At 59.3% G+C, this 113,804-nt stretch carries 107 protein-coding genes and 2 pseudogenes (1 of these 109 running past the window's edge); 61 read left to right on the top strand and 48 right to left on the bottom strand.

Going from position 1 to position 113,804, the window contains the following annotated elements:
• Together FQ185_RS03390 and ppx are read left to right on the top strand one after the other, a co-directional pair.
• A protein-coding gene (locus tag FQ185_RS03390; RefSeq protein WP_149416248.1) for an amino acid ABC transporter ATP-binding protein crosses the window boundary here: on the top strand, nt 1-720 show its 3' portion. It extends 18 nt beyond the left edge of the window; 720 of the gene's 738 nt are visible here — the last part of the coding sequence; its start codon lies off the left edge, out of view; the stop codon is at nt 718-720.
• 208 nt (nt 721-928) lie between these two features.
• Entirely contained in the window at nt 929-2,431 is a 1,503-nt protein-coding gene (ppx, locus tag FQ185_RS03385; protein ID WP_149416247.1) for an exopolyphosphatase, read from the top strand.
• 108 nt (nt 2,432-2,539) lie between these two features.
• On the opposite strand, the gene ppk1 is transcribed toward ppx, so the two are convergent.
• Both ppk1 and hemB read right to left on the bottom strand, forming a co-directional pair.
• Entirely contained in the window at nt 2,540-4,762 is a 2,223-nt protein-coding gene (gene ppk1, locus FQ185_RS03380) for a polyphosphate kinase 1 (RefSeq protein WP_149416246.1), read from the bottom strand.
• Nucleotides 4,763-4,780: 18 nt separating this feature from the next.
• A complete protein-coding gene (hemB, locus tag FQ185_RS03375) occupies nt 4,781-5,794 on the bottom strand; it encodes a porphobilinogen synthase (RefSeq protein WP_007899362.1) in 1,014 nt (337 codons plus the stop codon).
• Nucleotides 5,795-6,002: 208 nt separating this feature from the next.
• Here hemB and FQ185_RS03370 point away from each other — a divergent pair, with 208 nt between their 5' ends.
• Nucleotides 6,003-6,626, top strand: a complete 624-nt coding sequence (locus FQ185_RS03370) for a DedA family protein (RefSeq protein ID WP_149416245.1) — start codon at nt 6,003-6,005, stop codon at nt 6,624-6,626.
• On the opposite strand, the gene FQ185_RS03365 is transcribed toward FQ185_RS03370, so the two are convergent.
• Nucleotides 6,607-7,842, bottom strand: coding sequence for a sterol desaturase family protein (locus tag FQ185_RS03365; protein WP_149416244.1), 1,236 nt, complete (start codon nt 7,840-7,842; stop codon nt 6,607-6,609). The two genes, FQ185_RS03370 and FQ185_RS03365, sit on opposite strands and share 20 nt — an antisense overlap.
• A gap of 115 nt (nt 7,843-7,957) precedes the next feature.
• Between FQ185_RS03365 and elbB the strand changes: the two genes are divergently transcribed.
• A complete protein-coding gene (elbB, locus tag FQ185_RS03360; RefSeq protein ID WP_149416243.1) occupies nt 7,958-8,626 on the top strand; it encodes an isoprenoid biosynthesis glyoxalase ElbB in 669 nt (222 codons plus the stop codon).
• A gap of 117 nt (nt 8,627-8,743) precedes the next feature.
• Here the strand turns inward: elbB and FQ185_RS03355 are convergent, their stop codons facing one another.
• Both FQ185_RS03355 and FQ185_RS03350 read right to left on the bottom strand, forming a co-directional pair.
• Nucleotides 8,744-9,199: a YaiI/YqxD family protein gene (locus FQ185_RS03355; RefSeq protein WP_084320266.1), complete on the bottom strand. Its 456-nt coding sequence runs from the start codon at nt 9,197-9,199 to the stop codon at nt 8,744-8,746.
• Between the two features lie 106 nt (nt 9,200-9,305).
• The gene (locus FQ185_RS03350) at nt 9,306-11,204 is read right to left on the bottom strand and encodes a cytochrome c/FTR1 family iron permease (RefSeq protein ID WP_149416242.1); all 1,899 of its coding nucleotides are present in this window, start codon (nt 11,202-11,204) and stop codon (nt 9,306-9,308) included.
• 152 nt (nt 11,205-11,356) lie between these two features.
• Between FQ185_RS03350 and FQ185_RS03345 the strand changes: the two genes are divergently transcribed.
• The 5 genes from FQ185_RS03345 (at nt 11,357) to FQ185_RS03325 (ending at nt 16,127) form a co-directional block, all read left to right on the top strand.
• On the top strand, nt 11,357-12,766 hold the full coding sequence (locus tag FQ185_RS03345) for a COG3014 family protein (RefSeq protein ID WP_149416241.1): 1,410 nt from the start codon (nt 11,357-11,359) through the stop codon (nt 12,764-12,766).
• A gap of 203 nt (nt 12,767-12,969) precedes the next feature.
• Entirely contained in the window at nt 12,970-14,367 is a 1,398-nt protein-coding gene (locus FQ185_RS03340; RefSeq protein WP_149416240.1) for a COG3014 family protein, read from the top strand.
• Nucleotides 14,368-14,382: 15 nt separating this feature from the next.
• Nucleotides 14,383-14,754 carry a YcfL family protein gene (locus FQ185_RS03335; RefSeq protein ID WP_149416239.1) on the top strand — a complete coding sequence of 124 codons (372 nt, stop codon included), beginning with the start codon at nt 14,383-14,385 and terminating at the stop codon, nt 14,752-14,754.
• Nucleotides 14,755-14,792: 38 nt separating this feature from the next.
• The gene (gene lpoB, locus FQ185_RS03330) at nt 14,793-15,380 is read left to right on the top strand and encodes a penicillin-binding protein activator LpoB (RefSeq protein WP_149416238.1); all 588 of its coding nucleotides are present in this window, start codon (nt 14,793-14,795) and stop codon (nt 15,378-15,380) included.
• Nucleotides 15,381-15,383: 3 nt separating this feature from the next.
• Complete coding sequence (locus FQ185_RS03325) at nt 15,384-16,127, top strand: penicillin-binding protein activator LpoB (protein WP_149416237.1); 744 nt, start codon at nt 15,384-15,386, stop codon at nt 16,125-16,127.
• 152 nt (nt 16,128-16,279) lie between these two features.
• Here FQ185_RS03325 and FQ185_RS03320 read toward each other — a convergent pair whose 3' ends face one another.
• From FQ185_RS03320 to FQ185_RS03310, 3 genes are all read right to left on the bottom strand, one after another.
• Nucleotides 16,280-16,912, bottom strand: a complete 633-nt coding sequence (locus FQ185_RS03320; RefSeq protein ID WP_149416236.1) for a LysE family transporter — start codon at nt 16,910-16,912, stop codon at nt 16,280-16,282.
• 236 nt (nt 16,913-17,148) lie between these two features.
• Nucleotides 17,149-17,730: a mechanosensitive ion channel family protein gene (locus tag FQ185_RS03315; RefSeq protein ID WP_149416235.1), complete on the bottom strand. Its 582-nt coding sequence runs from the start codon at nt 17,728-17,730 to the stop codon at nt 17,149-17,151.
• Nucleotides 17,730-19,640 carry an ATP-binding cassette domain-containing protein gene (locus FQ185_RS03310; RefSeq protein ID WP_149416234.1) on the bottom strand — a complete coding sequence of 637 codons (1,911 nt, stop codon included), beginning with the start codon at nt 19,638-19,640 and terminating at the stop codon, nt 17,730-17,732. The genes FQ185_RS03315 and FQ185_RS03310 overlap by 1 nt, the downstream gene beginning before the upstream one ends.
• Nucleotides 19,641-19,690: 50 nt before the next feature.
• On the opposite strand from FQ185_RS03310, the gene FQ185_RS03305 reads away from it, so the two are divergent.
• Entirely contained in the window at nt 19,691-20,155 is a 465-nt protein-coding gene (locus FQ185_RS03305) for a TIGR02444 family protein (protein WP_149416233.1), read from the top strand.
• Here FQ185_RS03305 and FQ185_RS03300 read toward each other — a convergent pair.
• Nucleotides 20,152-21,285: an AlgP family protein gene (locus FQ185_RS03300; RefSeq protein ID WP_149416232.1), complete on the bottom strand. Its 1,134-nt coding sequence runs from the start codon at nt 21,283-21,285 to the stop codon at nt 20,152-20,154. The two genes, FQ185_RS03305 and FQ185_RS03300, sit on opposite strands and share 4 nt — an antisense overlap.
• A gap of 192 nt (nt 21,286-21,477) precedes the next feature.
• On the opposite strand from FQ185_RS03300, the gene FQ185_RS03295 reads away from it, so the two are divergent.
• A complete protein-coding gene (locus FQ185_RS03295; RefSeq protein WP_149416231.1) occupies nt 21,478-22,143 on the top strand; it encodes an FKBP-type peptidyl-prolyl cis-trans isomerase in 666 nt (221 codons plus the stop codon).
• 65 nt (nt 22,144-22,208) lie between these two features.
• Here the strand turns inward: FQ185_RS03295 and FQ185_RS03290 are convergent, their stop codons facing one another.
• The 7 genes from FQ185_RS03290 to FQ185_RS03260 form a co-directional block, all read right to left on the bottom strand.
• Complete coding sequence (locus FQ185_RS03290) at nt 22,209-22,667, bottom strand: Rsd/AlgQ family anti-sigma factor (RefSeq protein WP_007899333.1); 459 nt, start codon at nt 22,665-22,667, stop codon at nt 22,209-22,211.
• A 178-nt stretch (nt 22,668-22,845) separates the two neighbouring features.
• Nucleotides 22,846-23,397 (bottom strand): disulfide bond formation protein B, encoded by a 552-nt coding sequence (locus FQ185_RS03285; protein ID WP_149416230.1) that lies wholly within the window; start codon nt 23,395-23,397, stop codon nt 22,846-22,848.
• 361 nt (nt 23,398-23,758) lie between these two features.
• The gene (locus FQ185_RS03280; RefSeq protein ID WP_149416229.1) at nt 23,759-24,997 is read right to left on the bottom strand and encodes a heme biosynthesis protein HemY; all 1,239 of its coding nucleotides are present in this window, start codon (nt 24,995-24,997) and stop codon (nt 23,759-23,761) included.
• A complete protein-coding gene (locus FQ185_RS03275; RefSeq protein WP_149416228.1) occupies nt 24,994-26,136 on the bottom strand; it encodes a uroporphyrinogen-III C-methyltransferase in 1,143 nt (380 codons plus the stop codon). The genes FQ185_RS03280 and FQ185_RS03275 overlap by 4 nt, the downstream gene beginning before the upstream one ends.
• A 16-nt stretch (nt 26,137-26,152) precedes the next feature.
• A complete protein-coding gene (locus FQ185_RS03270) occupies nt 26,153-26,920 on the bottom strand; it encodes a uroporphyrinogen-III synthase (protein WP_149416227.1) in 768 nt (255 codons plus the stop codon).
• A complete protein-coding gene (gene hemC, locus FQ185_RS03265) occupies nt 26,917-27,858 on the bottom strand; it encodes a hydroxymethylbilane synthase (RefSeq protein ID WP_149416226.1) in 942 nt (313 codons plus the stop codon). The genes FQ185_RS03270 and hemC overlap by 4 nt, the downstream gene beginning before the upstream one ends.
• Nucleotides 27,859-27,996: 138 nt before the next feature.
• Nucleotides 27,997-28,743, bottom strand: coding sequence for a LytTR family DNA-binding domain-containing protein (locus FQ185_RS03260; RefSeq protein WP_149416225.1), 747 nt, complete (start codon nt 28,741-28,743; stop codon nt 27,997-27,999).
• Nucleotides 28,744-29,192: 449 nt separating this feature from the next.
• Here FQ185_RS03260 and argH point away from each other — a divergent pair, with 449 nt between their 5' ends.
• A complete protein-coding gene (argH, locus tag FQ185_RS03255; protein ID WP_149416224.1) occupies nt 29,193-30,587 on the top strand; it encodes an argininosuccinate lyase in 1,395 nt (464 codons plus the stop codon).
• 116 nt (nt 30,588-30,703) lie between these two features.
• Here argH and FQ185_RS03250 read toward each other — a convergent pair whose 3' ends face one another.
• Entirely contained in the window at nt 30,704-31,363 is a 660-nt protein-coding gene (locus tag FQ185_RS03250; RefSeq protein WP_149416223.1) for a glutathione S-transferase family protein, read from the bottom strand.
• Between the two features lie 124 nt (nt 31,364-31,487).
• Here FQ185_RS03250 and FQ185_RS03245 point away from each other — a divergent pair, with 124 nt between their 5' ends.
• The 3 genes from FQ185_RS03245 to FQ185_RS03235 all read left to right on the top strand — a co-directional run bounded on the left by FQ185_RS03245 (nt 31,488) and on the right by FQ185_RS03235 (nt 35,351).
• Nucleotides 31,488-31,772, top strand: a complete 285-nt coding sequence (locus FQ185_RS03245) for a hypothetical protein (protein ID WP_045059685.1) — start codon at nt 31,488-31,490, stop codon at nt 31,770-31,772.
• Nucleotides 31,773-32,066: 294 nt separating this feature from the next.
• Nucleotides 32,067-32,312, top strand: coding sequence for a TIGR02647 family protein (locus FQ185_RS03240; RefSeq protein ID WP_094470036.1), 246 nt, complete (start codon nt 32,067-32,069; stop codon nt 32,310-32,312).
• A gap of 195 nt (nt 32,313-32,507) precedes the next feature.
• On the top strand, nt 32,508-35,351 hold the full coding sequence (locus FQ185_RS03235; RefSeq protein WP_149416222.1) for a class I adenylate cyclase: 2,844 nt from the start codon (nt 32,508-32,510) through the stop codon (nt 35,349-35,351).
• A gap of 5 nt (nt 35,352-35,356) precedes the next feature.
• Here the strand turns inward: FQ185_RS03235 and rnk are convergent, their stop codons facing one another.
• From rnk to cyaY, 3 genes are all read right to left on the bottom strand, one after another.
• The gene (gene rnk / locus FQ185_RS03230; protein WP_149416221.1) at nt 35,357-35,767 is read right to left on the bottom strand and encodes a nucleoside diphosphate kinase regulator; all 411 of its coding nucleotides are present in this window, start codon (nt 35,765-35,767) and stop codon (nt 35,357-35,359) included.
• Nucleotides 35,768-35,985: 218 nt separating this feature from the next.
• Entirely contained in the window at nt 35,986-36,204 is a 219-nt protein-coding gene (locus tag FQ185_RS03225; protein ID WP_149416220.1) for a DUF1289 domain-containing protein, read from the bottom strand.
• A gap of 4 nt (nt 36,205-36,208) precedes the next feature.
• Nucleotides 36,209-36,541 (bottom strand): iron donor protein CyaY, encoded by a 333-nt coding sequence (gene cyaY, locus FQ185_RS03220; protein ID WP_149416219.1) that lies wholly within the window; start codon nt 36,539-36,541, stop codon nt 36,209-36,211.
• Between the two features lie 330 nt (nt 36,542-36,871).
• Between cyaY and FQ185_RS03210 the strand changes: the two genes are divergently transcribed.
• The 6 genes from FQ185_RS03210 to FQ185_RS03185 are packed head-to-tail and all read left to right on the top strand — an operon-like array spanning nt 36,872 to nt 41,494.
• Nucleotides 36,872-37,054 (top strand): lipoprotein, encoded by a 183-nt coding sequence (locus FQ185_RS03210; protein ID WP_149416218.1) that lies wholly within the window; start codon nt 36,872-36,874, stop codon nt 37,052-37,054.
• A gap of 9 nt (nt 37,055-37,063) precedes the next feature.
• Nucleotides 37,064-38,311, top strand: coding sequence for a diaminopimelate decarboxylase (gene lysA / locus FQ185_RS03205; RefSeq protein WP_149416217.1), 1,248 nt, complete (start codon nt 37,064-37,066; stop codon nt 38,309-38,311).
• A gap of 4 nt (nt 38,312-38,315) precedes the next feature.
• Entirely contained in the window at nt 38,316-39,146 is an 831-nt protein-coding gene (gene dapF / locus FQ185_RS03200) for a diaminopimelate epimerase (RefSeq protein WP_149416216.1), read from the top strand.
• A 13-nt stretch (nt 39,147-39,159) separates the two neighbouring features.
• The gene (locus FQ185_RS03195; protein ID WP_149416215.1) at nt 39,160-39,885 is read left to right on the top strand and encodes a DUF484 family protein; all 726 of its coding nucleotides are present in this window, start codon (nt 39,160-39,162) and stop codon (nt 39,883-39,885) included.
• 2 nt (nt 39,886-39,887) lie between these two features.
• Nucleotides 39,888-40,787, top strand: a complete 900-nt coding sequence (xerC, locus tag FQ185_RS03190) for a tyrosine recombinase XerC (protein ID WP_149416214.1) — start codon at nt 39,888-39,890, stop codon at nt 40,785-40,787.
• On the top strand, nt 40,784-41,494 hold the full coding sequence (locus FQ185_RS03185; protein WP_149416213.1) for an HAD family hydrolase: 711 nt from the start codon (nt 40,784-40,786) through the stop codon (nt 41,492-41,494). Before xerC ends, FQ185_RS03185 begins: the two co-directional genes overlap by 4 nt.
• Nucleotides 41,495-41,590: 96 nt before the next feature.
• Here FQ185_RS03185 and sutA read toward each other — a convergent pair whose 3' ends face one another.
• The 4 genes from sutA to glnK form a co-directional block, all read right to left on the bottom strand.
• A complete protein-coding gene (gene sutA / locus FQ185_RS03180; protein ID WP_149416212.1) occupies nt 41,591-41,914 on the bottom strand; it encodes a transcriptional regulator SutA in 324 nt (107 codons plus the stop codon).
• A 102-nt stretch (nt 41,915-42,016) separates the two neighbouring features.
• Complete coding sequence (locus FQ185_RS03175) at nt 42,017-42,442, bottom strand: secondary thiamine-phosphate synthase enzyme YjbQ (RefSeq protein WP_007894872.1); 426 nt, start codon at nt 42,440-42,442, stop codon at nt 42,017-42,019.
• Between the two features lie 215 nt (nt 42,443-42,657).
• Nucleotides 42,658-43,995, bottom strand: a complete 1,338-nt coding sequence (locus FQ185_RS03170; protein WP_149416211.1) for an ammonium transporter — start codon at nt 43,993-43,995, stop codon at nt 42,658-42,660.
• Between the two features lie 37 nt (nt 43,996-44,032).
• Nucleotides 44,033-44,371, bottom strand: a complete 339-nt coding sequence (gene glnK, locus FQ185_RS03165; RefSeq protein WP_002555808.1) for a P-II family nitrogen regulator — start codon at nt 44,369-44,371, stop codon at nt 44,033-44,035.
• Nucleotides 44,372-44,790: 419 nt separating this feature from the next.
• Between glnK and FQ185_RS03160 the strand changes: the two genes are divergently transcribed.
• Together FQ185_RS03160 and FQ185_RS03155 are read left to right on the top strand one after the other, a co-directional pair.
• Entirely contained in the window at nt 44,791-45,051 is a 261-nt protein-coding gene (locus tag FQ185_RS03160; RefSeq protein WP_008007559.1) for an accessory factor UbiK family protein, read from the top strand.
• 437 nt (nt 45,052-45,488) lie between these two features.
• Nucleotides 45,489-46,010, top strand: a complete 522-nt coding sequence (locus tag FQ185_RS03155; protein ID WP_149416210.1) for a Bro-N domain-containing protein — start codon at nt 45,489-45,491, stop codon at nt 46,008-46,010.
• Nucleotides 46,011-46,014: 4 nt separating this feature from the next.
• On the opposite strand, the pseudogene FQ185_RS03150 reads toward FQ185_RS03155, so the two are convergent.
• Nucleotides 46,015-46,158 (bottom strand): annotated as a pseudogene (locus FQ185_RS03150) (HigA family addiction module antitoxin); the annotation flags it as partial.
• Nucleotides 46,159-46,494: 336 nt separating this feature from the next.
• Here FQ185_RS03150 and FQ185_RS03145 point away from each other — a divergent pair.
• A complete protein-coding gene (locus FQ185_RS03145) occupies nt 46,495-47,988 on the top strand; it encodes a YifB family Mg chelatase-like AAA ATPase (protein WP_149416208.1) in 1,494 nt (497 codons plus the stop codon).
• A gap of 6 nt (nt 47,989-47,994) precedes the next feature.
• On the opposite strand, the gene FQ185_RS03140 is transcribed toward FQ185_RS03145, so the two are convergent.
• From FQ185_RS03140 to FQ185_RS03125, 3 genes are all read right to left on the bottom strand, one after another.
• On the bottom strand, nt 47,995-49,209 hold the full coding sequence (locus FQ185_RS03140) for an aldose 1-epimerase family protein (protein ID WP_149416207.1): 1,215 nt from the start codon (nt 49,207-49,209) through the stop codon (nt 47,995-47,997).
• A 178-nt stretch (nt 49,210-49,387) separates the two neighbouring features.
• Nucleotides 49,388-51,364, bottom strand: a complete 1,977-nt coding sequence (locus FQ185_RS03135) for a methyl-accepting chemotaxis protein (RefSeq protein ID WP_149416206.1) — start codon at nt 51,362-51,364, stop codon at nt 49,388-49,390.
• A 185-nt stretch (nt 51,365-51,549) separates the two neighbouring features.
• Entirely contained in the window at nt 51,550-52,470 is a 921-nt protein-coding gene (locus FQ185_RS03125) for a LysR substrate-binding domain-containing protein (RefSeq protein WP_149416205.1), read from the bottom strand.
• A gap of 157 nt (nt 52,471-52,627) precedes the next feature.
• Between FQ185_RS03125 and FQ185_RS03120 the strand changes: the two genes are divergently transcribed.
• A complete protein-coding gene (locus tag FQ185_RS03120) occupies nt 52,628-54,025 on the top strand; it encodes a NorM family multidrug efflux MATE transporter (RefSeq protein WP_149416204.1) in 1,398 nt (465 codons plus the stop codon).
• A gap of 32 nt (nt 54,026-54,057) precedes the next feature.
• Here the strand turns inward: FQ185_RS03120 and FQ185_RS03115 are convergent, their stop codons facing one another.
• Nucleotides 54,058-55,731, bottom strand: a complete 1,674-nt coding sequence (locus FQ185_RS03115) for a bifunctional diguanylate cyclase/phosphodiesterase (RefSeq protein WP_149416203.1) — start codon at nt 55,729-55,731, stop codon at nt 54,058-54,060.
• Nucleotides 55,732-55,993: 262 nt separating this feature from the next.
• Here FQ185_RS03115 and rep point away from each other — a divergent pair, with 262 nt between their 5' ends.
• On the top strand, nt 55,994-58,003 hold the full coding sequence (rep, locus tag FQ185_RS03110) for a DNA helicase Rep (RefSeq protein WP_149416202.1): 2,010 nt from the start codon (nt 55,994-55,996) through the stop codon (nt 58,001-58,003).
• Nucleotides 58,004-58,059: 56 nt separating this feature from the next.
• Nucleotides 58,060-58,632: a xanthine phosphoribosyltransferase gene (locus FQ185_RS03105; protein ID WP_149416201.1), complete on the top strand. Its 573-nt coding sequence runs from the start codon at nt 58,060-58,062 to the stop codon at nt 58,630-58,632.
• A gap of 64 nt (nt 58,633-58,696) precedes the next feature.
• Here FQ185_RS03105 and FQ185_RS03100 read toward each other — a convergent pair whose 3' ends face one another.
• The 6 genes from FQ185_RS03100 to dadA form a co-directional block, all read right to left on the bottom strand.
• Nucleotides 58,697-60,619, bottom strand: a complete 1,923-nt coding sequence (locus FQ185_RS03100) for an acetyl-CoA hydrolase/transferase C-terminal domain-containing protein (RefSeq protein ID WP_149416200.1) — start codon at nt 60,617-60,619, stop codon at nt 58,697-58,699.
• Nucleotides 60,620-60,754: 135 nt separating this feature from the next.
• Nucleotides 60,755-61,180 (bottom strand): cytochrome c5 family protein, encoded by a 426-nt coding sequence (locus tag FQ185_RS03095; RefSeq protein WP_149416199.1) that lies wholly within the window; start codon nt 61,178-61,180, stop codon nt 60,755-60,757.
• Nucleotides 61,181-61,349: 169 nt separating this feature from the next.
• Nucleotides 61,350-61,898, bottom strand: a complete 549-nt coding sequence (locus FQ185_RS03090) for a cupin domain-containing protein (RefSeq protein WP_149416198.1) — start codon at nt 61,896-61,898, stop codon at nt 61,350-61,352.
• A 126-nt stretch (nt 61,899-62,024) separates the two neighbouring features.
• Nucleotides 62,025-63,098, bottom strand: a complete 1,074-nt coding sequence (gene alr, locus FQ185_RS03085) for an alanine racemase (protein ID WP_149416197.1) — start codon at nt 63,096-63,098, stop codon at nt 62,025-62,027.
• Nucleotides 63,099-63,195: 97 nt separating this feature from the next.
• Nucleotides 63,196-63,549: a RidA family protein gene (locus tag FQ185_RS03080; RefSeq protein WP_149416196.1), complete on the bottom strand. Its 354-nt coding sequence runs from the start codon at nt 63,547-63,549 to the stop codon at nt 63,196-63,198.
• Nucleotides 63,521-64,825, bottom strand: a complete 1,305-nt coding sequence (gene dadA / locus FQ185_RS03075) for a D-amino acid dehydrogenase (RefSeq protein WP_149416195.1) — start codon at nt 64,823-64,825, stop codon at nt 63,521-63,523. Before dadA ends, FQ185_RS03080 begins: the two co-directional genes overlap by 29 nt.
• 157 nt (nt 64,826-64,982) lie before the next feature.
• Between dadA and FQ185_RS03070 the strand changes: the two genes are divergently transcribed.
• A complete protein-coding gene (locus tag FQ185_RS03070; RefSeq protein WP_003176896.1) occupies nt 64,983-65,471 on the top strand; it encodes an Lrp/AsnC ligand binding domain-containing protein in 489 nt (162 codons plus the stop codon).
• A 140-nt stretch (nt 65,472-65,611) separates the two neighbouring features.
• Here the strand turns inward: FQ185_RS03070 and FQ185_RS03065 are convergent, their stop codons facing one another.
• On the bottom strand, nt 65,612-65,965 hold the full coding sequence (locus FQ185_RS03065) for a YkgJ family cysteine cluster protein (protein WP_149416194.1): 354 nt from the start codon (nt 65,963-65,965) through the stop codon (nt 65,612-65,614).
• A gap of 147 nt (nt 65,966-66,112) precedes the next feature.
• Here FQ185_RS03065 and FQ185_RS03060 point away from each other — a divergent pair, with 147 nt between their 5' ends.
• The gene (locus tag FQ185_RS03060) at nt 66,113-67,426 is read left to right on the top strand and encodes an FAD-binding oxidoreductase (protein ID WP_149416193.1); all 1,314 of its coding nucleotides are present in this window, start codon (nt 66,113-66,115) and stop codon (nt 67,424-67,426) included.
• 143 nt (nt 67,427-67,569) lie between these two features.
• Here the strand turns inward: FQ185_RS03060 and FQ185_RS03055 are convergent, their stop codons facing one another.
• Nucleotides 67,570-67,815, bottom strand: a complete 246-nt coding sequence (locus tag FQ185_RS03055; RefSeq protein ID WP_149416192.1) for a DUF1127 domain-containing protein — start codon at nt 67,813-67,815, stop codon at nt 67,570-67,572.
• A 180-nt stretch (nt 67,816-67,995) separates the two neighbouring features.
• Between FQ185_RS03055 and FQ185_RS03050 the strand changes: the two genes are divergently transcribed.
• Nucleotides 67,996-69,429, top strand: coding sequence for a PLP-dependent aminotransferase family protein (locus FQ185_RS03050; protein WP_149416191.1), 1,434 nt, complete (start codon nt 67,996-67,998; stop codon nt 69,427-69,429).
• 60 nt (nt 69,430-69,489) lie between these two features.
• A complete protein-coding gene (locus FQ185_RS03045) occupies nt 69,490-71,058 on the top strand; it encodes a phospholipase D family protein (protein WP_149416190.1) in 1,569 nt (522 codons plus the stop codon).
• 97 nt (nt 71,059-71,155) lie between these two features.
• Here FQ185_RS03045 and FQ185_RS03035 read toward each other — a convergent pair whose 3' ends face one another.
• Together FQ185_RS03035 and FQ185_RS03025 are read right to left on the bottom strand one after the other, a co-directional pair.
• Nucleotides 71,156-72,301 (bottom strand): MFS transporter, encoded by a 1,146-nt coding sequence (locus FQ185_RS03035; protein ID WP_149416189.1) that lies wholly within the window; start codon nt 72,299-72,301, stop codon nt 71,156-71,158.
• A 161-nt stretch (nt 72,302-72,462) separates the two neighbouring features.
• The gene (locus FQ185_RS03025) at nt 72,463-73,956 is read right to left on the bottom strand and encodes an aldehyde dehydrogenase (RefSeq protein ID WP_149416188.1); all 1,494 of its coding nucleotides are present in this window, start codon (nt 73,954-73,956) and stop codon (nt 72,463-72,465) included.
• Nucleotides 73,957-74,194: 238 nt separating this feature from the next.
• Here FQ185_RS03025 and FQ185_RS03020 point away from each other — a divergent pair, with 238 nt between their 5' ends.
• Nucleotides 74,195-74,557, top strand: coding sequence for a cupin domain-containing protein (locus FQ185_RS03020; RefSeq protein WP_149416187.1), 363 nt, complete (start codon nt 74,195-74,197; stop codon nt 74,555-74,557).
• 188 nt (nt 74,558-74,745) lie between these two features.
• Here FQ185_RS03020 and rpmG read toward each other — a convergent pair whose 3' ends face one another.
• Both rpmG and rpmB read right to left on the bottom strand, forming a co-directional pair.
• Nucleotides 74,746-74,901, bottom strand: coding sequence for a 50S ribosomal protein L33 (rpmG, locus tag FQ185_RS03015; RefSeq protein WP_095057645.1), 156 nt, complete (start codon nt 74,899-74,901; stop codon nt 74,746-74,748).
• Between the two features lie 11 nt (nt 74,902-74,912).
• On the bottom strand, nt 74,913-75,146 hold the full coding sequence (gene rpmB, locus FQ185_RS03010) for a 50S ribosomal protein L28 (RefSeq protein WP_007894701.1): 234 nt from the start codon (nt 75,144-75,146) through the stop codon (nt 74,913-74,915).
• 445 nt (nt 75,147-75,591) lie between these two features.
• Between rpmB and FQ185_RS03005 the strand changes: the two genes are divergently transcribed.
• Nucleotides 75,592-77,178, top strand: a complete 1,587-nt coding sequence (locus tag FQ185_RS03005; RefSeq protein ID WP_149416186.1) for an ABC transporter substrate-binding protein — start codon at nt 75,592-75,594, stop codon at nt 77,176-77,178.
• Nucleotides 77,179-77,244: 66 nt separating this feature from the next.
• Here FQ185_RS03005 and radC read toward each other — a convergent pair whose 3' ends face one another.
• On the bottom strand, nt 77,245-77,919 hold the full coding sequence (radC, locus tag FQ185_RS03000; protein ID WP_149416185.1) for a DNA repair protein RadC: 675 nt from the start codon (nt 77,917-77,919) through the stop codon (nt 77,245-77,247).
• Nucleotides 77,920-78,055: 136 nt separating this feature from the next.
• Here radC and coaBC point away from each other — a divergent pair, with 136 nt between their 5' ends.
• The 8 genes and pseudogenes from coaBC to FQ185_RS02960 all read left to right on the top strand — a co-directional run bounded on the left by coaBC (nt 78,056) and on the right by FQ185_RS02960 (nt 83,775).
• Nucleotides 78,056-79,264: a bifunctional phosphopantothenoylcysteine decarboxylase/phosphopantothenate--cysteine ligase CoaBC gene (gene coaBC / locus FQ185_RS02995; RefSeq protein WP_149416563.1), complete on the top strand. Its 1,209-nt coding sequence runs from the start codon at nt 78,056-78,058 to the stop codon at nt 79,262-79,264.
• A gap of 5 nt (nt 79,265-79,269) precedes the next feature.
• Complete coding sequence (dut, locus tag FQ185_RS02990; protein ID WP_149416184.1) at nt 79,270-79,725, top strand: dUTP diphosphatase; 456 nt, start codon at nt 79,270-79,272, stop codon at nt 79,723-79,725.
• Nucleotides 79,676-80,053, top strand: coding sequence for a hypothetical protein (locus FQ185_RS02985; RefSeq protein ID WP_149416183.1), 378 nt, complete (start codon nt 79,676-79,678; stop codon nt 80,051-80,053). Before dut ends, FQ185_RS02985 begins: the two co-directional genes overlap by 50 nt.
• Nucleotides 80,047-81,450 (top strand): annotated as a pseudogene (locus FQ185_RS02980) (phosphomannomutase/phosphoglucomutase); the annotation flags it as partial. The gene FQ185_RS02985 and the pseudogene FQ185_RS02980, both read left to right, overlap by 7 nt.
• A gap of 39 nt (nt 81,451-81,489) precedes the next feature.
• Nucleotides 81,490-82,395 carry an acetylglutamate kinase gene (gene argB / locus FQ185_RS02975; RefSeq protein ID WP_109626724.1) on the top strand — a complete coding sequence of 302 codons (906 nt, stop codon included), beginning with the start codon at nt 81,490-81,492 and terminating at the stop codon, nt 82,393-82,395.
• Between the two features lie 191 nt (nt 82,396-82,586).
• Entirely contained in the window at nt 82,587-82,814 is a 228-nt protein-coding gene (locus tag FQ185_RS02970; RefSeq protein ID WP_149416181.1) for a hypothetical protein, read from the top strand.
• 18 nt (nt 82,815-82,832) lie between these two features.
• Nucleotides 82,833-83,405, top strand: a complete 573-nt coding sequence (locus FQ185_RS02965; RefSeq protein WP_149416180.1) for a hypothetical protein — start codon at nt 82,833-82,835, stop codon at nt 83,403-83,405.
• Complete coding sequence (locus FQ185_RS02960; protein ID WP_149416179.1) at nt 83,392-83,775, top strand: hypothetical protein; 384 nt, start codon at nt 83,392-83,394, stop codon at nt 83,773-83,775. Before FQ185_RS02965 ends, FQ185_RS02960 begins: the two co-directional genes overlap by 14 nt.
• Nucleotides 83,776-83,818: 43 nt before the next feature.
• Here the strand turns inward: FQ185_RS02960 and pyrE are convergent, their stop codons facing one another.
• Nucleotides 83,819-84,463 (bottom strand): orotate phosphoribosyltransferase, encoded by a 645-nt coding sequence (gene pyrE / locus FQ185_RS02955; protein WP_149416178.1) that lies wholly within the window; start codon nt 84,461-84,463, stop codon nt 83,819-83,821.
• A gap of 82 nt (nt 84,464-84,545) precedes the next feature.
• Between pyrE and FQ185_RS02950 the strand changes: the two genes are divergently transcribed.
• Nucleotides 84,546-85,325: an exodeoxyribonuclease III gene (locus FQ185_RS02950; protein WP_007934608.1), complete on the top strand. Its 780-nt coding sequence runs from the start codon at nt 84,546-84,548 to the stop codon at nt 85,323-85,325.
• Between the two features lie 58 nt (nt 85,326-85,383).
• On the opposite strand, the gene FQ185_RS02945 is transcribed toward FQ185_RS02950, so the two are convergent.
• On the bottom strand, nt 85,384-85,752 hold the full coding sequence (locus tag FQ185_RS02945) for a DUF4870 domain-containing protein (RefSeq protein ID WP_149416177.1): 369 nt from the start codon (nt 85,750-85,752) through the stop codon (nt 85,384-85,386).
• A 29-nt stretch (nt 85,753-85,781) separates the two neighbouring features.
• On the bottom strand, nt 85,782-86,504 hold the full coding sequence (gene rph, locus FQ185_RS02940; RefSeq protein ID WP_046045041.1) for a ribonuclease PH: 723 nt from the start codon (nt 86,502-86,504) through the stop codon (nt 85,782-85,784).
• Between the two features lie 269 nt (nt 86,505-86,773).
• On the opposite strand from rph, the gene FQ185_RS02935 reads away from it, so the two are divergent.
• The 6 genes from FQ185_RS02935 (at nt 86,774) to FQ185_RS02910 (ending at nt 92,067) form a co-directional block, all read left to right on the top strand.
• Entirely contained in the window at nt 86,774-87,637 is an 864-nt protein-coding gene (locus FQ185_RS02935) for a YicC/YloC family endoribonuclease (RefSeq protein WP_149416176.1), read from the top strand.
• Between the two features lie 12 nt (nt 87,638-87,649).
• Complete coding sequence (gmk, locus tag FQ185_RS02930; protein ID WP_149416175.1) at nt 87,650-88,270, top strand: guanylate kinase; 621 nt, start codon at nt 87,650-87,652, stop codon at nt 88,268-88,270.
• A 167-nt stretch (nt 88,271-88,437) separates the two neighbouring features.
• Complete coding sequence (rpoZ, locus tag FQ185_RS02925) at nt 88,438-88,701, top strand: DNA-directed RNA polymerase subunit omega (protein WP_007894670.1); 264 nt, start codon at nt 88,438-88,440, stop codon at nt 88,699-88,701.
• Nucleotides 88,702-88,757: 56 nt separating this feature from the next.
• Nucleotides 88,758-90,863: a bifunctional GTP diphosphokinase/guanosine-3',5'-bis pyrophosphate 3'-pyrophosphohydrolase gene (spoT, locus tag FQ185_RS02920; RefSeq protein WP_149416174.1), complete on the top strand. Its 2,106-nt coding sequence runs from the start codon at nt 88,758-88,760 to the stop codon at nt 90,861-90,863.
• Between the two features lie 24 nt (nt 90,864-90,887).
• Nucleotides 90,888-91,268, top strand: a complete 381-nt coding sequence (locus FQ185_RS02915; RefSeq protein WP_149416173.1) for a RidA family protein — start codon at nt 90,888-90,890, stop codon at nt 91,266-91,268.
• A 58-nt stretch (nt 91,269-91,326) separates the two neighbouring features.
• A complete protein-coding gene (locus FQ185_RS02910; protein ID WP_149416172.1) occupies nt 91,327-92,067 on the top strand; it encodes a hypothetical protein in 741 nt (246 codons plus the stop codon).
• 78 nt (nt 92,068-92,145) lie between these two features.
• Here FQ185_RS02910 and FQ185_RS02905 read toward each other — a convergent pair whose 3' ends face one another.
• Nucleotides 92,146-93,003 carry an SDR family oxidoreductase gene (locus FQ185_RS02905; RefSeq protein ID WP_149416171.1) on the bottom strand — a complete coding sequence of 286 codons (858 nt, stop codon included), beginning with the start codon at nt 93,001-93,003 and terminating at the stop codon, nt 92,146-92,148.
• 189 nt (nt 93,004-93,192) lie between these two features.
• On the opposite strand from FQ185_RS02905, the gene exbB reads away from it, so the two are divergent.
• The 6 genes from exbB to FQ185_RS02870 all read left to right on the top strand — a co-directional run bounded on the left by exbB (nt 93,193) and on the right by FQ185_RS02870 (nt 100,111).
• Complete coding sequence (gene exbB, locus FQ185_RS02900) at nt 93,193-94,173, top strand: tonB-system energizer ExbB (RefSeq protein ID WP_149416170.1); 981 nt, start codon at nt 93,193-93,195, stop codon at nt 94,171-94,173.
• Between the two features lie 6 nt (nt 94,174-94,179).
• A complete protein-coding gene (gene exbD, locus FQ185_RS02895; RefSeq protein ID WP_149416169.1) occupies nt 94,180-94,608 on the top strand; it encodes a TonB system transport protein ExbD in 429 nt (142 codons plus the stop codon).
• Nucleotides 94,605-95,351 carry an energy transducer TonB gene (locus FQ185_RS02890; RefSeq protein WP_149416168.1) on the top strand — a complete coding sequence of 249 codons (747 nt, stop codon included), beginning with the start codon at nt 94,605-94,607 and terminating at the stop codon, nt 95,349-95,351. Before exbD ends, FQ185_RS02890 begins: the two co-directional genes overlap by 4 nt.
• A gap of 266 nt (nt 95,352-95,617) precedes the next feature.
• Entirely contained in the window at nt 95,618-96,547 is a 930-nt protein-coding gene (locus FQ185_RS02880; protein ID WP_149416167.1) for a hydrogen peroxide-inducible genes activator, read from the top strand.
• Between the two features lie 9 nt (nt 96,548-96,556).
• Complete coding sequence (recG, locus tag FQ185_RS02875) at nt 96,557-98,632, top strand: ATP-dependent DNA helicase RecG (protein WP_149416166.1); 2,076 nt, start codon at nt 96,557-96,559, stop codon at nt 98,630-98,632.
• Nucleotides 98,633-98,710: 78 nt separating this feature from the next.
• On the top strand, nt 98,711-100,111 hold the full coding sequence (locus FQ185_RS02870; protein WP_149416165.1) for an aminoacyl-tRNA deacylase and HDOD domain-containing protein: 1,401 nt from the start codon (nt 98,711-98,713) through the stop codon (nt 100,109-100,111).
• Nucleotides 100,112-100,163: 52 nt separating this feature from the next.
• On the opposite strand, the gene FQ185_RS02865 is transcribed toward FQ185_RS02870, so the two are convergent.
• Complete coding sequence (locus tag FQ185_RS02865) at nt 100,164-100,553, bottom strand: helicase (RefSeq protein WP_149416164.1); 390 nt, start codon at nt 100,551-100,553, stop codon at nt 100,164-100,166.
• Nucleotides 100,554-101,039: 486 nt separating this feature from the next.
• On the opposite strand from FQ185_RS02865, the gene FQ185_RS02860 reads away from it, so the two are divergent.
• The 7 genes from FQ185_RS02860 (at nt 101,040) to FQ185_RS02830 (ending at nt 113,471) form a co-directional block, all read left to right on the top strand.
• The gene (locus tag FQ185_RS02860; protein ID WP_149416163.1) at nt 101,040-101,438 is read left to right on the top strand and encodes a DUF6124 family protein; all 399 of its coding nucleotides are present in this window, start codon (nt 101,040-101,042) and stop codon (nt 101,436-101,438) included.
• Nucleotides 101,439-101,748: 310 nt separating this feature from the next.
• On the top strand, nt 101,749-102,144 hold the full coding sequence (locus FQ185_RS02855) for a DUF2388 domain-containing protein (protein WP_256730359.1): 396 nt from the start codon (nt 101,749-101,751) through the stop codon (nt 102,142-102,144).
• A 396-nt stretch (nt 102,145-102,540) separates the two neighbouring features.
• Nucleotides 102,541-104,259 carry a ShlB/FhaC/HecB family hemolysin secretion/activation protein gene (locus FQ185_RS02850; RefSeq protein ID WP_149416161.1) on the top strand — a complete coding sequence of 573 codons (1,719 nt, stop codon included), beginning with the start codon at nt 102,541-102,543 and terminating at the stop codon, nt 104,257-104,259.
• 40 nt (nt 104,260-104,299) lie between these two features.
• Nucleotides 104,300-111,772 carry a DUF637 domain-containing protein gene (locus FQ185_RS02845; protein ID WP_149416160.1) on the top strand — a complete coding sequence of 2,491 codons (7,473 nt, stop codon included), beginning with the start codon at nt 104,300-104,302 and terminating at the stop codon, nt 111,770-111,772.
• A 7-nt stretch (nt 111,773-111,779) separates the two neighbouring features.
• A complete protein-coding gene (locus FQ185_RS02840; RefSeq protein ID WP_149416159.1) occupies nt 111,780-112,184 on the top strand; it encodes a hypothetical protein in 405 nt (134 codons plus the stop codon).
• 268 nt (nt 112,185-112,452) lie between these two features.
• Entirely contained in the window at nt 112,453-112,716 is a 264-nt protein-coding gene (locus FQ185_RS02835; protein WP_149416158.1) for a hypothetical protein, read from the top strand.
• Nucleotides 112,717-112,775: 59 nt separating this feature from the next.
• Nucleotides 112,776-113,471, top strand: a complete 696-nt coding sequence (locus FQ185_RS02830) for a hypothetical protein (RefSeq protein WP_149416157.1) — start codon at nt 112,776-112,778, stop codon at nt 113,469-113,471.
• Nucleotides 113,472-113,684: 213 nt separating this feature from the next.
• Here FQ185_RS02830 and FQ185_RS02825 read toward each other — a convergent pair.
• Nucleotides 113,685-113,804 (bottom strand): transposase (locus FQ185_RS02825; RefSeq protein ID WP_141228961.1); only part of this gene is annotated, 120 nt, incomplete at its 5' end.

Below are 113,804 nucleotides of genomic sequence, written 5' to 3'. Positions count from 1 at the left end.
TCGGCCCTGCATAAATATTACGGCGATCACCATGTACTCAAAGGCATCGACCTGAACGTCGAGGAAGGCCAGGTCGTGGCGATCATCGGTCGCAGCGGCTCGGGCAAATCCACTTTGTTGCGCACCCTCAATGGCCTGGAATCGATCAACGACGGCGTGATCGAAGTCGACGGCGAATACCTCGACGCCGCCCGTGCCGATCTGCGCAGCTTGCGGCAGAAAGTCGGGACGGTGTTTCAGCAGTTCAACCTGTTCCCGCACCTGACCGTCGGCGAGAACGTGATGCTCGCGCCGCAGGTTGTGCAGAAAGTGCCGAAAGCCAAAGCCACCGAACTGGCAAGGGAGATGCTGGAGCGGGTTGGGCTGGGGGAGAAATTCGATGCCTTTCCGGATCGATTGTCTGGCGGGCAGCAACAGCGGGTAGCGATTGCCCGGGCGCTGGCGATGTCGCCGAAGGTCTTGCTGTGCGATGAGATTACCTCGGCGCTGGACCCGGAGCTGGTCAACGAGGTGTTGAGCGTAGTCCGGCAACTGGCCAAGGAAGGGATGACGTTGATTATGGTCACCCATGAGATGCGTTTTGCCCGGGAGGTTGGGGATAAGTTGGTGTTCATGCATCAGGGCAAGGTGCATGAGGTGGGGGATCCGAAGATTCTGTTCGCGAATCCGCAGACGGCGGAGTTGGCGAACTTCATTGGGACTGTTGAAGCGACAGCCTGAAAGAGCCTCAGTGTCTTTAATGCCCTCATCGCTAGCAGGCTAGCTCCCACAGGGGTACGCATTCCAATGTGGGAGCTAGCCTGCTAGCGATTGACCGCGCAGCGGTCACCCACTTTCCTGCGTCGGATCAAGGCTTTGAACACTGTGCGTTGGCGGCAGCGTTTGATCGTGGCACGATGTCGAGGTTATCGACCGAGACCCCCTGACCATGCCGCAATCCCAAGCCAAGAATCTGTCCCTGATCGCCGCAATCGACCTGGGCTCCAACAGCTTTCACATGGTCGTGGCCAAGGCCCAGAACGGCGAAATCCGTATTCTCGAGCGTCTCGGGGAGAAGGTTCAGCTGGCCGCCGGCATCGACGATGAGCGTCAGCTCAGTGAAGAATCCATGCAACGCGGGCTCGATTGCCTGAAGCGTTTTGCCCAACTGATCAACGGTATGCCGCTGGGCGCCGTGCGGATCGTCGGCACCAACGCCCTGCGTGAAGCCCGCAACCGTGCCGAATTCATTCGCCGCGCCGAAGAAATCCTCGGCCACCCGGTGGAAGTCATCTCCGGCCGTGAAGAAGCGCGCCTGATCTACCTCGGCGTTTCCCACACCCTCGCCGACACCCCGGGCAAGCGCCTGGTGGCTGACATTGGCGGCGGCAGTACCGAATTCATCATCGGCCAGCGCTTCGAACCGCTGCTGCGCGAAAGCCTGCAAATGGGCTGCGTCAGCTACACCCAGCGCTATTTCAAGGACGGCAAGATCACCCCGGCCCGCTACGCCCAGGCCTACACGGCGGCGCGGCTGGAGATCATGAGCATCGAACACGCCCTGCACCGCCTGACCTGGGATGAAGCCATCGGCTCCTCGGGCACTATCCGCGCCATCGGCCTGGCGCTGAAGGCCGGCGGTCATGGTACTGGCGAGGTGAATGCCGAAGGCCTGGCCTGGCTCAAGCGCAAATTGTTCAAACTCGGCGACGTCGAGAAGATCGACTTCGAAGGCATCAAACCCGATCGCCGGGCGATTTTCCCCGCGGGCCTGGCCATTCTCGAAGCGATTTTCGATGCCCTCGAACTGCAACGCATGGACCACTGTGAAGGCGCCCTGCGCGAAGGCGTGCTCTATGACCTGTTAGGCCGTCATCACCATGAAGACGTCCGTGAGCGCACGCTCAGCTCGCTGATGGAGCGTTATCACGTCGATCTGGAACAAGCGGCGCGGGTCGAACGCAAAGCGCTGCATGCCTTCGATCAAGTCGCCGAAGACTGGGATCTGGATGACGGCGTCTGGCGCGAACTGCTCGGCTGGGCGGCCAAGGTCCATGAAGTGGGCCTGGACATCGCTCACTATCACTACCACAAGCACGGCGCCTACCTGATCGAGCACTCGGACCTGGCCGGGTTCTCTCGCGAAGACCAGCTGATGCTCGCGCTGCTGGTGCGCGGTCACCGCCGCAATATTCCCCGTGACAGGTTTGCCGATTTCGGCGATGAAGGCATCAAGCTGATTCGCCTGTGCGTGCTGTTGCGCTTCGCGATCCTGTTCCATCACATCCGTGGCACTCAGGAAATGCCTCAAGTTGTGCTTCACGCCAACCGCGACAGCCTCGATGTGTTGTTCCCGGAAAACTGGCTGGATGAAAACCAGCTGACCCAGGCAGACTTCGGCCTGGAAGCGGAATGGCTGACGCGGGTTGGCTTCGCGCTTAACGTTCGCTGAAACTGAAAAAGGCCTTCTTCGGAAGGCCTTTTTTTGTGCCCGCGATTCGGCAGACGACGCAACCCCCCATGTGGGAGCGAGCAAGCTCGCTCCCACAGGTTTTGCGCGTTATCGGACCGCCAGAATCGGGCTACCCAAACGCTCCAGCAGCGTTGCCTGGGCACTGCGCGGGTTCTGATTGCCGGTCGGTGTGTTACGGATGTAACGGCCGTCCGCCTGCAGGCTCCAGCTGTGAGTGTTATCGGTGAGATAAAGCTCCAGCTCTTTCTTGACCCGCATGATCAGCTTTTTGCCCTCGACCGGGAAACAAGTCTCGACGCGCTTGTCGAGGTTGCGCTCCATCCAGTCGGCGCTGGACAGGAACATCTGCTCTTCGCCGCCATTGAGGAAGTAGAAGACCCGGGTGTGCTCCAGGAAACGCCCGATGATCGAGCGCACGTGGATGTTGTGCGAAACCCCGGCGATGCCCGGACGCAGGCAGCACATGCCGCGCACCACCAGATCGATACGCACCCCGGACTGACTGGCCTTGTACAACGCGCGGATGATCTTCGGGTCGGTCAGCGAGTTGAACTTGGCGATGATGTGCGCCGGTTTGCCGTCGAGGGCAAACTGAGTCTCGCGGGCAATCATGTCGAGCATGCCCTTCTTCAACGTGAACGGCGCGTGCAGCAGCTTCTTCATGCGCAGGGTTTTACCCATGCCGATCAACTGGCTGAACAGTTTGCCGACGTCTTCGCACAAGGCGTCATCCGAGGTCAGCAAGCTGTAGTCGGTGTACAGACGGGCGTTGGCCGCGTGGTAGTTGCCGGTGCCCAAGTGGGCGTAACGGACAATCTCGCCAGCCTCGCGACGCAGAATCAGCATCATCTTGGCGTGGGTCTTGAAGCCGACCACGCCGTAAATCACCACCGCACCGGCCGCTTGCAGACGGCTGGCCAGTTGCAGGTTGGACTCTTCGTCGAACCGCGCACGCAACTCGATCACCGCAGTGACCTCCTTGCCGTTACGCGCCGCATCGACCAGTGCGTCGACAATTTCCGAGTTGGCACCGGAGCGGTACAGGGTCTGACGGACCGCCAATACGTGCGGGTCCTTGGCCGCCTGGCGCAGCAGGTCGACCACGGGGGTGAAGGACTCGAACGGGTGCAGCAACAGGATGTCCTGCTTGCTGATCACGCTGAAGATGTTCTCGCTGTTTTGCAGCAGTTTCGGGATCTGCGGGGTGAACGGCGTGTATTGCAGCGCTCGCTGACTGTCCAGCCCGGTGATGCTGAACAGGCGGGTCAGGTTGACCGGACCGTTGACCTGATACAGCTCGGTCTCGTGCAGGTTGAACTGCTTGAGCAAGTAGTCGGACAGGTGTTTCGGGCACGTGTCGGCGACTTCCAGACGCACCGCGTCACCGTAACGACGGGAGAACAACTCGCCGCGCAGGGCGCGGGCCAGGTCTTCTACATCTTCGGTATCGACTGCCAGGTCGGCGTTTCGGGTCAGACGGAACTGGTAGCAGCCCTTGACCTTCATACCCTGGAACAGGTCATCGGCGTGCGCATGGATCATCGACGACAGGAACACGTAGTTGTCGCCAGAGCCGCCCACTTCTTCCGGCAACTTGATGACCCGCGGCAGCAGACGTGGCGCCGGAATGATCGCCAGACCGGAATCGCGGCCGAAAGCGTCGATACCTTCGAGCTCGACGATGAAGTTCAGGCTCTTGTTCACCAGCAACGGGAACGGGTGCGTCGGGTCCAGGCCAATCGGGGTAATGATCGGCGCGATTTCGTCGCGGAAATAACGGCGCACCCAGGTTTTGATCTTGGTGGTCCAGTGACGCCGACGGATGAAGCGGACCTGATGTTTTTCCAGTTCCGGCAACAGAATGTCGTTGAGGATCGCGTACTGACGGTCGACGTGACCGTGTACCAGTTCGCTGATGCGGGCCAGGGCCTGGTGCGGTTGCAGGCCATCGGCGCCCGCCTGTTCACGGGCGAAGGTGATCTGTTTCTTGAGGCCGGCCACACGAATCTCGAAGAACTCGTCCAGGTTGCTGGAGAAAATCAGCAGAAACTTCAGCCGCTCCAGCAACGGGTAGGACTCATCCAGCGCCTGTTCCAGCACGCGGATGTTGAACTGCAGTTGCGAGAGCTCACGATGGATGTACAGGCTGCTGTCATCCAGGCCGGGAATAGCAATCGTCGGGGCCGCATGCGCGGGCTCGGCCACCACCGCGGGTGGAGCAGGCTCCAGTTCCGGCGGGGTTTCGGCGATTTGCTCCACCACGGGTTGAGCGTCTTTTACGGCAACTTCAGTGAGTCCTTCGGTATTCATCGAATGTTCCTGGGAGGGCTATTTTTGCTCTCGTAACAATTGAGCAGCACGGACGGCAAAGTAAGTCAGGATGCCATCAGCGCCTGCACGTTTAAAAGCGGTCAGGGATTCGAGGATAACCCCTTCGCTCAACCAGCCATTCTGGATCGCCGCCATGTGCATGGCATATTCACCGCTGACCTGATAAACAAAGGTCGGCACTTTAAATTCTTCTTTGACCCGGTAGAGGATGTCCAGATACGGCATGCCTGGCTTGACCATGACCATGTCCGCGCCTTCTGACAAGTCCGCCGCCACTTCGTGCAGGGCTTCGTTGCTGTTGGCCGGGTCCATCTGATAGGAGGCCTTGTTGGCCTTGCCCAGGTTCAGCGCCGAACCGACCGCATCGCGAAACGGGCCGTAGTAGGCGCTGGCGTACTTCGCCGAGTAGGCCATGATCCGCACGTTGACGTGATCGGCCAGTTCCAGCGCTTCGCGGATCGCCTGGATGCGACCGTCCATCATGTCCGACGGGGCCACCACCTGAGCACCGGCTTCGGCGTGGGACAGGGCTTGCTTGACCAGCGCGTCGACGGTGATGTCGTTCTGCACGTAGCCTTCTTCGTCGAGAATGCCGTCCTGACCGTGGGTGGTGAACGGGTCCAGGGCAACGTCGGTGATCACACCCAACTCCGGGAACCGATCGCGCAAGGCGCGGGTGGCGCGCTGGGCGATCCCGTTCGGGTTCCAGGCTTCGGCGGCGTCCAGCGACTTGAGCTCCGGTGGCGTCACCGGGAACAGTGCCAAGGCCGGAATCCCCAGCTCGACCCACTTGGCCGCTTCTTCAAGCAACAAATCGATGGTCAGGCGTTCGACACCCGGCATCGAGGCCACCGCTTCGCGACGGTTTTCACCGTCCAGCACGAACACTGGCAGGATCAGATCGTCGACGGTCAAAACGTTTTCACGGACCAGTCGACGCGAAAAATCATCACGGCGATTGCGACGCAGACGGGTTGCTGGAAACAAACGGTTGGCGGGGGTAAAGCTCACGGCAGACTCCTGAGCCCGCGTTGGCGGGCGAGCGTGACAGTTATAAGCGGCCATTATGACGGTCGTATTACAGTTATGTGCACCCCTGCGACAGGTAGCCGCATTCCATTGTCCTTGTAGGAAATGTTCACGTCGAGACACATTTGGACACTTTCATGAATGTGCACGAAGGGTTAGGCTGCGCGTTCATTTCGCCAGCACCCAGACAATGCTCCAACAATTTCTTCAGGAATTCGGCTACTTCGCCCTCTTTCTCGGCACGTTCTTCGAAGGCGAAACCATTCTGGTGCTCGCGGGTTTCCTCGCGTTCCGCGGATACATGGACCTCAAAGTGGTCATGATCGTGGCGTTCCTCGGCAGTTATGCCGGTGATCAGCTGTGGTATTTCCTGGGGCGCAAGCACGGCCGCAAGTTGCTGGCGCGAAAACCGCGCTGGCAATTGATGGGTGACCGGGCGCTGGAACACATCCGCAGGCATCCGGACATCTGGGTGCTGAGCTTCCGCTTTGTCTACGGCCTGCGCACGGTAATGCCGGTGGCGATCGGCCTGTCGGGTTACCCGCCGGGACGTTATCTGCTGCTCAACGGGATTGGTGCCGCGATCTGGGCCACCGCACTGGCTGCTGCCGCGTATCACTTCGGTGCAGTGCTCGAAGGCATGCTCGGCAGTGTCAAGAAGTACGAGCTGTGGGTGCTCGGTGCGTTGCTGATATTGGGCTTTTGCCTGTGGCTGCGCCGGCGCTTCAAGAATGCTCGTCTGGCGAAGAAGATCTACGCCGATGAGCAGGCTGAACTGGCCAAGGCCGCCGAGACTAAGACGCCAGCCGAGTAAAACGGTTTCTGCAACAGTAGAGACCGATACCGCTGAGCAGGCTGTAACTGAGCAAGCCGACCCAGCCCACTGCGCTGGCCGGCCACAGCCCGACCACAGGCGCCAGCCACACCAACGGCAGGTTCGACACCAGTCGCAGCAGTTCCAGCTTCAGCGCCCACGGGCGATTTTCCAGGGCCACGCCCAATACGAACAGACCCAGCGCCACGGCACTCCAGCCCAACACCAACGCGGCCGTCGGCAAACTCTGCTCCAGGTTCATCAAGTAGCTACCCAGCGCGATATAGACGCAGAACTGCAACACCACATACCACTGCTGACGCCCGTCCAGCGGCACCTCGTATTTGCGGAACTGGCTCAGGTCCGGTTTGCTCATCGGGTATTTGGCCGCGACATCCGCCGGCCGCCAACCGGTGCGCATGAACCAGATCCGCAGCTTGTCCCAAGTGCTTTCAGCACGCCGCGCATCCGCCCACAACTGCGCGTAAAACTGCACGTTAGCCCACACTGGATTCCAGCTCGCCAGCGGCGTGGTCACGCCGAAAATGACCGGCTCGTTGTCGTCCTCCTCCTGGAACGAGCCAAATAGACGGTCCCAAATAATGAACACCCCGCCGTAGTTGCGATCCATGTAGAGAGCGTTCTGTGCATGGTGAGCCCGATGATTCGACGGCGTGACGAAAAACCACTCGAACCAGCCGAGCTTGGGAATGTGCTTGGTATGCACCCAGAATTGATACAAAAGGTTCAGTGCCGCGACGCTGACGAACACCAGCAACGGCACGCCAAGTACCGCCATGGGCAGGTAGAAAATCCAGCTCAGCAGGAAACCGGTGCTGGTCTGGCGCAGAGCGGTGGAGAGGTTGTAGTCCTCGCTCTGGTGATGCACCGAGTGCGCGGCCCAGAGGATGTTGCGCTCGTGGCCCAGGCGATGCAGCCAGTAGTAGCAGAAGTCGTAGAGGACGAAGGCGAACACCCAGACCCAGGCACTCTCGGCCGAGAGTTCGAACAGCGCCAGGTGCTTGAGGGCAAACGCATAGGCCACCAACCCTACACCTTTGGTCAGCAGGCCGGTGGTGGTCGACAGAACGCCGGTGCTGATGCTGTTGATCGCATCGGCCACACGATAGTTGGTCACCCCGCGCCAACGGTCGGCCAGCAGTTCGACGGCAATCAGCACAAAGAAAAACGGCACCGCATACAGAATGAAGTCCATGACACGCCCTGATCGGAATCTTGAGGACAGATCCTAGGTGTAGCCGCGAATTAACCCTATGGCAACGAGTGACAAATTAGTGGACATTTAACGCCATGAATCTGGAGAAAAGCCCATGAGCAAAAAAATTGCAGTGATCCTTTCCGGCTGTGGCGTATACGACGGCGCCGAGATCCACGAAAGCGTGATTACCCTGCTGCGTCTGGACCAACGTGGCGCTCAGGTGCAGTGCTTTGCCCCCAACATTTCGCAATTACATGTGATCAATCACCTGACCGGCGACGAAATGCCCGAGTCGCGCAACGTGCTGGTGGAATCGGCGCGAATCGCCCGGGGCAACATCAAGGATATTCGTGAGGCCAATGTCGAAGACTTCGACGCGCTGATCGTGCCCGGCGGTTTCGGCGCAGCCAAGAATTTGTCGAACTTCGCCATCGAAGGTGCCGGCTGCACGGTTCAACCGGATGTCCTGGCCCTGACCGAAGCGTTCGCCGAAGCGGGCAAGCCCGTGGGGCTGATCTGCATCTCGCCTGCCCTGGCCGCGAAAATTTATGGGCCGGGCGTGACCTGCACCATCGGCAATGACGCCGACACCGCTGCCGTCATGAACAAGATGGGCGCCACTCACACAGATTGCGTAGTGAGCGACATCGTCGAAGACAAGGCGCGCAAACTGGTGAGCACCCCGGCGTATATGCTGGCGCAGAGCATCAGCGAAGCGGCATCGGGCATCAACAAACTAGTCGACCGCGTGCTGGAACTGACCCACGAAAACGACGAGTAACACGGTTTAAATGGGGGAGCGAGCCTGCTCGCGATAGCGGTCTAACCGTCGACATCAATGTTGAATGTGCCGACCCCATCGCGAGCAGGCTCGCTCCCACAGGGACCACCGTCATGCTTAAGACTTGCGCGATAGCCGCGTGAGGATCCGATCCAGCGCATTGGCAAACGCCTGCTTCTCACGCTCGCCAAACGGCGCAGGTCCGCCGCTCATCTGCCCCTGTTCACGCAAATCGGTAAACAGGTTACGCACCGCCAACCGGTCGCCCATGTTCTGCGCATCGAACTCCTTGCCTCGTGGATCCAGCGCCGCAACGCCCTTCTTCACCAGACGATCGGCGAGCGGCACATCGCTGCAGATCACCAGTTCACCGGGTACCGCGTATTCCACCAAGTAGTCGTCGGCCGCATCCGGGCCGCTCGGCACCACGATCAGCTTCACCAGGGCAAGCCCCGGCTTGATCTGCGGCTGCCCGGCCACCAGCACCACTTCGAACTGGCGCTTGAGGGCAAACTTCACTACCAGATCCTTCGCCGCCCGCGGGCAGGCGTCGGCATCGATCCAGACACGCATCGTGTTTTCCTCTTTTAAAAAGCATCGCGGGCAAGCCCACTCCCACAGGTTATACGCAATCCTGTGGGAGCGGGCTTGCCCGCGATTGTGAGCACAGCGAATGCTTTTAAGAAACCTGCACCCGCCGCTTCTCAGCCATCCGACTGCGGCCATACAGCACGATGATCGCAATGATCGCCACGGCCTGAGCACTCAGCGAGTACGCATCAGCGTGGATCCCCAGCCAGTCGAAATCAAAGAACGGCACCGGCCGGGTGCCGAAGATCCCGGCTTCCTGCAATGCCTTGACGCCATGCCCGGCAAACACCACCGACAACGCGCACAGCAAAGCAGCGTTGATGCTGAAGAACAACGACAGCGGCAGTTTCGCCGAGCCGCGCAGGATCACCCAGGCCAGACCGACCAGCAGCACCAACGCCGTCGCACCACCGGCCAACACGGCGTTATGGCCCGCCGGACCTGCCTGCAGCCACAGGGTCTCGTAGAACAAAATCACTTCAAACAGCTCGCGATACACCGAGAAAAACGCCAGCGTCGCAAATCCGAAACGCCCACCGCCGCCTACCAAACTGCTCTTGATGTAATCCTGCCAGGCCGCCGCGTGCCGACGGTCATGCATCCACACACCGAGCCAGAGCACCATGACGGCGGCAAACAACGCCGTGGCACCCTCCAGTAATTCCCGTTGCGAACCGCTGACATCGATCACATAGGCCGCCAGCGCCCAGGTCGCCAGACCGGCCAACAGCGCCAGGCCCCAACCGACGTTGACGCTGCGCACTGCCGATTGCTGGCCGGTATTGCGCAGGAACGCGAGGATCGCCGCCAGCACCAGAATCGCTTCCAGGCCTTCGCGCAGCAGAATCAGCAGACCGGAGATGTAGCTCAAAGACCAGCTCAAGCCCTCGCTGCCCAGCAAGCCGGCTGATTCCTTCAACTTGGCCTTGGCCGCGTCCAGACGCTGCTGGGCCTGGGCCACCGGCAAGCCATCCTGCAACGACTGACGGTAAGCCATCAGCGATTTTTCAGTGTCTTTGCGTACGTTGGCGTCGACGTTGTCCAGGGAGCTTTCGACCAGTTCGAAACCTTCCAGGTAGGCCGCTACCGACAGGTCATAGGCTTGGTCGTGATCGCCGGCACGGTAGGCCGCAATACTCTTGTCGAGGGTCGCGGCGGTGTAATCGAGCAACTGTGCCGGGCCACGCTTGACCTGCGGCGGTTGCGCCCGTTGTGCACGGAAGGTTGCCGCAGCTTGAGGGCCGTCGGCGACCTGTACTTCTGCCGGCGTCTGACGGGCGAGGTCGGCGATGTTGTAGGTCTTTTCGGATTTTGCCGCTGTCGGATCGGCGCTGAAGCTGGCGATGTACGTCGCCAGGTCCCAACGCTGACGGTCGTCCATCTGATCGGCGAAGGCTGGCATGTCGGTACCTTCGATGCCCATCCCCAGCGTGTTGTAGATGGCGTAGAGGCTCAGACGGTCCAGTCTTGTGGCATCGCGCAGATTGGACGGCGGCGGCGTCATGCCCACGCCTGCCGGGCCGTCACCAGTGCCCGCCTCGCCGTGACACACCGAGCAGTGCTGCGCGTACAGCGGCGCGCCGCGAGTCGGGTCCGGGGTAATGATCGGCGCCTGACTGACTTCATAGCTCACCGCCAGTTTCGCGCCCAGCTGTCGCGCCTGACGGGCAACGTCCGCACCGTCCTTGCGAGCAGCAATCGCCGTACGCAGGCCAACGACGCCTTGCTCCAGTTCTGCACGCTCAGGCTTGGCCGGCAGTTCGGCGATCAAGCCCTGCAGCACAGTCAGAAATTCCTGTTGCTCCTGGTATTCGGTGTCATTGATGACTTTGCCGGCCTTCACCGAATCCGGGTAGTCGGCGCCGATGTAATCAAGCAAATGCAGCGCCTTGTGCGCACCTTCAGTGGTTTCGGCCAGCGCATTGAAGCTGCAAAACGCGATCACCGGCAGCACTAGCCACGCCAGGAAACGGGAGGAGGCAGTCATGAATGAATCTCAATTGGAAATACGAAGTAACACATTGTTCACTTCCAATGACTTTCACTCAAGCTTTGTTGGTGTTTCCGGCGCAACGACGTGTACATTTGCCGGCAAATTGCCATCGTTCTCCGGATTCATTCAGGGAAGAATCATCGTCCATGCCTTCACGCCTCGTGTTCTCGCTGCTGATAAGCGCCGCTCTGCAACTGGCCGGTTGCGCCGCCTACCGAAATTACGATCTGGAACTTGAACAAACGACTGATCAGTTGAAATCGGGCAATCCCGATGGCGCGCTCTCTCTGCTCGAACGGCACAATCCGGCGAAAGAAAGGGACTTGCTGTACTACTTCGAGAAAGGCGCAGTCCTCAGCGCCGACGGCGCCCTGCCCCAGAGCCAGGACGCCTGGCGCAGTGCCGAGCAGATCGTGATCCAGCGTCAGGACACCGTCGAGTCGACCGGTACCAAGCTTTTGTCCGCGATGGGCGATCACTGGGGCAGCATCATCAACGACAAATTGCGCCGCTACGATGGCTACGACTACGAGAAAGTCATGCTGACCACGCAAATGGCCTTGAACCAGCTAGCGGTCAATGACTTCGATGGCGCACGGGCCGACATCAAAAAAACCCATGAACGTGAAGCGCTGATCGCCCGACAACGGGAAAAGGAATACGAGCAAGTCGAGGAACAAGCCAAGTCCCAGGGCGTGCGCGTGCACTACAAGGATCTTCAGGGCTACCCGGTGGCAATCCTCGATGCGCCTGCCGTGATTGCGCTGAAAAACGGCTATCAGAGTGCGTTCAGTCACTACCTGGCCGGTTTTACCTATGAAGCGCTGGGCGAGCGGGATCTCGCCGCACCGGGCTATCGCCAGGCCATTGAACTGCGCCCCGACCTGGTGTTTTTCCAGCAGGCATTGCGTGAGCTCGACGAACCCGGGGCCAAGGCTGATGAAAGCGACGTGCTGATTATCGTGCAAAGTGGCCTGGCGCCGGCTCGCAGCTCGGTGCGCGTGCCTTATCCGGTGCGCCTGGAGGACAACCAGGTAATCGTCGCCAACGCCTCGTTTCCGGTGATGGTGATGGTGCCCGACACCTCGACTCCGGCGTTCACGCAAATGAGCATCGACGGACGCAAACAGAAGTTGATCCCCGTGAACAGCATCACCGATATGTCGCTGCGTACATTGCGCGACGACATGCCGGGCATCATTCAGCGCACCGCCTATCGTGCCTTCCTGGCGGCCTCTGTCCAGGGCAACGACAACCGCCGCGACCCAGGCAAGGCCTCTTATGTGACCCGGTACGATGGCTTCGAGCACGCGGACACCCGCACCTGGCGCACTTTGCCCAACCTCACTTTGGTGACGCGCCTGCGCCTGAAAAAAGGCGAGCATCTGATCAGCCTGCCGAATGCCCCGGGCGCGGCGCCCCTGAGAATCCGGATCGATCAGAATCATCAAGTCATCGGTCTGCGAGCCTTGGGTGATCGGGTTTACGCCAACGGAATTGCCTTTCAGCCCGCCTCTTCCGCTGAGAGCCGTGTGGTCTCCGGCCTGAAAAAGTAATGGCATGAAGTGTTAAATTGAAACCAAAAAGCCACTACATTGCCAGCATCCCTGTTTATAATGCCGCGCCCTCGCTACCGCGAGACGGCATTTAAGCTCCTCTTGTTTGAGGAACTGGCAGGACGCCAACATTCCTGCCGGTGGGTCCCAACAGCCCGACCAGCATGCGCGGCTGCAAAAAACTCAAGGAAGAAGTACCCGCCATGGCATCCCGCATCCTTACCTCGATCGCGCTCAGCGCCGTCACCTTGCTTTCCGGCTGTTCGGCCTTTCGTAACTACGACTCAGAGCTGGCCCAGACCAACCAGCAACTGGCCGCCGGCAACGTCGACGCCGCGCTGACCCTGCTGGAAAAGAACAACACCAGCAAAGACAAAGACCTGCTCTATTACTTCGAAAAGGGTGAGCTGCTGCGCGCCAAGGGCGATTTGTCCGGCAGCCAGAATGCCTGGACCAGCGCCGATCAGGTGGTGGGCAAGTGGGAAGATTCGGTCAAGCTGGACACTGGCAAGTACCTCGCCCAGTTCGGCAGTTTCGTGGTCAATGACAAAGTCCGCCGCTACGAAGGCTACGACTATGAAAAAGTCATGCTGACCACACAGATGGCCCTCAACCTGCTGGCCGTGAACGACTTCGACGGCGCGCGGACCGCTATCAAGAAGACTCATGAACGTGAAGCGGTGATCGCCGATTTGCGCGACAAGGAATACCTCAAGCGCGAAGAGGAAGCCGAGAAAGAAGGCGTCAAAACCCAGTACAAGGATCTGCAGGGTTACCCGGTTGCCAGCCTCGATGCGCCCGAAGTCGTCGGCCTGAAAAACAGCTACCAAAGTGCGTTCAGCCATTACCTTTCCGGTTTTGTGTATGAAGCCCTGGGCGAAAAAGGCCTGGCCGCGCCGGGTTATCGCAAGGCCGCCGAACTGCGTCCCAACACCCCGCTGCTGGAACAGGCGCTGGTCAACCTCGACAAGCCGAGTGGCAAGGACGACGAAAGCGACATCCTGATCGTCGTGCAAAGCGGCCTGGCTCCATCGCGCGATTCCATCCGCATTCCGCTGCCATTGCCGATCAGCAACAACGTGGTGATCACACCGCTGTCGTTCCCGATCATCAAGGCTGACACCTCCACTGCCTCTTTCGCCCAGATCGGCGTGGACGGTCAGCAACTCAACCTGACGCAACTCAACAGCACCACCGCCATGTCTCGCCGCGCCCTGCGTGACGACATGCCGGGGATCATCGTGCGCACCACCGTGCGGGCGATCACCCGTGGCGTGGCGCAAAAACAGATTAACGAAACCAACCCGCTGGCAGGCCTGGTGGTCGGTATCACTTCAGCCGTGCTTGAAGGTGCCGATACCCGTACGTGGCGCACCCTGCCGGACAACACCCAAGTGGTGCGTCTGCGCTTGAAGAAAGGCGAGCATCAGGTCACCCTGCCCAGCGCTGTGGGCGGTTCGGTGGTCAAGGTCACTGTCGATCAGCGTTACCAGGTGATCAGCCTGCGCGCCGTGGGTAACCAGGTGTTCGCCAGCGGCCTCGCCGCTCATGTGATCCCGAGTGCCAACCCGACCGCCGTGGCCAGCCTCAAACAACCTTAAGAACGGAGTCTTTAGATGCGCTTCAAACTCATCGCTGTCGTCGCCCTGGCCTTGCTGGCCGGGTGCGCCACCCCGCCGCCACCGGAACCTGGCACTGCCGCCAGCAAAGTCGTGGCCATGGGCAAGCTCAAGAATATCGTGGTCGGCGCCATGCGCGTCGCCCGGGAAAACGGCTTCATGACGGCCAATGTGCAGTTGAGCAACACCAGCTACAACAACAAGACCTTTTACTACCGCTTTGCCTGGCTCGGCCCTGAGGGCTTCCCGGTCGCCGAAGAAGAAACCTGGAAAAGCCAGCTGATGTACGGCGAGCAGACCAGCTTCATTCAGGCGATTGCGCCAACCGCCAAAGCCGTGGATTTCCGTCTCGAAATCAAGACGCCTTAAGCCCATACCCTATTCGTTCAGTTCTAGAGAGCATTCCCATGTTTGCACGCTTTTCGTTCATTGCCGTTATCGCCCTGCTGGCCAGCGGCTGCGCCAACACCTCGCCAACCCTGGGGAGCAAGAACATCTCCTATGGCGACACCAAAGCGGTTGAAACCGTGACCAACGAGTTCGGTTCCACCGACCTGCAAATGATCGCCGAATCGATGACCCGCTCCCTGGCCCAGTCCGGCATCCTGCAGGGCCGCACGGTCGTTCAGGTCTACGACGTGAAGAACAAGACCAGCGAGTACATCGATACTCGTGAGATCACCACCAGCATCAAGACTCAGCTGATGAAGACCGGCACCGCCCGCTTCGCCAGCGACAACACCGCCATGCAAAGCCAAGTCGACCAGCTCAAATTGCAGAACCAGAGCGGTCTGTACAAGAAAAGCACCGTGGCCAAGACCGGCAACATGATCGCCGCCCAATACCGTCTTGAAGGTTCGATCAGCTCAATCGTCAAGCGCAGCAGCGATTACAAGGACGTCTTCTACAAATTCAGCCTGCAATTGATCGACGTTGAAAGCGGTCTGGCCGAGTGGATGGACGAAAAAGAGATCCGCAAAACCACGGAGCGTTAATCAATGCGCACATGGATTGGCATGATGGCCCTGGCTTGCGCGTTCAGCGTGCAAGCGGCCCCGAAAGTTGCGGTCACGGACCTGGCGTATCAGGAGCGAGTGGAGCAGTACATCCACATCGTTTCGGCGCAGAGCAACCACAGCCAGAGTTACTACGGCGCCAGCGGTTCTTCGAGTTACAACGAAATCGAAGCGACCAGCAGCTACATCGAACAAGGTGAGTTGCGTAAGTTTACCGGCGACATCAAGGGCGAGATTCTTCGTACCGGCATGTTCCAGCTGGTTCAAGGCACGCCTTACACCTCTGCGTCCAAGGGTGATGTCTACGACGTGATCAAGCGGATCAAGGCCGGCAACTTCAAAGGTGCCGACTACGTGCTGTTCGGTACCGTGTCGGACATCGATTTCACCCGCGACATCAACGAACTCGCCAACACCGACAGCTATTCAGCGGTACTGGCGTTGACCCTGGTGGCCGACTTCAGCCTGATCAACACCAAGACGTTCGAAATCACCTCGGCCTTCACGGCGATGGGCGAAGGTCAGGACACCAAACTGATGAACCACCGGGACATTCGGATATCGCTGAACCGCCCAAGGGTGGTGCGTGACGTGTCCAAGGCGCTGGGCGAAGACGTGGCCGCGCAACTGAGCCAACAGCTCGGCGGCGGTGGTTATGAGCAGCCTGGGCGAGCCCCATTGCGCAATAATCTGCCAGCGGATACCGCGCCGGTGATCTTGCGCTGATCCTGGATACTGATCGTTCCCACGCTCTGCGTGGGAATGCAGCCGGGGACGCTCTGCGTCCCAAAGAGCCGAACGCGGAGCATGGGAACGATCAGCATGGCTCGAATGAAAAAGGCGACCCCAAGAGGTCGCCTTTTTTGTGCCCGACGGTTTTACATCGCCGCTTTGCGCAGCGTCGCCATAAACGCCGCCGCGCCAATGAACAGCCCGGCAAAAGTGCGGTTCATGCGTTTTTGCTGTTTAGGTGTGCGTAACAAACGCAACACTTTGGACGCCAGCCCTGTGTAACCAGCCATGACGATCAGATCGACGCAGATCATGGTCAGACCGATGATCAGGTACTGAGCCAGCAGCGGCGCGTGCGGGTCAATGAACTGCGGCAACACCGCCAACATGAACACCAGAGCCTTGGGGTTACTGATGTTGACCAGGAAACCACGAAACACGAGCACCAGCGGCCTGCCAATCTGCCGCACCGCCGCGTTATCGCTCATGTCGCTGGGCAGCGCGCGCCATTGCTTGACCGCGAGGTAAACCAGATACGCCACACCGAACCATTTGATCGCGTAGAAAGCGGTGGCCGAAGCCGTGAGAATGGCACCAACACCGGCGCCGACAATCGCAATCTGCACCGCCAGGCCCAGTTGCAGGCCCAGGGCGTTCCAGTAACCGCGCCAGAAACCGTATTGCAAACCACTGGACATCGACGCAATGGCGCCGGCACCGGGAGACAAACTGATCACCCAGCAGGCGGCAAAGAACGCCAGCCATGCTTGAAGCTCCATTACACACCTCGACTCAGACTCCTGACAGACGTCTAAGCTAATGCGGCTTTGAGCCGATGACTACCGATTTTTTGTAAGGACATTACGACTGCCGACCAGCGTTTACGGCTTCAGGACCCCTTCGCCAGCAGGCTCGCTCCCACAGTGGTTCTCGATTGTTGCAAAAAACAGGTTCACCGAAGATCAACTGTGGGAGCGAGCCTGCTCGCGAAAGCGGTGTGTCAGACAACAGAAGCCTACTTTTCAAAGCCATTCGAAGGGAATACATCGCTACCCCGCCAGCGTCGAACCGAGCGCTGGAAGAACAGGCTGTTGGGTACTTGCACCATGGCGCTGCCGGTACCGAGCTCTTCGGCTTCGATCAACGTGGTGTAGAGCAGGTTGATCGCCACCACCCGACCTTTGACGCCAGGCTTGTCAGTGGTGTCCACCAATTCGACGACATCACCGATCCGGAACGGGCCGACGGTGAAGATCAGGATCGCGCAAAGCAGATTGGAGAGCACGCTCCACATGGCGAAGAACGCCACCGCCGCTACTGCGACAAACCCGGACAATGCGGTCCAGAGCACCGTGGCTGAAACGCCAAGGCGTTCCAGGACGAAGATCAGCGCGCTGCCCATGATCAGCCAGCGCAGACCACCGCGCAGTGGCATCAGCAATTGCGGCGGCAACGGATAGCGTTCACCCAGGCGGGTCAGGCACTTGGCCACGAAGCGCTGGGCGATGTAGCCCGCCAACAAGATCAGCAGGATTTGCCCAAAGAGCCACAGAGGCTCAATCCACATGGCAGCCAATGGCAGCTTGAACGCTTCCATCAAGACAGCGCCTCCAGCTCCGCCTGCATGCTTTCGAGCAGCTCCAGCGCTTCCATCCAGGCTTCTTCGAGTTCAGCTTCACGCACCTTCAGCTTGGCTTGTTCGGCCAGCAGGTCACGCAGATCGTTCTTGCGTGCCGGTTCGTAAATGTCGCTGTCACCCAGGCCGGTATCGATCTTGGCCAGTTTCTCGTGCAGCTTGCCCAGCTCGGCTTCAAGTTTGTCGGCTTCGCGCTTATGCGGCGCCAGTTGCTGACGCAACGCGGCAGCGGCTTGACGCTGGGCCTTCTTATCGGTCTTGTCCGGGTTCACCGGTGTGTTGCTGACCGGGGCATTGCGCTGGCGATAGTCGACCAGCCAACGGGTGTAGTCTTCCAGGTCGCCGTCGAATTCCTCGACCTTGCCGTCCGCCACCAGATAGAAATTGTCGGTGGTGCTTTTGAGCAAATGACGATCGTGGGAGACCACCAGTACCGCGCCGCTGAACTCCTGAAGAGCCATGGTCAGCGCCAGGCGCATTTCCAGGTCCAGGTGGTTGGTGGGTTCGTCGAGCAGCAACAGGTTCGGCCGACCCCAGGCGATCAACGCCAGCGCCAGACGGGCCTTTTCGCCCCCGGAGAAATTCAGCACGGGCTCATCGATACGCGCACCACGGAAGTCAAAACCACCGAGGAAGTCGCGCAAGGTCTGTTCGCGCTCCGTCGGTGCCAGGCGTTGCATGTGCAGTAACGGGCTGGCTTTGGAATCGAGCGAATCCAGCTGATGCTGGGCGAAGTAGCCAACGACGGTGTTCTCGCCACGGGTCAGTCGCCCGGACAACGGTTCGAGTTCACCGGCAAGGTTTTTGATCAGGGTCGATTTACCGGCGCCGTTCGGGCCGAGCAAACCGATCCGCGCGCCGGGGGTCAGTTGCAGCTTGACCTTCTCCAGCACGGCCCGCTCGCCGTAACCGAGTCGGGCATCGGAGAGGTCGATCAACGGGCTGGAGATCTTCACCGATTCACGGAAGACGAAATCGAACGGCGAATCGACGTGGGCGGCGGACAGTTCTTCCATCCGCTCCAGTGCCTTGATCCGGCTCTGGGCCTGACGAGCCTTGGTGGCCTGGGCCTTGAAGCGGGCGATGTAGCTTTCCATGTGCGCACGTTGCGCCTGCTGCTTCTCGTAGGCCTGCTGTTGCTGGGCCAGACGTTCGGCGCGAGCGCGTTCGAAGGCTGAATAACCACCGCGATACAGAGTGATCTTGCGCTGATCGACGTGGGCCACGTGATCGACCACGGCATCGAGGAAATCCCGGTCGTGGGAAATCAGCATCAAGGTGCCGGGATAGCTTTTGAGCCATTCTTCGAGCCAGATGATGGCGTCGAGGTCCAAGTGGTTGGTCGGTTCGTCGAGCAGCAACAAGTCCGAGGGGCACATCAAAGCCTGCGCCAGGTTCAGACGCATCCTCCAACCACCAGAGAAATCTCCTACCTGGCGATCCATCTGTTCATTGGTGAACCCAAGGCCGGCCAGCAACTTGCGGGCCCGGGCATCGGCGGTGTAACCGTCGGCGCTGTCGAGTTCCGAGTGCAGGCGGGCCTGAGCGGTACCGTCATGGGCCGCTTCGGCTGCGGCGAGGTCGCGTTGCACCTCGCGCAGGCGCAGGTCGCCATCGAGCACATAGTCGACCGCCACCCGATCGAGGGTGTCGATCTCTTGGCGCATGTGGGCGATGCGCCAGTCCGCCGGCAGGAAGCAATCACCCGAGTCCGGGTGCAGGTCACCCAGAAGCAAGGCGAACAGGCTCGATTTGCCGGCGCCGTTGGCACCGATGAGGCCGGCTTTGTGGCCGGCGTGCAGGGTCAGCTCAGCGTCTTCTAGCAGACGTTGAGGGCCACGCTGTAAAGTCAGGTTCTGAAGTCGAATCATAATGGCGGCGGAGTCTACCAGCTTCGCTCGCAACTGGCGCGAGTAGCACTATGTCCTCTGACCTGTGGAGCTTTTCCCTTGGCACTTACGCCCGTTCCGGCGTTGAACACGCGTGCCTGCAATTACAGTCGACGGGGGTGAATGTCTGCCTGCTGCTGTGTGGTTTGTGGCTTGGGCAGCGGGAAGTCGCCTGTAACGAGCAACGATTGCAGCAGCTTCGCAACGTGGCCGAGCCCTGGGACGCGGATGTCGTGCGTCCGCTGCGGGCCTTGCGCATGCAATGGAAAGCCGTCGCAACTGAAGATGCCGAACTGAATTCATTGCGCGAACAAGTGAAGACACTGGAACTCGAAGCCGAGCGACATTTGTTGTTGCGGCTGGAGCGATTGGCGCAGAGTTGGCCGCAAGGTGAGGTGACCGATCTAACGGCCTGGCTGGAAGGTGTGACGGCAGGTGCCGCCCACCTGGACCGCGACGCGCTGCATCAGCTGCGCGTCGCGGCAACCGGCACTTAGGAAGCGCTGGTTGGGGTGGTTGCTGCGATCGATGCGGCGGCCGGCGTTGGCGCTGGCGTGGCTGTCGAGGTGGCTGCTGCTAAAGCAGACGTTGCTGCCGGAGCCGGGTTGGCTGGCTTGGCAACTGGCGCGGCGGCCGGCTTGGCGGCAACCGGTTTTTTCACCGCGGGTTTTGCAGCAGGTTTGGCTGCGGCAGGTTTGGCTGCGCTGGCGGTGGCCGGCTTGGCAGCAGCGGCAGGTTTAGCCGCAGCAGGTTTAGCGGCTGGTTTAGCGGCTGGTTTTGCAGCAGCTTTTACCGCGGGTTTTGCAGCTGGTTTTGCAGCAGCTTTGGCCGCTGGTTTTGCAGCTGGTCTGGCAGCAGTTTTAGCCGCGACAGGTTTGGCAGCCGGCTTGGCAGCAGGTTTCGCCGCAGCGGTTTTGGCAGCTGGTTTGGCTGCAGGTTTAGCGGCCGTTTTTGCAGCAGGTTTTGCTGCTGTTTTTGCTGCTGGTTTGGCAGCGGCTTTTTTCGCCACGGCTGGTTTTGCAGCGGCAGGCTTGGCAGCCGTCGTTTTAGCAGCCGGTTTCGCAGCACTGGCAGCGACGGTTTTTTTCGCTGCTGGTTTTGCAGCAGGCTTGGCTGCGGCTTTCACCGGTGCTCTGGCGGCCGGTTTGGCAGCAGGCTTGGCCGGTGCTTTTGCAGCAGCCGGTTTGGCAGCGGCTTTTTTGGCAGGAGCCGCGGCAGGCTTGGCCGAACGCAAGGACAACGCCTTGCCGACAGCCTCTTGTACACGACCGACGCCCTGGGCCAGTTTCAGGCTTTCTTGAGCATCGCGTTTGAGTTGCAGAATGTAGTTGCGAGTTTCGGATTGACGATCCTTGAGGGCATCGAGCAAGTCCTCAAGCTCCTTCACCGCGCCCTTGGCTTTAGTTTGTGCCTTGGCCTTGCCGGCCGCCGCAGCGTCCTGCAATTTGGTACGGAATTTGTGCAGTTTTTCCTGCGCTTTTCCGCGCTGCTTTTCCAGTTTGGCGAGCAATTTTTCAGCATCAGCCAAGGCTTGGGAACAAGCGGTTTCCAAATGTTCGAGCAGGCTGCCCGAGAGTTGTTGGAGTAAGTGCAACGGAGTATTTACTGGCTTCTTGGTGGCCGACATGGTTTACCTCCTGGCTGACGTGGGTGCGGCTCATACTAGACCTCTGCTGCTACCGCCGCTAGGGCATGTTGACAGTATCCAAAGCGCTGCGTTGCAACGGATTGAAATTCTTCTGCGCCTGCGCAAAACCAGTTCACCGTTGCACGCATTCTCACTGGCATAATCCACCGCATTTGAGGTCGGAGAGTGCCCATGTCGCGTTACCTTTTTTTATCGCTATGCATGGTTTTTTCCGTGGCCCAGGCCGCCGAAAAAACCAAGGACAATGACGCTCACGATCTCGCTTACAGTCTGGGTGCGAGCCTCGGCGAACGCTTGCGCCAGGAGGTTCCTGACCTGCAACTTCAGGCGTTGGTAGAAGGTTTACAGCAAGCCTATCAAGGCAAACCCCTGGCCCTGAAAGATGAGCGGATCGAACACATTCTTGCCGAGCATGAAGCTCAGGCCTCCTTGCAACCGGCCATGCCGCAGAGCGAAGTTGCCCTGGAAAAAGAGCGCAGTTTTCTCGCCGAGGAAAAAGCCAAACCCGGAGTTCGCGAACTGGCAGATGGAATATTGCTGACGGAGTTGGCACCGGGTGCTGGCGTCAAAGCCGGGCCGAACGGCAAGGTCCAGGTGCTGTATGTCGGTCGCCTTCCCGACGGCACCGTGTTCGATCAGAACAGTCAACCGCAGTGGTTCAGTCTCGATAGCGTGATCAGTGGATGGCGCAGCGCATTACAGCAAATGCCGGTCGGCGCGAAATGGCGCCTGGTCATTCCATCGGCCCAGGCCTATGGCGCCGACGGTGCCGGCGACGTGATCGCGCCATTCACACCGTTGGTATTCGAAATCGAATTGCGCGGTGCCACAAGCTGAGTTCCGGGAACGAAAAACGGCGCGCATAGCGCACCGTTTTTTTTGAGATGTTGCAGGGAGAGGGTTCAGGCCTGAACCGAATCCTCTTCTTTGTGAGCGGTGTGCAGCACTTCGATCAGGCAGTCTTCCAGTTCGAAGCGTTCATGCAACAGGCCACCCAGCTCCTTGAATTTCTCTGCTACGCACTTACCTGCATCACACAGGTCGTTGAACGCGAGCAGCTTCTCGGTGATGACGTCGATGCGCGGGTAGATCGTCTCGGCCAGCTCCAGACCACGGGTATCACCAAACGCCTTGGCTTCGCCGGTCAGCTGTTCGTAGATCTCGAAATGCCCGGCAGACACGTAATCCACCAGTACTCCGCAGAATTCCTGTAACGGTTTTCGATTTTCGCCCAGCGCCTCAGGCTTGGCGCCGAGAGCATCATAGGCCCGAACCAGTTCGTGACGCTCCTGCAACCATCGATCGATCAGCAGATGCACTCCACCCCAGCGTTCCTGAGCATTCTGACAACTTTCGAGCATGGCGATCTCTCTTCCCTTGTGGGTCATGCTGCCCTACACCTGTCGCACACTTGAAGATCAAGAATCGGTCAGGCAGAACGTCATTCGAGCAACATATTTCCAATGACACGTGCGGGCCAGATTATGCCCGCGCGACAAGGCCTTCAAGGTACGCAGGAGATAAAGTTCATACAAGTGTTTAATCGCCCGTCAGCGCCCGGTGCGACGACTCGCCGCTGAGCGGTCGCTGACAGGTGATCCAGACAAGTCGCAGCAACTGATAAATGCCCACGATCATCATCGCGACGAAAAACAGCAGGCTCCACTCCGGGATGCTCAAGTCGAACAGCGTCCAGGAAATTTGCGCACAGTCCGCAGAACCTTCGAACATCCGCTGCACGACACACCGCCAGGGTGTGCTGGCGAACAGCTCAGCCAGATTGGGCGAGCAGCCCGACAGCTGTTGCACCGGATCGCTCTGTAACAATACCTGCCGCCACGCCGTGACCGTACCCGCCAGACTGCAGAGCAGACCGAGCAACCAATACACAGATGAGCCGAGTCGGCCCGGGCCATGCACCGAAGCCATCAGGCAGACACCCAAGAGCAGCGCCAGACAAAAACGCTGCAACAGGCACAACCCGCAAGGTTTGAGACCGACCGCATATTCCAGGTAATAGGAAACGCCCAAGACCAGGGCACCCGTAATGAAAACCATGAAAAACAAGGAGCGTGAGCAGGCCAAAGACATGGCTTTTCCGTAACAGTAGAGACAGGCGGTTACGGTAGAGGAAAGCGCGCCAGCCTTTCAAGGCAGGCCAGCAGGGACACTTCAGCAGAAGTGTAGGGAATTCCCGACAGAATCGAGAGGATTTGATGTAGTCCCACGTAGGACGATGCCGTTAAGGGACTACAACGCCAAACATTCGGCGCGATTCGAGCTACTTGATTGCCTTCCAACCGACCCACTAGCAGCTGGCGCAGCCTACGTTCGGCTGCGTAGCGGTCGCTAATCCTGCCGACTCGATCTACCGGCAATAACCAGGGTGTCTAAATTACGCCTGCTGCGCAGCGAACGCAGGCTGCGCCGGCGGCTATGTCCAGCGTCAGTATCAAGCTTGAACTGCAACTGGCAACGGTGCCGCCAGCAAGCGTTCGTCCAGCAAGCCCAAACCTTCCTGGAACAGTTGGTTGCTGCGCTCGGTATCGCCCAATTGCGCCAGCAGCCGCGCCAGTTCCGCACAAGCTTCCGGATTGCGCTGCACACGCAGGCTGCTTTCCAGATAATCCCGGGCCTTGCCCCATAGGCTGCTTTGCAGGCACAAACGTCCGAGGGTCAACAGCAGGCTCGGATCGGCCGGATGGTCCTTGAGCCAGCCTTCGGCCGTTTGCAATTGACGCGCCGGATCACTGCCGCGAACAAGTCCATAGAGGCGTGCCAGATGGCTGTCGTAGTTGCGCTTGAGCGCTGTGCGCAATACCTCTTCAGCTTTGACCTGCGCACCCAGTTGACGCAATTGCTCGGCATAAGCGAGCACCAGCTGCGGCTCCTGACGCTGCGCCGAGGTCAACTGCTGCCAGGCGCGATCAAGCGATTGCAGACCGACCGTTCCGTCCTCCTCCTGATGCGCCGCCAAGGACAAGTTCTCCCCCCAGGCCCGGCGTTCCAGTTCGGCCAATTCCGCCGGAGGCAGGACCTTGTCCTTGCGTAGCTCCGGCAGCAGGCGAATGACGGCCGACCAGTCGCCGCGCTGTTGATGCAAGCGCTGCAACTGACGCAGGGTCTGGACGTTATGAGGATGACGCTCATGCATGGCTTGCAAGGTCTCCAGAGCGCCTTCGGTATCACCGCGGTCTGTCTGCAATTGTGCATGACTCAGGGCAATCGCCAACTCGGCCTGGGGCTGTCGCTCGAGTGCGCGCTCCAACAGGCTGTCGCTTTCCTCGTAATGACCTTGTTCGTTCGCGGCGCGGGCAGCGCCGAGATAATAAAGCAGCGGCTGGCGCTCGGCTTCGGCGGCCCGATGCAGATGGCGCTGAGCGCTGGCCCACCGCCCCTCGGCCAGATCCAGCTGACCGTGCTCGATCGCCACTTGCACCCGGCGGCTGCGATTGCGCCGTGACCAGGGATTGACCACGCCGCTGGAGGTCGTCACCAGTTCGATCAACGCCTTGATACCCCAGAACACCAGCCAGAGCACCGCGATCAATGCCAAAGCCGCCCACAGGCTCGATTCGTAACGGAAGCTCTTGTAGGCGATCAGCACGTAGCCGGAATGCTCGGCGATCGCCAACCCCAGCGCGGCGGCGGCAGCGATAACCAGAAACACGATCACGTAGAGGCGTTTCATGGCGTGACCTCCTGCGCAGTGCTCGCAGCAGGTTTGGCCATGGGCTTGATCGAATCCTCGGCGTTGACATTACGCCGTTCCAGATACCCCTGAACCGCACTCAGCGTGCCAGTCAGATCTGGCGTGGCCACAGTAACCGGCTGCTTGCTCAACTCGCCAACCTGCTCAAGCATGACTTTGCTCTGAGGGTTGTCCGGGTTGAAGTTGCCCGTGAGCACGTCCCGCGCCTCCGCCAGCGCCTGGGTGTAAACGGCTGCCTGGCCATTGAGCGCGGCCCATTGCGCCTGCTCCAGCGCCAGGCTCAGGGCCAGGCGCACCTGGCTCAGGCTCTGCCCGGCCAGCAACGGACGTACATTCTTGTCGGCGTTGAAGTCGATGCGGATGTAGCGCGAGACCTGATCCCACCATTGCGCCCAGCGACTGGCGCCGTCGCCATCAGCGGTGAGACCCAACAGGGATTCGCCACGATCCTTATACTCGGGTGCCAGTTCGGTGAGGTTGATCACCTGATCGCGCAGCGCGCCCAGTCGCAGGAACAGCCCGGTGCGGTCCGGCTGTTCGGTGCTGCGCAATGCGACCAGCGTTTTGGCTACTTGCTCACGAGCGGCAAAGGAACCCGGATCGTTCTGTTCGCGCAGAATTTCATCGGCACCCTGCACCAGGGCCTGGGCGCTGCTGATGTCCTGCAATGCGGAAAGACGCAGGCTGGCCAAACGCAGCAAATGCTCGGCCTCAGCCAGACGCCAATCCTTGCGGCTGGCGCCGAGCACTGTTTCCAGACGTTGATTCAAGCGCTGTTGATCGCCTTGAAGTTGCACGACCAAACGACTGCGCGCGTCGAGCTCGTCGGCGGCAGGCAATTGTTCCAGGCGAGCAGTCAGGCGTTGTTCATTGAGCTTCAGGTCCTGCGCCTGATCGTTCAATGCCTGGACCTGACTCAACTGCTGTTGCGTATTGGCTTGCAGGTGTCGCACCTGCCAGACTCCCCAACCGCCTACGGCGACACCGGCAGCGCCCAGCAGCAGCGCGACGATTGCCAGCCCATTGCCTCGGCGCTGCTCTGCGGCAGGTGAAGGAGTTTCAACCGGCGCATCAGGCACTGGCTGGACGTCATCTTTAGGCAAGGCTGTTTCGCTCACGTATCCATCCTTTGCATTAGAGAACGGGTCCGGGATGCTCCCGTAACGCCGTCAGCAAAGCCGCGGCACTGGCGCCGCGACAATCCACAACTGTTTGGGCCCCGGCGGCACGTGCCAGCTCGGCGACCCTGGGGCTTGGAACAAACAACGGCAACCGCGCCAACTGCGGCCAGGCATCGCCGGCCAACTGATGCAGGTGCTCAAAACCCTGTCCACTGCTGACCACCAGCCCGTTCAAGCGTTCCGCTTCGATCCGGTCAGGCAGTGCTCCCGGCGGGTACTGCGGCAGGCCGCGACTGTACAACTCCAGATACTCGACACTAGCACCTAGTTCGCGCAAACGCTCAGCCAGCAACTCGCGCCCGCCCTCTCCGCGCATGATCAATACGCGTGGATCGAGCCGTGCGATCGCCTTGCGCAATTGAGGAAGTTCAAGCAAGGCTTCGCTGTCATCACCCTCGTCCGGGAAACTCACGTTCAACCCATTATCTTCGAGGATCTGCGCAGTCGATGCGCCCACGCTGAACCAGCGTGGGGACGGTGGTTGCGGCCAATACTGATTGACCAGATCCACGCCCATTCTGGCGGCCGGCTTGCTGACCACGATCACCGCACAATAGCGATCCAGACCCTGAATCACCTCGCGCATTGTGTCAGAGACAGCAATCGGCTCTATTTCCAAAAGCGGCAAGCTGCTGCTGAAAATCCCCTTTTCGGCCAAAAGACTGCTCAGCGCCGCCGACTCATCCGCGGGACGCGTCAGCAGCAGGCGCCAGCCGGTCACTCGTGACCTGCCTCGCCATAGACTGCCTTGAGAATGTCGTTGGCGCCTTGACTCAGCAGGTCTTCAGCCACTTGCACACCCAAGGCTTCGGCATCGCTGCGCGGCGCACGAGCTTCGGCGCTGAGCAGCAGGCCGCCGCTCGGATCACCAACCAGACCACGCAACCAGACCTGCTCGCCTTCAAGCACGGCGTAGCAGGCGATGGGCACCTGGCAGCCGCCATTCAAATGCTTGTTGAGCGCACGTTCGGCAGTCACGCGGGTGGCGGTGTCCTGATGGTGCAGCGGCGCCAGCAACGCGTGAATTTCAGTATCGACGCTGCGGCACTCGATACCCACCGCGCCCTGGCCACCAGCCGGCAGGCTGTCATCGACGCTGATGGCCGAGGTGATGCGATCTTCAAAGCCAAGACGGATCAGGCCCGCGGCGGCAAGGATGATGGCGTCATATTCGCCGGCATCGAGTTTGGCCAGGCGCGTGTTGACATTGCCGCGCAGGAAGCGGATTTCCAGGTCCGGTCGACGGGTCAGCAGTTGGGCCTGGCGACGCAGGCTCGAGGTGCCTACAATGCTGCCTTGCGGCAATTCATCCAGGCTGGCGTAGGTATTGGAGACGAACGCATCGCGCGGGTCTTCGCGCTCGCAGATGCAGAACAGACCCAGCCCTTCGGGGAAGTCCATCGGCACGTCTTTCATGGAGTGCACGGCGATGTCGGCTTCGTTTTCCAGCAGCGCCGTTTCCAGCTCCTTGACGAACAGGCCCTTGCCGCCGATTTTCGACAGCGGCGAGTCGAGCAACTTGTCGCCGCGACTGACCATGGGCACCAACGTCACGAGCAGTCCCGGATGGGACTCCTCCAGACGGGCTTTGACGTATTCGGCCTGCCACAGGGCGAGAGCACTTTTACGGGTGGCGATGCGGATTTCGCGAGAGGACATGGATCAATCCGTACTGAATAGATACGGCGGATAATAACAGCTCAGCCAAATCCACTTTGACTTGTATCAAAAACTGCTTGGCCTCCCTGGCCTCGGATGTCCGGCAATCGGGTGTGAAATTCGCCTGTGAGCGACGAATTAAAGCTGTTGCATCATTTTACGAACGCCGGCCACATGGCGCCGACTGACGATCAGAGCGTCACCGTTCAGGCCTTTGAGGAACAGCTGAAAATGCCCCAGAGGCGTTCGTTGCAGGCGTTCGATTCGCTCGCGGGCAACCAGTGCGTTGCGGTGAATACGCACGAACCGGTCACCAAATTCATCTTCGAGGGCCTTGAGCGGTTCATCCAGCAGTACTTCGCCGCCTTCGTGGCGCAAGGTCACGTATTTGTGATCCGCAATGAAGTAGACCACCTGATCCAACGGGATCAGTTCGATACCTTTTCGGGTACGGGCGCTGATGTGACTGCGTGGGCCGCTGCCACTTTCGGCGGCGGGGCGAGTCAGGGCGGAGAGCTGGACGCGATTGGGACGCTCGGCCTTTTTTAACGCTTCGTGTAGATGTTCTGTACGCACAGGTTTCACCAGATAGCCTACGGCGCTGGCCTGTAAGGCTTCCACGGCAAATTCATCGGGTCCTGTACAAAACACAACGGCAGGCGGGGTTTCGCGTTCGCACAGTCGTGCAGCCACTTGCAGTCCATCCAGGCCCGGCATGCGAATATCGAGCAACACGATATCCGGTTTGTGGCTGTCGATCAGTGCCAACGCCTCTTCGCCGTTCGTGGCGCTGGGCTCCAGGACACTGTATCCCTCGAGTTCGCCGACCATTCGGCTCAGGCGCTCGCGGGCAAGGGGTTCGTCATCAACGATCAGGACATTCATATTGCGCTGGATTCCTGCGTGAGTCTCGCACAAGGATAGCGTAGACAGGTGAAGTGACGTCCGTCACCGCGATCCACGCTAAGACTAGCGCGATGGCCAAAAAGTGCCGCGCGACCGACGGCTAAATTTTCATCTGCCGAACGATTGGCGGCTCTGGCCCGCGTGGGCGAGGCATCGCCGTAGGGTTTGCTGATACACAATATGAACACCCCCTCTTCTTATAGTCGGCCGCAGCGCCAGGAAGTGCGCTGTTCCTACTGTCCAACTGTAGACGGTTGCCGGGACGATATTGCTCAATTGAAAAATATCGTTGCACAAGCCTTATTCGAGTATGGACCGAGGCATGAGAAAAAAACGTGTCGACCAGTGTCAGCGACAGGATTGGCAACCCTGTTATTATCCGCGACAGCTTTCAACGCCATCTTTCTTCAGCCGATACGAGCGAATTCATGAGCACTGACAAGACCAATCAGTCCTGGGGCGGCCGCTTCAGTGAACCCGTCGACGCCTTCGTCGCCCGCTTCACCGCCTCCGTCACTTTCGACCAGCGCCTGTATCGCCACGACATCATGGGCTCGATCGCCCACGCCACCATGCTGGCCAAGGTCGGCGTGCTGACCGATGCCGAGCGCGACAGCATCACCGATGGCCTGAAGACCATCCAGGGTGAAATCGAGGCCGGCCAGTTCGACTGGCGCATCGACCTCGAAGACGTGCACATGAACATCGAAGCACGCCTGACAGACCGCATCGGCGTCACCGGTAAAAAGCTGCACACCGGTCGCAGCCGTAACGACCAGGTCGCCACCGACATCCGCCTGTGGCTGCGGGACGAGATCGACCTGATCCTGAGCGAAATCACCCGCCTGCAAAAAGGCTTGCTGGAACAGGCAGAGCGTGAAGCCGGCAGCATCATGCCGGGCTTCACTCACCTGCAAACCGCGCAGCCGGTGACCTTCGGGCACCACATGCTGGCCTGGTTCGAAATGCTCAGCCGCGACTACGAGCGCCTGGTCGACTGCCGCAAACGTACCAATCGCATGCCGCTGGGCAGCGCCGCACTGGCAGGCACCACCTACCCGATCGACCGCGAATACACCGCTCAACTGCTGGGCTTCGACGCTGTGGGCGGTAACTCGCTGGACAACGTGTCCGATCGTGACTTCGCCATCGAGTTCTGCTCGGCCGCGAGCATCGCGATGATGCACTTGTCGCGCTTCTCCGAAGAGCTGGTGCTGTGGACCAGCGCGCAGTTCCAGTTCATCGATCTACCAGACCGTTTCTGCACTGGCAGCTCGATCATGCCGCAAAAGAAAAACCCGGACGTGCCGGAGCTGGTGCGTGGCAAGACCGGCCGTGTATTCGGCGCGCTGATGGGCCTGCTGACCCTGATGAAAGGCCAGCCATTGGCCTACAACAAGGACAACCAGGAAGACAAGGAACCGCTGTTCGACGCCGCCGACACACTGCGCGACTCGCTGCGGGCCTTTGCCGACATGATCCCGGCGATCAAACCCAAGCACGCGATGATGCGCGAAGCGGCGCTGCGCGGTTTCTCCACCGCCACCGACCTGGCTGACTACCTGGTACGCCGTGGCCTACCGTTCCGTGACTGTCACGAAATCGTTGGCCATGCCGTGAAGTACGGCGTGGAAAGCGGCAAGGATCTGGCGGAAATGAGCCTGGAAGAACTGCGCAAGTTCAGCGACCAGATCGACCAGGACGTGTTCGCCGTGCTGACCCTGGAAGGCTCGGTGAATGCCCGTGACCACATCGGCGGCACTGCGCCGGTGCAGGTGAAGAAGGCTGTGGTTCGCGGCCAGGCATTGCTCGCCAGCCGCTAAATCGCCAAAAGCTTCGTCGGAACGCCGCCCGCAGCAGGCTCGCTCCCACATTTGGAATGCGTTCCCCTGTGGGAGCGAGCCTGCTCGCGAAAGCGGTCTTGAAGACGCTGTAAAACCTACTTCTTGGACGCGACCATCGCTAAAAACGCTGGCATCGCCGCGTCCTTGTCCGCCGCAATCCGCTGCACGTTCGGGTTCTGTTCCAAACGCTCCAGCAGCGCCCTGGCCGCCGGCATCTGCGCCAGCAAATCCAGATCAAACAGCTTCTGCGCCACCGCACAGGCGAGCGGCACACTGTAGAGGAAATACAAATCCGCAATGCTCAAACTGTCGCCTGCCACATATGGGGCGAATTTGCCGTGCCTGTTCAACGACGCAAAACCCAGTAGCAGTTCAGCCTTGGTCTTGTCCTTGATCGCATCCGGCACGGTCATGCCGAAAAACGCTTCGCCGTAGCAGGCACGCCCGGGCAGTTCGATGTACAGCTCGATTTCCTTGGCCAGCGCCAGGACCTGCGACCGCTCAAAGGGATCGCTCGGCAGCAGCGGCGTGCCTTTCTGACTTTGTTCGAGGTATTCGAGGATCACGCTGGTTTCGTTGACAAAACCCTGTTCGACGCCCAGCACCGGCACCTTCCCGCGCGGGCTGATGACGAATGCCTCGGGGCTAGGGCTTGGGTAAAACAGGACTTCTTCGAACGGCAGTCCCTTCTCCAGCAGCGCCAGCTGGACCATGTTGTAGTAGTTGCTGACGGAAAATCCATAAAGCTTGAGCATCACTTAGCCTCCAGGCCGTGCGGGGTTGGCAGTGCCTGTTTATAGAACGCCCGGGCGCATCTTGCCAGCAGCATCACAGCGCTGAATGCAGGTAAACTGGCCGCCTTAACTTGAGGAGCCTGCCATGAGCGAGCCAACAGATATCGAGATCGACGAAGAAGAGTTCGCCGAAAACACCCTGGTCGAAGCCATCGAAAACCAGATCGAAAGTGACAACCCGCCGGCCGCCAAGGCGACCTTCAACAAGTTGACCCTGGTCGGTTACGAGCGTGAAGAAATCCTCAATCTGATGGCCCACGTTCTGGCCGTGGAAATCGACGCCATCCTTGAAGAAGACCGCGCGTTCAATACCGAGTGGTACGAAACAGCGCTGCGCGCATTGCCAGAGTTGCCGCCTGAAAAGAAGTAAACGAATACCCTGTGGGAGCGAGCCTGCTTGCGAAAGCGTAATGTCAGTTAACATTGATGCTGGATGTGACGACCTCTTGAGGAGCGAGCCAGCCCGCTCCCACACAAATTGTCACCCATCACTCCAGCCTTCCCCCAGACCCTGTCTACACTGCTAACCACCCCGCTGCCGCACCACCCACCGGGGAATGCTTCCTGAGGCGAAAAAAACCCTGATGCGAGCACTGGACATGCCGCACAAGTGGGCTCACCTTAGGGGCGCTGTCGTCCAATTCCTAGAAAGTCTGGAGTCCTTATGTCGCTTACCCCTGAGTTGGTTGCCGAACTGGAAATCCTCGCCCTCTTCAACCTGGACAGTTCCCAGGAAGGTTTGAAAATTCATCAGACCGCTGCCCCGAAAGCCATTGCTGCCGCTCAACGCCTGTACGAAAAAGAACTGATCGACCAGCCCGATGGTGGTTATCTGACCAGTCTGGGTCGTGACGCCGCACAAAACGTACAAACCGTTCTGACGATTCTGAGCGTCCAGGAAACAGCCTGAGCATCACCGCATCGCCCACGGAAACCCCTGCTACGGGATTTCCGCGGGCACACTTTGTTAGCTGCCGTCGCCGCGCGGTAGAAATCTGACGTCAAAAACACAAAATCAGCTTAAAAGTCCCGAGGCCGAGGCGCTAAACTGCCCCTCATCCGCAGACTTCCCACCTCCGAGCCCCGCGAGCCGGTTTGAGCTGACATGACCCGCAACCATGAAATCCGTCCTGATCTGGACGAAGGAATCGACCGCAAGGTGCTCAGCCAACTGCGCGCACGGTTTCTGAAGCTCAACGACGGCCGTATGGCGCGCGCCATGGAAGGGTTGTCGACCCGCCAGCAAGCGGTGTTGACCCTGTTGCCGCTGTTTTTCCACGTCAATCACCCACTGTTGCCGGGATACGTCTCGGGCAGCACACCGGCCGGGCTGTCGAATTACGAGCCTGACGCCAACGTCCTCGCTGAAGCCCAACGCCTGACTCGCTCGTTTTCCTATAAGCCACGCCACGGCAGCAATCCGCCGCGACCGATTCACGGCCTGTTTTTGATGGGTAGTCTTGGCACTCTGGCTCAGGCCGATCAGAGCGACATGGACGTGTGGGTCTGCCACGCGCCGGACCTGAGCGAAACCGAACTCACCGAGCTGAACAAAAAATGTCAGCTGCTTGAAACCTGGGCTGCCAGCCAGGGCGCCGAGGCGCATTTCTTCCTGATCGACCCGATCCGTTTCGTACGTGGCGAGCGCGATACGCAACTGAGCTCGGAAGACTGCGGCACCACTCAGCACTATCTGTTGCTGGACGAGTTTTATCGCACCGCGATCTGGCTGGCCGGACGCACGCCGATCTGGTGGCTGGTGCCGGTCTACGAAGAGGCAAGTTACGACCGTTACACCCACACATTGATGTCCAAGCGATTCATCCGTGCCGACGAAACGCTGGACTTGGGGCATATGGCCTTTATTCCGCCCGGCGAGTTCATCGGTGCCGGGCTCTGGCAGTTGTTCAAGGGCATCGAGTCGCCGTACAAATCGGTGCTCAAGCTGCTGTTGATCGAGGTCTACGCCAGCGAACACCCCAAGGTCCATTGCCTGAGCCTGCGTTTCAAGCAAGCGGTGTTCGCCAATCGGCTGGACCTCGATGAGCTGGACCCTTACGTCGTGGTTTACCGGCGCATCGAGGAATACCTCACCGCCCGTGGCGAACCGGAACGGCTGGAGCTGGTTCGCCGCGCGCTATACCTGAAGGTCAATCGCAAGCTCACTGGCAGCAGCCGCACTCAGAGCTGGCAACGTTCGTTGCTCGAACGCCTGGCCCACGAATGGCACTGGGATCATCGCCAATTGGCCTTGCTCGATAGCCGCAGCCAGTGGAAAGTCCGCCAGGTCGGCGCTGAGCGCAGAGCATTGGTCAACGAGCTGAATTACAGCTACCGCTTCCTGACGCAGTTCGCCCGCAACGATCAGACCGTCGGCCTGATCAACAAACGCGACCTCAACGTACTCGGTCGACGCCTTTACGCCGCCTTCGAACGCAAGGCCGACAAGGTCGAGTTCATCAACCCGGGCATCGCCCCGGACCTGGCCGAAGACACCCTGACCCTGGTGCAGGCGCGGAACAAGAAAGAATCGGGGCAAACCCAATGGGGTTTGTACAACGGCAGCCTGACGGTCCACGAGTGGGAGCATTTCGCGCCGATCAAGCGCAGTCGCCAACTGCTCGAGCTGCTGACCTGGTGCCATCGCAACGGCGTGATCGACAGCGGCACCCGTCTGGCCTTGCATCCCGGCACCAGCGACCTGAGCGAGTTCGAACTGTTCAACTTGCTCGGCAGCCTGCAACAGACCATCGCCCTGCCCCTGCCCACCGTTGCCGAAGAACCACTGCTGCGTCCCAGCGTGCCGAGCGAGGTGCTGATTCTGGTGAACGTCGGGGTCGATCCGCTCAAGCACCACCGTGATCTGAACATCCTGATGACCACCGAGCGTACCGATTCGCTGAGCTACGCCGGCGTTCGAGAAAACCTGGTGCTGACCCTGGACCAGGTCACGCTCAACAGCTGGAATGAGGTGCTGGTCAATCGCTTCGACGGTCCTCACGCTCTGCTCGACTGCTTGCGCGATTACCTCAACAACCTGCCGAGCGGGCTGCAACAGCCAAAATTACGCGTACGTTGCTTCTGTCACAACCGTGCGCAGTTCATCGCCCAGCGGGTTGAAGAAATCCTCGATACCGCGCAAAACCTGCTGCTGAGCAAACTCAATCATCGCTACCTGATTCAGGTGCAGCAGCATTACCACGTGCTGGAGCTGGTGCCCGGCCAGGTCAACCACGTCGCACTCGCCACGCTGCCGGCACTGTTCGATTACCTCGGTGAAGAACTGACGAGCTACAGCCCTCTGCATCTGGACCCGATGGCACTGGAAGACCACGACCTGGCGCTGCTTCTACCCATGGGTCAGCCCGACTGCATTCAGGTGTTCTACCGGGTCAACGAAGACCAGGTCGACCTGTATGTGCTCGATGAATTCAATGCCCTGTGCCAGCAGCGTTTGCCCTGGCACGACGAACAAAGCCTGTTGGTGCCGTTGCAGCGTTTCCTGCAATCGATCCAGTATCGGCGTGACGCCTTGCTGCCGATGGACGCCGCCCAGCGCCAGAGCCCGGAAACCTTGTACTACCAATTGTTGCCATCCGGCCCCGGCCGAGTCCGGCGGGTCGAAGCGCGGCTGGCGCCGCAAACTCCGGTCAACAAACCGTTCTACGACGTGCAGGCGATCATCGGCAAAGCCGCGCCGGGCAAGGTGCAGGTCACGTTGTATTGCAATCAGCGGGAGTTTTCAGAGCTGGAACATGGCGACCTGCTGTTTCGCGTGGTCGCCCGGGAAATTGTCGGGCAGCGCCGCGAAACCGAACGCTACCGGTGCTACATCACCGATCTGGACCTGTCGGGCCTGCTCGATGACGGTCAGTGTTCAAGCAATTTGTATTTGCGCTACAAGGCCGACCTGGAGCGCGCATTGAACGAGGCGCTCGAGCAGGTCTGACGGGTTTATTCCGGAAAGTGGCCGCCCTCGGCCGGCTGCGATTCAACTTCCAGCAGGGTCAGTTTCAGCGTTTTGCCGCCCGGTGCTAGCCAGTCGATGTGCTGACCAACCTTAAGGCCGAGCAGTGCACTGCCGACCGGCGCAAGAATGGAAATTTTGCCGTCGTCGGCATTGGCATCCTTCGGGTAAACCAAAGTCAGGTGATAGTCCTTGCCGCTGATTTCTTCGCGGCAATGCACGCGGGAATTCATGGTCACGACATCGGCAGGCACATCTTCGTGACTGACCAGAGTATCGGCGCGATCCAGCTCGGTTTGCAGCGCGATAACGCCCGGCAGCGTGTCATCCAGGCTGTCGATCAGGCGTTCCAGACGTTGCACGTCCAGACGGGTAAGGGTGATGGAAGGTACGGTCATGATCCAGGCAGACTCCTTTCTTCTGCACGAAAAAAGCAAAACCCCGCCAGAAAAAGGCGGGGTTTTCACGAGCCTCGATGGGTTGAGGCGTACCCGGACACTATCACAGCCCAATAAATATACAAGTCAGGGGACAAGGGACCCGATAGGGGGAAATGATGCGTCGGCCAAGTAGAGATCCTGTAGGAGCGGGCTTGCCCGCTCCCACAGGTTGTGCGTCAGACGCAGGATTTGCGTTGAGCAGCCTGGGCGCAGATGACCCGCCGCCGCTCATCATCCGCCGAGCGCCATTCGCGGATGTCTTCGACGTGGCGAAAACACCCGAGACAGACCTTCTGCTCATCCAATCGACACACGCCGCTGCACGGCGACGGCACCGCCGGGCTGACGTTGCTGTAGAGCGGCTTTGGCGGACGAACGGGTGCAGGCTGGGTCACGGTTTTACAGACCTTCGAAATCGAGTTCGGCGTCGGCCTGCTGCTTGACGATGCGCTCAAGCATTTCGCCCAATTGCTCTTCGCTCTTGTCACACATCCAGCGCTCGCTTTCTTCGTCGTAATCGAAGTGGAACCCGCCGGAAACGGCCGCGAGCCACAGCTGGCGCAGCGGTTCCTGACGGCTGAAGATCAACTGGCTGCCGTTCTCGAACTTCACGGTCAGCACGCCAGCCGAGCTCTCCAGATCGATGTCCAGATCACACTCGTCGAAAATATCCTCCAGCGACTGCTGGGTGGCATCGACCAGGTCGTGGAAACGGGCTTCAGTCAAACTCATTGCGGGAACCTCAAAAAGTGTCTACTCACGCTCAAGCGCCGCAAGATACGGGCGAGCCCCGGTGATTGCAAAGGATAACGGCCAAGGGGTCGATACAGCCAGGTTAAACACCGGACCTGTGGGAGCGGGCTTGCCCGCGAAGAGGCCGGCACATTCAAGATAATTGTTGACTGATACTCCGTCTTCGCGGGCAAGCCCGCTCCCACAGGTATTGTGTATGGCCAGCCTGCATCAGTCCAAGCCCCGCCGGACGGGAGCTCCGTTACATAGGCAAGCTGCCGGGTGGCCGGTATACTCCGGCGCAATTAACGCATTTTCAAGGATTTCGCCATGAAGCGCCTGATCTCTTCCTTCGCTGCGCTCGCTTCGCTCGTCGCTTTTGTCAGCCTATTATCGGCCTGTGGTCAAAAAGGCCCGCTGTACCTGCCTGACGAGAACCAGGATCCTGCAGAGCAGGCCAAGTCGTCGCAACAACAGCCTGCGTCCAAATCACACAAGCACGACGTCTACTAAGGGAACGCCATGGACGCTTTTAACTACCGTGGCGGGGAGCTGTTCGCGGAAGGTGTTGCCCTGTCCGCCATCGCTGAACGCTTTGGCACACCGACCTATGTCTACTCCCGCGCCCACATCGAAGCCCAGTACCTGGCTTACGCCGACGCACTGGCCGGCATGCCGCACCTGGTCTGCTTTGCCGTCAAGGCCAACTCCAACCTGGGTGTACTGAATGTCCTGGCCCGTCTCGGCGCCGGTTTTGACATCGTCTCCCGTGGCGAGCTCGAACGCGTACTGGCCGCTGGTGGCAGCGCCGACAAGATCGTGTTCTCCGGTGTCGGCAAGACCCGTGACGACATGCGTCGTGCCCTGGAAGTCGGCGTGCACTGCTTCAACGTCGAATCCACCGATGAGCTGGAACGTCTGCAAGTGGTCGCCGCCGAGCTGGGCGTTCGTGCGCCGATCTCGCTACGCGTGAACCCGGATGTCGACGCCGGCACTCACCCGTACATTTCCACCGGTCTTAAAGAGAACAAGTTCGGCATCGCCATTGCCGACGCCGAAGACGTGTACATCCGCGCCGCCCAACTGCCAAACCTGGAAGTCGTCGGTGTCGATTGCCACATCGGTTCGCAACTGACCACCCTGCCACCGTTCATCGATGCCCTCGACCGCCTGCTGGGCCTGGTCGACCGCCTCGGCGATTGCGGCATCTACCTGCGCCACATCGATCTCGGTGGCGGTCTAGGCGTGCGTTATCGCGATGAAGAGCCGCCATTGGCCGCCGACTACATCAAAGCCGTGCGCGAGCGTCTCGACGGTCGTGACCTGGCGCTGGTGTTCGAACCGGGCCGCTTCATCGTCGCCAACGCCGGCGTGCTGCTGACTCAGGTCGAGTACCTCAAGCACACCGAACACAAAGACTTCGCCATCGTCGACGCGGCCATGAACGACCTGATCCGCCCGGCGCTGTACCAGGCCTGGATGGACGTCACCGCCGTGCGGCCACGCGATACTGCTGCTCGTGCCTACGATATCGTCGGGCCGATCTGCGAGACCGGCGACTTCCTGGCCAAGGATCGTCAGTTGGCCCTGGAAGAAGGCGACCTGCTGGCCGTGCATTCGGCCGGTGCCTATGGGTTTGTCATGAGTTCCAACTACAACACCCGCGGCCGCGCCGCTGAAGTGTTGGTGGACGGTGATCAGGCGGTTGAAGTGCGTCGCCGTGAGACGGTAGCCGAGTTGTTTGCTGGCGAAAGCCTGCTGCCGGAGTAAAACCATGCTGCTGCGTTTTACCAAAATGCACGGCCTGGGCAATGACTTCATGGTCCTGGACCTGGTCAGCCAGCACGCGCACATCCTGCCCAAGCACGCCAAACAATGGGGCGATCGGCACACAGGCATCGGTTTCGACCAGTTGCTGATCGTCGAAGCACCGAGCAACCCGGACGTGGATTTTCGCTATCGGATCTTCAACGCCGACGGTTCCGAAGTGGAACAGTGCGGCAACGGTGCTCGCTGTTTCGCACGCTTCGTGCTCGACAAGCGCCTGACCGCGAAACGGCTGATCCACGTCGAAACCAAAAGCGGCATCATCGAACTGGATATCCGCAGCGACGGCCAGATCGGTGTCAACATGGGCGCACCGCGCCTGGTACCGGCCGATATTCCATTTGAAGCGCCGGAACAGGCCCTGAGTTATCAGGTTGACGTCGACGGTACTGCGATCGAACTGGCCGCCATCTCCATGGGCAACCCCCATGCCGTGCTGCGAGTCAGCGACATCAACAATGCACCGGTGCATGAACTGGGGCCGAAAATCGAAAACCATCCGCGCTTCCCGGCGCGGGTCAATGTCGGTTTTCTCCAGGTCATCGACCGGAACCGCGCGCAATTGCGCGTCTGGGAACGTGGGGCCGGGGAAACCCAGGCCTGCGGAACCGGCGCCTGCGCTGCCGCAGTGGCCGCGATCAGCCAGGGGTGGATGGATTCGCCGCTATTGATCGACCTGCCCGGCGGGCGTCTGTCCATCGAATGGGCAGGCCCTGGCCAACCGGTCATGATGACCGGCCCGGCAGTACGCGTTTATGAAGGACAAGTGCGTCTTTGAGAGAGTCGAATCCATGAAAGATAAGCCCCAGGTTCCCGCCCTACAGCCCGACGAATCCCCTTCCGAAAGCCTTGAGGCGGCGGCGATTGCCGCGTACCTGGAGGCTCATCCGGATTTCTTCGTCGAGCATGAAGACCTGCTCGCAACCTTGCGCATTCCGCACCAGCGCGGCGACACCATTTCGCTGGTCGAACGCCAGATGACCATCCTGCGCGACCGCAACATCGAATTGCGTCATCGCCTCTCGCACTTGATGGACGTCGCCCGCGACAACGACCGACTTTTCGACAAGACCCGCCGCCTGATTCTCGCGCTGATGGACGCCACCACCCTGGAAGATGTGGTGATCAGCGTCGAAGACAGCCTGCGCCAGGACTTCCAGGTGCCCTTTGTCAGTTTGATCCTGCTGGGTGACAACCCGATGCCGGTGGGCCGCTGGGTCACTCATGCCGACGCGCAAACAGCCATCGGTGGCTTGCTCTCGGAAGACAAAAGCGTCAGCGGCAGCCTGCGTGAGCACGAACTGGACTTCCTGTTCGGTGAAGAACAGCGCAAGCAGATCGGTTCCACCGCCGTCGTCGCCATCAGCTATCAAGGCATCCACGGCGTCCTGGCCATCGCCAGCCGCGACCCGCAGCACTACAAGAGCTCGGTGGGCACGCTATTCCTCAGCTACATCGCCGAAGTCATGGGTCGCGTGCTGCCACGGGTCAACACCTCCCTGCGCTCGGTGCGCTGATCGTGGAACGGCAACTGGACGCTTACTGCGAACACCTGCGCAGTGAGCGGCAGGTGTCGCCTCACACGCTGTACGCCTACCGCCATGACCTCGACAAAGTGCTGGGCTGGTGCGTCAAACAGAACATCAGCAGCTGGGCCGCGCTGGACATCCAGCGCCTGCGCAGCCTGATCGCTCGCCTGCATTCACAAGGTCAATCGTCCCGCAGCCTGGCGCGGTTGCTGTCGGCGGTGCGCGGGCTCTATCACTATCTGAACCGCGAAGGACTTTGCGAGCATGACCCGGCCAACGGTCTGGCACCGCCCAAAGGCGAGCGACGCCTGCCGAAAACCCTCGACACCGACCGTGCGCTGCAACTGCTTGAGGGCGCGGTGGAGGATGATTTTCTGGCGCGACGGGATCAGGCGATTCTTGAATTGTTCTATTCCTCCGGACTACGACTTTCGGAACTGACGGGGCTGAATGTTGACCAACTGGATCTGGCCGACGGCATGGTCCAGGTGCTCGGGAAAGGCAGCAAGACCCGTCTGCTGCCAGTGGGTAAAAAGGCCCGCGAAGCCCTGGAACTGTGGCTTCCGCTGCGGGCCATGACCAATCCTGCGGACGATGCGGTGTTTGTCAGCCAGCAAGGTCGGCGTCTGGGGCCTCGGGCGATTCAGGTGCGGGTTAAAGCCGCTGGCGAGCGTGAGCTGGGACAGAACCTGCACCCGCACATGCTGCGGCACTCCTTCGCCAGCCACTTGCTGGAGTCCTCACAGGACTTGCGAGCCGTGCAGGAATTGCTCGGCCACTCGGACATCAAGACCACCCAGATCTACACCCACCTGGATTTCCAGCATCTGGCGACGGTATACGACAGCGCCCATCCAAGGGCCAAACGCATTAAGGGCGATGATTCATGACCATCCAATTGATCACCTTCGACCTCGACGACACCCTGTGGGACACCGCCCCGGTAATCGTCAGCGCCGAAGCCGTATTGCGTGAATGGCTGACCGAGCATGCGCCGAACCTTGGAGCCGTGCCGGTTGAGCATTTGTGGGCCATTCGTGAGCGAATCCTGAGCAGCGAACCGAGCCTCAAGCACCGCATCAGCGCCCTGCGGCGCCGGGTATTGTTCCAGGCGTTGGAAGACGCGGGCTACGACCACGGGCAGGCTTCAGACCTGGCCGACAAGAGTTTTGAAGTGTTTCTGCATGCGCGGCATCAGATCGAGGTATTCCCTGAAGTCGAGCCGACGCTAGAGACCCTGGCCAAGCATTACGCCTTGGGCGTGGTCACCAACGGCAATGCCGATGTTCGTCGGTTAGGGCTGGCGGATTACTTCAAGTTTGCGCTGTGCGCCGAAGACATCGGCATCGCCAAGCCGGATGCGCGACTGTTTCATGAGGCATTGCAACGGGGCGGCGCGATTGCCGAGACGGCGGTGCATGTCGGCGATCATCCGGGTGATGACATTGCCGGGGCGCAGCAGGCAGGGTTGCGGGCGATCTGGTTTAACCCGGCCGGCAAAGTGTGGGAAGCAGATCACTTGCCGGACGCCGAGATTCGTAGCTTGAGCGACTTGCCAGCGCTGCTGGCCCGGTGGAACGCCCAACACGGATCCTGAATTCACACAGGGATCACTGCAGATTTCCAGATTTTTACTCCGCCCATAAAAAAGCCCGCAGCGACGGCGGGCTTTTTCAGCAAGCAAGCAGCAACCTTAGATAGGCCGGCTACCGTACTTGTTGTCAGGCTTCTTGGGAGGATCGGCGACCACATTGGCCTCCACTTCCTGCACCTTGCCGCCTTTGGAGAGAAACTCCTCCATAGCGCGCGCCAGAGCGTCTCGCTCTTTGTTCTTGGCTTCGACGCTCGGCAATTCATCAACCGATACCGCCGCCTTGGCCTTGCCTTTGGCCGTCGGAGCGGGTGCATCACCGCCGTCGTCGTCCGCGACGTCTTCTGCCGCCGCTTCCAAGCCTTCTTCAGCCTCGTCTTCGTCGCCTACTTCGAGGTCGTCGTTTTCCAGATCATCGTCGCTCATGTTCTACCTCATGACTTGCGAAAAGCAGATTAGTTATAGCCCAGCTTCGCCGTCTGTCGACGGCCGCCGGAAAAAATTCAACCGCCGTTGGTGACCAACGGCTTATTCCCCTTCACCGTGCACGGTGGCGAGGACTTTACGGGCACCGCCATGATCACGGTGCTCGCCCAGATAAACGCCTTGCCAGGTCCCCAGCGCCAATCGGCCTGCCGAAATCGGCAAACTGAGCTGACAGCCAAGCACGCTGGCCTTGAAGTGCGCCGGGAGGTCGTCCAGGCCTTCGTCGTTATGCTCATAGCCGTCTGTTCCTTGTGGGATCAGACGATTGAAAAATCGTTCGAAGTCGCGACGTACCGCCGGATCGGCGTTCTCGTTGATGGTCAACGACGCCGAGGTATGCTGCAGCCACAAATGCAACAGACCGACCCGACATGCCTTGAGTTCAGGCAGGCCGGCGAGTAACTCGTCCGTTACCAGATGAAAGCCCCGGGGCCTCGCCCGCAGGGTAATCAGAGTCTGTTGCCACATACAGTTCTCCGCACGTTCGGGGCGCATTCTAGCGCGCTCTGGGAAAAAACAAAGGCCCTAATATTCCTTCAATCATGTAAGCCATTGGCCGCAGAAAAACGTCCGTCGTAAACGCCACTAAACGTGTACGAAAAAACCTTTCAGCAGTTCCTTCAATGACAAACTCCAGACAAAAAAATGCCCGGCAAGCCGGGCAAGTTTTTTTATTCGCGTGCTTACAAGTTGTAGCCGCGTTCGTTGTGGAGTGCCAGATCGATGCCGACCGCCTCTTCTTCTTCGGTGATACGCAGCCCCATGACAGCGTCCAGCACCTTGAGAATGATGTAAGTGACGATCGCGGTGTAGATCACCGTGAAGCCCACGCCTTTGCACTGAATCCAGACTTGGGCGGCGATATCGGTCACGGTGCCGAAGCCGCCCAGGGATGGTGCAGCGAACACACCGGTCAGGATCGCGCCGAGGATACCGCCGATGCCGTGCACGCCGAAGGCGTCCAGGGAGTCGTCATAGCCGAGTTTGCGTTTAAGGGTAGTGGCGCAGAAGAAGCACACCACGCCGGCCGCCAGACCGATGACCAGAGCGCCCATCGGGCCCACCGTGCCAGCGGCTGGTGTGATTGCAACCAGACCAGCCACAACACCCGAAGCAATACCCAGTGCACTTGGTTTGCCGTGGGTGATCCATTCGGCGAACATCCAGCCCAATGCGGCGGCGGCGGTTGCGATCTGGGTCACCAGCATCGCCATGCCGGCAGTGCCGTTGGCCGCTGCGGCGGAACCGGCGTTGAAGCCGAACCAGCCGACCCACAGCATGGCAGCGCCCATCAAGGTGTAACCGAGGTTGTGCGGCGCCATCGGGGTAGTCGGGAAGCCTTTGCGTTTGCCCAGTACCAGGCAGGCAATCAGACCGGCCACACCGGCGTTGATGTGCACCACGGTGCCGCCGGCGAAGTCCAGCACACCCCAGTCCCACATAAGGCCGCCGTTACCGGACCAGACCATGTGCGCGATCGGTGCATACACCAGGGTGAACCAGACGCCCATGAAGATCAGCATGGCGGAGAACTTCATCCGCTCGGCGAAGGCACCGACGATCAACGCAGGGGTGATGATGGCGAAGGTCATCTGGAAGGTGATGAACACCGCCTCAGGGAACAACGCTGCGGGACCGGTCAGGCTCGATGGCGTGACACCGGCGAGGAAAGCCTTGCCCATGCCGCCGAAGAACGAGTTGAAGTTGACGACGCCCTGCTCCATGCCAGTGGTGTCGAACGCAATGCTGTAGCCATAAATGACCCACAGGATGCTGATCAGACCGGTAATGGCGAAGCACTGCATCATCACGGAAAGAATGTTTTTGGAACGAACCATGCCGCCGTAGAACAGCGCGAGACCGGGAATGGTCATGAACAGCACGAGGGCTGTCGAGGTCAACATCCAGGCGGTGTCGCCGGAGTTGAGGACTGGGGCCGCCACTTCGTCTGCCGCCATAGCCAGGCTGGGCATTACGAGGGACAACAGGGCTCCTAGCCCTGCGAATTTACGCAGAGTCATATTGTTTTCTCCTGGGGCGTTGGGTTTGTGGCGGCTTTTAAATCGCGTCGGTATCGGTTTCGCCGGTACGGATGCGAATCGCCTGTTCCAGATTGACCACGAAGATCTTGCCGTCACCAATCTTGCCGGTATTGGCAGCCTTGGTTATCGCCTCGATAACCCGATCAAGATCCTTGTCGTCAATGGCGACATCGATCTTCACCTTTGGCAGGAAATCGACCACGTACTCCGCGCCGCGATACAGCTCGGTGTGACCCTTCTGCCGACCGAAGCCTTTGACTTCAGTAACGGTAATGCCCTGCACGCCGATCTCGGACAGCGACTCGCGCACGTCGTCCAGTTTGAACGGCTTGATGATGGCAGTGACTAGCTTCATGAAAACTCTCTCCCGAATTGGTGGACTTGCCCCAGGAAAACAAACCCGACTCAAGTCTAAGCGCAGTGCCTGGCTTTGTAACGCATCGTCGGCCTTACCTGCCCGTCCGATGTCTGCTAACCACTCCGCACGAAACTCTTCCCCCGTTCCGCTTGGCGCACTGCATTCGTCACAGCGACTGCATCAGTGCATGGGTCACTAGGCACTAAGCAGAAAGCTTGCCATCTCCACAAAGCTCCCTGTTTTCAGGCTTTTAGCCGCTGATCCCTGCCTCTTCACCGCAACTCCCGCGGCGCTACGCACAACAACAGTGCGCTGCCGTCCATCCGCATGCGCGAAAAGCGTGCACGGCCTCCTGTCGGGATTGACTATAGACACTGCGTGATACACTGCCCGCCATTGTTGACAGGACATTTCCCATGCTCGCACCCAAAGACTTCCTCGATGCCCTGAGCGGCACCGCCTCGCGCCTCTTCAGCGGCGACACCCCACTGCCGAAAAGCGAAATCGAAAGCCAGTTCAAGGCTCTGTTGCAGAGCGGCTTCAGCAAGCTGGATCTTGTGAGCCGGGAAGAGTTTGATAGCCAGATGGTTGTGCTGGCACGCACCCGTGCACGGCTCGAGAGTCTTGAGGCGAAAGTGGCTGAGCTGGAAGCGAAGCTCAATCCACCAACCGAATAACACCACAATCCCTGTGGGAGCGGGCTTGCCCGCGAATGGAGTCGCCTCGGTCTACCAGCCCTCCCACACTGGACAGACCACCCCTGTAGGAGCTGCCGAAGGCTGCGATCTTTTGATCTTTAAGCCCTCAAAACCCCCGGCAACGTCCTACAAGAAAACCACCGCCGTCCGATTGCGCAGCAAAGCCCCGGTTCCTAAGCTCACCCAATGCTGAATGTTCAGCACTGGGTTTGGCGACCTGGAACCAAGCTATGCACGCAACCTCATTCGATTACGGATATCTCTCCCGATTCGAATTATGGCGGCTGCGTGTGGGAGACCTTCGGGTCTGCCGGTATTCGCTTGGCCGGTTCGCCAACCCGCACGCCGCTGCCACCCTTATTGTTTGGCGACGATAAGTGGCAGTTATCTATCAAGCGAATTTTGGGTACTGCGCTATGGACGAAAACTATCTAATCCCCCAAGTCTTCACCCGCCACAAACTCCACCTTCACGCGCTTTTGATCGAAAACCAGCCTTGGTTCAGCGCCCGAGACTTAGGCCGTCTGCTTCGTCTTTTCCTCGACGAACGCGCCGTCCGAAAACTCGATCCCGATCAACATCAATCCGCACGAGTCGTCATCCACGGCACCATCGAAAACACCCTGCTCATCAGCGAATCCGGCGTCTACGCGCTGCTGGTCTACCACTACTGCCCCGAATACCGGGCCCTGCGCGAATGGCTGACCCACGATGTGGTCCCCGCCCTCAGAGATGCCCAGCAAGCCACTTCAACCGAACGCCCGATCCTGAGCCTGCTGAGCTGGCCTGAGATGTCGCTGAGCCTGTTGCATTGGAATAATCAACCGTGGATTCGGTTGCAGGATGTTCCACATATGCTGCCGAGCGGCGAGCAAACGCAGCGTCCGGTCAACCTTCCATGGTGGAAAAAAGCTTCTCGAGCGTTGCATTCGCTTTAAGCGCTCATCCACGCTCGATTTCGGCGCTACGAAGATCGTAGCTCGATTGCAGATTCAGCCAGAATTCGGGCGTGGTATTCAAAAGCATGGATAGCTTCTTTGCCAGACCAACACTGACACCGCTCTGCTGCCTCACCACCTCGCTCACTTCAACCGAAGCTGTTACAACTTACTGAACTTCACGCCGAAGCACGTCGCTTGGCTGGGAATTTATCGACTAAACAACGACGCTTTATTGAAGTCGCCATCGCGCGCGGCAAAGAACTTGAACCCAGTGGTTGGTTGGCTGGTGGAAGAAACTAAATACTGCTTCTTGAAAAAACCGTCTGAATGGCGGTTTTTTTGTGCCTCGCAACTACCCCGCTCCGTGTCCGCAACATCCAGTGAAAGTTTGCCTGCATAACCACGCCCCAAATCTATCGCACCCGTCTACCCTTCAAAAACCCGCAGGAAGCGCCCCCCGTAAAATGCTCAAGGAACGACCATGTCCCTCTCCATCGTCCACAGCCGTGCCCAGATTGGCGTGGATGCGCCCGCCGTTACCGTAGAAGTCCATCTGGCCAACGGTTTGCCGTCATTGACGATGGTGGGTTTGCCGGAGGCTGCAGTGAAGGAAAGCAAGGATCGAGTGCGTAGCGCGATCATCAATTCAGGGCTGCAATTCCCGGCACGGCGTATCACCTTGAATCTCGCTCCCGCTGACCTACCGAAGGACGGCGGACGATTCGATTTGGCGATTGCTTTGGGGATTCTGTCCGCCAGCGTCCAGGTGCCGACGTTGACGCTGGATGACATTGAATGCCTCGGCGAATTGGCGTTGTCAGGCGCGGTACGTGCTGTGAGAGGTGTGTTGCCGGCTGCGCTAGCAGCACGCAAGGCCGGGCGTTCGTTGATGGTGCCGCGGGCGAATGCCGAGGAGGCGTGCCTGGCGTCCGGGTTGAAGGTGTTTGCCGTGGATCACCTGCTGGAAGCCGTTGCACATTTCAATGGACATACGCCGGTCGAGCCCTACGTTTCCAATGGCTTGCTCTACGCCAGCAAACCCTATCCGGACTTGAATGAGGTGCAGGGCCAACTCTCGGCCAAGCGTGCGTTGCTGATAGCTGCGGCGGGCGCTCATAACCTGTTATTTAGCGGACCGCCGGGGACCGGGAAAACACTGTTGGCGAGTCGGTTACCGGGGCTGCTTCCCCCGTTAGCCGAAAACGAGGCGCTGGAAGTCGCTGCCATTCAATCCGTCACCAGTTGCGTGCCCTTAAGCCACTGGCCGCAAAGACCATTCCGCCAACCCCACCACTCCGCCTCGGGCCCGGCGTTGGTGGGCGGTGGTTCGAAACCGCAACCCGGCGAAATAACTCTCGCCCACCATGGCGTGCTGTTTCTCGATGAACTCCCGGAATTTGATCGCAAGGTATTGGAGGTTCTGAGAGAGCCATTGGAGTCGGGCTGCATCGTAATTTCCCGCGCCAAGGATCGCGTGAGATTTCCGGCTCGCTTTCAATTAGTGGCCGCGATGAACCCGTGCCCCTGTGGATATCTTGGCGAACCCAGCGGCAAATGCAGTTGTACGCCGGACATGGTCCAGCGCTACCGCAACAAACTGTCGGGGCCACTGCTGGATCGTATCGACCTGCACCTGACCGTCGCCCGTGAAGCTACGGCGTTGAACCCCGCGTTGAAGGCCGGCGACGACACGGCCACTGCCGCTGTTCTGGTCGCCGAAGCACGAGAACGGCAACACAAACGCCAGGGCTGCGCCAACGCCTTTCTCGATCTGCCAGGCCTGCGCCGCCATTGCAACTTATCCACAGCCGACGAAACCTGGCTGGAGACTGCGTGCGAACGACTGACCTTGTCGCTAAGGTCAGCCCATCGACTGCTCAAAGTGGCGCGCACCCTGGCGGACCTTGAGCAAGTCGATGGCATCACCCGCGAGCACTTGGCCGAGGCGCTGCAATACCGGCCGAGCACAAATTAGCAGGGATTATTCCTTGGTGAGATCCACGAGCGGTGTTTGTCGTACCTCAGTCTGCCGCCCGCCCTGAATCTCGTTCACTCGCTTCAACGCGTTATCCACAGCTCCTTTATCCGCCAGCAAACTGTAATGAATCTGGAACTGTTTCTGCTCCTTCACCCCAATTGTCGGCACTAAACCGAGTGGCCGCTGATACCGACGGTTGTAGGAAAAGCTCGTTCCCGGCTCAAGACCCGTGACATAACCCTGCCCTTGGGTATCGGTGTTTTTCCACAGAGAAAACACTGGCAGTGTTTGAGTGTTGAAGCCGGCCGATACACCCAGGCTGCCGGCCTTGTTATGCAGCACCGTCAACGTATCGCCCTTGGAATCGGCATAGGGCACGACGTTGTAAACCGTCTCGTCGTAATCCTTGGTCGGTGCGCGGTAAGTCTGCCAGTCCGGCAGATCCCCTTTTGCCTTGTCATTGAACGGCGACACCTGTTTGACCGGTGCAACAAAACGCGCGCCCTGCTCCAGAAACGGAGCGCTGAAGTTGCTGTGATAAAGCGCCTGATACTCCTTCGGATAGTCGCCGTTATTGGTCAGGGTGTCGTTGAGGGAGAACGCTACGCTGCCTGGTTCGGTGACCAGTTCGGTCGCAACGGAGAAGTCGACTTTCTTGAACGCCTGCTCTTTCAGCTCGCCGCGCAGGCTGATGGTGTATGGCGGTTTTTCGTCGATGTGCAAGGTGACTTTGCTGGCCGGGATGTTGGCGGCGCGGCCATGGAGCGTCAGCAGTTCACCGTTGTCCATGCCGGGGTGACCGACCCATTCGTAGCCGCAGCGAGCGACCAGTTCGTTGAAGCCTTCGAGCCAACCCAGACCACCACGGCCGTTGAGTTCGATGAAGGACGGATTGACCACGTCCTTGACCGGCGAATCCCAGCCCATGCGCACATTACCGACCGACGCCTGCAGGACGTTCATCCCACGAGAGGGGACCACCGAGAGTTTCATTGTGCCGTTATCGATGTCGACGATGCTGACGCCCTCCTGCCGACCGCCGTGCAAGGTGCGCAGGCTCACGCTGAAGGGTTTGTCGGTTTTTACGCCGAGTTGCTGGCTGGTGATTTGCCAGTTCTGGGCGGCTTTGTCGGTGTCTAGCAGAACGTAATCCCAAGCCATGGCGTGGGAGGCAACGGTCATCGCGCCTAGGGTTATGGCGAGTTTGAGCGGGGTCATGATGGGAGCCTTTCTTGGAGTTGTGTGGTTTTTATAGTCTTGCTGAAACGATTCATCAAGCTTAAAAAACACAACAGCGAAGGCAAATTGATAGTGATGCGGGGGGTTGGGGTTAAAACCGGGGGAACTGAGTTGATCCCATCGCGGGCTTGCCCGCGATGGCGATTTCAGCAGTGACTCAGCGGAACCGATCAACCTCATGCCGCAAGTCCGCCGCGAGCTTCTCCAGCTCTTTGGCGGTGACGGCCAGATTGGAAACAACTTCTCGTTGCTCGCTGTTAGCCAGGGCAATGCTTTGCAGGTTGCTGCTGAGCAACGTCGCCGTGCTGCTTTGCTCTTGGGTCGCCGTAGTGATCGCAGCGAATTGCTGCCCGGCAGAACGGCTTTGCTCATCGATACGCGCCAGGGCTGAAGCGACATTCGCGTTGCGCGACAGCCCTTCCTGCATTAACACGTTGCCCTGTTCCATGGTGCTGATGGCGTTGCCGGTTTCCTGCTGAATGCTTTGGATCATCCCGGAAATTTCGTCAGTGGCCTGGCGGGTACGCGAAGCCAGGCTGCGAACTTCATCCGCCACGACCGCAAAACCACGCCCCTGCTCACCGGCACGGGCCGCTTCGATGGCGGCATTGAGCGCCAGCAAGTTGGTCTGCTCGGCAATCGAGGTAATCACACCGACAATGCCGCCGATTTCCTGGGAACGCTGACCCAAGGTATTGATCACCGTCGCCGTGCTGTTCAGCGCGCCGGCGATTTGTTCCAGGGACGAGGACGCTTCGTCCATCGACGTACGACCGATCTGGGTTTGCTGTGCGTTTTCTTGAGCCAGACGCTGAGTGCTGCCCATGTTGTCGGCAATGTTCAGGGAGGTGGCGCTGAACTCTTCCACGGCACCGGCCATGCTGGCGATCTCGCCCGACTGCTGTTCCATTCCTTCATAGGCGCCACCGGACAGACCGGACAAGGCCTGAGCACGGCTGTTGACCTCTTGCGAGGCCTTGCGGATGTGCTCGACCATGGTCGACAAAGCCTGGCTCATCTGGTTGAAGGCGCGGGCCAACTGACCGATCTCGTCGTTGCTCGATACGTTCAGCCGCACGCTCAAATCACCGGCGCCCAAGGCTTCGGCCTGACGCACCAGATCACCCAGCGGAGCCAGTTTGCTGCGCAGCAACCAGACTGCCGAACCCACGGCGATCAACATCGCCAGCAGGCTGCCAATCGCCAATTGAATACCGACACTCCAGGTCACGGCGCGAATTTCGCTTTTCGGCATGCTCGCTACGACCGACCATGGGCCGCCTTCGAACGGTACGGCGATGCTGTAGAAATCTTCCGACGTGTCGCTCCAGAACTCGCCCTTGCCCGGGGTCTTCACCAGGCTGTTGATTGCTGGGACTGCCCGATCCAGTGCTTGCACGCCCGCGATCGGCACCAGCCATTTGTTCTGCTCATCAAGCAGCGCCAGAGAACCGGTCTGACCGATGCGGAAGCGTTTGAGGTTGGCGAACTGCGCGTTCTGAGCGTCGGTGTAATCGAATCCTACGTACAGCACGGCAATGACCTTACCGCTGCTGTCGCGTACGGGGGTGTATTGCGACATGTAGAAGCGTTCGAAAAGCAACGATCGACCGACGAAGCTCTGCCCCGCCATCAAACGGGCGTAAGCCGGGTTCGCGTGATCGAGCACGGTGCCGATAGCCCGGTTGCCGTCCTGTTTGCTGACATTGGTGCTGACCCGGATGAAGTCGTCGCCACTGCGCACGAACACCGTGGCGACACCCGCCGTCATTTGCTTGAACTCGTCGACTTCCTTGAAGTTGTTGTTCAACACTTCAGCGCCCAGATGCAAACCCGGCGTCTGGATGCCCGCCACGGTTACCGGTTCGTCCGGATGCACGCTCAGCCCCGCGCTGAAGCGTTTCTCGAACAGGCCGGCCAGACGCTGGGTGCTTTCACGCAACGTGCCGTGAAATGTGCTCAGCTGGTCGGCCAGCAGCCGGGCTTCACTGGCCAGGTGCTCTTCGCGGGTGGCTAGGTTGGCCGAGTCCAGCGAACGCAAGGCGAACACGGTACTGCCACTGATGACAATCGCCAGTATCACGGCAAGCGCGAGACCCAGCTGTGAGGCTATCCGAGCACGAGGTTGAGACATGAAAGCTCCTGGTCGAGTGACCGGATCTTCCTGATCCCGACGCACACTCGACAAAATTTCTAATAATGGGAATTACGCCGAACCTGCACGAAGGTTCTACCTGCAGATTTTCGGCGGCAAACCTGAATACTTGAGTGATTAACCGGGATATGGCTCAAAGCCGCCATTGCGACGGCTCTATCGATTCAGCTCAAGCGCTCGACATCCGGTAATTCCATGGCCCGGACTTCGCCCTGCAAGAAGTCGCTCAGCCTGCGCATACGCTCACCTCCGGGGCGGGTTTTCGGCCAGACCAGATAATATTTCTCACCGCTGGCGACAGCCGTCGGCCACGGCAAACTCAGCCGCCCCTGGGCGACATCTTCCGCCACCATCAGCAGATCCCCCATAGATACGCCGTACCCTCGCGCGGCGGCGATCATGCCCAGCTCCAACGTGTCGAACACCTGCCCGCCCTTGAGCGATACCCGATCGGTCAGGCCCATGCGCTCCAGCCAATTGCGCCAGTCGCGGCGGTCCGGTGTTGGATGCAGCAGTTCGGCACTGACCAGACGCGCGACGTCCCAAGGTTGATCCTTCAGAAGATTCGGCGCACCCACGGGAATCAGCTCTTCCGGGAACAGGAAACTCGCCTCCCAGTCCGGAGGAAAATTCCCGTTGCTGAGGATGACGGCGCAGTCGAAGGGTTCATGGTTGAAGTCCACCGAGTCGATGTCCATCCAGGCGCTGGTCAACTGCACCTCGTTACCCGGCTGCAGGTGTCGAAAGCGACTGAGCCGCGCGAGCAACCAACGCATGGTCAGGGTAGACGGGGCCTTCATGCGCAGGATGTCATCTTCGGCGCGCAGGGTATTGCAGGCCCGCTCCAATGCGGTGAAGCCTTCGCGAATGCCGGGCAAGATCAGCCGCGCCGATTCGGTCAATTGCAGATTGCGTCCGCTACGGTGAAACAGCCGGCAGGCGAAATGCTCTTCGAGCGTACGAATGTGCCGGCTGACTGCACTTTGCGTGATCGACAATTCTTCGGCGGCACGGGTAAACGAGCTATGCCGCGCCGCCGCTTCGAATGCGCGAAGGGCATACAAGGGAGGAAGACGACGAGACATCAGGAAAGCTCCTATAGCGCAATTCCGCCAACTTATCAGAAACTCCGCTGCATGAGTTTTAATCATGCCACCCATCCTTTTTATCCCTTTGTGCAAACCCCCGAGAGCGCCGAGAATCGACGCTTCCAGTTCTCTTTGAAAATCGAGCGTGATGACCATGCAGCATCCAGCGCGTATTGAACTCTGGGCCATCTTGCGGCTGGCGGGGCCGTTGATTGCCTCGCAGTTGGCGCACATGCTGATGGTCCTCACGGACACCCTGATGATGGCGCGCCTCAGTCCCGAAGCGCTGGCCGGCGGCGGTCTGGGCGCGGCGACTTACTCGTTCGTGTCGATCTTCTGCATCGGTGTGATTGCGGCGGTCGGCACCTTGGTGGCGATCCGTCAGGGTGCTGGCGACATCGTCGGTGCGGCGCGGCTGACCCAGGCGGGATTGTGGCTGGCGTGGTTGATGGCGCTGGTGGCCGGCTTGCTGCTGTGGAACCTCAAACCGGTGCTGCTGCTGTTCGGCCAGACCGAAACCAACGTCCAGGCCGCCGGGCAGTTTTTGCTGATCCTGCCGTTCGCCCTGCCCGGCTACCTGAGCTTCATGGCCCTGCGCGGTTTTACCAGCGCCATCGGCCGGGCAACCCCGGTGATGGTCATCAGCCTCGCCGGCACCGTGGCCAATTTCGTCCTCAACTACGCGTTCATCACCGGGATGTTCGGCTTGCCGAAAATGGGCTTGGTGGGGATCGGGCTGGTGACCGCGATTGTTGCCAACCTGATGGCCGTGGCGCTGGCGCTGCACATCCGTCGGCACCCGGCTTACGACGCCTATCCCTTGCGCCAGGGTCTGTCGCGGCCCAACCGTCAGTATTTGAAAGAACTGTGGCGCCTCGGCCTGCCGATTGGCGGCACCTACGCCGTGGAAGTCGGACTATTCGCGTTCGCCGCGCTGTGCATGGGCACCATGGGCAGTACGCAACTGGCGGCGCACCAGATCGCCCTGCAGATCGTCTCGGTGGCGTTCATGATTCCGGCGGGGCTTTCCTATGCGATCACCATGCGCATCGGCCAGCACTACGGCGCCGGGCAATTGCTGGACGCACGGCTGGCCGGGCGGGTGGGGATCGTCTTCGGCGCGGCGGCTATGCTCGGGTTTGCGATGGTCTTCTGGCTGCTGCCGAATCAATTGATCGGCTTGTTCCTGGACCACAACGACCCGGCATTTCGCGAGGTCATCAATCTGGCTGTGAGCCTGCTGGCGGTAGCGGCGTGGTTCGAGCTGTTCGACGGTACGCAAACCATCGCCATGGGTTGCATTCGCGGGCTCAAGGATGCCAAGACCACCTTCCTGGTGGGTTTGGGTTGCTATTGGCTGATTGGTGCGCCGGCCGCCTGGTGGATGGCCTTCCATTTGAACTGGGGGCCGACGGGTGTCTGGTGGGGCTTGGCGTTGGGGCTGGCGTGTGCAGCGGTGAGTCTGACGTTGGCGTTTGAGTGGAAGATGAAGCGGATGATCAGACGCGAACCGTCGTCCCAAGGCGACTTCCAGATGGCTCAACCTGACTGACATCCCTGTGGGAGCGGTGTTCGCAGGACCGTTTACACCACGACTTCCAGTGACGGCTGCTGGCTGGAACCGAACGTCAAATACTCAACAAGCCCTGCCAGCGGCAACGGCTTGCTAATCAGATACCCCTGCACCTGATCACACCCAAACCCGCGCAACAAATCCAGCTGCTCTGGCGTTTCCACACCTTCGGCGACCACTTCAAGATTGAGGTTGTGTGCCAGATTGATCATCGCGTGGACCAGTTTTCGATTCTCTTCGCGCTGTTCCATACCGCCGACAAAGCTCTTGTCGATCTTCAGCAAAGTAATCGGCAGGCTGTTGAGGTGCACGAACGAGGAGAAACCGGTGCCGAAGTCATCCAGGGAGAAACGCACACCCAGGCGCCCAAGGGCATCCATGGTCTGCTTCACCAGATCGCTGCGGCGCATCACCGCGGTTTCGGTCAGTTCGAACTCCAGCCATTGCGCCTCGACGCCGCGCTCGGCAATCAGCCGGCTCAGGGTCGACAGCAACTGGCTGTCCTGAAACTGCCGGAACGACAGGTTGATCGCCATGTGCAGCGCCGGTAAACCCCGTTCGCGCAACGCCTGCATGTCCCGCAGGGCCCGGGAAATAACCCAGTACCCCAACGGCACGATCAAACCGCTTTGCTCGGCCAGCGGGACGAACTCGCTCGGCGGCAGCAAGCCGCGCTCGGCATGACGCCAGCGCACCAAGGCTTCGAGGCCGACAATCTGGCCGTCCTCAAGGTTCAGGCGTGGCTGGTAATGCAGCTCCAGCTCATCGCGACGCAAAGCCCGGCGCAGCTCGCTTTCGAGGTCGGCGATGCTGCGGGCGTTGCGATTGATGCGTTCGTTGAAGATGTGGAAAGTGCAGCCCTGCGTGCTCTTGGCCTGCTGCATGGCGATGTGCGCGTGCCACATCAGCGGATCGGCACCGGCCTGGGCTCGAGCGTGGGCGATGCCCAGACTGGAACCGATCAACAGACTTTCGCCGTCGACCCAGTAAGGCTCGGCCAAGGCTTCGGTGATGCGTTCGGCCATCCACTCGGCCCGCTGAGGCGCGCGGCGGGTGTCGATCAGCAGGGCAAACTCATCACTGCCCAGCCGCGCCAGTTGATCGCCGGCCTCAAGCTGGCTTTTCAGGCGTGCGACCACTTGCAGAATCAGTCGGTCGCCGGCCTGGTGGCCGAGGGCGTCGTTGGCGTGACGAAAGTTGTCGAGATCGAGGTGACCGAGTGCCAGGCCACGGCCGTCGTTTTCCGCCAGACGCGCCGCCAGCAAAGTCTGGAACCCCTGACGATTGGCGATGCCGGTGAGCGGATCTTGCTCGGCCAGGCGTTGCAGAGTGTTTTCCAGCAAGCCGCGTTCACGCACATGGCGCAGGCAACGGCGCAACATGCCGGGATCGAGCAGATCGCGCACCAGCCAGTCACTCACACCGTCGGGTGGAGACGGCGGCTCATGCTCCAGCAGCAACACTGTCGGCAGGCTGCAACGGCCAGGCAAAGGCTGGAGAGCCGGGATCGTCAACAACACCGCGCTGCGGTTGTCATCGAACAGACTGTTGACCGACTCCCAGCTCGGCGCGCTGATCAGCACGGCCGAGTTCCCCATCGGAGCCAGACACTCGCGCAACAACGCTGCCCACGCTGGCTCTTCGGCCAGTAGCAGCAAACGCAAGGGTTCGACAGGCGTAGACAAGCTAGCTCCCTAGACTCTGCAAAGATGTAGGCGGCAGGCATTATGCAGCGCCGGTAACCAATGACCAAATGGCATCCGTTATCAAACGTGTCTTGGGGCCTGGATTACGAACATTAGACGCAAATTCATTGCGCATCCTGCGTGAAAGTATCAAAACCGGCAAATATAGATAGCGTGCTGCGTCACAAGTCGGACAGAGCAGCACAATTCGCTGAGCCTGTTAAAATGCCGGCCCATTTCGCAAACGACTCCCTGATTTCGTATGTCCCGACTCAATCCCCGGCAGCAAGAAGCCGTGAGCTACGTCGGCGGCCCTCTTTTGGTGCTCGCCGGTGCAGGCTCCGGCAAGACCAGTGTGATCACCCGCAAAATTGCGCATCTGATCCAGAACTGTGGCATCCGCGCCCAGTACATCGTCGCCATGACCTTTACCAACAAGGCCGCGCGCGAGATGAAGGAACGGGTCGGCACCTTGCTCAAGGGCGGCGAAGGCCGCGGCCTGACCGTCTGCACCTTCCACAATCTGGGCCTGAATATCATCCGCAAGGAACACGCGCGGCTGGGCTACAAGCCAGGTTTCTCGATCTTCGACGAGACCGATGTCAAAGCCCTGATGACCGACATCATGCAGAAGGAATACTCGGGCGACGACGGCGTCGACGAGATCAAGAACATGATCGGCTCGTGGAAAAACGACCTGATCCTGCCGCCCGAAGCCCTGGAAAACGCGCGCAACCCAAAGGAACAGACCGCCGCCATCGTCTACACCCACTATCAGCGCACGCTCAAGGCGTTCAACGCGGTGGACTTCGACGACTTGATCCTGCTGCCGGTGAAGCTGTTCCAGGAACACGCCGACATCCTCGAAAAATGGCAGAACAAAGTCCGCTACCTGCTGGTGGACGAATACCAGGACACCAACGCCAGCCAGTATTTGCTGGTGAAATTGCTGATCGGCACGCGCAATCAGTTCACCGTGGTGGGCGACGATGACCAGTCGATCTACGCCTGGCGCGGCGCCCGCCCGGAAAACCTGATGTTGCTCAAGGACGATTACCCGTCCCTGAAAGTGGTCATGCTCGAGCAAAACTACCGCTCCACCAGCCGCATCCTGCGCTGTGCCAACGTGCTGATCTCGAACAACCCGCACGAATTCGAAAAGCAGCTGTGGAGCGAGATGGGTCACGGCGACGAGATTCGCGTGATCCGTTGCCGCAACGAAGACGCCGAAGCCGAACGCGTGGCCGTGGAACTGCTGACCCTGCACTTGCGCACGGATCGGCCGTACAGCGATTTCGCGATCCTGTATCGCGGTAACTACCAGGCCAAGCTGATCGAGCTGAAGCTGCAACACCACCAGATTCCTTACCGATTGTCCGGCGGCAACAGCTTTTTCGGACGTCAGGAAGTGAAAGACCTGATGGCCTACTTCCGCCTGCTCGTGAACCCGGACGACGACAACGCCTTCCTGCGAGTGATCAACGTCCCACGCCGGGAGATCGGTTCGACCACGCTGGAAAAACTCGGTAACTACGCCACCGAACGCAAAATCTCCATGTACGCGGCCACCGACGAAATCGGCCTGGGCGAGCATCTGGATACGCGCTTCACCGATCGCCTGTCGCGCTTCAAGCGCTTCATGGACAAGGTCCGCGAGCAATGCGCCGGCGAAGACCCGATCTCGGCGTTGCGCAGCATGGTCATGGACATCGACTACGAGAACTGGCTGCGCACCAACAGCTCCAGCGACAAGGCCGCCGATTACCGCATGGGCAACGTGTGGTTCCTGATCGAGGCGTTGAAGAACACGCTCGAAAAAGACGAAGAAGGCGAGATGACCGTCGAAGACGCCATCGGCAAACTCGTTTTGCGCGACATGCTGGAACGTCAGCAGGAAGAAGAAGACGGCGCCGAAGGTGTGCAGATGATGACCCTGCACGCCTCCAAAGGTCTGGAATTTCCCTACGTGTTCATCATGGGCATGGAAGAGGAAATCCTCCCGCACCGCTCCAGCATCGAAGCCGACACCATCGAAGAAGAACGCCGGCTGGCCTACGTCGGAATTACCCGAGCGCGTCAGACGCTGGCCTTCACCTTCGCCGCCAAGCGTAAGCAATACGGCGAGATCATCGACTGCGCACCGAGCCGCTTCCTTGATGAGCTGCCGCCGGACGACCTCGCCTGGGAAGGCAACGACGACACACCCGTGGAAGTCAAAGCCGTTCGCGGCAATACCGCATTGGCGGATATACGCGCGATGTTAAAGCGCTAGAATCGACTACTTTTTAACCAGCCTTAGACGCACAGACGTCATTAGAGGAAAGCTTCATGGAAGCACTGCACAAGAAAATTCGCGAAGAAGGCATCGTGCTTTCCGACCAGGTCCTGAAAGTCGACGCCTTTCTGAACCATCAGATCGACCCGGCCCTGATGAAGCTGATCGGCGACGAATTCGCCACGCTGTTCAAGGATTCGGGCATCACCAAGATCGTCACCATCGAAGCCTCGGGCATTGCTCCGGCGATCATGACCGGTCTGAACCTTGGTGTTCCGGTGATTTTTGCGCGCAAGCATCAGTCCCTCACCCTGACTGAAAACCTGTTGTCGGCGACGGTTTACTCGTTCACCAAGCAGACCGAAAGCACCGTGGCGATTTCCCCGCGCCACCTGACCAGCAGTGACCGCGTGCTGATCATCGACGACTTTTTGGCCAACGGAAAGGCGTCGCAAGCGCTGATCTCGATCATCAAACAGGCCGGCGCTACCGTCGCGGGTTTGGGGATTGTGATCGAGAAGTCGTTCCAGGGCGGCCGTGCGGAACTGGATGCTCAGGGTTATCGCGTTGAATCGTTGGCTCGCGTTCAGTCGCTGGCTGGCGGTCTCGTAACCTTCATCGAATAAATCAGCTGCACCGTTGTACCTGTGGGAGCGGGCAAGCCCGCTCCCACAGGTTTTTTGTTGTCTGTTACATCGAGGTGGCTTTGAGGCCGGTGAGTAATAGCCGCTGAAACAAGTCCTCTTTCAAACCCTCCGGTTTCGTCAGCTGCATCCGCTCCAGATGCTCGGGAAATGCCGAAGGCTCCGGCGCATCCAGCGCAGCCTTCCCCAACTCCAGAATTTCGGTGAGCTTGAATTTGCTCTTGAGCCAGTTCAGCGCCCGCAGCAGATCGCGCTCCACCTCGGTGAAATCACACCCCAGCGGATATTCCGGAAACAGGTTCGAATGCAGAGCCTGGATCGCCTGCAAACGCTGCGGACTGTTGTCGGCGAAGCGCGGATCGAGACGAAAACCCTTCGGCAATTTGCCAACGTTCTGCGCCTGCTCGATCAGCCCCTGCTGAAAACGTGAATCACTGATGTTCAGCAACGCCTCAATCACCGCCGCATCGGTCTTGCCGCGCAGATCGGCGATGCCGTATTCGGTGACCACGATATCCCTCAGGTGCCGCGGGATCGTGCAATGGCCGTACTCCCAGACGATGTTCGAACTCACCTCACCGCCCGACTCGCGCCAGCTGCGCAGCAGCAGCACCGAACGCGCGCCTTCCAGTGCATGGCCCTGAACCACGAAGTTGTACTGCCCGCCGACACCACTGAGCACTCGCCCGTCTTCCAGCTGATCCGCCACACCGGCCCCCATCAAGGTCATGGTGAACACGGTGTTGATGAATCGCGCATCAAGGCGCTGCAAACGCTTGAGTTCTTCCTGACCGTAAAGCTCGTTGATGTAGCTGATGCGGGTCATGTTGAATTCAAGCCGCTTGCCTTGCGGCAACTCGCGCAAACGCTCGTAGAAACTGCGCGGCCCGAGGAAGAACCCGCCATGCACCGAGAGGCCGTCAGTCTGCGCGGCTTCATCCAGAGTCCCGGCATTCGCTTGTTGCTGGGTCGACACATCCGGGTAGACCTTGCGCCGCACGATCCCGGCATCGGCCAAAACCAGCAGGCCGTTGACGAACATTTCGCTGCAACCGTACAAACCCTTGGCGAACGGTTCGATGCCACCTTCACGGTCGATCAGTTGCGCCCACTGGCTGAGATTCACATCCGCCAGCAACGCCTTGTAACCGTTATTGTCCGCCTGCCGCGCCAGTAACGCCGCAGTCAGGGCATCGCCCATGGCGCCGATGCCAATCTGCAACGTGCCGCCATCGCGCACCAGCGTGCTGGCGTGCAGGCCGATGAAGTGATCCTGAAACCCCACCGGCATGTTCGGCGTGGAGAACAGCGTGGTGCTGTCCTTCTCGTCGATCAGCAGATCGAACGTGTCCATGCCGACTTCCGCATCCCCCGGCATGTAGGGCAAATCGTTGTGTACCTGGCCCACCAGCAGGATCGTCTCCCCCGCCGCTCGGCGTTTGGCGATCATCGGGAACAGGTCAAGGGTGATGTCCGGGTTGCAACTCAGGCTCAAGCGATCTGGATGTTCGCTGTGGCTGGCCACCAGTTGCGCCACCAGGTTCAACCCGGCGGCATTGATGTCCCGCGCGGCGTGGCTGTAATTGCTGCTGACGTAATCCTGCTGGGCTTGTGCGCTGTGGAGCAGGCTGCCGGGCTGCATGAAGAACTGCTGAATACGGATGTTGGACGGCAGGCTGTCGCGATGCAGGTCGGCCAGGAAATCCAGTTCTGGATAATCGCCAAACACCCGCTCGATGAAGGGTTCGAGAAAACGCTTTTGCAAACCGTCACCCAACGAAGGGCGGCCGAGGCACAACGCGGTATAAATCGTCAGTTGCCGGTCGGGCAGTTGCGCGAGGCGTTGATAGAGCGCGTTGACGAAGTGGTTGGGTTTGCCCAGACCGAGGGGCAGGCCCATGTGGATATGCGCTGGCAACCGTGCCAATACATCATCGACCGCCTGCTCGATAGAACACAGCTGCACCATCTGATCCTCCCTTATATTCCGTGAATTGGGGTTGGACCGAGCTTGCCGGGCCTTTGCTCCAAAGAATAGTCGCAAGGGCAAATCGCGGGCACAAAAAAGCCGCTCGAAAGCGGCTTTTTCGCTGAAGATGAAAGCTTATTTCAAGCCGGACATCTTCTCGATAGCACCCTTGAGATCGGCATCTGTACAATCGGCGCAAGTGCCTTTTGGAGGCATTGCGTTGACGCCGGAGATGGCTTTCGCCAGCAAGCCGTCAAGGCCGCCTTCTTTCTTGGCACGTTCGCCCCACGCCGCGGCATCACCGATTTTCGGCGCGTCCAACAGGCCGGTGCCGTGGCAAGCGTTGCAATGTTTTGCAATCACCGAATCAGGAGTCTTGGCATCGCCACCACCCGCAGATGCCGCGACTTCCATCCCCTTGCACTCTTTACCCTGAACGCAAACCTGGCCGACCGGCTCAAGACGTTTAGCAATATCGTCGCTGGTCGCTGCTTGTGCGCTGACTGCCCATAGGGCCAATACGGTTGCTGGTACGGCCAGCATTTTCTTAATTAGATTCACGCGTTCACCCTCAATGGTGGCTAGTCACGCCCACGGCCACGGTTCGCAGGCGGGCGCAAGTATAACGGTAAGCCCGCCACACTTAAACAACCCTAAAGTCGAAGGGGTCTTATGCGTGGCGGAAAAACAACTCGGGCACCTGCGCAATGCTGGCGGGACGCCTCTTTTCCTAGAAATTCGCTGGAGTAGCTGCGCTGATTAGTCGCGCCGGTTCATCGAACGGATTACGGAAACGGTGCGGTTTGGTACTTTCAAAGTAGTAGCTGTCGCCGGCTTCGAGCACAAACGTTTCCAGGCCTACAACCAGTTCCAGTCGACCCTCAAGCAAAATCCCGGTTTCCTCACCCTCATGGGTGAGCATCTCGTCACCGGTATCTGCGCCAGGCGGGTAGATTTCGTTGAGGAACGCGATAGCCCGGCTCGGGTGAGCCCGGCCGACCAGTTTCATGGTCACTGCGCCATCGGAAATATCGATCAGCTCGTTGGCTTTGTAGACGATCTGAGTCGGTTTTTCCTGCAGGATCTCTTCGGAAAAGAACTCGACCATGGACATGGGAATCCCGCCCAGTACCTTGCGCAGCGAACTGATCGAGGGGCTGACGCTGTTCTTCTCGATCATCGAAATGGTGCTATTGGTGACGCCCGCGCGTTTGGCGAGTTCACGCTGCGAAAGACCTTTGAGCTTACGGATGGATTGCAGTCGTTCACCGACGTCCAAGCTTGCGCCTCCAGGATTCAGGTTGTAGGAATATTGCGCGTTATCATGGCGACAGCGTTCAGTATTTACAACACTTTGGCCTGAATCCTGTTCGGTGAGACGACTTCCGGTCCGCAGCGTTTGGGGTTAAGCCCCGGAATAGAGCAGCGGCACTCGGCGCAGGTTGCAGAAGATCTGGTAAGGAATCGTGTCAGCGGCCGCCGCCACGTCGCTTGCGAGGATGTTTTTACCCCACAACTCGACGGTTGAACCGAGGCCGGCTTGCGGCACATCGGTCAAGTCGATGCAGAGCATGTCCATCGACACCCGGCCAATCAACTGGCTGCGCTGCCCAGCCACCATCACCGGCGTACCGGTTGGCGCCTGACGCGGGTAGCCGTCGGCGTAACCCATGGCGACCACGCCCACGCGCATCGGTTTCTGGGTGATGAATCTGGCGCCATAACCGATCGGCTCGCCGGCCGGCAGTTCACGCACGCAAATCACTTTAGATTCGAGGGTCATCACCGGTTGCAGGCGGGACGCAACGGCATTGGCTTCTTCAAAGGGTGTCGCGCCGTAGAGCATGATGCCCGGGCGAACCCAGTCGCTCGAAATCTGCGGCCAACCGAGCACCGCCGGCGAGTTGCGCAGGCTGATCTCGGCCGACAAACCCTGACGCGCCGCTTCGAAAACCGCCACCTGTTCGGCGCTGGTTTGACAGTGCAGTTCATCTGCGCGAGCGAAGTGGCTCATCAGAACAATCTTCGCGACCTTGCCGCTGGCCAGCAGCCGTTGATAGGCCGCCTGATAATCCTTTGGATGCAAGCCAACCCGGTGCATGCCCGAATCGAGCTTGAGCCAGACCGTGATCGGTTTGCTCAGTGCGGCGTTCTCGATGGCTTCGAGTTGCCACAGCGAATGCACCACACACCAGAAATCATGCTCAACGATCAGCGACAGCTCATCGGCTTCGAAAAAACCTTCCAGCAGCAACACCGGCGCACGAATGCCGGCGGCGCGCAGTTCCAGCGCTTCTTCGATGCAAGCGACCGCAAACCCGTCCGCCTCGGCTTCCAGCGCCTGGGCGCATCGCACCGCGCCATGACCGTAGGCATCGGCCTTGATCACCGCGAGGGCCTTGGCCCCCGTGACTTCACGGGCGATTTGATAGTTGTGACGCAGGGCTTGGAGGTCGATCAGGGCACGGGCTGGACGCATGGCGGCAGACTTCTAGTCGGTCATGGGGAAGAAAAACCGGCGCTGGCTGCCGGCGTGAACCGCCAGTAGCACCGGGAGAGGGGTCTTTCTGACAGGCTTATGGCAGAGCGGCTACAACCGACAGCTCCACCAGGATTTTTGGTTCGCACAACTTCGATTCAACGGTGGCACGGGCCGGTGCGACGCCTTTTGGCAGCCACTTGTCCCAGACCGCGTTCATGCCTTCGAAGTGCGCATCAATGTCTTTGAGGTAAATCGTCACCGACAGCAAACGACTCTTGTCGGTTCCGGCCAGATCGAGCAAACGCTCGATGTTGGCGAGGGTTTCACGGGTCTGCTGTTCAATCCCGGCGTCCATATCGTCGCCGACCTGCCCTGCCAGATACACGGTGCCGTTGTTAACGACGATCTGGCTCATGCGCTCATTGGTGAGCTGGCGCTGGATTGCCATGTTTTGCGGACTCCTGGGTTTTGGTGCCATAACGAGAAATATCGAGGCCTTCGGCGCTGATCTGCGGCGTTTTCTTCGCCATCAGGTCCGCCAGCAAACGACCGGAGCCGCACGCCATCGTCCAGCCCAGCGTGCCGTGACCGGTGTTCAGGAACAGGTTCTTGAACGGCGTAGCACCAACGATTGGCGTGCCGTCCGGCGTGGTCGGACGCAGACCGGTCCAGAAACTCGCCTGGGTCAGATCGCCGCCCTGAGGATAAAGGTCGTTGACGATCATCTCCAGGGTTTCACGCCGACGCGGGTTCAGCGACAGGTCAAAACCGGCTATTTCAGCCATGCCACCGACGCGGATTCGGTTGTCGAAACGGGTGATCGCGACCTTGTAGGTCTCGTCGAGAATAGTCGAAGTCGGGGCCATCGCCGGGTTGGTGATCGGCACAGTCAAGGAATAACCCTTAAGCGGATACACCGGAGCGCGGATGCCCAACGGCTTGAGCAACTGCGGCGAGTAGCTGCCCAGCGCCAGCACGTAGCGGTCGGCGGTTTCCAGTTTGCCGTCGATCCATACACCGTTGATGCGATCACCGGCGTAGTCGAGTTGCTGAATGTCCTGACCGAAGCGGAATTCCACACCCAGTTTCACAGCCATTTCGGCCAGGCGGGTGGTGAAGATCTGGCAGTCGCCAGTCTGGTCGTTCGGCAGGCGTAGGGCACCGGCGAGGATGTCGGTGACGCCGGCCAGCGCCGGTTCAACCCGAGCAATGCCAGCGCGGTCGAGCAGTTCGAACGGCACGCCGGACTCTTTCAAAACGGCGATGTCTTTCGCGGCGTTGTCGAGCTGAGCCTGGGTGCGGAACAATTGTGTAGTACCGAGGCTGCGTCCTTCGTAGGCAATGCCGGTTTCGGCGCGCAGCTCATCGAGGCAGTCACGGCTGTACTCGGACAGACGGACCATGCGCTCCTTGTTCACCGCATAGCGGCTGGCGGTGCAGTTGCGCAGCATCTGCGCCATCCACAGGTATTGGTCGATGTCGGCGGTGGCCTTGATCGCCAGCGGTGCGTGACGCTGCAACAGCCACTTGATGGCCTTGAGCGGTACGCCCGGCGCGGCCCACGGAGAGGCATAACCCGGCGAAACCTGCCCGGCGTTGGCGAAACTGGTCTCCATGGCAGCGGCTGGCTGACGGTCCACCACCACCACCTCAAACCCGGCTCGGGCCAGATAATAAGCACTGGCGGTGCCGATGACGCCGCAACCCAAGACCATAACGCGCATTTTCATATCCCTCATCGCGGCTTGCCGCTGACGTTCGTAGTTGTCGAGCATTGATGTGCGCAGTGTAAAAAAGATTAGGCAGTGCTTTTCACTATATAAGTGCCTATATTTGGCGACAATTCTCGGCAAAAACCCTTTTCACGGAGGCGCATCCCCTATGCGTACCAACACTCAGACCAAACGTGAGCTGGACAAGATCGACCGCAACATCCTGCGGATCCTGCAAACGGACGGGCGCATCTCCTTTACCGAGCTGGGGGAAAAGGTCGGGCTGTCGACCACGCCGTGTACCGAGCGGGTTCGGCGGCTGGAGCGCGAAGGGATCATCATGGGCTACAACGCCCGACTCAATCCGCAGCACCTCAAGGGCAGTCTTCTGGTATTCGTCGAGATCAGCCTCGACTACAAATCCGGCGATACTTTCGAGGAGTTCCGACGCGCGGTGCTGAAACTGCCCCATGTGCTGGAATGTCATTTGGTGTCAGGGGATTTCGACTATCTGGTGAAGGCGCGGATTTCCGAGATGGCCTCGTACCGCAAATTGCTGGGCGACATCCTGCTCAAGCTGCCGCATGTGCGCGAATCCAAGAGCTATATCGTGATGGAAGAAGTGAAAGAGAGCTTGAACCTGCCGATTCCGGATTGAGATTTTGGGGTGCCCGGTCAGGCCCCATCGCTAGCAGGCTAGCTCCCACACTGGATCTGTGTCATGCACAGAATGTGTGTCTGCTGAAGATCAACTGTGGGAGCTAGCCTGCTAGCGATTACAGGCGACTCGGTCTTCCCTCAGACGAGGACCTGGCGAGTCGAAGCCATGTACTCGTGAATCTGCTTCTCGACCCGCGGATGAATCAGCTCCACCGGTCCCCGCCCATTGGGGCATGGCAAGGTCTTGGTGGTGCCAAACAGCCGACAGATCAGCGGTCGCTCGCCATACACGGTGCAACCGTTGGGCCCCAGGTGGACGCAATTGAGCTCATCCATCGCCGCATCCTGCTCGGCCCGGGTTTTGCGCGGCAGGCGGGACATTTCTTCCGGTGAGGTGGTCACTGGCCCACAGCAGTCATGACAGCCAGGGACGCACTCGAACGAGGGAATCTGCTGCCGTAGCGTGCGAATTTTCTGACTGTTGCAGCTCATCGAAGCGGTGACCAAAAGCGGAATAGACCGGGATTCTGACGCAAAAGCCCCGATCCAGACAGCACCAACCGACCAGTGTTGCCCGCCTGCGAAGGTCCGGCTTATGCTCCGTCAAATTTCCTAAACACAAGCATCAGGAACACGCACATGAATGCCCGTGCTCAGCAATCTGTCCCGAGCCACCAGCACGCTGCTTCTTATTACGCCGCCAGCAGCCTGCCGCAGCCCGATCATCCGGTGCTCACAGGCGAGCTGGTGTCTGACGTGTGCGTGGTCGGTGGCGGGTTCTCGGGGTTGAACACGGCCCTGGAGCTGGCTGAACGCGGTCTCAGCGTGGTGCTGCTCGAAGCCCACAAAATCGGCTGGGGCGCCAGCGGGCGTAATGGCGGCCAGTTGATTCGTGGTGTCGGTCATGGCCTCGATCAGTTCGCTAATGTGATCGGCGCCGACGGCGTGCGTCAGATGAAACTCATGGGGCTGGAAGCGGTGGAAATCGTCCGACAGCGGGTCGAGCGTTTTCAGATCCCTTGCGACCTGACCTGGGGCTACTGCGACCTCGCCAACAAGCCGCGAGACCTTGAAGGTTTCGCCGAAGACGCGGAAGAACTGCGCAGCCTCGGTTACCGCCACGAAACCCGTCTTCTGCAAGCCAATGAAATGCACTCGGTGGTGGGTTCCGACCGCTACGTCGGCGGCCTGATCGACATGGGCTCGGGGCATCTGCACCCGCTGAACCTGGCCCTTGGCGAAGCGGCCGCCGCACAGCAACTGGGCGTGAAGCTGTTCGAACAGTCGGCGGTGACCCGTATCGATTACGGCCCCGAGGTCAAGGTCCATACCGCCCAAGGCTCGGTTCGTGCCAAGACGCTGGTGCTGGGCTGCAACGCCTACCTCAATGAACTCAATCCCGAACTCAGCGGCAAGGTGCTGCCCGCCGGAAGCTACATCATTGCCACCGAACCTTTGAGTGAGGAGCAGGCGCACGTTTTGCTGCCCCAGAACATGGCGGTCTGTGATCAACGGGTGGCGCTGGACTATTACCGACTCTCGGCTGACCGACGCTTGCTGTTCGGCGGTGCCTGTCATTATTCAGGCCGGGACCCGAAGGACATCGGCGCGTACATGCGACCGAAGATGCTGGAAGTTTTCCCGCAACTGGCCGGGGTGAAGATCGACTATCAATGGGGCGGGATGATTGGCATCGGCGCCAACCGTCTGCCGCAGATCGGTCGGCTCAAGGACCAGCCGAATGTGTATTACGCCCAGGCTTATTCCGGTCACGGCGTGAATGCCACGCACCTGGCGGGCAAGTTGCTGGCTGAGGCGATCAGTGGTCAGCAGAGCGGCGGGTTCGATCTGTTTGCCAAGGTGCCGCATATCACGTTCCCTGGCGGTAAGCATTTGCGCTCGCCATTGTTGGCGCTGGGGATGTTGTGGCATCGGCTTAAAGAGTTGGTCTGATCGATTAGCTGCGGTCTTACTGGCCTCATCGCGGGCAAGCCCGCTCCCACAGGGATTGGCGGTGAACACAATTGTTGTGAACACCAGCGACCACTGTGGGAGCGGGCTTGCCCGCGATAAGGGCCGCAACGACACCGCAGCACTCAGATCCGCCAGAACGGTTTAAGCCCCTCCTCCCGCGCCTGCTCACGACTCAACCCTACATCCTTGAGCTGCTCCGGCGTGAGCGTCAGCAACGCCTTGCGCGTGTGCAGACGATGCCAGAACAGGCCCCAGCGACTCAGGCCGGACGGCGCGTCGCGCATGACCGCCTCGCGTGCACCGTTGTTTTGCCCTGCTGCCAGTTCCTGACTGCGTAACGTCAGCCGCACATCGCTCAAGCCGTTCATTTTGATTGCTCCTGTTTACTTGGGTAGCCAGAGCTTTCATGATGCGTGGACGACGAAAAGCATTACAGATTCAATACGCTTGTATTAAATCCATACAGATTGATCGATCCAACCACTGAATCCTGTATTTTTACTTCATCTGTACTGGTTAACCGATTCCTCCATACCGAGACTGCACCCATGACCCTTTACGTCAATCTCGCAGAATTGCTCGGCACGCGTATCGAACAGGGCTTCTATCGCCCCGGTGACCGGCTGCCGTCCGTGCGGGCGTTGAGCGTCGAACACGGGGTCAGCCTGAGCACGGTTCAGCAGGCCTATCGCGTACTGGAAGACAGCGGGCTGGCGATGCCAAAACCCAAGTCAGGGTATTTCGTACCGGTGAGTCGAGAGCTGCCGGAGCTGCCAGCCGTTGGCCGCCCGGCCCAGCGACCGGTGGACATTTCCCAATGGGATCAAGTGCTGGAGTTGATCCGCGCGGTGCCACGCAAGGACGTGGTGCAACTGGGTCGCGGCATGCCCGACATCACCTCGCCGACCATGAAGCCACTGCTGCGCAACCTGGCGCGAATCAGCCGTCGGCAGGACATGCCCGGTCTGTACTACGACAACATCTACGGCACCCTCGAACTGCGCGAACAGATCGCCCGCCTGTTGCTCGATTCCGGCTGTCAGCTAAGCGCCAACGATCTGGTGGTCACCACCGGTTGCCACGAAGCGCTGTCCACCAGCATCCGCTCCATCTGCGAGCCGGGCGACATTGTGGCCGTGGATTCACCGAGTTTTCACGGCGCCATGCAAACCCTCAAGGGCCTGGGCATGAAAGCCCTGGAAATCCCCACCGACCCGCTCACCGGGATCAGCCTCGACGCGCTGGAACTGGCCCTGGAACAATGGCCGATCAAGGCCATACAGTTGACGCCCAACTGTAACAACCCGCTGGGCTACATCATGCCGGAGTCGCGCAAACGTGCGTTGTTGACGCTCGCACAGCGTTTCGACGTGGCGATCATCGAGGACGATGTGTATGGCGAACTGGCCTACACCTACCCGCGTCCGCGCACGATCAAATCCTTCGACGAGGATGGCCGCGTCCTGTTGTGCAGTTCATTTTCCAAGACACTGGCACCGGGCTTGCGGATTGGCTGGGTCGCGCCCGGCCGTTATCTGGAACGGGTGCTGCACATGAAATACATCAGCACCGGCTCCACCGCGCCACAACCGCAGATCGCGATTGCCGAATTCCTCAAAGCCGGGCATTTCGAACCGCATTTGCGGCGGATGCGCACCCAATACCAACGCAATCGCGACGTGATGATCGATTGGGTGAGCCGGTACTTCCCGGCCGGCACCCGGGCCAGTCGCCCGCAAGGCAGTTTCATGCTGTGGGTGGAACTGCCGGAAGGGTTCGACACGCTGAAGCTCAATCGCGCCTTGCACGATCAGGGCGTACAGATTGCCGTCGGCAGCATCTTTTCCGCCTCGGGCAAGTATCGCAATTGCCTGCGGATGAACTACGCTGCCAAGCCAACACCGCAGATCGAAGAAGCGGTGCGCAGGGTCGGCGCTGCGGCCATCCAGCTGCTCGCTGAAACTGACAGCGTCACCGACTGACCTTTCTCGGGAAACCAGCGTCCATATGCCGACCCCTGCCGCCAATCGGAACGATCCCACGTGAGAGTCAGACAACCCCTGCTCGCTCTTCTGTTGCTCGCCTCGTTCCTGGGCGGCTGCGCCAGCTTCGACGTTCAGCGCGAACCGAGTCAGGCGCTGCCCGCCAGCGATTCGGCATTCGGCCGTTCGATCCAGGCTCAGGCCGCCCCCCATGAAGGGCAATCCGGGTTTCGCTTGCTATCCAACAGCACCGAAGCCTTCACGGCCCGCGCCGAGCTGATTCGTAACGCACAAAGCAGCCTCGATCTGCAGTACTACATCGTCCATGACGGCATCAGCACGCGAATGCTAGTGGACGAACTGCTCAAGGCTGCCGACCGTGGCGTGCGGGTGCGCATCCTGCTTGACGACACCACCAGCGATGGCCTGGACCGGATCATCGCCACCCTGGCGGCGCATCCGCAGATCCAGATCCGTGTGTTCAACCCGCTGCACCTGGGGCGCGCCACCGGCGTAACACGCACCCTGGGCCGGCTGTTCAACCTGTCGCAGCAACATCGGCGCATGCACAACAAGCTGTGGCTGGCGGACAACAGCGCGGCCATTGTCGGCGGACGCAATCTGGGGGACGAGTATTTCGATGCCGAACCCAACCTGAATTTCACCGACATCGACATGCTCGGTGTCGGCCCGGTCGCCGAACAACTGGGACACAGTTTCGATCAATACTGGAACAGCGCCCTGAGCAAACCGATCGACCAATTTCTCTCGAGCAAACCGACGGCCAAGGATCTGGAAAACACTCGCACCCGGTTGGAAGAATCCCTGGAAGAAACGCGAAAACAGAATCACGCGCTGTATCAGCGCCTGATGACTTACAGGACAGAACCACGCATGGACATCTGGCGCCGGGAGCTGATCTGGGCCTGGAACCAGGCGCTGTGGGACGCGCCGAGCAAGGTGCTGGCCGACGGCGAGCCCGACCCGCAATTGCTGCTGACCACGCAGTTGGCACCCGAGCTCAATAAAGTCAGCAAAGAGTTGATCATGATCTCGGCCTACTTCGTTCCCGGCCAGCCAGGGCTGGTGTACCTGACCGGGCGCGCCGATGCCGGGGTGTCGGTGAGCATGCTGACCAACTCACTGGAAGCCACAGACGTTCCGGCGGTGCACGGCGGCTACGCGCCCTATCGCAAGGCACTGTTGGAACACGGCGTGCAACTGTTCGAATTGCGTCGCCAGCCCGGCGATGACAGCGGCAGCGGGCCACGTCTGTTTTCCAGCAAGTCCTATGGCGATTCCGATTCCAGCCTGCACAGCAAGGCAATCATCTTCGACCAGCAGAAAGCCTTCATCGGCTCGTTCAACTTCGACCCACGCTCGGTGTTATGGAACACCGAAGTCGGGGTGCTGGTGGATAGCCCTGAATTCGCCGCCTACGTCCGCGAACTGGCGATGCAGGGCATGGCGCCTCCCCTGAGTTATCAGGCGAAACTGGAGCAGGAGCGGGTCGTCTGGGTTACCGAAGATGACGGCAAACTGCACACGTTGACCAAGGAACCGGGGAGCTGGTGGCGGCGCTTCAATGCGTGGTTCAGCACCACGGTCGGGTTGGAACGGATGTTGTAACTCAGTGGGAGCGAGCCTGCTCGCGAAGGCGGTGTAACAGTCAACATTGATGTTGAACGTGCTGGCCTCTTCGCGAGCAAGCTCGCTTCCACAGGTTTTAGGCCGGTTCAGCTACCGCACCGAACGCCCCCTGCCGCGATAGCAAAATCACCAGGCCAAACGCACCGGCCGCCATCAGCAACGGCAACGCGTGACCACTGATCCACTGGCTGCCAGCCCCTGCCGCCAGTGGCCCGACGAGGCAACCAATCCCCCACAACTGCGCGATATGGGCATTGGCCCGTACCAGCGCATCGTCGCGGTATCGCTCGCCGATCAGGATCAGTGACAAGGTGAACAAGCCACCGGCACTGGCACCGAACAACACCCACAGTGGCCAGATCAGCAACGTGTCGATCAACAGCGGAATCGCCAGGCTCGACAGCAGCAAAACCACCGCGCATCCAGTGAACAACGTGCGCCGCGACAGACGATCCGCCAGCGCGCCTATCGGCAATTGCAGCAATGCGTCACCGACCACCACCGTGCTCACCATCGCCAGCGCAATTTCCGTCGTGAAGCCCTGACGCAGACAATAGACCGGTAACAACGTCAGGATCATCGCCTCGAACGCCGCGAACAGCGACACCGCCCAGGCAATCGCCGGCAGGCCGCGACAGAAGTTCAGCAAGTCACCGAAGGTCACGCTGCTGGCTTCGCTGGAAGGCGCGCCGCTGCGGCCCAGCAACAGGAGCGGTGCCGTCATCAGCAAACCGACACCGACCCAGAATCCGTAATCGTGCTCGGTGCCCAATGCCCCCAGCAGCAACGGCCCGGCCAGCTGACTCAGTGCATAGCTGCTGCCATACAGCGCCACCAGTCGCCCACGCCACTCTTCCAGCACAAGCTGGTTGATCCAGCTTTCACCGAGGATGAACACGAGGGTCAGGATCACCCCGATCATCAGCCGCAATACCAACCAAATCGGATAGCTCGGCAACAGCGCCAGCAAACCGATGGACAACGCCCCGGCCCACAGGCACAAGCGCATCAGATTGGCCGTGCCCAGGCGCGCCGCCAGATGGCTGGAAATCTTCGCGCCCAGCAATACGCCAATCGCCGGCATCGACGCCATCACGCCGATGGCGAACGAGCCGTAACCCCAGCCTTCCAGGCGCAACGACACCAGCGGCATGGTGACGCCCAGGGCCAGGCCGACACTCAAGACAGACGCCAACACGGCGAAATAAGTCGCCCAACGCATGTTCCACACTCCTGTGGATATTTTTATGTGCTGCACAAAACAATGTGGGAGCAAGCTTGCTCGCGAAGAGGCCAGCACATTCAACATCAATGTTGACTGTTACACCGTCTTCGCGAGCAGGCTCGCTCCCACAAGGGATCTGCGTTGTTAAGAAAACCGACTTACAACTTGATCCAGGTCGCCTTCAGCTCGGTGTATTTGTCGAACGCGTGCAACGACTTGTCGCGACCGTTGCCGGACTGCTTGAAGCCACCGAACGGTGCGGTCATGTCGCCGCCATCGTACTGGTTGACCCAAACGCTACCGGCGCGCAGTGCCTTGGCAGTCAGGTGGGCCTTGGAAATATCCTTGGTCCAGACCGCTGCGGCCAAGCCGTAAGGGGTGTCGTTGGCAATCGCAATGGCTTCTTCGGCGGTATCGAAAGTGATCACCGACAGCACTGGGCCAAAGATTTCTTCCTGAGCGATTTTCATCGCGTTGCTGACGCCGTCGAAAATCGTCGGCTCAACGTAAGTGCCACCGGTTTCCTGAAGAATGCGCTTGCCGCCCGCCACCAGTTTGGCGCCGTCGGTGTGGCCGGACTCGATATAGGACAGCACGGTGTTCATCTGCTGGGTATCTACCAGTGCGCCGACGTTGGTCGCCGGGTCCAGCGGGTTGCCCGGTTTCCAGGTTTTGAGGGCCTCGATCACCAGCGGCAGGAAAGTGTCCTTGATCGAACGCTCCACCAGCAGACGCGAGCCGGCGGTGCAGACTTCGCCTTGGTTGAAGGCGATGGCGCCGGCAGCCGATTCAGCGGCAGCTTGCAGGTCCGGCGCATCGGCGAACACGATGTTCGGGCTCTTGCCGCCGGCTTCGAGCCAGACGCGTTTCATGTTCGATTCGCCGGAGTAGATCAGCAGTTGCTTGGCGATCTTGGTCGAACCGGTGAACACCAGGGTGTCCACGTCGTTGTGCAGGGCCAGGGCCTTGCCGACGGTGTGACCGTAGCCCGGCAGGACGTTCAGCACGCCTTTCGGGATACCGGCTTCAACGGCTAGCGCAGCAATGCGAATAGCCGTCAGCGGGGATTTTTCCGACGGCTTGAGGATCACCGAGTTACCGGTGGACAGCGCCGGGCCAAGTTTCCAGCAAGCCATCATCAACGGGAAGTTCCACGGCACGATGGCGCCGACGACGCCGACTGGTTCGCGGGTCACCAGACCCAACTGGTCATGGGGAGTCGCGGCCACTTCGTCATAGATTTTGTCGATGGCTTCACCGCTCCAGCTCAGGGCTTGCGCCGCGCCTGGAACGTCGATGTACAGGGAATCACTGATCGGCTTGCCCATGTCCAGGGTTTCAAGCAGGGCCAGCTCTTCGGCGTGCTGTTTCAGCAGGCCGGCGAAACGAATCATGGTGGCTTTGCGTTTGGTCGGCGCCAGGCGCGACCAGACGCCGGAATTGAAAGTGCCGCGAGCGTTTTCAACAGCGCGCTGGGCGTCGGCGGCGTCACAGCTGGCAATCTTGCCCAGCAGACGGCCATCGACCGGGCTGATGCACTCGAAGGTCTCGGCGGAGACAGCATCGGTGTATTCGCCATTGATGTAGGCACGACCTTCGATCTTCAGATCGCGAGCCCGTTGTTCCCAATCGGCACGAGTCAGGGTGGTCATTCGAGTGTCCTCCTCTTGTTGAATACGAACGCTGCGCGGTCTTCGCGGGCGCTGTCAGGAATTCTGCCCGGCCAGCCTGCATTTTCGGCCCAAGGCAACCGCCACCCTAAACCAGCGGCAGGTGAAGTTTCAATATATTTGACATAAGGCCGGCAAACGGCCTTGCGATGTTCATTTTAATAAACATAGACTTTGGGCCTTCCAGTCATTTGCGCCGCAATCACGGGGGATTACAACAATGAGCATCCAGGACATCGTCGACTTCAGCCAAGCCACTACTCAGCCCGATCGCTATCGGCCAGACCCGGCGAAGGTTCTCAAGGGCGACCCCGAACAAGCAGTTTACAACCACTACAACAGCCCGTGCGGTCAGTTGAATGCCGGCGTGTGGGAAGGTGCAGTCGGCCAATGGCTGGTGAACTTCACCGAGCATGAGTACTGCGAAATCGTTCAAGGGGTTTCAGTGCTGCGCGACAACGACGGCAACAGCAAAACCGTGCGCGCGGGCGATCGCTTTGTTATTCCGGCGGGCTTTCGCGGCACCTGGGAGGTGCTGGAACCTTGCCGCAAGATCTACGTGGCGTTTGAACAGAAGGCCTGAAGACTTATGCTGCTTGAGCCGGCCTCATCGCGGGCAAGCCCACTCCCACAGGTTTTGTGATTGACACAGCCCCCTGTGGGAGCGGGCTTGCCCGCGATGAGGCCCTGACAGGTAACGCATAATCCACAGGCAACAAAAAAGGCCCGTATCTCGCGATACGGGCCTTTTTCGTAAGAGGGAAAAATCAATTACTTGATTTTGCCTTCCTTGTAGATCACGTGCTTGCGAACAACCGGATCAAATTTCTTGATCTCGAGTTTGTCCGGAGTAGTACGCTTGTTCTTGTCGGTAGTGTAGAAGTGACCAGTACCGGCGCTCGAAATCAAACGAATCAATTCACGCATGATTAGCTCCCTTAGATCTTGCCAGCTTTGCGGATTTCGGCCAGCACGACAGTGATGCCACGCTTGTCGATGATACGCATGCCTTTGGCAGATACGCGCAGACGCACGAAACGTTTCTCTTCTTCAACCCAGAAGCGGTGATGCTGCAGGTTCGGCAGGAAACGACGACGGGTTTTGTTGTTTGCGTGGGAAATGTTATTCCCAGTCACCGGACCCTTACCGGTAACTTGACATACTCTCGACATGCCTCAGCCCTCTAAAACCACATGCCCAACCCGGCATGGGTTGGCCGCTTAATCTCTCAGTCATTTGGCGCCAGGCGCCGCGTTTCTTTAGAGGTCTTACCGGCTACACCTACAGTGAAGGAACCGGGCCCCTAGAAAAGAGCGCTGCTTTATACCAGAAAGACTGAAGAGCAACAACAATCGGTGTGCGTTGAGTTGATAAAAACCCCATTTTTTGAGCGCCGAGCGCCTTGGATAAAGGCTATGGTCGATAACGACCACTCGTCGCACAGAAACGGCCAACCCATCAATCCGGAGCTTCCCCCGACCTCACACACCAAAATCAGTCGCCCATAGTCCCCCGAAAATGAAAAAGGGGATAGTCATTTACAAAAGAGCCCACTAGGGTAAGCCTTTTCCAGACTGCACTTGCAGATGGGCCTTCGATCTGTAAAGGAATCCGACCATGCGCCTCGCTGCCCTACCGCTGTTGCTCGCGCCTCTTCTGCTGAGCCCACAGGCCTTTGCCGCCGCGCTGAGCGTCTGCACCGAGGCCAGCCCGGAAGGGTTCGACGTGGTGCAATACAACTCGCTGACCACCACCAACGCCTCGGCCGACGTGCTGATGAACCGTCTGGTGGACTTCGATACCGCCAGCGGCAAAGTCGTCGCCAGCCTCGCAGACAGCTGGGACGTCACGCCGGACGGCCTGACGTACGTTTTTAAACTGCATCCGCAGGTGAAATTCCACCGCACCGATTACTTCAGCCCAACGCGTGACCTGACCGCCGAAGACGTGAAGTTCAGCTTCGACCGAATGCTCGACCCGGCAAACCCATGGCATAAAGTCGCCCAGAGCGGTTTCCCGCATGCCCAGTCGATGCAGTTGCCAGCGCTAATCAAGAAGATCGATGCACTGGACCCGCTGACCGTGCGTTTCACGCTCGATCACCCGGACTCGACCTTCCTGCCGACCCTAAGCATGGGCTTCGCCTCGATCTATTCCGCTGAATACGCCGACAAACTGCTGAAGGCCGGCACGCCCGAGAAGCTCAACAACCAGCCGATCGGCAGCGGCCCGTTCATTTTCACGCGCTTTCAGAAAGACGCCGCGATTCGTTACAAGGCCAACCCGGCTTACTTCCGCGGCAAGCCTTCGGTGGACCCGTTGATCTTCGCCATCACGCCGGATGCCAACGTTCGTTTGCAGAAACTGCGTCGCAACGAGTGCCAGATCGCCCTGTCGCCCAAGCCTCTGGACGTACAGGCAGCAATGAAAGAGCCGACCTTGAAAGTGGAAAAGACTGACGCGTTCATGACCGCGTTCGTCGGCATTAACAGCCAGCACCCACCGCTGGACAAGCCTGAAGTGCGTCAGGCAATCAACCTCGCGTTCGACAAGGCCAACTACGTCAAAGCCGTATTCGAAGACACCGCCGAGCCCGCCAACGGCCCGTACCCGCCAAACACCTGGAGCTATGCCAAAGGCTTGCCGGGTTATCCGCATGACATCGAGAAGGCCAAGGCATTGATGGCCAAAGCCGGGCTCAAAGACGGCTTCAGAACCACCATCTGGACCCGCCCTTCCGGCAGCCTGCTGAACCCCAACCCAAGTCTCAGCGCTCAAATGCTTCAGTCCGACCTCGCGGAAATCGGCATTCAAGCCGAGATTCGGGTGATCGAATGGGGCGAGTTGATACGCCGTGCCAAAGCCGGTGAACACGACCTGCTGTTCATGGGCTGGGCCGGTGACAACGGCGACCCGGACAATTTCCTGACGCCGCAGTTTTCCTGCGCCGCGGTCAAATCCGGCACCAACTTCGCACGCTACTGCAACCAGGAGCTGGACAAGCTGATCAGCGCCGGCAAGACCACCGGCGAGCAAGGTGTGCGTACCAAGCTCTACGAACAGGCCCAGGCACAGATCCAGCAGCAGGCGCTGTGGCTGCCGCTGGCCCACCCGACTGCTTTTGCGCTGACGCGCAAGGATGTTGAGGGGTACTCGGTCAGCCCGTTCGGCCGTCAGGACTACTCGAAGGTCAACCTCAAATAATGGCGACACCACAAAACCTGTCGCACCGCCGCTCCCACAGGGTTTTCGTTTAACCGACCGACTCTCCTACATCCACCCATACTCCGCCATGGACAGCGGATCGCCGTCACCGATGATGAAATGGTCGAGCACCCGCACATCGATCAGGTCCAGCGCCTCTTGCAGGCGCTTGGTCAATTTTCGGTCAGCCTGACTGGGGTCGGGATTGCCCGACGGATGGTTGTGGCAGAGGATCAACGCTGCGGCGTTGTGGGCCAACGCACGCTTGACTACTTGGCGTGGATAAACGCTGGTGCAATCGATGGAGCCGCGAAACAGCGATTCAAACGCCAGCACCCGATGCTTAGAATCCAGAAACAGGCAGCCGAATACCTCATGCGGCTCATGACGCAGCATCGATTTGAGGTAATCACGCACCGCCAAAGGATTCTCCAGCACTGAGTTGTGACGCAGGCGCTCAGCCAGATGACGTCGGGCCATCTCCAGCACCGCCTGCAACTGCGCAAACTTGGCTGGCCCGAGACCAAGCTCACCACTAAAGGTCCGCAGATCCGCCTCCAGCAATTTGCGCAGGCTGCCAAACTGACTCAAGAGATGTCGCGCCAGATCCACCGCGCTTTTACCGGACACCCCGGTTCGAAGGAAGATCGCCAACAGCTCGGCATCCGAAAGACTCGCCGAGCCCTGCTCCAGTAACTTTTCCCGCGGCCGCTCGGCCACCGGCCAATCGCGAATACTCATAGCACCTCCCTGGAATGTGGGCGCCGCTGTTCCATAGCGGTCGCTGTGATATCTTAGCCCATCTTTTTTGCGGGCGATTTCATCCCTGGGGAGGGGGTATCGCCATGCAGTCATCAACGAAATGAAAGGCAGACCTATGCAGCGGCTGTATCGGAAACGCATCGTTCTGGGCGTCGGCGGCGGCATTGCTGCCTATAAGAGCGCCGACCTGGTTCGCCGCCTGATCGACCAAGGCGCCGAAGTGCGCGTGGTCATGACCCGTGGCGGCAGCGAGTTCATTACTCCGTTGACCATGCAGGCCCTCTCCGGGCACCCGGTTCACCTCGACCTGCTGGACCCGGCGGCCGAAGCTGCCATGGGCCACATCGAGCTGGCCAAATGGGCCGATCTGGTGCTGATCGCCCCGGCAACGGCGGACCTGATCGCCCGTCTGGCCCAAGGCATCGCCAACGACCTGCTGACGACACTGGTGCTGGCCACCGACGCCGTGGTCGCCGTTGCCCCGGCGATGAACCAGGCCATGTGGCGCGACCCGGCGACCCAAGCCAATCTGCAATTGCTCGAAAGCCGCGGCATCAAATCCTTCGGCCCGGCCTCCGGCAGCCAGGCCTGTGGCGACGTCGGCATGGGCCGTATGCTCGAAGCCACCGACCTCGCCCAATGCGCGGCTGACTGCTTCCAGCGTCAGGCACTCACCGGCAAGCACGTGCTGATTACCGCTGGCCCGACCCAGGAAAACATCGACCCGGTGCGTTACATCACCAACCACAGCTCCGGCAAAATGGGCTTCGCCCTGGCCGAAGCCGCGGTGGAAGCCGGTGCCCGCGTGACCCTGATCACCGGCCCGGTGCACCTGCCAACCCCGGATCGCGTCACGCGCATCGACGTGGTCAGCGCCCGCGACATGCTCGCTGCTTGTGAAGCCTCAATGCCCTGCGACCTGTTTATCGCCTCCGCAGCGGTCGCGGACTACCGTCCGGAAGTCGTGGCCCCACAGAAACTCAAGAAAGACCCTACGAACGGCGACGGCTTGTTGCTACAGATGGTGCGAAACCCGGACATCCTGGCCTCCATCGCTACTCGCCCCGACCGTCCGTTCAGTGTCGGTTTCGCTGCCGAAACCGAACACCTGCTCGATTACGCTGCGCGCAAGTTGAAAGACAAGAACCTCGATTTGATCGTCGCCAATGACGTCGCCAACCCGAGCATCGGCTTCAACAGTGAAGAAAACGCCTGCAGCGTGATCGACCGTGAATTGCACGCCACACTCTTCGCCCAGACCAGCAAGAGCAAGATTGCTCGCCAACTGATCACTTTTATCGCCGAACGGCTGAACCAGGTTTAATTTACATGCACGCTTTGCAAGCCAAGATCCTCGACCCTCGCATCGGTACCGACTTCCCGCTGCCGCAATACGCCACCCCAGGCTCCGCCGGCCTCGACCTGCGCGCCATGCTGGAAAAAGACACCGTGATCAAGCCGGGTGAAACCCTGCTGATCCCCACCGGCCTGTCCGTCTACATCGGCGACCCGGGCCTGGCGGCGCTGATTCTGCCGCGCTCCGGCCTAGGCCATAAGCACGGCATCGTGCTGGGCAATCTGGTTGGCCTGATCGACTCCGATTACCAGGGTCCGCTGATGGTGTCGTGCTGGAACCGTGGTCAGACCGAGTTCAACATGGTGGTCGGCGAGCGCCTGGCCCAGTTGGTTCTGGTGCCGGTGGTTCAAGCACACTTCGAGATGGTCGAAGAGTTCGTTGAAACCGAGCGCGGTGCGGGTGGCTTCGGGCATTCCGGCAGCCATTGATCCGAAAATCACGACCCGACGCTTCATTGTGGGAGCGAGCCTGCTCGATGACGGCGGCACATTCAACACCAGTGCTGACTACCAGTACGCCGTCGCGAGCAAGCACGCTCCCTCAGGTTCGTGGCTGAAAATGCACAGCCGTCATCTGGAAGGTTTACGACTGGAAATCAAGGTATGGACCGGCCAAAGGCTCACTGAATCTGAGGGCATGGCCATTGCACACCACGAACTCTCAGTGGAAAAAGCCGTCATACCCTTCAGTTTGCGCCTGCCGACGAGTTCTTCGCCGGCAGGTCCAGCCACCTTCGAGATGGAGCATTTCCAGTAATGAGCACCCCAGCCCAAGTCGCACCCAAGTTTCCCGACAGCATCTTCCGCGCCTATGACATTCGCGGCACCGTCCCGGAATTCTTGAACGCTGAAACCGCTTATTGGCTCGGTCGCGCCATCGGCTCCCAGAGCCTGGCCCAGGACGAACCGAACGTTTCCGTTGGTCGCGACGGTCGCCTGTCCGGCCCGGAACTGGTGGAGCAATTGATCAAGGGCCTGGCCGACAGCGGCTGCCACGTCAGCGACGTCGGCCTGGTACCAACGCCTGCGCTGTATTACGCCGCCAACGTATTGGCCGGCAAATCCGGTGTAATGCTCACCGGCAGCCACAACCCGTCAAACTACAACGGCTTCAAGATCGTCATCGCTGGCGATACCCTGGCCAACGAACAGATCCAGGCCCTGCACGAACGCCTCAAGACCAACAACCTGAGCAGCGGCAAGGGCAGCATCACCCAGGTTGAGATCCTCGATCGCTACAACACCGAAATCGTCCAGGACATCAAACTGGCCCGCCGCCTGAAAGTGGTAGTCGACTGCGGTAACGGCGCCGCCGGCGTGATCGCCCCGCAACTGATCGAGGCCCTGAACTGCGAAGTCATTCCGCTGTTCTGCGACGTCGACGGCAACTTCCCGAACCACCACCCGGACCCGGGCAAGCCTGAAAACCTCGTTGACCTGATCGCCAAGGTCAAGGAAACCAACGCCGACATCGGCCTGGCCTTCGACGGCGACGGCGACCGCGTCGGCGTGGTGACCAACACCGGCAGCATCGTTTACCCAGACCGCCTGCTGATGCTGTTCGCCCGTGACGTGCTGGCGCGCAACGCCGACGCGGAGATCATCTTCGACGTCAAATGCACCCGTCGCCTGACGCCGCTGATCAAGGAATACGGTGGTCGTCCGCTAATGTGGAAGACCGGTCACTCGTTGATCAAAAAGAAAATGAAACAAACCGGCGCCCTGCTGGCCGGCGAAATGAGCGGGCACATCTTCTTCAAGGAGCGCTGGTTCGGTTTCGACGACGGCATTTACAGCGCCGCGCGCCTGCTGGAGATCCTCAGCAAAGAAAAATCCACCGCGGAAGAGCTGTTTGCGACCTTCCCGAACGATATTTCTACGCCGGAAATCAATATCCATGTGACCGAAGAGAGCAAATTCAGCATCATTGATGCTCTGCACGACGCGAAGTGGGGCGAAGGTGCCGACCTGACCACCATTGACGGCGTGCGAGTCGACTACGCCAAAGGCTGGGGCCTGGTGCGCGCGTCCAACACCACACCGGTGCTGGTGCTGCGCTTCGAGGCCGATGACGAGGCTGAATTGCAGCGCATCAAAGACGTTTTCAAAGTCCAGTTGAAGCGTGTTGCACCTGATCTCCTTTTACCGTTTTGATTTATCGAAGCGCCTTTTATTGAAGTGCCGGAGCCCTGAATGACCCTCGAACGCGAAGCCGCCGCCAACACCGCCAAGGTCCTGTCCGAAGCGCTGCCTTACATCCGCCGCTATGTCGGCAAGACGCTGGTGATCAAATACGGCGGCAACGCGATGGAAAGCGAGGAGCTGAAAACCGGCTTCGCCCGCGACATCGTGCTGATGAAAGCCGTGGGCATCAACCCGGTGGTGGTTCACGGCGGCGGCCCGCAAATCGGCGACCTGCTCAAGCGTCTGTCGATAGAGAGCCACTTCATCGACGGCATGCGCGTGACTGACGCGCAGACCATGGACGTAGTGGAAATGGTCCTCGGCGGCCAGGTCAACAAGGACATCGTCAACCTGATCAACCGTCATGGCGGCAGCGCCATCGGCCTGACCGGTAAAGACGCCGAGCTGATTCGTGCGAAAAAGCTCACCGTAACGCGCCAGACGCCGGAGATGACTCAACCGGAAATCATCGACATCGGCCAGGTCGGTGAAGTAGTCGGCATCAACACCGACTTGCTGAACCTGCTGGTCAAAGGTGACTTCATCCCGGTGATCGCGCCAATCGGTGTCGGCGCCAACGGCGAGTCGTACAACATCAACGCTGACCTGGTGGCCGGTAAAGTCGCCGAAGCGCTGAAAGCTGAAAAGCTGATGCTGCTGACCAACATCGCCGGCCTGATGGACAAGTCGGGCACGGTCCTGACCGGCCTGACCACCCAACAGGTCGATGACCTGATCGCCGACGGCACGATCTACGGCGGCATGCTGCCGAAGATCCGTTGCGCGCTGGAAGCGGTTCAGGGTGGCGTGGGTAGCTCGCTGATCATCGATGGTCGGGTACCGAATGCGATTTTGCTGGAAATCTTCACCGATACCGGTGTGGGTACCTTGATCAGCAATCGCAAGCGTCCCTGATTTATAAAGCCTTAAAAGATCGCAGCCTTCAGCGGCGCCTATGGATGTACGAATATTCCGTAGGAGCTGACGAAGTCTGCGATCTTTTTTATGCGCGCAGGAAATGCCTGACCTGACAAAGCGAAATGTCCGACATCCAGCCAGCATTAGTCCGCATAGGATCTTCCGTGAATCCACAGGAGATCTACCTCATGAAAAAAGATTACGTTCCTTACGGTAGTGATGTTTCTGCAGGCACCTTTGAATGTGTGGACTGCGGCCATCAGTATTCCGGTCCGTCCAGCGTTTCAATGCCCCCCTGCCATCATTTCGATGACTCCACTCACGCCCTTAAGGGCTGGAAGGTTCTGACCGGCCAAGGCGACGCTATGGTAGATCCGTACCCGAACAAAACCTCCAGCCCTGTCAGAAAAAAATAGCCTGGGAGGCGATGATTCATGCAGATCTCGTTCACGATTGACGCCCAGGCTTTCGAGCAGGAGCAGAAGGAACCGGTCAAAAAGACCCTGAAGATTTCCGATGGCGAAATCGCTCATGCCTTGCAACGAATTGCCAAGGCCAGCCTGACCGAGTACCTGAAGATGCTGGTCGAAGGCGGCATGCCAAGCCGGGCCGATGAAGCGAAACAGGACCGCTTGCTGTATCTGATTCAAAGCTACTTCGGGCAGACCTTGCCGACCGAATCGCAGATATCGACGATTTTCCAGCTCACTCAGAGCCAGAGCAAAACCCTGCTGAAAAATACGGTTTCACGGTTTCGCAATCAGCTGGACGAGATCCTTCAACACAGCATGAGGGCCGTGATCGAAACGGCAGAGCATGCGCAGACGGTTTACCTGGTGGTGATCAGCTCTGACGTCATCCGTGATGAGCTGAACATGCTGATCACCCAGAACGAGCCGACTTTCAAACCCATCACCAAACGCAAAGGCAGTGCCGGGCAGTTCGAAATCAGTGAAGATTCCCACGCGCTGTTGTGCCAGACACTGGGCCTGAATGCCATTCAGTGACATCGTCGCGGTCAGCGGCTTGCTGCTGACCCTGACCACCTTCATGTTCAACCTGGCGTGGCCGAGGCTGCATGAAGCGTTGGAGTTGGATGAAAACCAATCTGGCCCGCTCGCCAGAAAACGTAGCCGGGAAAAGGTAACGAACGTTTTGTTCGCCTGCGCCCTCCCTCTGACCAGCGCCTTTCTGGCGCTGTTTTACGTCAACTTGCCTGCCGCTGTGAAAATCATGGGCAGCAGCACGCTGGATCTTTGGGACTTTGACGTGGATCGCACACTTTACGTAATGGTTGTGTTTGCACTGATGGTGTTTGCGCTGTTCAACGCGCGGTTGACCCTGCGCCTGTGTGCGAAATGGTGCAGCCTGCGTTAATCGCCAGATGAAAAAAAAGCCCTGTAAAAACAGGGCCTTTTCGTTAAACGCCGAACTGTGCGCGATAGGCTTCAACCGCTGGCAAATGCTGCTTTAGCTGCGGATCGTCAGCCAGGAACTCGAGCACCTGGTTCAGCGAAACAATACTGATCACCGGAATGCCGAAGTCACGTTCCACTTCCTGGATCGCCGACAACTCGCCGTTGCCACGCTCCTGACGGTTCAGGGCGATGAGCACACCCGCCGCCTTGGCGCCGTCCTGGGAGCCGATGATCTGCATCACCTCGCGGATGGCAGTGCCAGCGGTGATCACGTCGTCGATGATCAGCACGTCGCCGGTCAACGGTGCGCCGACCAGGCTGCCGCCTTCGCCGTGAGCCTTGGCTTCCTTGCGGTTGAAGCACCATGGCAAATCACGGTCATGATGCTCGGCCAAGGCCACTGCGGTAGTCGCCGCCAAAGGGATGCCTTTGTACGCTGGACCAAACAATACATCGAACGAAATACCGCTCTCAATGATGGCTGCCGCGTAGAAACGACCCAGCTGCGCAAGCGCCTTCCCTGAGTTGAACAGGCCGGCATTGAAGAAGTAAGGACTGGTGCGCCCGGACTTCAGGGTGAACTCGCCGAAGCGCAAAACGCCGCGATCGATGGCAAAACGAATGAAATCGCGCTGATACGCTTGCATGAAAAAAACCCCAAATACCACGGATTTAGCTAATTAGGTTGACGCCGTGTATCATACACGCACGCGATTTTTGGGGCCATTTATGCGGATCATCAGTGTGAACGTCAATGGTATTCAGGCTGCAGTGGAGCGAGGTTTGCTCAGTTGGCTGCAAGCACAGAATGCCGACGTCATCTGCCTGCAGGACACCCGCGCCTCCGCCTTTGAACTGGACGATCCAGCCTTCCAACTGGATGGCTACTTCCTTTATGCCTGCGAAGCCGAAGTTCCCGCCCAAGGTGGCGTGGCTTTGTATTCGCGGCTGCAACCGAAGGCAGTCATCAGTGGTCTCGGCTTCGAGACAGCCGACCGCTACGGGCGCTACCTGCAAGCCGATTTCGATAAGGTCAGCATCGCGACCTTGCTGCTCCCTTCGGGGCAGAATGGCGATGAAGACTTGAACCAGAAGTTCAAGCTAATGGACGATTTCGCCCGTTATCTGGATAAACAGCGACGCAAACGTCGCGAGTACATTTACTGTGGCTCGCTGTACGTAGCGCAACAAAAGCTGGATATCAAGAACTGGCGCGACAGCCAGCAATCCCCGGGCTTCCTGGCACCTGAACGTGCCTGGATGGACGAGATTGTCGGCAATATGGGTTATGTCGATGCACTGCGCGAAGTCAGCCGTGAAGGCGACCAGTACAGCTGGTGGCCGGATAACGAACAGGCTGAAATGCTCAACCTCGGTTGGCGTTTCGACTACCAGTTGCTGACCCCGGGCCTGCGCCGCTTTGTTCGTAGCGCACGCCTGCCACGTCAGCCACGGTTCTCGCAACATGCACCGCTGATCGTGGACTACGACTGGACGCTGACCATTTAAGCGTCGTTTCGCAGACACAAAAAACCGACAGCAATGTCGGTTTTTTTGTGCCTGCGATTTATTTGATCAGCCGCCAGGTGAACGGATACCGGTAAGGCACCCCTTCATTGGCTTTCACGCCAGCAATGATCGTCAGCACCAGCGCACCGATCGCGAGCAAACCAAACAGGAAGAACCCGATGATCACCACCATCAACAAGAAGCAGATAGCAGAAGCAATGGCGACGGTGATCTGAAAGTTCAGCGCCTCCTTGCCCTGCGCATCGACGAAAGGGTCCATCTCGCGCTTCATCTGCCAGAGAATCAGCGGCCCGATCAGCGTGCCGAACGGTATCCAGATCCCCAGCAAGGCGGACAAGTGACAAAACATCGCCCACTGCCGAACCTCTTTGCTAGGGATGGGAAGCAGCTCTTGCTCGTCACTCATAACGTCCTCCTTGCCTGGAGCGGTTCCGATCAGTCGGCCAGTGCAGCCTTTTGCAGCTCGAAGATTTCGCTCATGCCTTTCTTCGCCAGCTCAAGCATAGCGTTCAGCTCTTCAGGCTGGAACGGTGCGCCTTCGGCAGTGCCCTGAACTTCGATGAAACCGCCCGTGCTGGTCATCACCACGTTCAAGTCAGTCTCGGCAGCCGAGTCTTCCAGGTAGTCGAGGTCAAGCACCGGCTCGCCCTGATACATGCCCACCGAAACGGCAGCGATCATTTGCTTCAGCGGGTCGCCGCCTTTCAGGCCGCCACGCTTCTTGATCACTTTCAAGGCATCGACCAATGCAACCATGGCGCCGGTGATGGACGCGGTGCGGGTGCCGCCGTCAGCCTGGATCACGTCGCAGTCGACGTACAGGGTGACGTCGCCTAGCTTGGACATGTCCAGAGAAGCGCGCAGGGAACGACCGATCAGACGCTGGATTTCCAGGGTGCGGCCGCCTTGTTTGCCGCGGCTCGCTTCACGCTGGTTACGCTCGCCAGTGGCGCGCGGCAGCATGCCGTATTCAGCGGTCAACCAGCCTTGGCCTTGACCTTTGAGGAAACGCGGCACGCCGTTCTCGACGCTGACGGTGCAGATGACTTTGGTATCACCGAACTCGACCAGTACAGATCCCTCGGCGTGTTTGGTGTAGTTGCGGGTAATGCGGATCGAGCGGAGCTGATCGGCAGCGCGACCACTTGGACGTTTCATAGGGAATACCTGTACGGGGGACGGAAAACTGCGGAGCATTATAGAGCCGCAGGGCCGCGAGTGGGCACTTCTAAAAAATCCCCCGACGACTGAAGGCCCGCAATAGCGCTTTACCGACGGCCTGCAGCCCTTTGTCACGCCGTGTGTTTGGGCGCATTCGTCCCACTGCGCTACAATCCTGCGCCTTTGCTGCCTCTGGGCTTAAATTCATATAGATCAGGCCTGCGAAACCTTTGGTAACGCATGAACCTGCATTGCGAGGTACCTCCATGGTGCACAGCATGACCGCCTTCGCCCGCGTCGAGAAAGCCGGCGCCCAAGGCACCCTTAGCTGGGAACTGCGCTCGGTCAACAGCCGCTACCTGGAGCCGCACCTGCGTCTGCCGGAGTCGTTTCGCGACCTCGAAGGCGCGGTCCGCGAGGCCCTGCGCCAGGGAATCTCCCGGGGCAAGCTCGAATGCACCCTGCGCTTCACCGAAGAAAACACCGACAAACCGCTGCAAGTTGATCGCGAACGCGCCGCGCAACTGGTCGCTGCCGCCGAGACGATTGCCAGCCTGATCAAAAATCCGGCAGCGCTGAATCCACTGGAAGTTCTCGCCTGGCCCGGCGTGCTGGTGGGCGACGCCACTGACCCGCAAGCCTTGAATGCCGAAGCACTCGCACTGTTCAACGAATGCCTGAAAGAACTCAAGGCCGGCCGCGAGCGCGAAGGCGCGGAGCTGGCGCGGTTGATCAACGAACGACTGACCTCTATTGAAGAAGACGTGGTGACCCTGCGTGAACTGGTCCCGCAGATGCTCGCCACCCAGCGCCAGAAAGTCCTCGACCGTTTCGCCGACATGAAGGCCGAGATGGATCCGCAACGGCTGGAGCAGGAAATGGTCATGCTCGCGCAAAAAAGCGACGTCGCCGAAGAACTGGATCGCCTGAGCACTCACATCATCGAAGTTCGCCGGGTGCTCAAATCCGGCGGCGCTGCCGGTCGGCGCCTGGACTTCCTGATGCAGGAACTCAACCGCGAAGCCAACACACTGGGCTCCAAAGCCTTCGACCCGCGCAGCACCCAGGCGGCGGTCAACCTCAAGGTGTTGATCGAGCAGATGCGCGAACAAGTGCAGAATATTGAGTAAGGCAAACCCGACATGACCCACAGCACTGGCACCCTGTACATCATTTCTGCACCTTCGGGCGCGGGCAAGAGCAGCCTGGTCAAGGCCCTGACCGACGCCGATCAGGAGATCCGCGTCTCCGTCTCCCACACCACCCGCGCCATGCGCCCCGGTGAAGTGAACGGCGTGAACTACCATTTCGTCTCGCGCGAAGCGTTCGTGAAGATGATTGAACATGGCGATTTCCTTGAGCGCGCCGAAGTCTTCGGCAACCTCTATGGCACTTCTCAAAGCCACCTGCAGCAGATTCTGGACGAGGGCCACGACCTGATTCTGGAAATCGACTGGCAAGGCGCCGAACAAGTGCGCAAGTTGATGCCACAAGCCCGCTCTATCTTCATTCTGCCGCCGTCCCTGCAGGCCTTGCACCAGCGCCTGACCAATCGCGGCCAGGACAGCGACGAGATCATTGACGGCCGGATGCGCGAAGCCGTCAGCGAGATGAGCCATTACGTCGACTACGACTACCTGATCATCAACGACGATTTCGCCCACGCGCTGAAGGATTTGCAGGCGATTTTCCGTGCCAATCAGCTGCATCAGAAGCGTCAACAGCAGCGTCACGGAAAACTTTTGGCTGAATTGCTCGGCTAAACCGCTCTTCCCAAAACCGCTGCAAGGGCTTTACATTGCTACTTGCAGCGCGTTGAAGGGCTTGGTCAAAAAATCAGCGCTTCCCTAAACGCTGGTGATTTTTTAAACTGTTGAGTCCGCTCGCCCAACCGGGCAGCGCGCATATTGCATTCGCTCCGAGGAATACCATGGCCCGCGTAACCGTTGAAGATTGCCTAAACCACGTGGAAAACCGCTTTGAGCTGGTCATGCTGTCTACCAAGCGTGCCCGTCAACTGGCCACCGGCGGCAAAGAGCCACTGGTTCAGTGGGAAAACGACAAGCCTACCGTTGTAGCCTTGCGTGAAATCGCTGAAGGCCTGATGAGCTACGAGTTCATCGCCAACGCTGAAATCGTCGAAGACGAACCGCTGTTCGCAGCGTTCGAGGACGAGTCCAACGAGGCAGTCTAAGCCATGCCTGGTCGACGTAGCACGGCGCGGGGTCACAGCGAACGGCAGGATTCATCATGCCGAGCATAGACGCCCTCGCCGATCGCTTATCGACCTACCTCGGCAAGGACCAGGTCAACCTGGTCCGCCGAGCGTACTTCTACGCCGAACAAGCCCACGACGGCCAACGCCGCCGTAGCGGTGAGGCGTACGTCACGCATCCTCTTGCAGTGGCGAATATTCTTGCCGACATGCACATGGACCATCAGAGCTTGATGGCAGCCATGCTGCATGACGTGATCGAAGACACCGGTATTGCCAAGGAAGCGCTGCAAGCGCAATTCGGCGAAACCGTGGCCGAACTGGTCGACGGGGTCAGCAAACTGACCCAGATGAACTTCGAGACCAAAGCCGAAGCCCAAGCCGAAAACTTCCAGAAAATGGCCATGGCCATGGCGCGCGACATTCGCGTGATCCTGGTCAAACTGGCCGACCGCCTGCACAACATGCGCACGCTGGAAGTCCTGTCCGGCGAAAAACGCCGACGGATCGCCAAGGAAACCCTGGAAATCTATGCGCCCATTGCCAACCGGCTGGGCATGCACGCCATCCGCATAGAGTTCGAAGACCTCGGCTTCAAGGCGATGCACCCGATGCGTTCGGCGCGGATCAACCAGGCGGTCAAACGCGCCCGGGGCAACCGCAAGGAAATCGTCAACAAGATCGAAGAGTCCCTCAGCCACTGCCTGGCGATTGATGAAATCCAGGGCGAGGTCAGCGGACGTCAGAAACACCTCTACGGCATCTACAAGAAAATGCGCGGCAAGCGTCGGGCTTTCAACGAGATCATGGACGTCTACGCGTTTCGGATCATCGTCGACAAGGTCGATACCTGCTACCGCGTGCTGGGTGCTGTGCATAATTTGTACAAACCGTTGCCGGGGCGCTTCAAGGATTACATCGCGATTCCCAAGGCCAACGGCTATCAGTCGCTGCACACCACATTGTTCGGCATGCACGGTGTTCCGATCGAGATCCAGATCCGCACCCGCGAAATGGAAGAGATGGCCAACAACGGCATCGCCGCCCATTGGCTGTACAAATCCAGCGGCGACGAGCAGCCAAAAGGCACACATGCCCGCGCCCGCCAGTGGGTCAAAGGCGTGCTGGAGATGCAGCAACGGGCCGGCAACTCGCTGGAATTCATCGAGAGCGTGAAGATCGACCTGTTCCCGGACGAGGTCTACGTGTTCACGCCCAAAGGCCGGATCATGGAGCTGCCCAAAGGCTCCACGGCGGTCGACTTCGCGTACGCGGTGCACACCGATGTGGGCAACAGCTGCATTGCCTGTCGGATCAATCGACGTCTCGCACCGCTGTCCGAACCCCTGCAAAGCGGCTCCACGGTCGAGATCGTCAGCGCACCCGGCGCTCGTCCGAATCCGGCGTGGCTCAATTTCGTGGTCACCGGCAAGGCACGGACTCACATCCGCCACGCACTGAAACTGCAACGCCGCTCCGAGTCCATCAGCCTTGGCGAACGTCTGCTGAACAAGGTCCTCAACGGTTTCGACAGCTCGCTGGAAAAAGTCCCGGCCGAGCGCGTCAAGGCGATGCTTACCGAGTACCGCCTCGAACTGATCGAAGACCTGCTCGAAGACATTGGCCTGGGCAATCGCATGGCCTACGTGGTCGCCCGCCGACTGCTGGGTGAAGGCGAACAGCTGCCGAGTGCCGAAGGCCCGCTGGCGATTCGCGGCACCGAAGGCCTGGTGCTCAGTTACGCCAAGTGCTGCACACCGATCCCGGGCGATCCGATTGTCGGCCACCTGTCTGCGGGCAAAGGCATGGTCGTGCACCTGGACAACTGCCGCAACATCAGCGAAATCCGCCACAACCCGGAAAAATGCATCCAGCTCTCGTGGGCCAAGGATGTCACCGGCGAATTCAACGTCGAGCTGCGCGTCGAGCTGGAACACCAGCGTGGCCTGATCGCCCTGCTGGCCAGCAGCGTCAACGCGGCTGACGGCAATATCGAAAAAATCAGCATGGACGAACGCGATGGTCGCATCAGCGTGGTCCAACTGGTGGTCAGCGTGCACGACCGCGTACACCTGGCCCGCGTGATCAAGAAACTGCGTGCACTGACCGGGGTGATTCGCATCACCCGTATGCGTGCCTAAGCCAACTATTACAAGGAGTCATTCATGACCAAGACTGTTATCACCAGCGACAAGGCCCCGGCCGCCATCGGTACTTACTCCCAGGCGATCAAGGCTGGCAACACCGTTTACATGTCGGGTCAAATTCCTCTGGACCCAAAAACCATGGAACTGGTTGAAGGCTTCGAAGCCCAGACCGTCCAGGTGTTCGAGAACCTCAAGGCCGTGGCCGAAACTGCCGGTGGTTCGTTCAAAGATATCGTCAAACTGAACATCTTCCTCACCGACCTGAGCCACTTCGCCAAGGTAAACGAGATCATGGGCAAGTACTTTGACCAGCCTTATCCTGCACGCGCCGCCATCGGTGTAGCGGCCCTGCCAAAGGGTTCGCAGGTTGAAATGGATGCCATTCTGGTCATCGAGTAATGCGTACGGCGCAGTCCTCAGCAGGACTGCGCTGACTTCGTTCTGAAAGGATTCCACCATGCGCCAAGCGCTAGCTCTCTCGCTGCTCGCCCTACTCCTGGGCGGTTGTGCCAGCAACCCTGCCGACCGTGACATCAGCGGCACCTGGATCAACCAGGTGGCGATCAATGCTGCATCCAAAGGCGCCCCCCTGCGTGAAGCGCTCCAGGCTTATGGCCCGAATCTGGAATGGGACGTCAACACCAAGGCCGGCCAGGCTCGCTACACCAATGGTTTTGAAAACGTCGAAGGCAAGCTGCTGGGCGAAGAGTCCGGCGCCTGGAAAGTCGACTTTTATGGCAGCTCCGCCAGCGAGCTGAAGCGTGATGGCAAGCAACTGAGCCAAACCGCCAGCGACAACGAACCGGAGCAGGTCTTTGACCGCGCACTGATTCCTGTGCCGGACGGCGCGCCGATGGGCGCCAGTTTCGAACGTGCGCTGTATTCGTCCTACATGGGCGGCAGCTGGAAAGTCGTCAGCGGCCCCGGTGAAGGCAACACGGTGCAATTCCAGGCTGACGGTCAGGTTGCCGGTCTGCCGGGTGCGGATCGCTATGCCCTGTGTCTGGCGGGCGATTGCGCGTCGATGAGCGGCGGTAACGACAACATGTGGTTGCAACTGAACGGCCAGGGCAATACCTGGATCTTTGCGCGCAAGGGCAAGGAGCTGGAGATTCTCCAGGCGGTAAACACGGCGCAGGCAGACGAAATGCCTCAGTTCACGCCGGGTGAGCGCAAGTGGTTGCTGGAAAAGCAGTAACCCGGCTCTGAAGCCAACAGATAACCCTGTGGGAGCGGCGGTGCGGCGATCCCACAGTTGTTTTAGGGTGTATGGGGGTCAGCAGCGTCCTTCGAGAATGGCGGCGTAGCCTTCTCGATAGCTTGGGTACTTTGGCGTCCAGCCTAGGGCCTTCGCCCGTGCATTGCTGCATTGCTTGCTGCCTGTGCGCCGCACGCTCGCGTCGTCAGCCCACTCCGTCACGCCCAGATACTCGCGCAACCACCCCACCACTTCGGCCAGCGGCGCCGGCGCGTCGTCCACGCCAATGTAGATGTCATCTAACGCAACCCCGCGTCGATCCGCTTCAAGCAGAAACGCCATCAATCCCGCCGCATCGTCAGCGTGAATACGGTTGCCATACAGCGGCGGGTCAACGGCCACGCGATAGCCGCGACGCACCTGCGTCAGCAGCCACTCGCGGCCGGGGCCGTAAATGCCGGTCAAGCGCACGATGCTGGCCGGGATGCCGCTCTGGAGTGCAACTTGCTCGGCCTCCAGCATCAATCGACCCGAGTAGCCTGATGCAATGGTCGGCGAAGTCTCGTCGACCCACTCGCCCTCCTGCTGCCCATACACACTGCTGCTGGAAACGAACAGCAGACGATTGGGCACTTGCCCGTAGTCGTTCAGCCATTCCAACACGTGCTGCAAACCCTGGACATAAGCGGCGCGGTAACCGGCCTCATCGTGATCGGTGGCGGCGGCGCAATACACCAGATAATCCACCGCACCGATGGGCCAGGTCACCGGGCAGTCTTTATTGAACAAGTCGCCAGCAACGCCAATCACACCCTTTGGCACACGCGAGACATCACGCCGCAAGCCGTGAACCTCCCACCCGCCAGCCAATAATTGCGTGGCCAGACGACTACCAACATCACCGCAGCCGGCGATCAAAACAGAGGGCGCGGACATCAGAAAACTCCCATTGGAAAGGCACAGACTAGCGCTGGCAATGGACGAGCGGCTAGTAATGCGGGAAAAAAAGATACTCTATTACTTCTGTTAACAAGAATTATTTGCAATAATGCCCGCCACTTTTGTTCTCGGCCTCACGAGGCCTGGAAGAGCATCTACCGTTTTCTTTTCTCAGGTCCGGCCAGCATGACACGCAATCAATTCCCCGCTTCGCCAACCAAACGACCTCGCGCCTGGAGCGCGGTGGCCGCCCTGCTGCTCAGCCTGATGCTGGCGCCAACCGCCGCTTTCGCTGACGCACAAGCACCAGCCGCCCCGGCTGCCACTGCGGCTCCAGCTCCAGCTCCAGCTCCAGCCGATCACGCGGCACCGGCCGTTACCCCGACCACAACCGACCCGGCCCAAGCCGTGGACACCCTCGCCGAAGACGCTCCTGAAGTCCTCGAAGCCGACAACACCCTGGGCATGGCCCACGACCTGTCGCCGTGGGGCATGTACCAGAACGCCGACATCATCGTGAAAATCGTGATGATCGGCCTGGCCATCGCGTCGATCATCACCTGGACCATCTGGATCGCCAAGGGTTTCGAGCTGATGGGCGCCAAGCGTCGTCTGCGCACTGAAATCGCCCACCTGAAAAAGGCCACCACCCTCAAAGAAGCCAGCGCTACCGCCACCAAGCCCGGCACCCTCGCCAATTTGCTGGTACACGACGCGCTGGAAGAAATGCACCTGTCGACCAACAGCCGCGAGAAAGAAGGCATCAAGGAACGCGTCGCCTTCCGCCTCGAGCGCCTGGTTGCAGCCTGCGGTCGCAACATGAGCAGCGGCACCGGCGTACTCGCCACCATCGGTTCTACCGCGCCGTTCGTCGGCCTGTTCGGCACCGTGTGGGGGATCATGAACAGCTTTATCGGCATCGCCAAAACCCAGACCACCAACCTTGCTGTCGTGGCCCCCGGCATTGCCGAAGCCCTGCTGGCGACTGCGTTGGGTCTGGTTGCAGCGATTCCGGCCGTTGTGATCTACAACGTTTTCGCCCGCTCCATTGCCGGTTACAAGGCGCAAGTATCGGACGCATCGGCAGAAGTCCTGCTGCTGGTCAGCCGCGACCTCGACCACCAGCCTGAGCGCAGCTCGCAACCGCACATGGTGAAAGTGGGGTAATCGGCCATGGGCCTGCATTTGAAAGAAGGCGCAGACGACGATCTGGCCGAGAACCACGAAATCAACGTCACGCCGTTCATCGACGTGATGCTGGTGCTGTTGATCATCTTCATGGTGGCCGCCCCGTTGGCCACCGTGGACATCAAGGTTGACCTGCCCGCCTCCAGTGCAAAACCGGCGCCACGACCAGAGAAACCGGTGTTCCTCAGCGTCAAGGCTGACCAACGCCTGTACCTCGGCGAAGAAGAAGTGAAGGCCGAAGCACTCGGCGCCACGCTCGACGCCAAGACCAAGGGCAAAAAAGACACGACAATCTTCTTCCAGGCCGATAAAGGCGTGGATTACGGCGACCTGATGAGCGTGATGGATAACCTGCGCTCCGCCGGTTACCTGAAGGTGGGTCTGGTCGGGCTCGAGACGGCAGTCAAGAAATGATCACGACGCGCCATAAGCTGACGCGTTACGGCACGAGCCTGGCCGTGGTGCTGGGCATCCATGCGCTGGCCATTGCGCTGGCGCTGAACTGGTCGGTGCATCCGCCCATCGAACTGCCACCGCAAGCGATGATGGTCGAGTTGGCACCGGTTCCGGCCCCGCCACCGCCGGCACCGCCGAAGGTGATAACGCCGCCACAGCCACCCGCCCCGGTGGAAGAACTGCCAATACCGAAACTGGCTGAAGTGCCCAAAGCCGAGATTGCGGTGCCGAAACCGGTCAAACCCAAGCCGAAGCCTCAACCGCCCAAGCCTGTGGAGAAAAAACCGGAGCCGCCGAAGGAAAAACCATCCGAAGAAAAACCGAGCGATGCGCAACCGACTCAGGCACCGACGGAGAAATCCGCTCAGCCGGCACCGGGTCCATCACCGGCGCAGCAAGCGGCCAAGGCCAGTTGGCAAGGCACTCTGCTCGCTCACTTGGCCAAGTACAAAAAGTACCCGGCCAGTGCACAGGCGCGGGGCAAGGAAGGCATGAACCGTCTGCGCTTCGTGGTGGATGCTGAAGGCAATGTGTTGTCATTCGAACTGGTGGGTCGCTCCGGCAACGCCGATCTGGACCGGGCCACCCTGGAAATGATCCGACGCGCCCAACCGCTGCCCAAGCCACCGGCCGACATGCTGAACAACGGCTCCATCGAAATCGTTGCACCATTTGTTTACTCGCTGGAACGTCGACGCTAAGACATCGCCGAACCAATGTGGGAGCGAGCCTGCTCGCGATGAGGCCATAACATTCAACATCTTCATTGACTGTTAAACCGCCATCGCGAGCAGGCTCGCTCCCACAGGGTTATGTAACAACCATAAAAGGCACCGAAAGGTGCCTTTTGCATATCCGGAAACGCCAAACCCGCATTGCCCTGTGTCACTCGACACACACAGTCTGATAACGTGCGTCTATCGATTGCAGCCGGTATGCTTGGCCCGCAACTTCATGGACGCTCGCTATGACTCTTACAGAATTACGCTACATCGTTACCCTCGCCCAAGAGCAGCACTTCGGCCACGCGGCCGAGCGTTGCCACGTCAGCCAACCGACCCTGTCGGTGGGCGTGAAAAAGCTTGAAGACGAACTCGGTGTGCTGATTTTCGAGCGCAGCAAGAGTGCCGTGCGCCTGACCCCAGTCGGGGAAGGCATTGTCGCCCAGGCGCAGAAAGTGCTGGAACAGGCCCAAGGCATCCGCGAACTGGCCCAGGCCGGTAAGAACCAGCTGACCGCCCCGCTGAAAGTCGGCGCGATCTACACCGTCGGCCCGTACCTGTTTCCGCACCTGATTCCACAACTGCACCGGGTCGCCCCGCAGATGCCGTTGTACATCGAAGAAAACTTCACCCACGTGCTGCGCGACAAACTGCGCAACGGCGAGCTCGACGCGATCATCATCGCCCTGCCGTTCAACGAAGCCGACGTGCTGACCCTGCAGCTCTACGACGAACCGTTCTACGTCCTGATGCCGGCCCAGCACCCGTGGACGCAAAAAGAATCCATCGACGCCAGCCTGCTCAACGACAAGAGCCTGCTGCTGCTCGGCGAAGGCCACTGTTTCCGCGATCAAGTGCTGGAAGCCTGCCCGACCCTGGCCAAAGGCAACGACGGCGCCAAGCACACCACGGTGGAATCCAGCTCGCTGGAGACCATCCGCCACATGGTCGCCTCAGGCCTCGGCATTTCGATCCTGCCGCTGTCGGCGGTCGACAGTCATCACTACGCCCCCGGCGTGATCGAAGTGCGCCCACTGACGCCGCCGGTGCCATTCCGCACCGTGGCCATTGCCTGGCGCGCAAGCTTTCCGCGGCCAAAGGCGATCGAAATCCTCGCTGACTCCATTCGCCTGTGCTCGGTGGCCAAGCCGTCGGTGCCGGTGGTTGCGGCTTAAGTCGCTGTCATGACCGAGTTATCGCAAGTGTCGGTGACGACACTCAAGGGTGTCGGCGAAGCCATGGCCGAGAAACTGGCCAAGGTCGGCCTGGAGAATCTCCAGGACGTGCTGTTCCATCTGCCGCTGCGTTATCAGGACCGCACTCGCGTGGTCCCGATCGGCCATTTACGACCCGGACAAGACGCCGTGATCGAAGGCACCGTCAGCGGCGCCGACGTGGTCATGGGCCGTCGCCGCAGCCTCGTTGTACGTCTACAAGACGGCACCGGCGGGCTCAGCCTGCGCTTCTACCATTTCAGCAACGCCCAGAAAGAAGGCCTCAAGCGTGGCACGCGCATTCGTTGCTACGGCGAAGCGCGGCCCGGTGCGTCGGGGTTGGAGATCTACCACCCGGAATATCGCGCCATCACCGGCGACGAGCCGCCACCCGTGGATGAAACCCTGACCCCGGTCTACCCGCTCACCGAAGGCCTGACCCAGCAGCGTTTGCGCCAACTGTGCATGCAAACCCTCACGATGCTCGGCCCAACCAGCCTGCCCGACTGGCTGCCAACCGAACTGGCCCGGGACTATCAACTGGCGCCGCTGGCCGATGCGATCCGCTACCTGCATCACCCCCCTGCCGATGCCGACGTCGACGAACTCGCCCTCGGTCATCACTGGGCGCAGCATCGTTTGGCCTTCGAAGAACTGCTGACCCATCAACTGTCCCAGCAACGTCTGCGCGAGAGCATGCGTTCCCTGCGCGCCCCGGCGATGCCGAAAGCCACCAGGCTGCCGGCCAAGTATCTGGCCAATCTGGGCTTCGCGCCGACGGGCGCACAACAACGCGTCGGCAACGAAATCGCCTACGACATGAGCCAGCACGAACCGATGCTGCGGCTGATTCAGGGTGACGTCGGCGCGGGCAAAACCGTGGTCGCCGCCCTCGCCGCGCTTCAGGCATTGGAGGCTGGTTACCAGGTTGCACTGATGGCGCCCACCGAAATTCTCGCCGAGCAGCACTTCATCACCTTCAAGCGCTGGCTCGAACCGCTGGGCATTGAAGTCGCGTGGCTGGCCGGCAAACTCAAGGGTAAAAACCGTGCCGCCGCGCTGGAACAGATCGCCAGCGGCACGCCAATGGTGGTCGGCACCCACGCGTTGTTCCAGGACGAAGTGCAGTTCAAGAACCTTGCACTGGCGATCATCGACGAACAGCACCGCTTCGGCGTGCAGCAGCGACTGGCGTTGCGACAGAAGGGTGTTGGCGGGCGGATGTGCCCGCACCAGCTGATCATGACCGCCACGCCGATTCCACGGACGCTGGCCATGAGCGCCTACGCCGACCTCGACACCTCGATCCTCGACGAACTGCCGCCCGGTCGCACCCCCGTGAACACCGTGCTGATCACCGATACCCGGCGCGTCGAAGTCATCGAGCGGGTGCGCGGCGCCTGTGCCGAAGGGCGTCAGGCCTATTGGGTGTGCACGCTGATTGAAGAGTCGGAAGAGCTGACCTGCCAAGCCGCCGAAACCACTTACGAAGACCTGACTGCCGCCCTCGGCGAACTGAAGGTCGGGCTGATCCACGGGCGCATGAAGCCCGTCGAAAAAGCTGCGGTGATGGCCGAGTTCAAGGCCGGCAACCTGCAACTGCTGGTCGCGACCACGGTGATCGAAGTCGGCGTCGACGTGCCCAACGCCAGCCTGATGATCATCGAAAACCCCGAACGCCTCGGGCTCGCGCAATTGCACCAGTTGCGCGGTCGTGTCGGTCGAGGCAGCGCCGCCAGCCATTGCGTGCTGCTCTACCATCCGCCGCTGTCACAGATCGGCCGTCAGCGTTTAGGCATCATGCGCGAAACCAACGACGGGTTTGTCATCGCTGAGAAAGACCTCGAGCTGCGCGGCCCCGGCGAAATGCTCGGCACACGCCAGACCGGCCTGCTTCAATTCAAGGTCGCCGACCTGATGCGCGACGCCGATCTGCTGCCCGCCGTGCGCGATGCCGCCCAGGCTTTACTTGAACGCTGGCCCGATCACGTCAGCCCGCTGCTGGACCGCTGGTTGCGCCACGGGCAGCAATACGGCCAAGTGTGAGCACCGTCGCAGTTTCTGGACCCTGGCGCTAAACAAGCTGGTTATACTTCCGCAATTGTTTCAGAACGGATACAAACCATGACCGAAGTTGCCCTCGCACCCGCCACCCCGCACGCTCCGTCGGTTATTCGGCTGCTGCTGGGCAAATTGGGTATTGCCTACGAAGAAGTTCTCGAGCACCACGGCTTGAACGCCTCGCGCAAGGTCCAGGCGGTTCTGGTCGATGACGCCGTCGGCTCTCTGATGGTGCTGTTCGCGCAGAGCCAATTGCTGGACCTCAACCGGCTCACCGAACTCACCGGCCGCCGCCTCACCGCCGTGCCCACCGAACGCCTGGAAAAAATGCTCGGCAAACACAGCCTGAGCCTGCTCCCCGGTCTGCCGGCGCTCACCAGTTCGCCGTGCCTGTATGAAGCAAGCCTGCTGCGCGAACCGAAGTTGTTGATCAATTCGGGGGAGTCGGGTGTGTTGCTGGAAATCACCAGCGAAGCGTTCAAAACCATGCTGACCAAGGCCAGCGCTGCCAACTTCAGCGAGAACCTGACCAGCATCCGCCCGAACCTCGACCGCCCCGATGATGACCGCAAGGAAATCACCCAGGCCGTCCAGGCGTTCACCGCACGACGCATCCAGCAACGTCTGGAAGAAACCATCGAGATTCCACCGCTGGCCGAGACTGCGCAGAAGATCATCAAACTGCGGGTCGACCCCAACGCCACCATCGACGACATCACCGGCGTGGTGGAAACCGACCCGGCCCTGGCCGCACAAGTCGTCAGCTGGGCAGCGTCGCCGTACTACGCGTCGCCGGGCAAGATTCGTTCAGTGGAAGACGCCATCGTCCGGGTGCTGGGTTTCGACCTGGTGATCAACCTGGCGCTAGGCCTGGCCTTGGGCAAAACCCTGAGCCTGCCCAAAGACCATCCGCAACACACCACACCGTACTGGCAGCAATCGATCTACACTGCCGCCGTCATCGAAGGCCTGACTCGCGCCATGCCCCGCGCCCAGCGCCCGGAAGCCGGCCTGACCTACCTCGCCGGCCTGCTGCACAACTTCGGCTACTTGCTGCTGGCCCACGTCTTCCCGCCGCACTTCTCGCTGATCTGCCGCCACCTGGAGGTCAACCCGCACCTGTGCCACAGCTACGTCGAGCAGCACTTGCTGGGCATCAGCCGTGAACAGATCGGCTCGTGGCTGATGCGCTACTGGGACATGCCCGACGAACTGGCCACCGCGCTGCGCTTCCAGCACGACCCGGGTTACGACGGCGATTACGCCGAGTACCCGAACCTCGTCTGCCTGGCTGTGCGCCTGCTGCGTAGTCGCGGGATTGGGTCCGGCCCGGATGAAGACATCCCCGACGCCTTGCTGGAGCGCGTCGGCCTGACCCGCGACAAAGCCAACGACGTGGTCAGCAAAGTCCTCGACGCAGAAGTCCTGCTGCGCGAATTGGCTTCGCAATTCACACAGGCCTAAAAGCATCGCGGGCTTGCCCGCGATGAATCCACCTCGGTCTAACTGACAGACCTCAAGCCTTGGCTTTGGCCTTCGCCTTGCGCGGCTTCAAATACTTGCTCAACCCCTGAAACCAGATCACCAGCGCCGGGTTGCCCTTGATCTGAATCGACTTGTCCTGAATCCCCGTCATGAACGCCAACTGCTTGTTCTTCGCCCGCATCGTGGCAAAACCATACGCCGCATCTTTAAAGGCAATCGCAAACGCAGGCTCGGCATACACGCCGGACTTGCTGGTAATGCGCTGATCCTTCACAAAGAAATGCCGCGCCACTTTCCCGTCCAGTGTCTGTAACTGAAACACCAATTCCTTGTCACCCAACTGCTGCTGAAACGCAGGATTAGTCCGACTGGCCTTACCCATCAACAAACCCAGCATCCACAGCAGAAAACGAAATTTCATGCGCACAGCCTCAAAAGGAAAATGAACGGCCGGGGCAGTGTAGCGGCTTCAAGCAAGAACGCCACCATTGCGCAGTATTAGAAGAAGATGCCGTATTTTTTGGCGCTGATGACTACCAAGTCATTGACGGAACCAGCTGTTTAAAAGCGAAGATATTTTGATCTTTCTACGCTCGACTCCATCGGATGTTTCCTTCAACACGCGGTGCTGTTCGTGAACTAGGCAGCCCTGGGCTTCATCGATAGGCTTTGTTCGTCGCCGCAAAATCGGTGACACGGACGTGCAAGTCCGAACCCAGGTGCGTAATTGCTTATGGCTATTCGTCGAGCGTTTTCCTATGCTCGCCGGTCGTTATGGCGGCTGTGCGTCGGAGACCTTCGGGTCTGCCGGTTCCTGGATCGGTCTTGCACACCAACGCACAGCTGCCACCTCTTTCGAAGTGCAAAGCGAAACGGTGTCGGTCTCTTAATTCCAGGAGCTACATCAATGATCAAGCCAACACCGAATCCCCCAGAACACGAAGCCATATCCCCCTACGAATCTTTCGATTCCAAAAAACTCCACGAAGCAGCTGAACGCGCACTCGACCATCATCTCGGCACACCGCCTGATAAAAAATCTAAACGTCGCAATGGCGGCCTCTTCAGCGTCTGCCCCGACATCAACACTGAAGCCCTCCTCGCCAACGCCTCGGAAGACCTACTGTCCATCAGCGCCATCGCCGCCGGCCTTGCCGACGATGTAGACGGTTCACGCCGTTCTGTAGCCCTGGCGCTCAGCCGCATGGCCGATGGCGTGCATTTGTTAGTGGAACGAGCACTGGATCATCTGGATGAACCGGAAATGGCGGCGATACTCACCAAACAACAAAGCCGAGCCTGCTAACTGCAACAAGCAGTAAACAACCCCGATGTGTGTGTGTGTGTGTGTGTGTGTGTGTGTGTGTGTGTGTGTGTGTGTGTGTTCCTCACCATCGGGGTTTTCGCGTTACGGTGTCCAGCACACAGCTGGGAGTGCAAAAACCAGCACAGTTATCTTCCCTATTTCCGAGACGCACGTAGGAGGTGTCCGATTTTGCCTCGTAGGTCTTGAAGTGCCTCTGCACCTCGGTACTTTGCACCAGCACAACTCAATGCTGAGTCGGTGCGGCACATCGCTCATGGCAGCGCGACCACGCAGGGAGTTCAAACAGATCGTGGCTATTCGACACAATAAAAAATGGACCGTGGCCTTTGGGTGCTATTGGGCTGCCATGTTCGCACTCATAGCTAGCGCCTGTGTTCGTGCTGAAATCTGCAGCGGTCATAACTGCAAATTAGCTAGTGGCCCCTTTGAGTACTCAGCAATAACTAGATTTGGGTTGATCTTCACAACGATCGGGCCGTTTATTTCGACGTCAGACAAAATCGACGATGGCCGCTCCAAACACTACGTCCAGGCGGTGAAAGACGATGCCGCCTATCTTGCTACCGACGGCGATCTCGATGGGTCCATGCTTGAATCTGCATGGCGCGCGTACTTGCATAAGCATGCTGATTTTCAGCCAAACAAGAAAGAGTTTGCCCACTTGGTACTAGCTACCTATGGATGAACAACCTAACTCCTGACAATTGAAAGGAATCACTGAAGCGCAACAGCCACTCTTCAATGTCTGTCCTGACATCAAACCGAAGCGCTTCTGGTCAGCGCCTCAGAACATCAGCTGTCCATCAGCACCATCGCCGCCGACGATGTGGGCGGTTCGCGTCGCGCCGAAGCCTTGCGGCGCTGAGTGACTCGGCAAGTTCAAGAGTCACGGATAAAGATCTCGAAATTTAGAGCGTCGCCGAACCAGCACCGACCGGAAGTTTCCGCGCTGTTTCCCAGACGCGTCCTACATCTTTTGCATTTTACAAAGCCCAATACTTCCCCCCCACCAAGGTCTGTCGATTCACTAACAGTCGCTAGCCCTTCAAAGGCAAGTTAACAAGCGGCGAATGGATTCAACATGTCGATATTGCACCTCCGGATGAGGTTATTTTCTTTTGCAGTGCTCGGGTGCTTGAGTGGCCTGAGTTCGGCGGTGGCAGCGCCTAGTCCGACGCCGGGCGAACAGGATCTGATTCGTGAGCGTCAGAATCGATTGCTGGAACAGCAGCAGCGCCGGCTCGATGAGCTCAAGGAACTACCGGGTAAAACCGTGGCTCCCACAGCGCCAAGTGCTCCGGTCGATAGTCGCTGTTTCCCCATCCGCCAGATAGTGATCAACGGCGCCGATCATCTTTCCGAGTCTGATCGCAAGCAGGCAACCCAGCCCTATGAAGGCCAGTGCCTGGGCACCTCCCAACTCAATGAACTGCTCAAGGTCATCACCCACCGTTACATCGATAAAGGTCTGGTGACCAGCCGTGCCTACCTGCCACAACAGGATCTTTCTGACGGACAACTGAGGGTGTTGATCGTCGAAGGTCATCTGGAAAAGCTGCAAGTAGCAACGCCAGGCGATTTGTCGGCGCGTGAACTGGCCATGAGCTTCCCCGGACGTGAAGGTGAGCTGCTGAACCTGCGTGAAATCGAGCAGATGGTCGATCAGCTCAACCGTCTGCCATCCAATCAGACGCAGATGGAGCTCACTCCCGGCCAAGCTCCGGGGGGAAGTGATGTGGTGGTGAAAAACACGCCACAAAAGCCATGGCGAGCCTCGTTGTCACGCAGCAACGGCGGTCAGGTCAGTACCGGCGAACAACAATGGGACACTTCGCTGGATTGGGACAGCCCGTTGGGGTTGGCCGATCAGTTGATGCTGCGCGGCAGTCACGACGCCGTCAGTGACCATCAACGCAGCTCCAGCAGTGAGTTTATGAATTACAACCTGCCGTGGGGCTGGTGGAACTTCAACTACAGCTACAGCCAGAGCGACTACCGCTCGCAGGCCCAAGCCTATGGATTTGGCTTCAAGCAGACTGGCGACAGCCAGAACCATCAACTGCGTGCCGAGCGGGTGGTACATCGCGATGCCGTCAGTAAGACCTTGCTCAATATTGGTCTTAACCATCTGCGTACCAACAATTTCATCGAAGACACCAAGCTTAAGCAAAGCAGCAACCGCATCAGCGAAGCGCAGTTCGGTTTCAACCACGGCCGACGCATTGGCAGCGCTTTCGTCAACTTGGACCTCGGCATGCAGAACGGTATCGGTGCCTTCGATGCTCAAAGTGATCACGATCCGCGCCCCGGCGAACCCACTGCTCGCTACCGCAAATACACCGCGACACTGAGCTATTTGCAGCCCTTCACCCTGTGGGGCGAATCCTTGATTTTCAGCAGTCTTGCCACCGGCCAACGAAGCGAGGACGTGCTGTTCAGCTCACAGCGCATGAGCCTTGGCGGGCAAGGCTCCATACGCGGTTACAAGCAGCAATCGCTGTCTGGCGACAGCGGGGGTTACTGGCGCAACGACCTGCGCTGGAGTCGTCAGGTCACTTGGCCCTGGCTACGACCGGTGCTGGCTGAATACGGCACCAGCCTGGGATACGACCACGGCGTGATTCAGAACGATCGTTACAACGGTGACCAGCACGGACGGGTGTCCGGCAACTCCCTCGAACTGTTTGCCAGAGGCGAGCACCTGGCCACCAGCGTGACCTTTGCCCATTCGCTCGAACGCCCCAATGCGCTGACCGAACACGAAGCGCCGATCTATTTCAGCCTGAGTTTCTTCCTGTAGCCCCAGGCGATTAATTGCTGCACTTTCCGAGAGTTCCAACATGGATGTCCGTCAGTTTGTTTTCCTGGTTTGCCAGCCGTCTTCCGCCCTTTTGAGCGCTGAGCGTTTCTGGGGAATGCCCAAGCGTGGTCTGGCCTTTTTGCTGGCCAATGCCATGTTCTGGCAACCGTTGTGGGTTCAAGCCAACGGCATCGTCATCAATGCTCCTGGGGCGGGATTGGAACACGCTGGCAATGGCGTACCTATCGTGAACATTGCCGCGCCCAATGCCAGCGGGCTGTCACACAACCAGTTCCGCGACTACAACGTCGGCAGCGAGGGGGTGATCCTCAATAACGCCACGGGCCGCACGCAGGCAACCCAGTTGGGTGGGATCATTCTGGGCAATCCGAACCTCGGCGGCAGGGCGGCCAGCACAATCCTCAATGAAGTCAACGGCGGCAACCCGAGCCAACTGCGCGGCTACACCGAAGTGGCAGGGCAATCGGCGCGGGTCATTGTCGCCAACCCCTATGGCATCAGCTGCAATGGCTGCGGGTTTATCAACACTCCACGGGTGACCCTGACCACCGGAAAACCGGTATTCAACAATGGTCAGCTCGACCATTACAAAGTCGACGGAGGCAGCGTCTTTATCGACGGCGCCGGGTTGAACGCTACCAATGTCGACAGCTTCGAAATCATCACTCGCTCAGCGAAGATCAACGCCGAGATTCACGCGAATAAGCTGAGCATCGTCGCGGGTCGCAATGATGTCGACGCACAAAGCCTGAATGCCGTCGCTCGCGCTAATGACGGCAGCGCCAAACCGGAGCTTGCCATCGACAGTTCCGCGCTCGGCGGTATGTACGCCGGGGCGATCAAACTGGTGGCGACCGAAGCCGGTGTCGGTGTTCGATTGGCCGGTAATCTGGCGGCCAGCGGCGGCGATATTCAGATCGATGCTAACGGTAACTTGAGCCTTGCGCAGGCCACATCCACTCATGCCATCAACATCAAGGCGGCCAGTCTCGATGCACAAGGACCGGTCTATGCGGGCTCGACCCTGGACGTGCAAACCAGCGGAGCTCTGAGCAATCAGCGAAGCCTGGCCGCTGGTGATCGCATCAGCCTGAGTAGCGGCGGCCAACTGAGTAACAACGGCATCATCGAGGCGGGCGCAAACGCCGACAACAGCCGCAATGCTCGCGGCGACATCAGTCTGTCAGCACAGAACCTACGCAACACCGGCACAGTGGTAGCCAGCCGAAACCTTGACGCGCGCGTGAGCCAGACATTCGACAACAGTGGCGGATTAATGGGCAGTGAAGGCCTGCTCACCGCCAGTGCCGCCAATCTGGTTAACCGCCTAGGCAGCCTGTCCAGTGGCGGACGACTGAGCTTCACCAGCAGTGGCGGGATCGACAACCAGGGCGGCAAACTCATCAGCAGCCAGCAACTGAGTCTCGATGCCAGCAGCATTCTCAACCAGAACGGCTTGATCTCGGGTTGGGAGGGATTGAGTGTCACTACCGACAATCTCGACAACCGCAATCACGGCACGCTATCCAGTCGCAACGGCGACGTGGCCGTCAATGTCAGCGGTGACTTGCTCAATAGCGGTGCCGGTGCGCTGGTCAGCCAGCAGCGTCTGACGGTCAACGCTGGCAGCCTCGACAACAGCGCTGGCGGCATTCTTTCCAGTGCCGGCGATCAAGCTCTGACGGTGCAGGGTTTGCTGAATAACACCCAAGGTGGACTGATCGACAGCGGCGGCGCCTTGACCTTGCAGGCGATGGCCCTAGACAACACCTTCGGCGCCATCAGCGCCCAGCGGGCAGCCAGCTTCACCGGTGCCGCGCTGGATAACAGCCACGGCAACCTGATCGGCAACGCTGCCGTCACACTCAATCTGCTCGGTGTACTGACCAACAGCAACGGCAAACTGGCCAGTACCGGTCCCCTGCTGTTGCAACACGCCAGTCAGGTCAATAACCAGGGCGGCCAGTTAGCCAGCCAAGGCTTGATGACCCTGCTGATCGGTGGCCTGGATAACCGCAATGGGGGCACCGTTGCGGCGAACGACCATTTCATATTGACCGCCAGCGGCACCGTGCAGAACAGCGAAGACGGTCTGATCTACAGCCAACATGGCGACCTTCGCCTTTATGCTGCCAGCCTCGCCAACAGCCAAGGAACGCTGCAAAGCCAGGGCAAAATGAACCTCGAGGTTCTCGGTGACATCGACAACCAGAATGGTCGGATCATTGCCCAAAACGGTGACCTGAACCTGACGGCCGCGAATGTTGATAACCGTGGCGGCGTGCTGTCCAGTCTGCAAGCAACCCTCACCGGTTTCCTCAGCGGCTGGTTGAAAAACGGTTATGACTTGCTCAAGCACAAGGGCGGCAACACTCAAGCTGAGCACCTGAACCTGACCGCAATGGGTGGCATCGACAACCAGGGAGGACGCCTCGCGGCGCAATCGGGTGATGCCGTTATCAACACCGCTTACCTCGACAACCGGGAAGGTGGCCTGTATGCCGCCCATGCTGTCGGTGTTACCGGTGGTGCGCTGGATAACAGCGCCGGCCAGATCGCAGCCGAACAAATCGACTTGAGCCTGGCCGGTGCACTGAGCAACCGTCAGGGCATCATCGAAAGCAACAATATCCTGACGCTCAACAGCGCCAGCATCGACAACCAGTTCGGTCAACTCCGTGCCCTGGGTACCAGCGGCGCTTCACGATTTCTAATTGGCGGGCTGTTCGACAACCGCAACGGCACCCTGGAAAGCGCCAACACCGACCTGCACCTGGCGGCTGGTAACTTCATGAACACCGGTGGCACCGTTTTGCATGTTGGAAGCGGCAGTTTCGACATCGCCACGGCCAACGTCCTGAACGCGGGTGGTTCATTGGTCACCCGAGCCGGTTTGACGCTCAACGCTGACAGCTGGACCAACACCGGCATCATCCAGGCCGGACGCCTGACCCTGAACGTCAATAACTTTGCCCAGTCCGCCGCCGGCCAGTTACTGGCTTCCGACAGCCTGTACGCTACTGGTGTGAACTGGAGTAACGACGGCCTGATCGCCAGCGACGGTGATCTGTACTTGGGATTGTCTGGCGCTTACAGCGGCACCGGACGACTGACCAGCCGAGGTGACCTGAACCTGCTAGCCGGGCAACTGACCCTGGCCGAATCTGCAAGCATCGCCAGTGGTGGCGACGGTCTGATCAACGTGGCCGGCCTGCTGAGCAACCGTGGTCGATTGACCTCTGCTGGCGACCTGACGGTGTATGCGGGCAACCTGAACAACCACGGCACTCTCGGCAGCGGTCAAGACCTGACGCTCACGACCAACGCACTGCTCAACGATCACGGGTTGATCTTCAGTGGCTGGGACATGGGTTTACGAGTGGCGTCGTTGATCAACAGTTACGCCAGCATTTACAGCCTGGGCGATCTCGACATTGATCGTGACGGCAAGGGTGGTTGGGCCACGAGCATCGTCAACAGCTCCGGCTTGATCCAAGGCGACGGCAGCATGAGCCTGGCGGCCAGCACGATACAGAACATCCGTGCGCTTTTGACCATCAGCGACAACGGTATCTACACCGCCAAGATTGAGCAAATCCCGTGCGTTAAAGGCGTCAACGCCGGTGACTGCAGCGGCAAGCAAAACCGTGTTTGGGAGATCACCCAACGGGACAAGCTGGAAATATCCGCAGCCAGTGCCGCGTCCAGTATTACCGCCGGTGGCAACCTGAACATCAACGGCGGCGACCTGCTCAACCACAGCAGCACCATCGCCACCAGCGGCAACTTCATCGCCACGCTGAATAACTTGACCAACACCGGCGTGGAAACCTCCGACACCGAAACCGTGCGAGTGTTTCGTACCGAACGCGCCCGCAACGGCAGCGGCTGGAGCAACGCCGCCGACGACTTCACTGAGCGCTACTGGTTTCAGAGCAGTGGCTATGACGTCAACAATCTGAGTGGTTTGGTCGAGGCTATGAGCCGATTTGTCGGCACCACCGAATTTGAGTTGTCCGAGTTTGGCCGTACGACCCAACTCGCCACGGGTGACCAAACCTATGCCGCCATCATCCAGGCCGCAGGCAACGTCAGCATCAGTACCCAGAACAACTTCGACAACAGCGTGGTCCGTGGCGGCTTCGATTACGTCGGCAGTGGTCCACGCACCAATACCGATGCCCCTGACAGTAATTTCTCCACGCGTATCACCCTGAATCAGCAACTTCCACCAGACCTGGCACAACAGCAAGTCAACCCGCTGACAATGCCTGGGTTTGAACTGCCTGTTGGGCAGAACGGCCTGTTCCGCCTCAGCGGTCAGGGCGGCAGCACCACCGACAACGGCCCGGAAGGCTGGAGCGTGGGGGGCGCCGGCGTGGGCTCAATCGTTAAAGTTCAGGGTCTGCCGAGCAGTCACGGAATATCCAATCCGCACAAATACCTGATCGAAACCAACCCGGCACTCACAGACCTCAAGCAGTTCATGGGTTCGGATTACTTGCTGGGCAAACTCGGCTACAACCCTGACGACAGTGCCAAGCGTCTGGGTGACGGGTTCTATGAGCAGAAGCTGATCCAGCAAGCGGTGGTGGCCCGTACAGGTCAGCGTTTCATCGACGGCCTGACCTCGGACGAGGCCATGTTCCGTTATCTGATAGATAACGCCATCGCCAGCAAGGACGAACTCAACCTGTCGCTGGGCGTGACCCTCACCGCAGAACAGGTTGCCGCGCTAACCCACGACATCGTCTGGATGGAAACCGCGACGGTCAATGGCGAAAACGTGTTGGTGCCTGTGTTGTACTTGGCCAACTCGAACAATCGCCTGGCAGCCAACGGCGCACTGATTCAAGGCCAGGACGTGAGTCTGATCGCTGGCAAAGAATTGAAAAACGCAGGCACCCTCAAAGCCAGCGCAAACCTGGCGGCCTTGGCCGGCAACAACCTGGCCAACAGCGGTCTGGTGAACGCTGGCAACCGCCTAGATCTGCTCGCCAGCAACGACCTGAGCAACAAGGCCGGAGGCATCATCGCCGGGCGTGACGTGAGCCTGACCAGTATCAGCGGCGACGTGATCAACGAGCGCACCGTAACGGGGTATGCCAGCGGCAACGGCCACAACAACCAACACCGCGACTTCATCGACAACGCCGCCCGCATTGAAGCGGCCAACGACCTGACCATTTCGGCCGGGCGCGATGTGAACAACATCGGCGGCGTACTACAAAGTGGCCGCGATTCCCACATCAGTGCCGGGCGCGACGTCACCATCGGTTCAGCCGAACAGGTCAACAGCAACGAACACGGCAGCAATAACCGCGACTTGGCCATCAGCCAAAACGCCTCCACCCTCGACACCGGGCGCGACCTGTCGATCAGCGCCGGACGCGACCTCAGTGCCATTGCCAGCCAGATTGACGCCGGCCGCGACATTGCTCTGGACGCCGGGAAAAACCTCACGTTGGCCTCGGCGGCGGATGAGGAACACAGCTACAGCAAAACCAAAAAGGTCGAGGCTCAGGAAGATCACGTCAGCCAGATCGGCACCCGTCTCAATGCCGGCGGCAGCGTCGTGCTCACCGCTGGGCAGGACCTGACCTTGATCTCCAGCAAAGTCAGCGCGGGTGATGAAGCCTACCTGGTGGCCGGCGGTGACCTGAGCCTACTGGCCGCACAAGACAGCCACTACTCGCTGTACGACAAAGAAAAAAAAGGCGGCTGGGGTAGCAAGGAAACCCAGCGCGACGAAGTCACCGACATCAAAAACGTCGGCAGCGACATCAAGACTGGCGGCGGCCTGACGCTGGTCAGCGGTGGCGACCAACTCTATCAAGGCGCCAAACTCGAAAGCGGCAAGGACATCATCCTCGACAGTGGCGGCAGCATCACCTTCGAAGCCGTCAAGGATCTGCATCAGGAGAGTCACGAGAAGAGCAAGGGCGACCTGGCTTGGCAGTCCTCGTCGGGTAAAGGCAACACCGATGAAACCCTGCGCCAGAGTGAGTTGGTAGCCCAAGGTCATTTAGTGATCAAGGCTGTCGATGGCTTGCGCATTGACCTTAAGCATATCGACCAGAAGTCGGTGAGCCAGACCATCGATGCAATGGTGCAAGCAGATCCCAATCTGGCGTGGCTTAAAGCGGCTGAACAGCGTGGAGATGTGGATTGGCAGTTAGTCAAAGAAATCCATGACGCCTATGACTACAGCAGTTCCGGTTTGGGTGCTGGCGCGCAACTGGTCATCGCCATTGTTATGGCAGCGTTTGTTGGCCCTGCGGCGCTGACGGCATTGGGAGGCGCGGGTGCCGTCGCCGCCGGTGGTGCAGCCATTGCCACGGGCGCAGCGACCACTGCCACGGTCAGCGTCATTAATAACGGTGGCAACCTGGGAGCGGTGTTCAAGGATGTCACCTCCAGCGATGCCCTGAAGGGATATGCCATTTCCGGTATTACGGCGGGCATGACCGCTGGTTACTTCAATGACTGGACCGGCACCACAACAGACCCCGTCACCGACAAGATCAGCACCAATCTTGGCACCTGGAAAGGTGTCGGCCAATTCGCTGCCAGTCAGGGCCTGCAAAACGGCACCTCCGCCGCGCTGGGCAAGATCATGGGTCAAGGCGGCGATCTGGGCGATGCCCTGCAAAGTACGCTGTTTAATACGTTGGCGGCAGCCAGTTTTAACGCGGTGGGTGACTACACCAAAGATGTATTCGCCGATGGGAGCGTTCCGAAAATCTTTATCCACGCCATGGTCGGCGGCTTGCTGGCTGAAGTGAGCGGCGGCGACTTCAAGACCGGTGCGCTCGCGGCAGGTGCCAACGAAGCGCTGGTGGACCAGCTCAATACCTCGGTCGATGGCGACAAAAACCTTCTGAACATGACCTCACAACTGGTGGGCATGTTAGCGGCTGCGACACAGAGCGGCGCAGACGCTGAAAGCCTGCAAACCGGGGCTTGGGTGGCGCAAAACGCGACTCAGTACAATTTCTTCGACCACTTGCCGCCAGGCATGTCCGAATACGGACAAGCGGCAACATCCCTCGCCGAATACATGCAAGGACAAGGAGCCACCGCTGAAGACATCACCCAAGCACAACTCGCGCTCGCTCAAGGACAAGGCTTTGAGGGTGTTCAGCCTGCGAATGAGTTCGTAAAGGCTTGGGGGATTTTTATGGCCGGAGAGCTTTTCGGCATAGGGGTTGGGGCTGCGATAGGTGCAAAAGGTAGTCTTTCAGAAATTAAGTTGGTTGATGGCTTCTACCAAGCGGAAGGAGCTCCGTTCAAATTCTCTGAGTATTACTACAATCGTTTATGGTCAACTGGGCGTGGCGCCCCCTTTATTCAGGCGGATGAGGTATTAAAAACAGCAACAACGGTCACCCCTGATAGGATGTCCGGATTTTATCGCTATACGAATAGCTCGATGGAGATGGTTTATAATCCTGCCACTAAAGAAATTTGGCATCTTCAGCCTTTAAGGTAATTAGCACATGTGTCAACTCGCCATGCAGGTTATTTATTTCATATTTGTGCATCAAAATGGCCGGCGGCTTTTGGCTTTTGAGTCCTGTATAAATTATATTGATGGGGATTTGGTTTTTTTAGAAGATTTTTTACGTAACGAGCCTGCAATGTACGAAGAGCTTTTCTCTCCCGGGTGCAATGGATATGTGCTCGTTCTACTGAAAAAACTGATGACTGAGATGAAAGAGCTAAAGCTTGAAGATTCGGGAGAGGTTTTAGATGGGATAGAGTTTATCCAAAATGTTGGCGCTACAGCGTTATGGAAATTTAAATGTGATTTGACTGCTGAGTTGGACAGCTTTGTTAGGGAGTATGATCGATTGGATGTCGCTGAAGAGAGAAAAAGATTGTATTTGTTCGCACAGAATTAATGGTCCAAAAAGGGGTGGTTCAATCTAAATGGCATTCAGAATTCTTCCTGTTTCCGGAGAGATCGATTGTTTCCATTAAAATCGCATAAAGCGAATTACTTCTGCTTGGCATGATAAAAGCCAGGGCGAAAACAGTTAGATTGAATAGCAACGATGCAAGTAAAGCTACGCAATATTCGCTGCTTAACCCTGCAGTGTAGGATAAGGGATCGGTATATATCGTTCGCCCCAACAACGTCGGAATACTGGTTCGCCTATTGTTTTTTGGATGACAAAGAAGCTGATGCCGAAATGGGGCTACAACCGAGGTAACCAATGCATTTACTTCGATACAGCACGTGATCAGTTCCAAAGCGAAAATTTGGCGGAAGTGACCATTAATGCCAAGGCTGCGCGAAGTAGCCTTCGTACAGAAGAAGTAGAAATTGGCGCGATGATGGTCTGCAACAGCATGACACTGTTAAACGATCTTGAGGGACGTTATTTGGTGAAGAATACAGCACTCGAAACTGCCTCGAAAGAGAGCAAGTGATGTTAACGAAGCTCACTGCGCATTGGTGAATTAACTGTTGCCAAACATAAAGAACTGACATGAAAAAATTTCTATTTGTTGTGCTAATGGCGCTACTGATGAGCGGTTGCGCCAGCCAAAAGCTCACCCCGGAGCATCGGGCGCAGATCAAGACGGTGAAGGTTTTGCCGGTGAAGTGGGAATCCAAACAGATGAGTTACATGGGGCGCGAGCAGGCTTGGGGAGCTGCGTTGGGTGCGGGTCTGGGTGCTGGCATTGGAATGGCGAGCGGTGCATCCCGTTTGGGTACCAGCGCATTATCCGGTGCTGGACTTGCGGTCGGACTGAAGACCGGCGACTTGGCATCCATGTCGACGGTAGAGGCGATTCTTTATGTCATGGAGACGGAAAAGATTGACCTGGGTGAGTTGTTGAAACAGAACTTCGTCGCTGAGCTGAACAAGAACTCATCTCTCAAGGTAGTAGGTGATGACGAAGTGGCTGATGCGCAAATTCAACTCACGGTGGATCGCTGGGGATTTAGCCTGACACAAGGTTTCAGCAGTGTGGTCTATCCGGTGATCAACGTGGTCGCCGTGATGAACCGCGGCGACGAACAACTGTGGCAACAGGGTGATGGGGTTACGCCGTTCACTTCCGGTAACGACTACGGCTACACACCGTTGCAGTACCGTACAGAGCCACAGACCTTGCGCTTGGCCTTGAAAGGCGTCACGGAAATAGTCAGTCAGCCACTCGCGGAAGGCTTGAAGTAAAAAGAGAGACAGGTTTATGTTTATTGAGACGGTATTCATCGGTTACATAATTAAGCAGGCGAACATCTATTGATTGAACGCCGCCCGAGAATTCTTTTTAACCGACTCACTGTTACTTCATGAAAGCAATTGCACTGGCGCTCTCACCGAGAGCCTTCGCCGGCAGGCCGTGCTCCTACAAGATGTGGTTTTCAGGCACAAAAAAATGGTTCATCACGGATTACCGGGAAAGACGCTCTTGATCTTCATGAAAAAGAATTCGCTATCCCGGTAACCGTACGCCATCCGCTTGATGACCTTTATTCGATTGTTTATTCCTTCCAACTGACCAGT

Origin of the sequence: Pseudomonas sp. ANT_H12B (genome assembly GCF_008369325.1) — a bacterium.
Taxonomy (GTDB): Bacteria; Pseudomonadota; Gammaproteobacteria; order Pseudomonadales; family Pseudomonadaceae; genus Aquipseudomonas.
The sequence above is the reverse complement of the archived record's forward strand: the minus strand, read 5'-3'. Positions and strand labels throughout refer to the sequence as shown.

Excerpts from the sequence above, each read along its gene's own strand:
- ppx (WP_149416247.1), top strand. The coding sequence starts at position 929 with ATGCCGCAATCCCAAGCCAAGAATCTGTCCCTGATCGCCGCAATCGAC.
- ppk1 (WP_149416246.1), bottom strand. The coding sequence starts at position 4,762 with ATGAATACCGAAGGACTCACTGAAGTTGCCGTAAAAGACGCTCAACCC.
- FQ185_RS03370 (WP_149416245.1), top strand. The coding sequence starts at position 6,003 with ATGCTCCAACAATTTCTTCAGGAATTCGGCTACTTCGCCCTCTTTCTC.
- FQ185_RS03365 (WP_149416244.1), bottom strand. The coding sequence starts at position 7,842 with ATGGACTTCATTCTGTATGCGGTGCCGTTTTTCTTTGTGCTGATTGCC.
- elbB (WP_149416243.1), top strand. The coding sequence starts at position 7,958 with ATGAGCAAAAAAATTGCAGTGATCCTTTCCGGCTGTGGCGTATACGAC.
- FQ185_RS03355 (WP_084320266.1), bottom strand. The coding sequence starts at position 9,199 with ATGCGTGTCTGGATCGATGCCGACGCCTGCCCGCGGGCGGCGAAGGAT.
- FQ185_RS03350 (WP_149416242.1), bottom strand. The coding sequence starts at position 11,204 with ATGACTGCCTCCTCCCGTTTCCTGGCGTGGCTAGTGCTGCCGGTGATC.
- FQ185_RS03345 (WP_149416241.1), top strand. The coding sequence starts at position 11,357 with ATGCCTTCACGCCTCGTGTTCTCGCTGCTGATAAGCGCCGCTCTGCAA.
- FQ185_RS03340 (WP_149416240.1), top strand. The coding sequence starts at position 12,970 with ATGGCATCCCGCATCCTTACCTCGATCGCGCTCAGCGCCGTCACCTTG.
- FQ185_RS03335 (WP_149416239.1), top strand. The coding sequence starts at position 14,383 with ATGCGCTTCAAACTCATCGCTGTCGTCGCCCTGGCCTTGCTGGCCGGG.
- lpoB (WP_149416238.1), top strand. The coding sequence starts at position 14,793 with ATGTTTGCACGCTTTTCGTTCATTGCCGTTATCGCCCTGCTGGCCAGC.
- FQ185_RS03325 (WP_149416237.1), top strand. The coding sequence starts at position 15,384 with ATGCGCACATGGATTGGCATGATGGCCCTGGCTTGCGCGTTCAGCGTG.
- FQ185_RS03320 (WP_149416236.1), bottom strand. The coding sequence starts at position 16,912 with ATGGAGCTTCAAGCATGGCTGGCGTTCTTTGCCGCCTGCTGGGTGATC.
- FQ185_RS03315 (WP_149416235.1), bottom strand. The coding sequence starts at position 17,730 with ATGGAAGCGTTCAAGCTGCCATTGGCTGCCATGTGGATTGAGCCTCTG.
- FQ185_RS03310 (WP_149416234.1), bottom strand. The coding sequence starts at position 19,640 with ATGATTCGACTTCAGAACCTGACTTTACAGCGTGGCCCTCAACGTCTG.
- FQ185_RS03305 (WP_149416233.1), top strand. The coding sequence starts at position 19,691 with ATGTCCTCTGACCTGTGGAGCTTTTCCCTTGGCACTTACGCCCGTTCC.
- FQ185_RS03300 (WP_149416232.1), bottom strand. The coding sequence starts at position 21,285 with ATGTCGGCCACCAAGAAGCCAGTAAATACTCCGTTGCACTTACTCCAA.
- FQ185_RS03295 (WP_149416231.1), top strand. The coding sequence starts at position 21,478 with ATGTCGCGTTACCTTTTTTTATCGCTATGCATGGTTTTTTCCGTGGCC.
- FQ185_RS03290 (WP_007899333.1), bottom strand. The coding sequence starts at position 22,667 with ATGCTCGAAAGTTGTCAGAATGCTCAGGAACGCTGGGGTGGAGTGCAT.
- FQ185_RS03285 (WP_149416230.1), bottom strand. The coding sequence starts at position 23,397 with ATGTCTTTGGCCTGCTCACGCTCCTTGTTTTTCATGGTTTTCATTACG.
- FQ185_RS03280 (WP_149416229.1), bottom strand. The coding sequence starts at position 24,997 with ATGAAACGCCTCTACGTGATCGTGTTTCTGGTTATCGCTGCCGCCGCC.
- hemC (WP_149416226.1), bottom strand. The coding sequence starts at position 27,858 with ATGTCCTCTCGCGAAATCCGCATCGCCACCCGTAAAAGTGCTCTCGCC.
- FQ185_RS03260 (WP_149416225.1), bottom strand. The coding sequence starts at position 28,743 with ATGAATGTCCTGATCGTTGATGACGAACCCCTTGCCCGCGAGCGCCTG.
- argH (WP_149416224.1), top strand. The coding sequence starts at position 29,193 with ATGAGCACTGACAAGACCAATCAGTCCTGGGGCGGCCGCTTCAGTGAA.
- FQ185_RS03250 (WP_149416223.1), bottom strand. The coding sequence starts at position 31,363 with ATGCTCAAGCTTTATGGATTTTCCGTCAGCAACTACTACAACATGGTC.
- FQ185_RS03245 (WP_045059685.1), top strand. The coding sequence starts at position 31,488 with ATGAGCGAGCCAACAGATATCGAGATCGACGAAGAAGAGTTCGCCGAA.
- FQ185_RS03240 (WP_094470036.1), top strand. The coding sequence starts at position 32,067 with ATGTCGCTTACCCCTGAGTTGGTTGCCGAACTGGAAATCCTCGCCCTC.
- FQ185_RS03235 (WP_149416222.1), top strand. The coding sequence starts at position 32,508 with ATGACCCGCAACCATGAAATCCGTCCTGATCTGGACGAAGGAATCGAC.
- rnk (WP_149416221.1), bottom strand. The coding sequence starts at position 35,767 with ATGACCGTACCTTCCATCACCCTTACCCGTCTGGACGTGCAACGTCTG.
- cyaY (WP_149416219.1), bottom strand. The coding sequence starts at position 36,541 with ATGAGTTTGACTGAAGCCCGTTTCCACGACCTGGTCGATGCCACCCAG.
- FQ185_RS03210 (WP_149416218.1), top strand. The coding sequence starts at position 36,872 with ATGAAGCGCCTGATCTCTTCCTTCGCTGCGCTCGCTTCGCTCGTCGCT.
- lysA (WP_149416217.1), top strand. The coding sequence starts at position 37,064 with ATGGACGCTTTTAACTACCGTGGCGGGGAGCTGTTCGCGGAAGGTGTT.
- dapF (WP_149416216.1), top strand. The coding sequence starts at position 38,316 with ATGCTGCTGCGTTTTACCAAAATGCACGGCCTGGGCAATGACTTCATG.
- FQ185_RS03195 (WP_149416215.1), top strand. The coding sequence starts at position 39,160 with ATGAAAGATAAGCCCCAGGTTCCCGCCCTACAGCCCGACGAATCCCCT.
- FQ185_RS03185 (WP_149416213.1), top strand. The coding sequence starts at position 40,784 with ATGACCATCCAATTGATCACCTTCGACCTCGACGACACCCTGTGGGAC.
- sutA (WP_149416212.1), bottom strand. The coding sequence starts at position 41,914 with ATGAGCGACGATGATCTGGAAAACGACGACCTCGAAGTAGGCGACGAA.
- FQ185_RS03175 (WP_007894872.1), bottom strand. The coding sequence starts at position 42,442 with ATGTGGCAACAGACTCTGATTACCCTGCGGGCGAGGCCCCGGGGCTTT.
- FQ185_RS03170 (WP_149416211.1), bottom strand. The coding sequence starts at position 43,995 with ATGACTCTGCGTAAATTCGCAGGGCTAGGAGCCCTGTTGTCCCTCGTA.
- glnK (WP_002555808.1), bottom strand. The coding sequence starts at position 44,371 with ATGAAGCTAGTCACTGCCATCATCAAGCCGTTCAAACTGGACGACGTG.
- FQ185_RS03160 (WP_008007559.1), top strand. The coding sequence starts at position 44,791 with ATGCTCGCACCCAAAGACTTCCTCGATGCCCTGAGCGGCACCGCCTCG.
- FQ185_RS03155 (WP_149416210.1), top strand. The coding sequence starts at position 45,489 with ATGGACGAAAACTATCTAATCCCCCAAGTCTTCACCCGCCACAAACTC.
- FQ185_RS03145 (WP_149416208.1), top strand. The coding sequence starts at position 46,495 with ATGTCCCTCTCCATCGTCCACAGCCGTGCCCAGATTGGCGTGGATGCG.
- FQ185_RS03140 (WP_149416207.1), bottom strand. The coding sequence starts at position 49,209 with ATGACCCCGCTCAAACTCGCCATAACCCTAGGCGCGATGACCGTTGCC.
- FQ185_RS03135 (WP_149416206.1), bottom strand. The coding sequence starts at position 51,364 with ATGTCTCAACCTCGTGCTCGGATAGCCTCACAGCTGGGTCTCGCGCTT.
- FQ185_RS03125 (WP_149416205.1), bottom strand. The coding sequence starts at position 52,470 with ATGTCTCGTCGTCTTCCTCCCTTGTATGCCCTTCGCGCATTCGAAGCG.
- FQ185_RS03120 (WP_149416204.1), top strand. The coding sequence starts at position 52,628 with ATGCAGCATCCAGCGCGTATTGAACTCTGGGCCATCTTGCGGCTGGCG.
- rep (WP_149416202.1), top strand. The coding sequence starts at position 55,994 with ATGTCCCGACTCAATCCCCGGCAGCAAGAAGCCGTGAGCTACGTCGGC.
- FQ185_RS03105 (WP_149416201.1), top strand. The coding sequence starts at position 58,060 with ATGGAAGCACTGCACAAGAAAATTCGCGAAGAAGGCATCGTGCTTTCC.
- FQ185_RS03100 (WP_149416200.1), bottom strand. The coding sequence starts at position 60,619 with ATGGTGCAGCTGTGTTCTATCGAGCAGGCGGTCGATGATGTATTGGCA.
- alr (WP_149416197.1), bottom strand. The coding sequence starts at position 63,098 with ATGCGTCCAGCCCGTGCCCTGATCGACCTCCAAGCCCTGCGTCACAAC.
- FQ185_RS03080 (WP_149416196.1), bottom strand. The coding sequence starts at position 63,549 with ATGGCAATCCAGCGCCAGCTCACCAATGAGCGCATGAGCCAGATCGTC.
- dadA (WP_149416195.1), bottom strand. The coding sequence starts at position 64,825 with ATGCGCGTTATGGTCTTGGGTTGCGGCGTCATCGGCACCGCCAGTGCT.
- FQ185_RS03070 (WP_003176896.1), top strand. The coding sequence starts at position 64,983 with ATGCGTACCAACACTCAGACCAAACGTGAGCTGGACAAGATCGACCGC.
- FQ185_RS03065 (WP_149416194.1), bottom strand. The coding sequence starts at position 65,965 with ATGAGCTGCAACAGTCAGAAAATTCGCACGCTACGGCAGCAGATTCCC.
- FQ185_RS03060 (WP_149416193.1), top strand. The coding sequence starts at position 66,113 with ATGAATGCCCGTGCTCAGCAATCTGTCCCGAGCCACCAGCACGCTGCT.
- FQ185_RS03055 (WP_149416192.1), bottom strand. The coding sequence starts at position 67,815 with ATGAACGGCTTGAGCGATGTGCGGCTGACGTTACGCAGTCAGGAACTG.
- FQ185_RS03050 (WP_149416191.1), top strand. The coding sequence starts at position 67,996 with ATGACCCTTTACGTCAATCTCGCAGAATTGCTCGGCACGCGTATCGAA.
- FQ185_RS03035 (WP_149416189.1), bottom strand. The coding sequence starts at position 72,301 with ATGCGTTGGGCGACTTATTTCGCCGTGTTGGCGTCTGTCTTGAGTGTC.
- FQ185_RS03025 (WP_149416188.1), bottom strand. The coding sequence starts at position 73,956 with ATGACCACCCTGACTCGTGCCGATTGGGAACAACGGGCTCGCGATCTG.
- FQ185_RS03020 (WP_149416187.1), top strand. The coding sequence starts at position 74,195 with ATGAGCATCCAGGACATCGTCGACTTCAGCCAAGCCACTACTCAGCCC.
- rpmG (WP_095057645.1), bottom strand. The coding sequence starts at position 74,901 with ATGCGTGAATTGATTCGTTTGATTTCGAGCGCCGGTACTGGTCACTTC.
- rpmB (WP_007894701.1), bottom strand. The coding sequence starts at position 75,146 with ATGTCGAGAGTATGTCAAGTTACCGGTAAGGGTCCGGTGACTGGGAAT.
- FQ185_RS03005 (WP_149416186.1), top strand. The coding sequence starts at position 75,592 with ATGCGCCTCGCTGCCCTACCGCTGTTGCTCGCGCCTCTTCTGCTGAGC.
- radC (WP_149416185.1), bottom strand. The coding sequence starts at position 77,919 with ATGAGTATTCGCGATTGGCCGGTGGCCGAGCGGCCGCGGGAAAAGTTA.
- coaBC (WP_149416563.1), top strand. The coding sequence starts at position 78,056 with ATGCAGCGGCTGTATCGGAAACGCATCGTTCTGGGCGTCGGCGGCGGC.
- dut (WP_149416184.1), top strand. The coding sequence starts at position 79,270 with ATGCACGCTTTGCAAGCCAAGATCCTCGACCCTCGCATCGGTACCGAC.
- argB (WP_109626724.1), top strand. The coding sequence starts at position 81,490 with ATGACCCTCGAACGCGAAGCCGCCGCCAACACCGCCAAGGTCCTGTCC.
- FQ185_RS02970 (WP_149416181.1), top strand. The coding sequence starts at position 82,587 with ATGAAAAAAGATTACGTTCCTTACGGTAGTGATGTTTCTGCAGGCACC.
- FQ185_RS02965 (WP_149416180.1), top strand. The coding sequence starts at position 82,833 with ATGCAGATCTCGTTCACGATTGACGCCCAGGCTTTCGAGCAGGAGCAG.
- FQ185_RS02960 (WP_149416179.1), top strand. The coding sequence starts at position 83,392 with ATGCCATTCAGTGACATCGTCGCGGTCAGCGGCTTGCTGCTGACCCTG.
- pyrE (WP_149416178.1), bottom strand. The coding sequence starts at position 84,463 with ATGCAAGCGTATCAGCGCGATTTCATTCGTTTTGCCATCGATCGCGGC.
- FQ185_RS02950 (WP_007934608.1), top strand. The coding sequence starts at position 84,546 with ATGCGGATCATCAGTGTGAACGTCAATGGTATTCAGGCTGCAGTGGAG.
- FQ185_RS02945 (WP_149416177.1), bottom strand. The coding sequence starts at position 85,752 with ATGAGTGACGAGCAAGAGCTGCTTCCCATCCCTAGCAAAGAGGTTCGG.
- rph (WP_046045041.1), bottom strand. The coding sequence starts at position 86,504 with ATGAAACGTCCAAGTGGTCGCGCTGCCGATCAGCTCCGCTCGATCCGC.
- FQ185_RS02935 (WP_149416176.1), top strand. The coding sequence starts at position 86,774 with ATGGTGCACAGCATGACCGCCTTCGCCCGCGTCGAGAAAGCCGGCGCC.
- gmk (WP_149416175.1), top strand. The coding sequence starts at position 87,650 with ATGACCCACAGCACTGGCACCCTGTACATCATTTCTGCACCTTCGGGC.
- rpoZ (WP_007894670.1), top strand. The coding sequence starts at position 88,438 with ATGGCCCGCGTAACCGTTGAAGATTGCCTAAACCACGTGGAAAACCGC.
- spoT (WP_149416174.1), top strand. The coding sequence starts at position 88,758 with ATGCCGAGCATAGACGCCCTCGCCGATCGCTTATCGACCTACCTCGGC.
- FQ185_RS02915 (WP_149416173.1), top strand. The coding sequence starts at position 90,888 with ATGACCAAGACTGTTATCACCAGCGACAAGGCCCCGGCCGCCATCGGT.
- FQ185_RS02910 (WP_149416172.1), top strand. The coding sequence starts at position 91,327 with ATGCGCCAAGCGCTAGCTCTCTCGCTGCTCGCCCTACTCCTGGGCGGT.
- FQ185_RS02905 (WP_149416171.1), bottom strand. The coding sequence starts at position 93,003 with ATGTCCGCGCCCTCTGTTTTGATCGCCGGCTGCGGTGATGTTGGTAGT.
- exbB (WP_149416170.1), top strand. The coding sequence starts at position 93,193 with ATGACACGCAATCAATTCCCCGCTTCGCCAACCAAACGACCTCGCGCC.
- exbD (WP_149416169.1), top strand. The coding sequence starts at position 94,180 with ATGGGCCTGCATTTGAAAGAAGGCGCAGACGACGATCTGGCCGAGAAC.
- FQ185_RS02890 (WP_149416168.1), top strand. The coding sequence starts at position 94,605 with ATGATCACGACGCGCCATAAGCTGACGCGTTACGGCACGAGCCTGGCC.
- FQ185_RS02880 (WP_149416167.1), top strand. The coding sequence starts at position 95,618 with ATGACTCTTACAGAATTACGCTACATCGTTACCCTCGCCCAAGAGCAG.
- recG (WP_149416166.1), top strand. The coding sequence starts at position 96,557 with ATGACCGAGTTATCGCAAGTGTCGGTGACGACACTCAAGGGTGTCGGC.
- FQ185_RS02870 (WP_149416165.1), top strand. The coding sequence starts at position 98,711 with ATGACCGAAGTTGCCCTCGCACCCGCCACCCCGCACGCTCCGTCGGTT.
- FQ185_RS02865 (WP_149416164.1), bottom strand. The coding sequence starts at position 100,553 with ATGAAATTTCGTTTTCTGCTGTGGATGCTGGGTTTGTTGATGGGTAAG.
- FQ185_RS02860 (WP_149416163.1), top strand. The coding sequence starts at position 101,040 with ATGATCAAGCCAACACCGAATCCCCCAGAACACGAAGCCATATCCCCC.
- FQ185_RS02850 (WP_149416161.1), top strand. The coding sequence starts at position 102,541 with ATGTCGATATTGCACCTCCGGATGAGGTTATTTTCTTTTGCAGTGCTC.
- FQ185_RS02845 (WP_149416160.1), top strand. The coding sequence starts at position 104,300 with ATGGATGTCCGTCAGTTTGTTTTCCTGGTTTGCCAGCCGTCTTCCGCC.
- FQ185_RS02840 (WP_149416159.1), top strand. The coding sequence starts at position 111,780 with ATGTGTCAACTCGCCATGCAGGTTATTTATTTCATATTTGTGCATCAA.
- FQ185_RS02835 (WP_149416158.1), top strand. The coding sequence starts at position 112,453 with ATGACAAAGAAGCTGATGCCGAAATGGGGCTACAACCGAGGTAACCAA.
- FQ185_RS02830 (WP_149416157.1), top strand. The coding sequence starts at position 112,776 with ATGAAAAAATTTCTATTTGTTGTGCTAATGGCGCTACTGATGAGCGGT.